This is a genomic window from Arthrobacter sp. 01N442, from assembly GCF_056399345.1.
Map to the genome: position 1 here is coordinate 227773 of NZ_JBFTRD010000004.1, position 109334 is coordinate 337106.

Genomic DNA, 109334 nt, shown 5'->3' on the forward strand with positions numbered 1-109334 from the left:
GGCTGAAGAGGAAGTCGTACTCCAGTTCCTCCGGCAGGATTTCCCACAGCTTCAGGGCGTGCTCGTAGATCGCGGCGCTCTCGTCCCAGAGGTAGTTGGAGCGGATGATGGTGGTGTTCCGGGCCATGTTGCCGCCGGCCAGCCAGCCCTTTTCCAAGACCGCGATGTTGGTCATCCCGTGGTTCTTGGCCAGGAAGTAGGCGGTGGCGAGGCCGTGGCCGCCGCCGCCGACGATCACGGCGTCGTAGCTTTTCTTAGGGTCCGGGTTGCGCCAGAGGAAGTCCGGGTGCTCCGGAAGGTGGGGGGTGCTCACTGTGCGACTCCGTTCGTAGAGGTTCCGGAATGGCCGGAGAGGTGGGGGTAGAGGGGGAATTTCTCGGCCAGGACGGTGACCCGGTCGCGCAGCAGTACCGCGGTTTCCTCGGTGAGTTCGCCCTTGAGGGCCTCGGCGATGATGTCGGCAACCTCGGTGAACTCGGCGTTGCCGAAGCCACGGGTGGCCAGCGCCGGGGTACCGATGCGCAGGCCGGAGGAGACCATCGGCGGCCGGGGGTCGAAGGGGACGGCGTTGCGGTTTACCGTGATACCGATCCGGTGCAACCGGTCCTCGCCCTGCTGGCCGTCCAGTTCGGAGTTGCGCAGGTCCACCAGGACCAGGTGCACGTCGGTGCCGCCGCCCACCACGGAGATCCCGTATTGGGCCACGTCGGCCGCGAGCAGGCGCTCGGCTAGGATCTTGGCCCCGTCCAAGGTGCGCTGCTGGCGGTCTTTGAACTGGTCCCCGGAGGCGAGCTTGAACGCCACGGCCTTGGCGGCGATCACGTGCTCCAGCGGCCCGCCCTGCTGGCCGGGGAAGACAGCGGAGTTGATCTTGCGGGCGTACTCCTCCTTGGCCAGGATCACACCGCCGCGCGGGCCGCCCAGCGTCTTGTGCGTGGTGGTGGTGACGACGTCGGCGTACGGCACCGGGTTCGGGTGCAGCCCGGCGGCCACCAGGCCGGCGAAGTGGGCCATATCCACCATCAGGTAGGCGCCCACGAGGTCGGCGATGCGGCGGAACTCGGCGAAGTCCAGCTGCCGGGAGTAGGCGGACCAGCCGGCGACTATCAGTCTGGGCCGGTGTTCCAAGGCCAAAGCCTCGACCTCTGCCATATCGATCCGCAGGTCGGATTCACGCACGTGGTACGGGACCACGTTGTAGAGCTTGCCGGAGAAGTTGATACGCATGCCGTGGGTCAGGTGGCCGCCGTGGGCCAGGTCCAGTCCCATGATGGTGTCGCCCGGGTTCAGCAGGGCGAACATGGCCGCGGCATTGGCCTGCGCGCCGGAATGGGGCTGGACATTGGCGAACTCTGCGCCGAAAAGATCCTTGATGCGGTCGATGGCCAGCTGCTCCACCACGTCCACATGCTCGCAGCCGCCGTAGTAGCGCTTGCCCGGGTAGCCCTCGGCGTACTTATTGGTCAGCACCGAGCCCTGTGCCTCCATCACGGCGGAGGGGGCGAAATTCTCCGACGCGATCATTTCAAGCGTCGACTGCTGGCGGTCCAACTCGCGGGCAATGGCCTGCTGGACCTCGGGATCTGCCACCGAGAGCCGCTCGTTCAATTGCTCAACCACGAATACTCCTTTGAAATACCACTATTGGTGTAACTGATATATCAGTGTGAGGTCAATGGTATGATTGGGATCACACCGAGTCAATAGCATGTCCGAAAGTTTCAGCGACGCCTGGATCGAGAACGGGTTTGAGCAGCGAGAAAAGGAGCAGCGCCTTGAATGAGCTTCCAGTCCTGTCCCCTGCGGAGGATGAGGCGTTGTCCCAGGCGGAGGCCGCGTACCGGCAGCTCCGCGACAAGCTGATCATGCTGGAGATCCGGCCCGGCGAACCCATCAATGACGGGCAGCTGGCGGCCGAGCTGGGCTTCGGCAGGACGCCTGTCCGCGAGGCGATCAAGCGCCTGGAGGTGGACCGCCTGGTGGTCTCCTATCCACGCCGTGGCACGTTCGCCACGATCGTGGACATTACCGAACTGGCGGATGTCTCCGATATCCGTGAATTGCTGGAACCCCTCGCCGCCCGGCGCGCAGCCATCAACGCCAGCGCCGCCATGCGCGCCGAACTTCGCGAAGTGGCCCGTGCCATCGCCTCCCTTGACTCCAAGCCGGACGACAAGCGTGAGCTGATGCGCTATGACCTGGCCGTGCACCGGCTGATCTACCGCGCCGCCGGAAACCCCCACCTGGAGGACACCCTGATCCGACACGACAACCTGGCGACGCGGATCTGGTGCCTGGTGCTGGACAAGGTGCCCTCGGTGCAGGGGCACATCACCGAACACGTGAGCCTGCTCGAGGCAGTGGCCGACGGCGACGCCGACCTGGCCGCGAAGCTGGCACTCGAGCACGTCACGAGCTTCGAGAAAACCATCCGGAGCGTGCTCTAGGGCGTCCTTCCGGCCGGTCCGGGGGACCCCGCAGCCGCCGCGGCAGCAGCGATGTGGATGCTGAACAGCCTGCCCGAAGTCCGCGGGTCGCCGCCGAGCAATGCCTGGATCTTGCTCAACCGTTTGTGCATCGTCTGCCGTTCCACATTCAAGGCCACGGCAGACGCAGTCGTATTGCACCCCGAATCGAGCCAGCACAGGAGGGTGTCCAGCAGGGCGGTCCCGTGCCTTCGGTCCCACTCGAGGACTTCGCCCAGCGCCGACTCCACATAGGAGTCCAGGAAGGCGGGATGCGGCACCGCGGAGAGAATCCGGCGGCCCAGGAAATCCATCGCATCGAGGACTTCTCCGGCGCCGGGCATGCCCAGCTTCATGACTTCCCGTGCTTCCACGTAGGAGTCGCGCGCTCGGGACCCGTCGGCCACGTTTGGTCCGAAGGCGGCGCAGGTGTCGGAATCGGACAGCGCCTCCCGGGCCGCGCGGAGCAGCACTTCGCGGGCAGCCCTGGCGCCTTGGTGCGGCAGTGCCAGCAACACCACGCGCTCGCCGTCCGAGACGTGGGATCGCACGTGGATCCCGCGCTGCTGCAGCGCGCGCTCGACCGCGGGGAACTTGGTGTCCCTCCCGGCCGCGCGGAAGACCGCCACGATCGCCGCATGGCCGGCCGGGAGCCCGGCCTGCAGCCAGAACCGCTGGATGGATTCGGCGTCGCCCCCTTCGATCACGGCCTCCAGCAGGCGCGCCTCGGCCACCTGGGCGGGCGTGGGGCGAAAAGCCTGCGCCATGGCCAGCGCCAGAATTCCTGAGAGGCGGTCGGCGGCAAGCTCAAGCAGCAGCGGGTCCTCCGACGGGGACCGCAGCGTCAGTTGGGCCGCATGCTGGCCGCCGACCACGATGCCGACCTCTGCCGTGAAGCCTCCTTCACCGACAGTTTCTCCCGCGTGGCCGAGCAGGGACCCATCCGGAGCCACGAGCAAAACCTCCGCCTTCAGGGTCCCGGCCACCAGTTCGAGGATCGTCGGGAGATGCGGACCCTTGTCGGTGATCTGCCGGGCAATCCGCCGCGAGACGTCGTCAACCACCAGGTGGGCGGCCGCCTGCTGGTTGATCACCAGCCGGTTGACCGCCTCGGCAATATCCACGAAGGGCGCCACCGCACGCAGCTCAATCAAGGGCAGTCCGCTGCTGTCAGCAGCTGCGACCAGCGCCTCCGGGAGGGGGAGCGACTGCCCCGCGGTTTGCAGCGCCAGCGCCGCGATTCGCCGGGCGGCAAGGCTCCTGACATACGCCGCCTGCTCTTCGGCGGGGAGTGCCAGCAGGGACTCTCCGCCGGAAAGCAGCAGTTCCCCGCCGCGCAGGAGCGGTGCGATCTCCAGCACCTCGCTGGAATGCACCCAGCGGACGGCCCGCTCCAGGGTGTCCGGGACGCTGCTGCGCACCACCGGGTTGGCCGCCGCCATCGAGGGGGTGGCGAGCACTTCAGCGAGCGTAATCATTGAGGCCTGCTCCCTTGGGGTGCGTCATAGTGTCACTTGATAGGGCTTCAGTGTAATCAAAACGACTCTACTTTGTGCGTTAGATCACCAATAAACTGGATTCACTCCCCGTTCTTCATCACAACGTAGTGAATTGAGGCACAGCATGAACCAAGCTCAACAAGGCTCGCATGAAGCAGCCACTGTGGAGGTTGAAGATGTCCTGCAACCCATTCCTGAGTCCGCACGGACCACCAAACTTTCCGGCCAGTTCTGGATCTGGGCCGGCGCGAACGTTGCCCCCATCAACTGGATCCTTGGCGCCCTCGGTATCCAGCTAGGCCTCGGCCTCGGCGACACCCTGCTGGTGCTGATCGTCGGAAACCTGATCGGCATGGCGGGCTTCGGCTTCTTCGTCATCCTCGGCCAGCGGACCGGCGCCACCGGCATGCTGCTGGCCCGCGGCGCGTTCGGCCGCCGCGGAGCCTACCTGCCGGCCGCGATCCAAGCGACCATCGCCATCGGCTGGTCCGCGGTCAACACGTGGGTCATCCTCGACCTGATCCTGGCCCTGTTCGGCATGATCGGCTGGGTCGATCCCGCCGAACGCAACATCGGCGTGCGCATCCTGGTCGCGGCAGTCATCATGACCGTCCAGGTCGCCATCTGCTACCGCGGCTACCGCGCCATCTCGAAATTCGAGCGGATCACCATGCCGCCCACCATCCTGGTCCTGGTGGCGATGTCCATCGTCGCGTGGACCCAGCTGGACATCAACTGGAGCTACGCCGGCCCGGCCGGCGCTGTCCTGGAAGGGCTGCCGCGCCTGGCCGCCATGTCCTCGATCATGACGGTCATCGGCATCGGCTGGGGCATCGGCTGGTTCACCTACGCGCCGGACTACTCCCGCTTCGTCAGCCGCAAGGTCAAGCCCGCCAAGCTGTTCGCCGTCAGCGTCCTCGGCCAGTTCCTGCCCGTGGTCTGGCTTGGCATCCTCGGTGCCAGCCTCGCGACCAAGAACGGCCAGGCCGATCCCGGCGAGCTGATCGTCTCCAACTTCGGCACGATGGCCATCCCGGTCATCCTGCTGGTCATCCACGGACCGATTGCCACGAACATCATCAACCTCTACACCTTCGGCGTGGCCTTCCAGGCTCTCGACGTCAAGATCTCGCGGCGCAAGCTGTCCATCATCGTCGGAATACTGTCCATGGTCGCGGTCATCGCATTCATGTTCGCCGAGGACTTCGCGATGATCCTCGACTCCTGGCTGGGCGCGATCGTGGCATGGGTGGCCACCTGGGGCGGCATCATGGCCGTCCACTACTTCATCTTCGAACGGAAGCACAAGGACTTCTCCTACCTGTTCCTCGATTCGAAGAAGACCTCCCTGAAGTCCGTCAACCCCGCGGCGTTCATCGCCTTCTTCGCAGGAATCCTGATGACCTGGATGTTCATGTACGGCGGCATCCCGGCCCTGCAGGGCCCGATCGCCACGGCCATGGGCGGCGTCGACTTCTCTTGGCTCGCAGGGACCGTCACCTCGTCCGCCATCTACTTCGCACTCGGCTACGCGCGCTTCCGCAAGCGCATCCGGGCCGGTGTGCCTATCGGCATCCGCCTAGACCTCGAAGAAGACGCGGTGCTCGCCGAACACGGCGACGCCTGCGAAGACAAGCACAGCCTCCCGGCGCCGGCCCCCGTGGCCTGAACCGGCACCAGCCTCCCCCTGAAAACCCCGCAACGTAAGGAACACGCATGACCATCACGACTTCCACCCCCGCTGCAAACGTCTCCGAGCTGGAGCGCCTCAAGGTCCTCAACAACGGCCAGAAGGTCAGCCTGACCTTCTCCGACGCTGAGTTTGAGCGCCGCCTCGGCGGGCTCCGCCAGATCATGGCGGAGAAGGACCTCGACGCCGTCGTCCTCACCAGCTACCACTCGATCAAGTACTACTCCGACTTCCTCTTCACCTACTTCGGCCGCTCCTACGCCATGGTGGTCACCAAGGATGACACCGTGACCGTCACGGCCAACATCGACGCCGGGATGCCTTGGCGCCGCAGCTACGGCGAGAACGTGGTCTACACGGACTGGCGCCGTGACAACTACATCTTCGCCATCCAGGAGGTGCTCCGCACCCGCGGCATCACCCCCCGCCGGATCGGCGTCGAAGACGATTCGCTCCCGCTGGACAACCGCAACAAGATCCAGGCAGCCTTTGCCTCGGCCACCCTGGTGGACGTCGCCCAGGCCGCCATGCGCCAGCGGATGATCAAGTCGGCAGAAGAGATCGAGGTCATCAAGCACGGTGCGCGCATCGGCGACCTCGGCGGCGAGGCGATCCGCAACGCCATCACCGCCGGCATCACCGAATACGAAGTGGCCCTGATCGGCACCGAGGCCATGGTCCACGAGATCGCCCGCACCTTCCCGGACTCGGAAATCCGCGACACCTGGGTCTGGTTCCAGTCCGGCATCAACACCGACGGCGCCCACAACTGGGCCACCACCCGCAAGATCCAGGAACACGACATCCTGTCCCTGAACTGCTTCCCGATGACCTCCGGCTACTACACCGCCCTGGAACGCACCCTGTTCTACGGCGAACCGGATGCCCGCTCGCTGGAACTGTGGAACATCAACGTCGAGGTCCACAAGCGCGGCCTGGAACTGATCAAGCCCGGGGCCGTCTGCAAGGACATCGCCGCCGAACTGAACGAGATCTACGTGGGCCACGGACTGCTCGCCAACCGGACCTTCGGCTACGGACACTCCTTCGGCGTCCTGAGCCACTACTACGGCCGCGAAGCCGGACTCGAGCTCCGCGAGGACATCGACACCGTACTCGAGCCCGGCATGGTGGTCTCGATGGAACCGATGATCACCGTCCTGGACGGCCAGCCCGGCGCCGGCGGCTACCGCGAGCACGACATCCTCGTGGTGGGCGAGGACGGGGCCGAGAACATCACCAAGTTCCCCTTCGGCCCCGAATACAACATCATCGGCGCCTAACACCTGCGCCAACGGCAACAGGCAGGGTGCGGCGCCACGGACACCGTGGCGCCGCACCCTGCGGCCGCATCGACGCCGCACGAACAAGGAGCACCACCAGCATGCAAAAGTCAGTATTCCTGGAAGACCTGGATGCCTTCGGCTACCGCGAAGTCCTCGGCTCCGGCGAGGCGATGGTCCTCATCCCGGTCGGTTCCTTGGAACAGCACGGCCCCCATCTTCCGCTGGGCACAGACACCGTCCTCTCATCCCGCTTTGCCGAGGGGGTCGCCCGGCAGGTGGGTGCCCTGGTGGCCCAACCCATCGCGTACGGCTACAAGTCCCAGCAGAAATCGGGCGGCGGCAACCACCTGGCCGGCACCACGAGCCTGGACGGGACCACCCTGATCGGGATGGTGCGCAACCTGGTGAAGTCCTTCCTGAACCAAGGCGTCCGGCACCTGGTCTTCATCAACGGCCACTTCGAGAACTACCAGTTCCTCTACGAGGGAATCGACCTGGCCCTGGAAGACCTGGGGATCAAGCCCGGCGCGGAACAGAGCGTCCTGTTGTTGTCCTACTGGGACTTTGTCAGCCAGGACACCCTTTCGCAGGTTTATCCTGACGGATTCCCCGGCTGGGAAATCGAGCACGGGGGCGTCCTGGAAACCTCGTTAATGCTCCATCTGGAACCGGCGCGGGTGGCCATGGACCGGCTGGTGGACGGCCCGGCTGCTGTGTTGCCACGCTTCGATCGGCTTCCGGTGGTGCCCGAGCGCACTCCGGCCACGGGCTGCCTCTCCTCGGCGGCAGGATCCAGTGCCGCCAAGGGCAGCCTGTTGTACGAGCAGGTTCTCGAAGATCTGGTCGCCGACATCGTCACTGAACTGGTCCGCGAACCGGCAGCGGCGGCGCCCGCCCCGAGGTAGCCCGGCCGCCCCGGTCAGGGCAGCGGCAGCGGACGCGTGCGCAGCGGCGCCAGGAACAGGATAGTGACGACGGCGGTGATGGACCCTGCCGCCATGATCGACGCCAACACCACGATCTGGAACATACCCGCGGCAAGGGGAGAGATACCGCCGAAGATCGCCCCGACGAAGGCCCCGGGCAGGGTGACCAGGCCCGTCGTCTTGCTCTGGTCGGTGGAGGGGATCAGGGCCGAGTGCACGGCTTCCCGCGCCAACCCGGCCGTGGACTCCCGGGGCCTCGCCCCCAGAGCCATCCACCCTTCCACTTCTTCCCACCGGGAGATCACGGTCTGACTGAAATGCCGGCCCGCGAGGGTGGTGATGGACATGGCGTTGCCGATCACGATGCCGCCTATGGCCAGGGCATAGCGGGGCGTGAAGTCGATGGCGCCGGTGGCGAAGACAATCGCCAGGGTGGCAATTACCCCGGCGCCCATTGCCGTGCAGACGTGTGCGAACGTGGTCCAGTTCCACCCGAGGCGTCTGGTTGCCGTGGCCGCTGCCACTGCGAACATGACGAGCAGTGCCAGCCCGACGAGTAACGCGTTGGTGATGATGCCGCCCAGCACCAGGCTGATGGCGGCCAGTTGCGCGGCCCCGCGAAGAATCGCCCAAGCCGGCGCCAACCGCGCCGGCACGCGATAAAGCGTCAGCACCGCGACTGTGGCGGCCACCAGCACGGCGACTCCGGACAGGGTCGCGACTACACCGCCGGGCAGGTCCATAGCCCCAGCCTAGTATTTGCTGAGGCGTGTTGATCCGTACCCCTTCGGGCGCCGGTCGCCGCGCCGGCGCCAAGCGTATTTACTACGGAAGCCGTGAGGGGCGAAGCAGTGTCGCCTCGCCGGCGCGCTCCGGGTCCAGCTGGACGGGACTGACCAGCACGGCGGGCCCGCGGTGCAGGACGCCGTCGGACAGCACCTGGCAGCGGACGCCGCCCCGGCCGCGCATGGCTTTGTGCGCGCCGGGGGCGAGCATCTCATCCATCCACGCGCAGGGATGGGCCGGGCGGCCGGCCTTGAACCGCACCGTTGCCCCGGCTGATTCAATCGCGAAGTCGTGGCCGAGCAGCGGCGCCAGATGCGCCCCGCGCAGCACCACGTTGCGGCGGGTCAGCAAGGGGTTGAACGCTTCCGTTCCCAGCTCGGCGGCAATCGCCTCGAGGGCCTCGACGGCGAAGACCGTGACGGCGGCGTCCATGTGCGCGGCTTTGCCGAAAAACCGGTCCCCGACAATTCCCTTGCCGGTCACGAGCGTCGCCTGCCGGGCATCCGTGGTGGGGACGTCGGCGGCGCCTTCGCGGGCGCGGCCGAAGTAGGCGTGCGCCGGTGAGACGAGCAGGTGCAGGATCTCGACGTCGTACCGGTAACTGGCGGTCATCCCTCCAAACTACCGCTCCGGAACCCATCTCGGGTGCCGGCCGAGCGGCTACAGCAGGGGCTTGTTGCGGTCCTCCGGGTCCCGGCCCGCGGCGGTGGCGCGGTCAATGATTTCCTGGGCAATGGCGTGGACCTTGCGGTTCCGTTCGCTGCTCAGCTTGCTGATGAGCTCATAGGCCTGGTCGGCGTCGACCCCGGTGCGTCCCATGAGGATGCCCCTGGCCTGCTCGATGGCCGCCCGATGCACGGCGGACGCCGCGACCGCCTCGGTGGCAAGCTGGTGCCGGTCGGTATGGATCGACTGGGTGAGGTCTACGACGACGCCCCAGACGCCGACGGGCGTGGTCCCGTCGAGGATGTAGTCCGCTGAGAACAGCAACTTGTGCTGGCGGTCCTTGCGGTCGCGAATGGACACGTAGATGGACGACGGGCCGCCCACCGCAGCCACCCGCTCCCAATACGCCTGGACCTTGGGCCGGTCCTCGGGCTCGACATGGGGAAGAACCATTTCCATGGACGGGACCACTTCGCCCCGTTCATACCCGTAAATCCGGTACAGCCCGTCCGACCAGCGAAATTCACCGTCCGCGAAGAAAAACTCGACCAGACCGGTGGGGCAATCGAGAAATTCGTCCTGGGGAGCTTTTCCGGCCGGGGGCATACGCCGATTTTACGGGGTGCCGGACATGACCGCGAAGTAGCCCGGTACCTGCTGCGGGAGGCCGCCGGGTCCCATCGCGACCACGTCTATCCCGACCGGGCCGTCGGCGATCAGTTGCCACTGGGTATCCGGAAAGATTTTGTGCCGTTCCGGGGCTCCGAAGCGGCCGGGGCGGGGGAGGTTCTCCAGGGCCCGCTGGAGCTGTGGGGGAACGTGTCCCGAGGTCGCCCCGAGCTCGGCCAGGTAGGCGAGGCTGTCGCCGGGATAGTTGGTTTCGGCTACGAATACGTGGCCTTTGTCGCCGACAATCGTCCGGATGTTCGCTGCGGCGGCTGCTTGTTTGTCCGGCTTGAGCACATGGAAGACTCCGCGAACAAAGACGTTCGCCGCTCCCAGTTTGTCCGCCAGGGCATCTCCGGCGCCAGGCCGGGCAGCATCGAGGACCATGAATTCCGCATTGCTGATGCCCCGCGATTCACTGGCGGCGCGCCGAACGGCATCCGGGGAAACGTCGACGCCGACGACCCGGGGAAAATATCCGGAGAGCCAGCGGGTGTGGGTGCCGTTTCCGCAACCGACGTCGATCACGGGGAGTGCCGGATCGAAGTGGGCGCGAATAAGGCCGGCGTACTGTTCGTGTTCGGCCGCGGAACCTGAGTCCCACAACACGTCGCCCCCGGGGCCCGTGGTGCGGATGCCCTTCCAGTACCCGTCCCACGCCGTGTGGGGATCCCGCGGGGCCCGCGACGCGAGGCGTGCGACAGTGGGGATCAGCCGCATGCGGTCCCAAAGCTTCACCATGCTCCCACCCTATCGATCCTCCCCGGCCCCGCTGATGCGCTCAAGGATGCCCTCCGCTGGGACCGGCCGTCCCAGGTGGTAGCCCTGCCCATAGAGGCATCCCATGGCGGCTAGTTGCGCGGCTTGTTCCGCGGTTTCAATGCCCTCGACGATCGCGTCCAGTTCCGCCGCATCGATCAGTTGCAGGATGGCGGCGACAAATTTCCGCTGCCGGGGGTCCGACTCGAGGTTCCTGATCAGCGAATGGTCCACCTTCACGGTGTCCGCCGGGAGGGACCGCAGGTAGCTGATGGAGGAATATCCGGTGCCGAAGTCATCGATTTGCAGCCCGACGCCGAGGGCGCGGAGCTTCTCGAGGATTTGCTCGTCCCCGGTTTTGCGGGACATGAGGACGCTCTCGGTGATTTCCAGGACAAGCCGCCGGGGGTCTACATCATGCACGGCAAGAGTCTCCCGGACATCGTCAACGAGGTCAGCCCTTAGGAGTTCGGCGGCCGAGAGATTGATGTGGAGCCGGAAGTCCGCCCGGTCGGGCACAGCCAGCTCCCACCGGCGGAGCTGGGAGATTCCTTCATGCAGGATCCACCCGCCGAGTTCGAAGATCAGGCCGGTTTCTTCGGCGATGGCTATGAACCTGTCCGGCATGATCATCCCGTGGACCGGATGGCGCCAGCGGACCAGTGCCTCCACGCCGGCTACCCTGCCGGTGGAGAGCTCAATCACCGGCTGGTAATGAAGAAGCAGCTCACCATTGGCGGCCGCAGTGCGGAGTTCGGCGGTGATCCGCGACCGCTCCTGCACGGCATCGAGCATGTCAGGGTGGAACGTCTGGATCTTGTTTCGGCCGTGCGATTTGGCTTGGTACATGGCGATGTCCGCATCGCGTAGCAGTTGCTCCGCCGTCGATCCGGCTTCGTGGAAGCAGACGCCGATGCTGGCTGTGGTCCAGACCGTCTCCGTCCCGATCTGCACGCTGTCCTGCAGGGCTTCCCAAATCCGCTGCGCCACCTGCAGGACCTCCGCTTCGGTGGCTCCCGTGACGAGGACGGCGAACTCGTCGCCGCCGAGGCGGGCAACCGTGTCCCCGGCCCGCACGGAGGCGCGCAGCCGGGTGGAGACCTCGACCAGCACGGCGTCGCCGGTGCTGTGCCCCAGGGTGTCGTTGATGGCTTTGAAGGAATCCAGGTCGAGGATGAGGACAGCGGTCGCGGAGCTGTCCTTGTCGCGACTGCGGATGGCCTCGTTGATCCGTTCGTTGAGCCGGGTTCTGTTGGCCAGGCCCGTGAGGCTGTCGGTCTTGGCCAGTTGCTCCAGTTCCACCTGCGTGCGCCGCAACATCGCGGTGCGTGCAGCGACGCGCTCTTCGAGTTCGGCGTGGATGTGTCCGAGCTCTTCAGCGAGGAGGTTGACGCCCGTGATGACGGCGTCAACCGCGTCCCGCTGCTCCGACGGCTCGATGCGGGAGTTCAGGTCTCCAGCTGCCAGACGGACGATCCCGTCGAGAAGCCTATCCAGGCGCTCGTCGTCGATGCCTCCGCCCGAGGTCACGGAGCCGCGTAAGGGTCGGGAATTAGCGCCGCGGTGACGGTCTTGCGGTTCCCCGTAGCGGCCCGCGGCGACCTACCCTGAGGCATCGAGCCAGTCCATTGCCTCGGTCCGGGACGTGAAGAACCGGGTAGGGCAGGGCGGGATGTGCACGCCGAGGAAGAAGTTGGCCAGGACCCGGTCCACGGGTGAGCGTCCCAACAGGGCGATGCGGGAGGCGCTGCACGGGATCGACCAGATGCTCCTGGCCTCCCGGGTGACCGAAGTGACAGCTGCCATGTCAACGAGCATCGGGTGCGGCGAGCCTTGGCAGACCTCGTTTACTTTGGCCATCGCGGCCCGGGCGTCGTCCACCTCGATGGTGATCCCGGGCTCCCAGCGCAGATGCACAAGACCGTCGTCGCGCATCAGAACGCTGCCCTTGCCGCCGTCCACAGCACCCGGCGCTACGCTCACAGGCCCTCCCGAATCCGCAATTGAACCCTCACTGACCCCTAAAGTTACAGCGACGATGCCCGTTGCCTCTAAACCCCGCCGCGGCGGGCGGGAAAACCGTGCCCGCGGCGTGCCGGCCTAGAGGTAATCGGGGGTCGCTTCCAGATCGAAGTAATCCTCCAGGATGGTGCTGACCTGCGCGGCAAGGTCCCGGCCCACGTAGCGCAGGTGCCACGGCTCGTAGGTGTAACCGGTCACCGCCTCGGCCCCCGCCGGGTAACGGATGAGGAATCCGTACCTCGCGGCGTTCGCGGCCGCCCACTTGCCTGCCGGGGTGGTGGCGAAGCAGGCCTGCAGGGCGCAGGCCCCGCTGGCATTGCCAATGTCCATCGCCAGCCCGGTCTGGTGTTCGCTGAAGCCGGGCCGCGCGGCGAGCGTATCCGCCGTCGCCTGGCCGTACTGGCGCACGTAGCTGTCGTAGAGGCTGGCCTGTTGGCTGTACGAGCGGTAGCCGCTGACCGGAATGATGTTCACGCCTGCCGCTTTGGCGGCTTTGGCCAGCTGCTTATAGGCGTCCGCGGCCTCGCTCCGCAGCCGTTCCCCCTGGATCCTGACCAGCTGCGCCGGCACATACGTGGCGGGGTTCAGCGGCCGGTGTTTGTTGACCACCACCTGAAGGCTTGTGGCTGAATCGATGTCGTAATCTGTCGCCGCTGCCGGCGCCGCGGGGGCGATCATGCCGAGCGAAAGCAGCAGCCCCGCCGCTGCAGCCGTGATCCTGCCGAGTCTCTTTAACACCGTGGCCTCCAGGAAGTGGTCGGAACAGATGCGGGAACCCTACCGGGCCCCACGGCCGGCGTCGAGGGTGTTTCGCCCCGGCAGGACCCGGGACGAAATCCTCATGCCACGGCTACCGGACTGCGCCACCATGATCGTATGGACGCTGAAACGCCGAAGTCGGCCGAGCTGAACCTTCCCCAAGCCTTCCTGCTCTTGGCAACGCGGGACCAGGACGGGAGACCAGATATCCCGGTATTTGCCCTCCGCACCACAGTGGCGGGGGCAATTCTGGCCGAACTGGAGCTGGCCGGCGCCATTGAGCTGCAGGGCAAGAATGTGCGGGCTACCCGTGTGGCCCCGCCGACGGACTTCCAGCACGAGCTCGAACTCATCCGGGGCAAGTCGCGCCCGCACACTCCCAAGCGCTGGGTCGCCATGCTGGAGGGCCGCGCCGAGGTGCAGCGTGTTTACGAGGGGATGGCATCGCGGGGCATCGTGGAGCACGTCGGTGAAAAACACCTTGGGGTGTTCAGGTCCGTAAGGTACCCGGAGAAAGACCACAGCCCGGAGGCTGCGCTGCTGGCGAAGCTCCAGGCCGCGCTCGCCGGTGCGGCGCCCGACGGCGGGATGCCTGACGCCGACGCGCCTCCTGCGGAGTCCGCAGCCCAGGTAGCCGCCGACGCCGGAGGCGCTGGCGCCGCGACGCCCGGCCCCGCTGCAGCCGCCGAGAAACCTGACGCCATGGCCGCCGAGGCCCGGACCACGGCGCTCATTGCCCTGCTGCACGCGGCCGGCCTGCTGGGCAAGCTCTTCCCGGCTGCGGACCGGGTCCGAGCCGACGAGCTGGCCAAGGACTACTGGCCCGCCCGGGCCGTGGAGGACGAACTTCGGCTCATCAGGATTGCGCAGGAAGAAGCAGCCACCCTCTAGGAGGCCCACCTGCCGGCGCCTGACCCGGGCTAGTCTTGCCGGACGATGTCGACTGAGACCTCCACCGCCTGGACGGTTCCCTTGTTTTCGAGCCAGTGGACGGTGTCCTTGTCCTCGGGCCAACCCGCCCCGGGGCCGTAGTCGGTCTCGGTGCCGTTCCGGTGATCCGTGATGTTGCCCTGCAGGATGTAGACCAGCCCGGGGCGGCCCCTGTGGTCGTGGACCGGCCCGAAGACGCCGCCCGGTTCGATGGTGATCAGCCGCATCCGCAGCTGGCGGCCGGCCATCCCCTCGATTTCGGGGCCCAGATCCACGGTGGACAGCAGCCGGGTTGTGACTCCGGCGCTTTCCGGTATGGCCTCGTCGGTATTCATCGTGCCCTCCTACGCCTGCAACCGGGGCCGCCGCGGATTGGCGGCCCCAGCTGCAGGTTTACTCCCGGGCGGCGCGAGGGGCAATACCACCGGGGACGCAGCAGGAACCCGGTGTTCCCCGGGTTCCTGCCGCGTGTACCTTCATTCGGCGGGCATCAAGCAGTGCCGAGCGCGGCCTTCGCTTCCTTCACGCGTTCGCTCAGTTCCTTGCGTGCGGCGAGAGCCTCCTCCAGGCTGACGGCGACGAACCGGGTCGAGGTTCCGGGGGCCGCGCGGGCCACCAGGTCCATGTCCGCGCTGATCACCGTTCCCACCATGGCGTAGCCGCCGCCCGAGACCGCGTCGCGGTGCAGGACGATCGGCTGGGTGCCGCCGGGGATCTGGATGGACCCAACTGCGTAGCCGGCGTCAACAATGTTGGACGGATCGGATCCTGCCCCGAAGGGCTGCTCCCGCTCCTTCCATTTCACCCCCGGGCCGGAGTAGCGCAGGCCCATGCGGTCAGCCACCGGCGTCACCTTCCATTCGCCGTTCAGCAGGTTCCCAAGCCCCTCGTCGGTAAGCCGGTGGTCGTAGAGGCCCAGGACAATCCGGACTTCCTGCTCCTTGGAAAAGACCGGGCGGAACTCCTCCGGAACCGCCTCAGCGGCCGGCAAGGCGCCGCCGTCGAGCGGGCTGCCGACGGGGACGTGGTCACCCGCCTCCAGCTTCCGGCCCTGGAAACCGCCAATGGCCCCCAGGCTGTAGGTGGACCGGCTGCCCAGCACCTCGGGAACATCGATCCCGCCCTGCACCGTGATGTAGTACCGCGTGCCGCCCTGAATGACTCCGAAGCTGATTTCGTCCCCGGCCTTAAGCTGCAGCCGCGTCCATTGCGGCCGTGGCTCGCCGTTGACCTTCACCTCTACCGGCGCGCCGGTGACCGCGACGACGGCGTCCTGGTCCGTGGTCAGGGTCGGGCCCAGATACGTGCACTCGAGGACGGCTTCCCTGGCGGTGTTACCCACCAGCGCATTGCCAAGTTCGGCCGAGTACTGGTCCATGGATCCGCTTTGCGGAATGCCCACGTTGTAATGGCCGGTGCGGCCCTGGTCCTGGACGGTGGTGGCCAGGCCTGGGCTCTTGATGTCAAATGCCATTGAGGGCCTCCATGAGTTCCTGGTTGTAACCTTCCGGATCCGCAAGCGCCTTGGACAGGTCGAATGTCACGGGCGCCTGACGGTAGCGGAAGGTCCCGGCGCTGATCTCGTCCTGGATGCTGTTGTATTCGGCCTCGGTCACCGGCTTGAATTTCACGATGTCGCCCGGGCGGAAGAAAACCATGAAGTCCTTGAAGTCAGCCAGCGACTGTGCCGGGTCGAAGATCGGTGCGGCGGCGACCCCGAACATCTGGTAGCCGCCGGCGCCGCGCACCGAGTAGATGCAGCCGAAGCAGCCGCCGTGGCCCACCGTCAGCTTGGGGGTGTCGGTGCGCGGACTCAGGTACTTGGGCACCTCCAGTTGCTTCTCGCGGCCAACAAGCTGGAACAGGAACGGCAGGCCGGCGACGAACCCGACCATGGAGACCAGCCACGGCTGCTCGTGGTGCCGTTGGATGAACTCCGCGGCGTCCTTGAGGTGGTTGACCTTGGCGGCGTAGTCGATGTCGCTTCCGCCGGGCTCCTGGTGGAACCCTTCGCGGAACCGCTCGGCCACTTCCGCGGTAAACGGATCGTCGTACCAGACCGGAACCTCGACGATCCGCGTCTCCAGCGGCTGCAGCTGGTGGTGCGCCAGGTCCGCTTCGATCGCCCGGACGGCCTCTTCGAGGGTTGACGGCGGCAGGACGTCGGGATCGAACCTCACCAGCAGGGAGGCGTTGGCCGGGCAGATGTCCACGACGCCCTGCAGTTCGGCGGCGGCAAGCTTCTCAGCGATGGACATCACCTTGAAATTGGCGGCCAGGCTCATGGCCTCGGAGACTTCCACGAAGAGGAACTCGTCACCGCCCCAGGTGTAGCGGGCCTCCATGGAGGCGGTTGCCGGACTACTCATTTGGACTCCATCAGGTTGTCGACGGTTTCGATGAACTTCGAATGGTGCTTCACGGCGCTGAATTCCAGCCGGTCCAGGAGCTTCTTCAGCACCGGAATCGTAGTCTTGACTCCTTCGATCCGGGTCCCGTAGAGGGCCTCCAGTGCGCCCTCGATGGCGGCTTCCCGGGTGTCTTTGTGGACGATGAGCTTGGCAAGCATGGAATCGTAGTACGGGCTCACGGTGGACCCGGCCTCCACGCCGGCGTCGATCCGGACGCCTTCGCCCTCGAACCAGTCCAGGACGCTGATGACGCCGGGGCTCGGGAAGAAGTTGTTGTGCGGATCCTCGGCATTGATGCGGCATTCAATGGCATGGCCCTTGAACTCGATATCCTCCTGCCGGACCGACATCGATCCGGTGGACGCGATGAGCAGCTGTTCGCGGACCAGGTCCACGCCCGTGACCGCCTCGGTGACGGGGTGCTCGACCTGGATGCGGGTGTTCATCTCGATGAATGCTGCTTCATGGTTGACCGGGTCGTAGAGGAACTCGACCGTGCCCGCCCCGCTGTAGCCGCACTCGCGGGCCAGTTCCACGGAGGATTCCCGGATGGTCTGGCGGACGGCATCGGGGAGGTCCGGGGCGGGCGCTTCCTCAATTACCTTTTGGGAACGGCGCTGCATGGAGCAGTCGCGGTCCCCGAGATGGATGAAGTCCTTTCCGTCACCGAGCACCTGGACCTCGACATGCCGGGCGTGCTTGACGAAACGTTCGAGGTAGACGGTCGGGTCGCCGAAGACGGATGCCGCCTCACCGCGCGCCATCTCGATGGTGGTCAGCAACTCTGCTTCGTCATGGACGAACCGGATGCCCCGGCCGCCGCCGCCGGCGGAGGCCTTGACCACCAGCGGGTAGCCGATGTCACGGGCCACCGCCAGGGCATCGGCCTCGGGATCCAGCGGGCCGTCGGACCCGCGGAGCACGGGGACCCCGGCCTTCCGGGCGGAATCCCTTGCCATGGACTTGTTGCCCATCGTTTCGATGGCCCCGGCGTCGGGACCGACCCAGGTCAGCCCTGCCTCCACTACTTTCCGGGCGAACTCCGCGTTCTCGGAGAGGAACCCGTAGCCCGGATGCACGGCGTCGCAGCCGTTGTCCAGCGCTGCGGCGATGATCGCGTCCTGGTTCAGGTAGCTGGCGGGCGCCGGAGCCGGCCCGACGACTACGAAGTTGTCCGCGGAACGCGCTGCCAGCGAATCCGCGTCGGGTTCGCTGACCACCACCAGCGTCTCGATGCCCATCTCGCGGGCCGTGCGGGCAATGCGCACGGCGATTTCGCCACGGTTGGCGATCAGTAGCCGTTTCATCATTACCCTTCTCGGACGACGATGATCGTGTCGCCCGGGTTGACCATGTCGCCCTCATTCACAGCGAACGATTCGAGAATTCCGGCCACATCCGACTGGATCTCGGTGAACTGCTTCATGATTTCGACGATGCCGACGGTTTGTCCGACCTCGATGGTGTCGCCCTCGTTGGCGAATGGGGGTTTGCCCGGGCCGGGTTTGCGGTAGAAGATCCCGGGAAGCGGGGAGACGATGTTAGCCATGGGGTGCTCGCTTTCAGCTGGTTGGATTTAGGGGTTTCAGCCCAGGACCGTGCGCACGGCGCTGGCCACTGCGACCGAGTTGGGTGCGTCGGAGTGCACGCAGACGCTCCGGAAGGGGATATCAAGCTCCGTGCCGTCGACGGCGAGCACCGGCTTGCCGGCCAGGGCGCGGGTTACGCGTTCCGCGGCGGCGTCGGGATCTGTTGGAACCGGGCGGCGCTGGATCAGCAGCTCCCCCTTGGGGCCGTAGTTGAGGTCCACGTACAGTTCGGGAACGAATTCCACGCCCATGGCGCGGCACACTTCCTCGTGGGCGGTCCCGCCGAGGCCGTAAAAGGGGACCCCGAACTGCTGTGCCACCCCCGCGGCTGCCTGCATGAGCTCCTCGTCCCCGGCCAGCATGCCGTAGAGGGCGCCGTGGGGCTTGATGTGGTTCAGGGCAAGGCCGTGCTTGGCGAGGAACGCCGTCAGCGCCCCCGTCTGGTACAGGATGATCGATTCGACTTCTGCGGGGGTGAGCACCATCCGGCGCCGGCCGAAGCCCACTACATCCGGCAGCCCGGGGTGGGAGCCGACAGCCACGCCGTGCGCGGCGGCGAGCTCCACTGTCCGGTTCATGACGTCGGGGTCGCCCGCGTGGTATCCGCAGGCCACATTGGCGACGTCGATGATGCGCATCAGCTCTTCGTCGTTGCCGAACTCGTGAAGGCCCAGGCCTTCGCCCATGTCCGAATTCAAAAGTACGCGGCCCGAGGTGCCGTCGGTCACATTTTTATGCATGGGTGCCACGCTACTCAGCATCGGGCAGCAGGGATATTGTGCAAAGTGCCGAAGTGGCGGCGGGTAGATATGCTGGCAGCACTATACGGGGCTTCTCTCTGTTGGAAGGGACCATGAGGATCTCAGAACTTGTCGCCGACATCGGGCTGGACGTCCGTTTGCGCGTCCCGGGAGGCGAGGGCAGGCTGAACCGGCCCATCGCCTGGTGCGCTCCCACCGAACACATGGATCCGCGGCCGTTCCTCAGCGTCAATGCCTTGGTGCTGACCAACGGCATGGGCTTGAACGTGCGGGACTTCAGGATCTGGGATGCCTACGTTGAACGCCTGATGGACGTCCCCGTTTCCGCGCTGGCCTTTGGGCTGGGCGCGGCGCACCGTGAGTTGCCGGCCGGCTTGCTGCAGGCGTGCGAGGCGCATGGCCTGCCGTTGCTGGAGCTCCCGCCGGAGGTGCCGTTCGTGCTCGTCATGCAACACGTGGAGCAGGTCATCGCCGCCGAGCGCTTCGAAGAGCTGAGGCAGGGCTGGGAGCTGGCGGACGATTGCACCAGGCTGGCTGCGGACGGCCGGTCGCTCGCCGAGGTGCTCTCCCGGGTCGGGGACGCCGTGGATGCCAGGGTGGCTGTGATCGACCAGGACGGCTTCGAGCTGGTGGCCGCCGGCTCGGCGCACGGCGGGACCGCCCGGACCACCCTGCGGCTGCCCAGCGGTGCCGCGGACCAGTTCCGGCTCTCCATCGAGGGGATCGGCGCGGACCTGGTCCTCCAGCCCATCCTGGGTCCCGTAGCTGCGGTGATCGGCATGCAGCTGAGCTACACCCTGGGCTCTCGTTCGCCCCTGCATTCGCGGGAAGCTGCACGTTTCATGGAGGCGCTCTATGTGGACCGCGGCGATCCGGGCGTTCCGTTGCGCCGCTTTGCCCTCGAATCAGGTTTCGATCCCGGCGCAGAGTGGAGCGCGGTGCTGATCGGCGGCACCGGGGAAGTGGCCCCGGCGCGGCTGCGAGCCGTCGCCTGGCGGGCCCGGGTGGGCTTGCAGGGCGTCTTCGGCACGGTGCGGTTCATGGAGGAAGCGGGCCTTACCTCGCTGCTGCTCCAGCGGCGCGAGGAGCCGGCCGGCCTGCTGGCGACGGTCAGAGAGTTCTTCCGGGATGCGCCGGAAATATCCGTCGTCGTGGCGGAATCCGGCAGCCTGGGGGAACTGCCGCTGACGCTCCAGCTCGCCCGCCGCCAGGTGGGACCGCCCGGTGTGCACGAGGCGCCGCCCGCCGATCTCGCCGGCATTGTGCAGGGCCTTCCTAGCCAGGGACTCGTGGCCATGTGCCGGCGGCTCCTTGCCCCGCTGACCGCAGACGGGGCCGGCACGCTGCTGGATACTCTCGAGGCGTACCTGCGGCACAGCGGCAGCGCCCCCAAAATCTGCGCCGAACTTTTCATTCACCGAAACACGCTCAGCTACCGCATGCGCAAGATCGAGGAGCTGCTGCAGCTGGACCTCGCCGACGGGGAAGTCCGCGCAACGTGCACGTTGGCCCTCGGCATTGTCGGCGCAGCCAACCGGTCCGGCGGGGGCGCGGCCGGCTGACCGCGCCGCCGGGTCAGCCGTGGACGGTCTGCGCGCTGCTTTCCCGGATGCAGAGAGTCGGTTCGAGAAGGACGGGTTCGACCGTTTCGCCGTCGAGCACGCGTTTCAGCAGCCGCATTGCCGTCCTCCCGATATCCAGCATGGGGGAGCGGACCGATGACAGCGGGATCGGCAGCTCGGCGGCGACGGAGGTGTCGTTGAAGCCCACGACCGCAACGTCCCGGCCGGCGGTGAGGCCGTGGGACCGCAGCGTCCCCATGGCGCCGATCGCGGCGAAGTCGTTGACCGCGAAGATCGCAGTCGGCCGGGTGAGTCCGCTGGCCAGGATGGTTTCGGTGGCCTCATGGCCGCCGACGGTATCAAACCTTGACCAAACCACGGCCTCCGGTGAAATTGAGCCGCCCAGGGCTTTCCATCGGTCCACGAAGCCCCCGGTCCGGTCCACGGCCGTGCTGGCGTAGGGTTCCCCGGCAATGACTGCCACATTCCGGTGGCCGCTGCCCCACAGGTGGTCGGCGACGAGCTGGCCGCCGAGGACGTCGTCGCAGGTGGCCGACGGGTACCCTGCAACACGGCGGTTCATGAGCACGAAGGGAACGTTGCGGTCGCTGAGCTCGCGCAAGTGGCTGCCGTCCAGGTGGGCGTCGCCGATGATCAACCCGTCCACCCTGCGCGCCAGCATGGTGTCCGTCTTCCGGCGTTGTTCCTCCGGATCGTCACGGGAATTCATCACGAACGTGGAGTAGCCGAGCTCGGCCGCGGCTTCCTCGATGCCCTCGTACATGATGGCCAGGACGAGGTCGGAGAGTCGCGGCACGATGACGCCCATGAGTCGGGTCCGCCGCGTCCGCAGCCCGGCCGCCTGCGGGTTGGGTGAATAGCCGCGCTTCCGCGCCAGTTCGCGGACCCTTTCGGCGGTTGCCACGGACGCGGCGCCGCGTGCCACCTCGGAGCCCGAGTGCAGGATCCTGGACACGGTAGACGGGTGGATGCCCAGCTCGTTGGCCAGGTCTTTGAGTGTCACGGTGCGGCCGTCGGCCGAATTTTCCTTCATTGGTCCCCTGCCGCAGCTCGAGAAGGCGTCACACCAAGACTGCCGGATACGGCGGACATCTCCCGCCATAGGGCCCTTGACGTGTCACAGGTCACATCCTATAGTCAGTTTTACCCCCAACCCAATCGTTTGGGTAGACCGGCGGTCGGCGGCCGACACCAAAGTGTTTACGCGGACGAAACGCCGGACGGCAGTTGCACGAAACATCCCGAAGATACTTTCTACCCACATACCCAATCGATTGGGTGAGTGTCCGGCAACGGACGCAAGAGCAATGGAGTACACATGACTGTCACAGATTCGAACGGCGCCCACGTGGTGCTGCTCGCCACGGGAGGGACGATCTCTTCCCGCGGTTCCGGGACAGGCGGGGGCGCGGTTGCGTCCGACACCGGTGAGCAGGTTTTCGCCAGCATCGGCGGACCGTCCGCCCACCCGGTCCGTGTGGTCGACGTCTTCCGGAAAGGGTCCTACCTGTTGACCGTGGATGACATGATCGCCATCTGCGCCCGGATCCGAGAGGCGCTTTCTGCCCCGGAGGTCCTCGGTGTCGTGGTCACCCACGGCACGGACACCATGGAGGAGACCGCCTACCTGGCGGCGCTGACCCACGATGATCCCCGCCCGGTGGTTTTCACCGGGGCGCAGCAGTCGGCCGATTCCCCACACCCCGACGGGCCGGGAAACCTCGCCCGGGCGATCGCCGTCGCCGGCTCACCGGCCGCCCGCGGGAAAGGCGTGCTGCTGGCGTTCGCCGGCGCCATCTTTCCCGCACCCGGGGTGCGGAAATGCCACACCACCAAGCCCGACGCCTTTGCCAACCCTGACTTTGGAACGATCGGCTCCGTCACCGAGTCCGGGGAGGTCAGCTTCACGGAAACCCCTCCGCAGCACACCGCGCTGCCGCTGCCCGGTGCCGGTGCCGGTGCCGGTTCCCCGCGGGTGGATCTCGTCGCTGTCTACCCAGGCGCCGATGCCACCCAGTTGCGGAGTTCAGTGCAGGCGGGCGCGGCCGGGATCGTGCTGCAGGGAACAGGGACCGGCAACGCGAACCACCCCATCTGCCAGGCGGTGGCCGAAGCGGCGGCGGCGGGCGTCGTGGTGGTGACCAGTACCCGCGTGGAGGCCGGCGCCGTCGTTCCCGTCTACGGCGACGGCGGCGGCGAAGACCTGCGCGAGGCTGGCGCCATACCGTCCGGATGTCTCAGACCGTCCCAGTCCCTGATCCTGCTGAGCGCGCTGCTCAGGCTGGACGCGGGTCCGGACCGCATCGCCGAAACCTTCGCGCTCCGCGGCAAGGCCCCGGATCCGGACAGACCCGCGGCCGGCAACCCAGAACAACAGAAACCAACAACAAGCGCAGTGAAAGGTTGAACCCATGACAAAGGACATCCAAGTCGCATTCGGCGTCGACGTGGACGCCGTAGCCGGCATGCTCGGCTCCTACGGCGGTGAAGACTCCCCGTGCGATATCTCCCGCGGCCTGTTCAGCGGCGAAGTCGGCGGCCCGCGCCTCATCCGCCTCTTCGAAAAGTACGGTCTTCCCGCCACCTGGTTCGTGCCGGGCCATTCCATCGAGACATTCCCGGACCTGACCCGGATGATCGTCGACGCCGGCCACGAAATCGGCGTGCACGGCTACTCGCACGAAAACCCCATCGCCATGACCCGGGAGCAGGAAACCGCCATCCTCGACCGCTCGATTGAACTCATCGAGAAGGTCTCCGGCCGCCGTCCCACCGGCTACGTTGCACCCTGGTGGGAATTCTCCCCGGTCACGAACGAGATCCTGCTCGAACGCGGGATCAAGTACGACCACTCCCTGATGCACCGCGATTTCGAGCCCTACTACGTCCGCGTGGGCGACAGTTGGAAGAAGATCGACTACACCAAGGACGCCCAGACCTGGATGGAACCGCTGGTCCGCGGAAAGGAAACGGACCTGGTCGAGATCCCCGCCAACTGGTACCTCGACGACCTGCCTCCCATGATGTTCATCAAGGCCTCCCCGAACTCGCACGGCTTCGTCAGCCCCCGCGATATCGAACAGATGTGGCGCGACCAGTTCGACTGGGTCTACCGGGAAATGGACCAGGCCGTCTTCACGATGACCATCCACCCCGACGTCTCGGGCCGTCCGCAGGTACTGCTCATGCTCGAACGCCTGATCGAGCACATCAACTCCCACGAGGGCGTCAACTGGATGACCTTCGACCAGATCGCGGACTCGTTCCTCGCCCGCAGCCCCCGAAAGGAAAACCAGTAATGAGCATTCAGGAACCCGCCGTCGACCTGACCCGGCCGCGGCCGGACGAGAAGCGCCGCTTCCCGGTCTTCTCCAAGAAGAACACCAGCATCGCTACTGTCCTGGCCTTGCTCGCCTGGACCATCGCCGTCTTCGACTACGGACTGTTCGGGACGCTGCTACCGGCCATGCAGGAGGAGTTTGGCTGGACCGCGCCCGAGGCTTATGCCATCAACACCTGGATCGCCGTGGGCACCGCCATTGTCTGCTTCGGAATCGGCCCCGTGATCGACCGTCTGGGCCGCCGCAAGGGCATGATGACCACCATCGGCGGCACCGCGGTCGTGTCCGGTCTGACCGCCCTTATCCCGACCGGCATCCCCTTCCTCAGCAACGGCCTGCTGGTCCTGATCCGGTCCTTCGGTGGCCTGGGCTTCTCGGAACAGGCGGTCAACGCGACCTACATGAACGAGGTCTACCAGGTGACCGAGGTCGCGGATAAGCGCAAGCGTCCCGGCTTCCACTACTCGTTCATCCAGGGCGGATGGCCGCTGGGCTTCCTGCTGGCCAGCGCCCTCGCACTCGCTTTCCTGCCCTCCCTCGGCTGGCGCGCGCTGTACCTGATGGCCACCGTCCCGGCCGCCGTCATTGTGTGGGTGATCGCCAAGAAGCTGAAGGAAACCCCCCAGTTCGAGCTGCACCACAAGCTGACGGAACTGGAGAAGAGCGGACAGTCGGATGAGGCCCACGCCCTGGCCCACGCCTACGGCGTCGAACACTCCTCCGCGGCCCCGCTCAAGCGGATCTGGGAACCGCACCTGCGGCGGAACACCATCGTGTTCTCCCTGGCCTGGATCGTGAACTTCTTCGGCATCACCATCTTCAGTGTCCTGGGCAGTTCGGTCCTTAAGAACGCCAAGGGCGTGGAACTCTCCGACGCCTTCTGGATGCTGATTGTGATCAACCTGCTCGCCTACTTCGGCTACGTCTTCCACGGCTGGCTCGGCGACAAGATCGGCCGCAAGCAGACCATCATCGGTGGCTGGATCCTGTCCGGCATCTCCTTCACCATCATGCTCAGCCCCCTCGCCACCAACGCCTTTACGATCATTGTCTCCTACGGCGCCGGCCTGTTCTTCCTGGTCGGCCCCTACGCCGCCATCCAGTACTTCATGGCGGAGTGCTACCCGGTCAGCTGCCGTGCCACCGGAACTGCCTTCATCGGGGCCATGAGCCAGCCGGGCACCATCATCGGCGGCGCCATCTTCACCGCGATCGCCGCCAGCAGCGGAACCGGGACCGCGGCCGTCTGGGTGGGTGCCGTGGGCACCTTGGTCTCCGGCCTCCTCATGATCGCTGCCAAGCCTCCGGCGGAGGCCCTCCTGGAGGACCACCCGCACGAGGTCCAGGCATGAGCCCGGATGCGGCGCAGGTGGCGGTCATTACCGGGGCGGCCAGCGGCATCGGCCGCGCGCTCGCGGTCCATTACGCCAGCCGCGGCGTTCATTCGGTGATCGGCACCTTCCCCGGCGATCCCCACGACCCGGAGGAAACGCTGCGCCAGGTCAAGGATGCGGGGGGCCAGGCGGTGATCCACGAAGTGGATGTCCGCAGCACGCCGTCCGTCGACGCGTTCGCCCAGCGAGCCGTCGACGAGTACGGCAGGCTCGACTACGCGGTGGCGAACGCCGGCATCCTGCGCAACTCGCCCCTGGGCGAGATGACCGATGACCGCTGGGAGGACATGCTCGACGTCGACCTCACCGGCGTGCTCCGGACCCTCCGGGCCGGGTCTACCAGGATGGCCGACGGCGGAGCGATGGTCGCGGTGTCGTCGATCGCCGGCGGGGTCTATGGCTGGGAGGAACACGCGCACTACGCGGCCGCCAAGGCCGGCGTGCTCGGGCTCGTCCGCAGCGTGGCCGCCGAGCTTGGACCGCGCGGCATCCGGGCCAACGCGGTTATTCCCGGCCTGATCGAGACGCCCCAGTCCCTGGACCCGGTAAACTCGCTCGGCCCCGACGGCCTGCAACGGGCCGGGCGGGACATCCCGTGGGGGCGGGTCGGCCGTCCCGAAGAGGTCGCCAGCGTTATCGGCTTCCTGACCTCCGACGCCGCCGCTTACGTCACCGGTCAATCGCTGATCGTGGACGGCGGACTCACCATCAAGATGCGCGCCTGAACCTTCTGAAAGGAAAGTATGCAGAACACTGACACGTCCCCGCACTCGACGGGCCGGGCCGTCGTCGTTACCGGCGGTGCCAGCGGCATCGGTAAGGCGATCGCCGAGGCTTTTGCCGCGAACGGCGACACGGTAGCCGTCCTGGACCGGGACGGCGGAGCCGGGAGGATCGCCGTCGACGTCTCAGACGAAGACAGCGTCAAGGCCGCGTTCGCTGCCGCCCGCGCGCAGCTGGGCAGGATCGACATCCTGGTGAACAGTGCGGGGCTGCTGACCGAATCGCCGCTGGAAGCCATGACACTGGCCACGTGGAACGAAACCGTCTCCGTTGACCTCACGGGTGTCTTCCTGTGTTGCCGCGAAGTGGTGGGTGAGATGCGGGAACGGAAGTGGGGCCGCATCATCAACATTGCGTCCCAGCTGGCCATCAAGGGCGGGACCGGGCTCGCCCATTACAGTGCCGCCAAGGCAGGGGTGGTGGGGCTGACCAAGGCCCTGGCCCTGGAAGTCTCCGGTGACAATGTGCTGGTCAACAGCATCGCACCCGGGCCAATCGAAACCCCGCTCGTGGAGGGCATCTCGGAGGACTGGAAGGCGGCCAAACGTGCCGAGCTTCCGCTGGGCCGCTTCGGCCTCCCCGCCGAGGTGGCCCCCACCGCGCTGCTGCTGGCCAGCGACCCGGGCGGCAACCTGTACGTGGGCCAGACGCTGGGACCCAACTCCGGCGACGTCATGCCGTAGGGAAGGACGAACGTATGTGCGGAGCCTGCGGACAGACCGTCGTTGCCGATCCCGTCTTGGGACCGGTGCGGACGATGCGCCAACACTTGATCGTCGCCCAGACGGTCAACGACCTCTGCCGGTCCTGGGCCGGTGCCCCGAAGGTGGCAGCGACCGCGGGAGGGTGGCTGGTGTCCAAGTCGACGGGGGCCATCGAGACTGTCTCGACCGTCGAGGCGCTGTGGACCGCGGTGCTCCGCGGCCGCGCGGGCGTTCCGCTGGCCGCCGCGGTCGGGCCCGCGGCCGCGGACGACGACGGTATCGCCTCGCGCGTGCTGGCACTCGGACACCGCCTGTCCCGGGAACGGCCGGGTGGGGCGCCGTAGGGGAAGCGCGTCAGGAATGCCGGGCGGCCCCTACCCGAACTTCGTCCATTCTCCTTCGGAAACCACCTCGACGGAGCCGTCAGCGACTTTAATGGCCGTCTGTTCGTCGATGGCATAGGCAGGGACGTCCAGGCTGGCGGCCCAGCGTTCTGCGTTGGCCGGGGTGTTGCTAGGGAAGGCGTTCAGGTGCGGAAAGATCGAGAAATCCACCATCCCCAAGGTGCGATCGTCCGGTGCGGACGGCCATTCGACGAAATACTTTCCGATCCGGGGCGTCATCACCATGCTTCCGGCGCTCACTCCCACCCACACCGTTTCCGGAAGTGTCGGCAGCAGTTCGGCCAGCCCGGACTCCCGCATCCAGTGGTAGAGATACGCCGCGTCACCGCCGTCGACCAGAAGCACATCGGCCTCCCGAAGCCAGGGGATCCAGCGCTCGGCGCCGATGGTGGGCAGCGCGGTGAGTTCGAGGACGCCGAGCGACGCCCAACCCAGCCCGGACAAGTGTCGGGAGCCTTGCCCGGCCGCCACGAGCCGCTGCACAGACGCCGGCCCGCACATCGGGTGACCCCACTGTGCTGTCGGAATGATCAGGGCGTGGCATTGGTCGATCGGCTTGCCGAGAAGCTGCACGAGCGCCGAGTGGATACTCGGGTTCGTCACGCCGCCTGAGGTAAGCAAAAGCTTCAAACGTGCCCCCTGAGATAACAGTGCCGGTGGATCCCGGCCCTCCGGATCTCCGGAAGGGTCCGGTCATCGGCCCAGTCTGCCAGCGGGGGCAAGGTGCTGGCTAGGAAGGGCCGCTGGACAGTTTCCACCGCTCCGGACCCTGCTGTGATGCAGCTCACTCAAATTCGACCGTGACGAATGCGCGCCGGGCACCGTCTTATCTAGTGACGGCGCTTCAGTGCGCCTTCCTCAACAGATCAGGAGTGATAGCAATGACCACCCAGACGCACACCCCCGCAGACGTCCAAGCCAAGACCGCATCGGCCCCTGCCGCGAAGACCGCACTGTCCGCCGGCAACGACGGCCGCGGCGCCACCACGGTTGCAGACGGCGTCGTCGCCAAGATCGCCGGCATCGCAATCCAGGAGATCGACGGCGTCCACGCGCTCGGCGGCGGAGCGGCGCGCGCCCTCGGCACGCTTCGCGAAAAGGTCGGCCAGAAGGACCTCACCCAGGGCGTCAGCGTCGAGGTAGGCCAGACGCAGGTGGCCGTCGACGTCACCCTCGTCGTCGAATACCCGCACCCGCTCCAGCAGGTCGCCGACAACGCCCGGGACGCTGTTTACACCGCCGTCGAGGACCTCGTGGGTATGGAAGTCACCGAAGTCAACATCACCATCACCGACATCCACGTCCCTTCCGACGACGAGGATGTCGCTGACGCCGAGCGTGAGCCGAGGGTCGCGTGAGCCCCACGGTAACCGGGATGGCCGCCGGCGCTGTGCTGGCCGTCGTGGCCCTGGCCTTCGGGTTCTGGGGGCTGCTGCTCACCGCGCTGTTCATGGGCGTCGGGGCCGTGCTGGGCCGGAGCGCGGAAGGCAGGCTGGACCTCGCCGGAGTGCTGGACGCCCTGCGCGGCAAGCGCTCCTCCTCATGACGCGGGCCGGTCACACCCGGATCACCCGGACGGCCCTGCAGCACACCATCGAAGCCGTCGCCGCGCAGGCCTTCGGGGTGTCGCGGGGCAGCGTCGCCGCTGAACTGGAGGACGACGCCGGCCGGCTCGCCGCCTCCGTCACCGTGCAGTTGGCGCTGCCGCCCCTGCTCGGACCCCGGCCGCAATCGGGGCCGGCCAGCCTGTTTGACCGTTCCCGGGCAGCCCGGGAAACCATCATGGCCCGTGGCGGGGAGCTCACCGGAATGGCTCTCGGCCGGGTCGACATCCGGCTCAGCGCAGCCAAACCGGCCGCCAAGTCACAGGAGCACCAGGAAAGGAGGGTGGCGTGAGCCAGGAGCGATCAATCCGGCGCCTCGTCCGCCGGGAAACCCATTCGTCCCGGGCCGCGGTGTCCGCCCTGACGGCTGCCGTGCTTGCCACCGGTTTCCTGTGGCTCGCCCTCGAAACGGTTCTGGCCCTCCTCCGGGAAGACCCGCTCCTGGCCGGTCCCGGCCAGCTGGGGCGCTGGCTGACCGGCCTGCCGGCCAACACCCTCCCGGCCGGGCTGGTCGCCGCGGGCGCCGGACTGGCCGTGCTGGGGATCCTCCTTCTCGGAGCCGCACTGGCGGGCGGCCGCCGGTCCCGGCGTTCGCTGCGGAGCGAGCGCAGCGCCGTCGTGGTCGACGACGAGGTCATCGCCGCCGCGGTGTCCCGGCGGGCCCGGCTCGCCGCGGGACTGACCCCCGGCCAGGTCACCAGCACGGTGTCCGGGCGGACCGTCCGTGTCCTGGTGCGCCCGACGTCGGGGGTTCCGGTGGACAGGGATGCCATCCACGCGGCGGTCGACGGGGAGCTGCTCGCGTACCAACTGGATCGCCGCGTCGCACCGACGGTCCGCGTCATGAACGAAGGGGCAGTGGGGCAGTGAGCAACACCAACAGGGCACTCAACCGGATCCTGCTGGCCGTCACCGGGCTGGTGCTGCTGGCGGCCGGTGCTGCTACCGCCGCCGCCGGGCTCGTGCCGGGGGTCGCGGGGGAGTGGGCCGCTGCGGGAACGTCGCTCATGGACCACGCCCGCGCCATGCTCGCCGCGGCTCCGCTGCCGGGGCCCGCCCGTAGCTGGTGGGCCGTGGCCGGCGTTGCCGCGCTGGTGCTGGCCGCGGGGCTGTGTCTGGCCTGGCTGGCCTCCCAAGGCGGCGGCCGGACACCCCGTCTGGCGCGAGAAGAGGACGGAAACCAGGGTGCCACGGTGGTCGATGCCGGGCTGGTCGCCGCGGCTGTCAACGAAGCGCTGGAGGGCAACCGCCTGGTGCTCGGGTCAGCAGTCTCGGCCTGGGAAGGCCGGCGCGGCACGGCATTGCGGCTGCGGCTGCAGGCAAGGAAGGGCGCGTCCCCCCGCGAGCTGGCGGACACCGCCGAAGAGCTGGTCCGCGGCATCGACGCGTGGCTGGGTCATCCGGTTCCGGTGCTGGTCCGAATCACCAGCGGACCCAGATCGAAGCTGGCTGGACCTGAACGCGCCCGGTAACTCCCGTAATGAACCGAAGCAGTAACCACAGGAAAGGTAACAAGATCATGGGAATCGACGACAAGGTCAACAACACCGTCATCAACCACCTCGGCGCGGCCAAGGAAGGTGCCGGCAAGATGACCGGCAACGAGGAGCTGGAGCGCGAAGGCCAGCGGGACCAGGCCCAGGCCAAGCTGCAGGAGGCCGGCGAGAAGGTCAAGGACGCCGCTGCCGGCGTCGGCGAAAACCTCAAGGACGCCGCCCGGAAGCTCAAGGAGGGCTTCAGCAAGGAGTAACTCGGTGCGCTGCGCCGGCTCCGCCCATGAGCGGCGCCGGCGCAGCGGACGTAAGTCCGGACGTCATTCCGGCATAACCACACCCACACCCCGGACCCCCGCGATGAAAGCGATAGATACGTGACTGGTTCACCCCCGGCGCCGCATCAACTGGACCTGGTTCCGGATGCACTGCTGGCTGGACGGGCAGCCGACGGCGACACCGCCGCTTTTGAGGCGCTCGCCCGGCGCCACGGCCCACAGATGCGGGCCAGCGCCCGCCGTCTGACCGGGTCCTTCGCAGACGCCGACGACGTCGTGCAGGAGTCCCTGATGCAGGCCTGGCGGCAACTGGACACCCTGCGCGACCCTGCGGCGGTCAAGGGATGGCTGCTGCGGATCACCGGCAGCCGCAGCATCGACCACCTCCGCAAGCGCCGTCTGCACGCGGACCTCACCACGGTGGAAAACGCCGTCGAACCCCAAGCAGGGAGTACGCCGCGAGTGAAGGCCGATCCCGAGTCGGCCGCCGTCAGCGGCTCCCGGGTCGAGGCACTGAAGGCCGCGCTTGCCGCCCTCCCGGAAGAACAGCGAAGATGCTGGGTGCTCAAGGAATTCAACGACCAAAGCTACGAGGACATCGCGCGAACCCTGAACATCAGCACTGCAAGCGTCCGCGGCCGATTGGCCAGGGCGCGGATCACCCTGGCGCGCGAAATGGAGGAATGGCGATGAGCACACCCAGCGACCCCCTCGACTGCGGGCACAGCCTCGCGGAACTGAGCGAGTACCTGGATACCGGCCTGATCGGCGACCCCGAGCACCTCGCGCAATGCCCGGAATGCCAGGCCGGCCTGGGCTCGCTGCGCAGGCTTTCTGCCCTCGGAAACGAGTTGGTCGACGCCGACATCACCGAAGCCGGCAGCGGAACCGACGACTGGATGCAGGCTATTCTGGGCAATCTGCGCCTCGAACTCCGGCCCGGCCGAAGCATTCCCGTCCGCGGTGACGATCCCGGGGACATCCTCGCCGAGACGGAGGGCTCCATCTCGGCGCTCATCCGCTCCATCGCCGACGGCATGCCGGGAACCGCCGCCGGCAAGTGCCGGCTGCAGGGGGACGTCACCGATCCCGGCGCACCGATTACCGTCGACATCGAACTCGCCGTCGTATACGGTCATCCGCTGAAGGAGCGGGCCGCCGCGCTGCGCCGGCAACTCGCCGAGGCGCTCAGCCGGCATACGGAACTGAACATCACGGAAATCCAGGTCACGATCACCGACGTCCTGGAACCGCGGCAGACACCAGAGGAGAAGCCATGAACGAGCAAGCGCTCGCCGGTGAGCTGGCGGCCGAGCTGCAGCAAATCATTGCAACGGTCGACGGCGTAGCAACCCTCTACCCGGCCCAGCCGCTGTGGCAGACCATTGCGGGCGCTGCCCGCTCCGCAGTGACGGGGGAGTCTGTGCCCACGGTCGCAGTCGCCTCCAACGGGGATGCCCTCACGGTCAAGGCGCGGATCGGCGTGGCCACAGACCGCCCGGCCCCGGACGTGGTCAGGGCCGTGGCCGGCGCGATCCGGCAGCACCTGTCCCCGCGGCCGTGCACGGTGCAGGTTGTGGTGGTGCAGATCGGCGGCTAATTGTGGGCGGTCTGGAGGCGGCGCCCTTTCTGCGCGCGGACCAGAAAAACTAATGGTAGTTTCTTCCCTATTGGGGGCGGTGATGAAATCTCGGCCCATTTTGGGAGAGAAATGGAAATCACTTGTGAACGCCTTTAGTACTCAGCGTGCCGGAATCCGCGTCCACACTTTCGGCCGCCGGAAATTCACGGCACTGCTGGCGATGCTGGCCGCAGCCTTCAGTGGGGCAGCCCTCGTCCCGGTGTCCGCGCACGCCGACGCGCCCCAGACCTCTACGATCGGTGCCACTATTTCCGTTGGCGGGAACCCGCAGCAGCCGAAATTCAACCGGTCCGGTTCGCGCGCCTATGTCGCAAACTTGGGATCGGCATCCGTCTCGGTCATCAACACCACCACACGGAAAGTCATCGCGACCATTCCCACAGCCGCGGCCCCGCGAACCATCACCGTGAACCGAACGGGTACTCGCGTATATGTCGGAAGTGCAGATACCCAGAACAACGGCACGGTGACCGTCATCGATGCAGTTCGGAATGTCGCCTTGGGGCGCATCAGCGTAGGTAAGTTCCCTGGTCAGCTGGAAGTCTGCAAAGACGGCCGCTACCTGTACGTCGGTCACCTCTTCGGACTGTCCGTCGTCGACACCACGACCAACCGGATTACCGCGGATGTGCCGTTGCCCGGCGTGCCGCGCGAACTCCTGCTCAACGAAGCCGGTACGCGTCTGTACACAACGACCGTGAACGGTAACGCAGGGGATGTCCTGGTTATTGATGCGACCAAAAACGCGCTGACAGCCGCGGTGCATATGACTTATGAGCCCGGTGAAATCGCGCTAACTCCGGGAGGCGACCAGCTCTACGTCGGCGGCGGCACCTGGCAGAGCTTTACGGTCGTAGCCACGGCTACCAACAAAATCGCCAAAAGCGTGAAGTATTCGGACCTCGGCCCGGATCGTGGCAGATTGACGCTGAGCCCCAATGGTCGCCACATCTACACTTACGACTCCAGCTTCGACCTGAGGCGTCGCACCTGGTTGACATCGATCTATGACGTCGACCCGGCCACAGGAAAAGCAGGCATTCTCGCCACATTCGACGGCGAAGGCGGCGGCTTGGCTGCCAGCCCGCAGGGATCCAGCCTCTATCTTGCACGGCTGGACCGCAGTGCAGTCACCGTTATCGCCCTTCACCCGGCCAAGCTCAGCACCGCGCCGGTGCCGATCATTACGGGGACCGTTGCACGTGGCCACACACTGGCAGCCAAGGTGGGGAGCTGGCGTCCTGCGCCGGTCACCCTCCGCTACCAGTGGAAGCGGTCCGGAATGAGCATCGCCGGTGCTACCCGGGCGACCTACGTGCTTGGAAGAGCTGACGTCGGTAAGACCATCACCGTGACGGTGACCGGCAGTAAATCGGGCTACTCCGCGCTTTCCCGGACCAGTGCCAAAACCAAGGCCGTCAGAGCGCGCTAGGTGTTAGGCGGACTGAATTTGGCGATTTCGGGCGGTGGAAGCCGGCAGCAAAGAGTGTCGAGAGTCCGGTCAGCTTGGTCGGCCCGCTAGTCTTCAGCTCATGACGCTGGCTATCCCTCTGGCATTTTGCGCACTGCTCGGCATCCTTGCCGTTTTCCAAGTGCTGCTCATCATCGGGCTTCCCCTCGGCCGGTTCGCCTGGGGCGGGCAACATGCGGTGCTGCCGGCGCGGCTGCGCGTTGGAAGTGCGGTGTCGATCCTGGTCTACGCGGCCTTCGCAACCGTGGCGCTGGACCGGGCCGCGCTGGTTTCGTTCCTCCCGGCACCCGCCGACGTGGTAGCCATGTGGGTCATTGCGGCGTATCTGTTGCTGAGCGTCCTGCCCAACCTTGCGTCGAAGAGCAGCGACGAGCGGCGGGTCATGGTCCCGGTGTCTTTGGTGCTGGCCGGCCTGGCGTTCGCCACAGCAATGGCGTGGTAGCCGCCATGAAGCGTCAGCCCGTCGACGGAAGGCCTTGAATCCGGAACGGCGCCCAGTGGTCCTCGAGAAGTCGCGTTAATTCCTCCGGCCGTTCGAAGTTGGCGAAGTGGCCGCAGTCCGGGATCGTCACCAGCCGGGCGAGCGGGATCAGTTCACGTAAGCGGTCAAGGTCGGATTTCGGGGTAAATACGTCGGAGTCCCCGCGGATCGCCAGCACGGGGCAGCGGATCCCGCGCCACCGGTCAAAGTCGTAGCCGGCTGCGGCTCTGCTGGCTGCGGAGAAACTAGCCGGTCGGGCGTCGTCGCCAAGCGCACGGAGAACCCGCGCGGGTATGGCAGCGGGAGCCGCGAAGAATGGTGACATTAGTGGCCGCATCACGGCAGAGTTGCGGGTTGCGCGGACCAAGGCCGACCCAGCTGGGCCGAGGCCCGCGAGGGAGCGCATGATCAGCAGCATTCCTACGAAGGCCGGGAACCCGACCAGTCCGCGCAGTGGATTCCGGGCCGCCTCGGACACCCCGAAGGTGGTGGCCGAAATGGCGGCGACGCTGGCCGTCCTGTCCGGCCAGTCCGCGGCGATGTGCAGCGCGAGGAAGCCTCCCATGGAATGTCCCACCAGGTTCCACCGGCGGTAGCCGAGCGAATGGAGGACCCCGACGACAGCCTGGCCCATGGCCTCGATGCCGAATTGTTCCGGCCGTGCACCCTCGGTGGACTCACCCCAGCCAGGCAGGTCAATCAGGACCTGTGGACGGGCCGGCGTTCCGGAGAGCAAGGGCACGAAATTGGTCCAGGACCCCGCCGCGCCGTGCAGGTAGACATCTGCGGTGCCTGAGGCCGGTCCCTGCTGGTCGGCGTCCTGGCGGACATGCACTGTGCAGGGACCCAGCTCCGTCGGCAGGACATGACGCAGCAGCGTCGTCGCCTCGGCGGCTGTTTCATTCAAAACCCTCACGGTCCCCTTCTGCGGCTGGTGCCCACGTCTGATTCGGAGCCGAGAGGTTTCTGGACCGGAAAGGCGGGGCCGCCTCTCGCAGCCGGCCGCTGGGCACTTTCCCCGAAGGGAAACAGAAACGCCACCCGGCAACCGCCGGGTGGCGTTTCTGTGCGTCTGCCCGCCAGAGGCAGGTCTCCGCGGGTGTTACCGCCGGTGAGTCGGGCCGCCGTCGTGGTTGGTGATCGAGGCGACGGCGCCGGTCTGTTCGTCGAGCAGGACCTTGTCCGTGCGCTGCTTGTGGAAGTTGAACATTGCCTCCAGCGAGCCGGCAGCCGCGTCCGCTGAGGCATCGCCGATCTGGCCGGTGTGCCAGTTCTCCTCGATGAAGCGCAGGATCGAGGCCTGGTCAGTCTCGGTGTGGTCGACGAAGTTCTTCTTCGCGAAGGGGGAGATAACCACCAGCGGCTGGCGCGGGCCCGGACCGCAGCGGTCCGCGTAGCCGCCGGCCATCGGAACGCCGCGGGCGGCGGCGCTCTGGCACCACTGTGCGTCGTCGGCACTGTTGGAAGAGTTCTTCACCTTGGCGGCCGCATGGTCGTACCAGCCGTCCGAGTCGTCGTAGGCGAGCACCACGGCGGTGTTGTCCCAGTTCTTGGATTTTTGGATCTGGTTGACGGTGCTGGTGATGAAGTTCTGCTCGTCCACCGGGTCGGAGTAGGCGGCGTGGCCGTCCTGGTACATCCCCGCCTTCAGGAAGGATACGGCCGGCAGGTTGTCCGTGTTGACCACCTTGTTGAAGTCGGTGAGGTCGTACTGGTGGTTGGCCCGGCCATTGTGGCCGATCTCCGCGTCCGACGCCGGCGCCAGGTGATGGGGGTTGGCCGTCGACTTGTAGTACTGGAACGGCTGGTGGTGGGGCGAGTAGTCCACCACGGACGCGCCGGCGGCGTTCGTGTGGCTGGACAGGCACGACGCCGGGCTCGTCCCGGACGCGGCGGTGGTGGGAGTGAAGCCGCCCTGGAACCAGCCCCAGGAAGTGCCCTTGGCGTTGAGCAGGTCACCGATGTTCTTGCCGTTCATGCCGGCCAGGTTGTTGGTCTTGGCATGGCTGCTGTTTGAGCAGTCGTCGTAGACCGGGTCCGGGTCATTGATCACGGTGCCGACGCCGTTCGCGTCCGGTTGGCGGACGGTGTAGTCGCTGGCCGCCGGCGTGACGGGCTTGCCGTCGGCGGTGAACTCGGTGGCCCCGTGCGTCTGGCCGGAGACCAGGTTCAGCGCGCCCGGGGTGGAGGGGCCGAAGACGGTGCTGAAGTGGTTGTCACTCATGGCGTAGTTCTGGGCGTAGTTCCAGATGCCGGTGACCGTATTTCCGTCGTAGTAGTCCATGGTCAGTCCGTTGCGGCCGTACTGGTTGGTCCCGCACGCGTCCCGGCTGGTGTACTCCACGAACTTGTCCATCAGGCCGCCGTTGTACGCCTTCTGTTCGGCACCATAGTTGTGGTCCTGGTCGCAGGTGACGGCCTGCTGGGGTGAGAGCCGGGACGGCTGGACCGAGTTGGGGTTGTTTGGTGCCAGCAGGCCCGCGGTGGCCAGGGTGTCGATCTTCTTGGGCGTGTTCTTCGCCGCGGTGAAGCTCGCCGCCTTGGTGCCGGAGCCCTGTTGGGTTTCCCCGGGGATGTTGGCCGCCTTCGGGTAGGTGGCGAAGTAGTGGTCGAACGAGACGTTCTCTTGGAAGATCACCACGACGTGCTTGATGGGCGTGGCGGTTTCGTCGTGTTTTTCGCTGGCGGCGGCGGGCCCGGCGCCGATCAGGCCGGCGGCAAGGGCCGACGCCGCCAGTGCGGTGGCGCTTGTGGCGGCGACGAGGCGCTTACGGGTGGAGCGGTGCGCAAGTTGTGGCATGGGGGAGTCCATTCGTTTCTGTTGCTGTGGGTCGGGAGCCGCTATTTGGCGGGGGTGACGGTGGCTTCGTAGGTGAGGATTTCGGTGCCGTTTCCCTCGTCGCCGTTGTCCGGCGCTACCTTCAGGGTGAGGTGGTCGCCGTCGGCGGTCATTTTGAACGGGTTGCGGGTGGCGGCGTGCCCGGCGGTGGACCACTGCTGGAAGGGGACGTCGCGGGTGACGCTGCGGGACTTGAGGTCGATCATTGCCATCCCGCCAAGTTCGTAGGTGGAGCCGGCGACGCCCGCGGCCGGGGTCTGCGGGAGGTTGGTGACCCCGCCGCAAAGCATCTTCGAGGAGGGCACATACTGGCAGTCCTGGTAGTCAACGAAGTAGTTGGGGTTCTGCCAGGTGGAGAGCTGCCGGCCGCGAAGGTCCCATTCGGCGAAGCGCCGGGACCCCCAGGTGTTGCCGACCAGATGGCCGGTCTGCTTGTCCAGCACGATGCCGCCGAAGTGGTCCTTCACCTCGAACTGCTTGTGCACATTGAGGGTCTTGGCGTCCACCCGATAGATGATGGCGCTGCTGTCGGGCCGGTACTGGGCAACCGGCACCCAGACGTTGGTGCCGTCGAAGTCGATGCCGCCGGGGTGGTACATGTCGCCCTCGCCCAGGATGATGTCCTTTTGCAGCTTCCCGGCCTTGTCCATCACGAACAGGTGGCCGATGCCCTTGCCGGGGGTACGGTCGTAACCGCCCTGCGGGGAGGCGAACTTTGTGGTCGGCTCGGTGATCTGGACGGCCGAGAGGAAGATGTGGTCCCCGCTGAAGGCGATTCCCTCGGTGTGATAGGTGGGGAAGTCCAGCTTCAGCTTGCCGGTCTGCTGCCAGTTCGTGTTCCGGTCGACGGCGCTGAACGCATTGGCCAGTGCGCTGTCCGTTTCGCGGTGGGAGCCCGAGCCGGCGCCGTCCCCGCCGTGCCGATCGTTGGCGCCGGTGGCCTGGGCGGCCGTCGTGCCGCCGATTGCGGACGCGGCAAGGAGGATGGATGCGGCGGCCGTGAGGATGCCTCGGGTGCGAGTAGCGCTCATGGGGGAGCCTCTCAAAGGTTGGATCTCAACAGGACCCCGCCAACTTACTCGGCGGTAATGAACCGCTTATGGAGTCTTGGTGAACGGCAGGCAGAGGAGATCCACGGATCGGGGCTGCGGCGCGGTTGGGCTCCTAGGCCGTGGGCGAAGGCACCTTCAACGGCTCTACCTTGCCCAGGACGAAAAGGTAGTTTGCGGCACCGATCAGCGAGATGCATCCGATGACCGCGAGGGGCGCCACGAAGGATCCCGTTTGATCCACCAGGACGCCGATGAGGACGGGCGTGAAGATGCCCGCCAGGTTGGAGGCAAAGTTCTGGAGGCCGCCAATGGATCCCACGTGCCGGGAGCTGGGGGCAACGTCCGCGGGCAGTGACCAGATTCCGGTGGCGGCCACGGTGAGGCTGGAGTAGGCCATGGACAGCAGCGCCAACGCCATCCACGCCTCCGGAACCACCGCCGCGAACATGATGACCGAGCCGCCGACGAGGCCGCCGGCGATGGCGGCCTTACGGACGCGGGTCACCGAGGTTCCCCGCTGGACCGCGCGGTCGGCCAGGTAGCCGGCCGACCACCCGAAGGCGACCGCACAGATGCCGGGGATGGCTCCGAAGACGCCAAGGCTGAGCAGGTCGAAACCGCGTTCCTTCACGAGGTAGCTCGGGAAGAAGGTGATGAAGAAGTAGATGGCGCTGTTCAGGCAGAAGAATCCAAACATCATGCTGAGAATGGTGCGGTATCTGAAAAGGGCACGCCACGGGAGCTTCGCAGCATCCTCCTGGTCGCTTGCTTCGCTCCGGGCGCCACCGTCCCGGATGTGGGCCAGTTCCTCGGCGTTGGCCCCGGGGTGCTCCTCTGGGTTGCGGTAATTTTTCCACCACACGGCCGCCCAGATCAGACCGACCACACCAATAATGATGAAAACCGCGTGCCACGAGGTGAAGCCGACGATCAAGGTGATAATCGGAAGCGCGATGACTGCCCCGACGCGGGACCCGGAATCCCAGATGCTGGTGGCAAGGGCTCGTTCACGGACGGGGAACCAGGTGGCCACCACTTTGGCAGCGCTGCTTGGAGCCGGGCTCTCACCGACTCCGAGCAGGAACCGGGCGGCGAACAGCGACCAGAAACCCTGTGCGACGGCGGTCGCGACAGTAAAGACGGACCACCACACCGCCGCCAGCGAAAAGGACTTCCGGGGCCCGACTTTGTCCACGTACCAGCCGGCCGCCAGCTGGCAGAAGTCATAGGCCCAGAAAAAGGCGGCAAAGATGAGCCCCTGCTGTGTCGCTGAGAGCTGGAAGTCCTCACCCATGAACGGCAGCGCCACGCCCAGGCTGGAGCGGTCCAGGTAATTTATGCTCAGCCCGGCGAAGGCGAGCCAGATGATCACCCAGCGCTTGCGGGACATAGTGGTGGCTACCGCCGGGGACGGTGGGGCCGGGCGCCCATTGCCCAGGGCAGTCATACGGTCTCCTTTGACGTCGATGAAGCTTCGGGCGCCCGAGCGCCGGGAGAGTACACGCAGTGCATGCCGTCTTCAAAGCCATGCCGAAACCCGGCCAATCATATAGAGGGCGCGAGACGGGACGGATACCGGCCGGCAAATGTTGCGACACAGCGCCCGTCGGGCCGTGGCTTATGATTCCCACAGCGACTCCGTTCAACCAGCACAAAGAGGTAACCGCGTGCCCCCTCGTCAACCGTCCGATGCGTCCAAGAGCAAAGCGGGCGTCAGCGACGTCTACGCTTCGATGCGAGCTTCGATCCTCAAGGGCGAAATTGCGCCCGGAACGCGCATCAACATTGATGCGGTGTCCCGCAGCCTGGGTGTGTCGCAAACGCCGGTCCGGGAAGTGCTTCAGCGGCTCGAGGGCGACAACCTTGTGGTCTACAGCCCTGGCCGCGGCTACAGCACCACACCGTTGCTGGACCTCCCGGCGCTGCGCGCACTCTTCGAGTTCCGGTTGCTGGTGGAGCCATGGGCAGCGCGGTCCGCGGCGGTGGACCGCCTCGCCAACCCGGCAGCAGCGCTCGAAAGGGAGCTCTCCGAATTTCGCGCCACCATGGAGGCGGGGGGTGAGCTGAGGCAGGATCTGGTTGCCCATGACACCCGCTTCCACGACACCATCCTCGCCGCGGCCGGGAACCCGGTGGTCCGGCACGCCTTCGCGCAGACGCACTGCCACCTGCACACTTTCAGGCTTTACCCGGCGGACATCGACGGCGCCATCACTGCGGCGGAGCACTCCGCCGTGCGGGATGCCATCTCGCAATGCCTGCCGGACCAGGCGGAACAGGCGATGGCGCAGCATATTCGAAATTCGTTCTCCCGGTTCGCCCAGGCGTTCGAGGGGAGCGAGGACCTACCTCCACTGGAGGAAAGCGGTCCCCCGCGAAGGCATATCGTCGACTGAATTGAAGCCCTGGCCAACCGGCCGGGGCTTCTTTATTTCCCTGGCACTTGATCTGGATCACTCTTCCTATATGATTAGCTAAATTCATATAGGAATTGCGTCCACTCGTTGAATTGACCAGAGAGAAGATAACTGTGCCTTCCATCACTTCCATCCATACCCAGGACGTACGTTTCCCCACGTCCCTCGAACTTGACGGCTCCGACGCGGTCAACGTTGACCCCGACTACTCGGCCGCCTACGTCGTCATCCGCACCGACGCGGGCGACGAGGGCCACGGCTTCGTCTTCAGCTGCGGCCGAGGCAATGAGATCCTCACGCATGCGATTGATGCCTACGCCAAGCTGCTGCTCGGCCGCGACATCGAGGAACTCATCTACGACCTGGGCGGCGCCTCCAAGCGCCTCGTCCACGACTCCCAGCTCCGCTGGCTCGGCCCGGAAAAGGGCGTCACCCAGATGGCCTGCGGTGCGCTCGTAAGTGCCCTCTGGGACATCCGCGCACGCCGCGAGAACAAGCCCCTGTGGCTCCTGCTCAGTGAAATGCCCGCCGAGGAGATTGTCGACGTCGTCGACTTCACCCATATCCGGGATGCGCTGAGCCCCGAGCAGGCACTCGACATCCTGCGGGCCGGCGAGGACGGCAAGGCCGCCCGCATCGCGTCCCTAAAGGCAGGAGGTTTCCCGGCGTACACGACGTCGCCCGGCTGGCTGGGCTACAGCGACGAGAAGCTGGTGCGGCTCAGCAAGGAAGCTGCAGCAGACGGCTTCTCCATGATCAAGCTCAAAGTCGGCGGCGATATTAACGACGACCGCCGCCGGATGGCCCTGGCACGGCAGGCGGTCGGAGATCTGCCCATCGCCATCGACGCCAACCAGCGCTGGGAAGTCTCCGAGGCGATCGAGTGGGTCAACCAGCTCGCCGAGTTCAACCCCTACTGGATTGAGGAGCCCACAAGCACCGACGACATCTTGGGCCACGCCGACATCCGCAAGGGTGTCTCTCCCATTCGTGTAGCCACCGGCGAGGCCGTCGCCAGCCGCATCGTCTTCAAGCAGCTGCTGCAGGCCGGGGCCATCGACGTACTCCAGCTGGACTCCACCCGCGTCGGCGGCGTCAACGAAAATATCGCCAACCTGCTCCTCGCCGCCCGCTTCCAGGTGCCTGTCTGCCCGCACGCGGGCGGAGTCGGGCTGTGCGAGCTGGTCCAGCACTTCTCCTTCTTTGACTACGCCGCGGTCAGCGGCAGCCAGGACGGTCGCATGATCGAGTACGTGGACCACCTCCACGAGCACTTCGCCGAGCCGGTCCGCATCGTCAACGGCCGCTACGCCGCGCCGCAACTGCCGGGCACCGGCGCCGAAATGATCAGTGCCTCGCGCTCCCGGTGGGAATTTCCGGGCGGCGCCGGCTGGCTCGAAGTCGGCAACCGCGCCGCCGTCACGGGCGCCACGATGACGCCCACCGGGTCGGTCCGATGAGCACGGCGGTTTCCGAACTGGCAGCCAAAGTCGAGGCGGCGCACGCCGCATTCGAAAAAGGCCGAACCGCGGATCCCCGGACCCGCGGAAGCTGGCTCGAGGCCGTGGCTGATGCCTTGGCGGCGGACGCGGATGCGCTGGTGGAACTGGCGGACCAGGAGACGCACCTCGGCGAGGCCCGGCTCCGTGGCGAGCTGAAGCGCACCGTCTTCCAGCTCCGCCTCTTTGCGGCGGAAATCCGTGCCGGCGAGCACTTCGACGCGACCATCGACCACGCCGATGCGCAGTGGGGAATGGGCCCGCGGCCGGACCTGCGCCGGCTCAACGTGCCAATCGGCGTCGTCGGCGTGTTCGGCGCCTCCAACTTCCCCTTTGCCTTCAGCGTGATCGGCGGGGACAGCGCCTCGGCGCTCGCTGCCGGCTGTGCCGTCGTGCACAAGGCCCATGACGGGCACTTGAACCTCGCCCTGCGCACGGCCGAGACGGTCGTGGGGGCGCTGGATGCGGCTGGTGCCCCCGCCGGGCTTTTCTCGCTCGTCACCGGACGGGCGGCTGCCGAGGGCCTGGTGGACCACCCCTTGGTGAAAGCCATCGGTTTCACCGGTTCGACGGCGGGCGGCCGGGCGCTGTTCGACCGCGCCAACGCCCGACCGGAGCCGATCCCGTTCTACGGCGAACTGGGCGGCATCAATGCCGTCTTCGTGACCGCAAACGCCTGGGCCCGGCGGCGTGACGAGATCCTTAGCGGTTATGCGGGCTCCTTCACGATGGGCATGGGCCAGTTCTGCACCAAGCCGGGACTGCTGTTTGTCCCGGGCGGCCAGACCGAGGCGGTCAGGGAAGTCGTGACTGGCGCCCTGGCCGGCTTCGCTCCGGCCCGGCTGCTCAGCGACCGGCTGCATGAGGGGTTCTCGAACGCTGTCCGCTCGCTGCAAAGCGGGGCAGGGGTGGATGTCCTGGTCGAGGGCGACTTCGCCGAGACCCCGGCGCCCACGCTGCTGCACACCACATCGGCCGCGGTGCGCCAGGAGCCGTCGATCCTCCGGCAGGAGATGTTCGGGCCCGCCAGCGTGCTGGTGGAGTACAACGACGAATCCGAGCTCCCCGCGCTCGCCCAGCTCCTGGAGGGACAGCTCACCACCACCCTCCAGGCGGAGCCGGACGACGACGTCGCCGAGCTCGCCGCACGCCTGACGGACATCAGCGGCCGCGTGCTCTGGAACGGCTGGCCCACGGGCGTCACGGTCAGCTATGCCCAGCACCACGGAGGGCCTTACCCGGCGACGACGTCGGCCACCACCTCGGTCGGCACTGCCGCCATCCGCCGTTTCCTTCGTCCCGTGGCCTACCAGTCCTTCCCGGAAGGACAGTTGCCGGAACCCCTACGGGATGCCAACCCGTGGAAAGTGCCGCAGCGCGTCGACGGGACCTGGCAACTGCCCGCGGCCGCCGAACGCGCAGGCCAAAGCGAGCAGCAGCCGTGAGCGCGCCCGCTCCCACGGTCTCCGTCCTGCCGGACGATGCGGCACGGGCCCTGCTGGTGGGCCGGCTTTGGGATCCCGAAACGGCGGGCCCAAGGGTGGTTGCGGTCGAGGAGGGTGAAGTCTACGACCTGACCGGCCTAGCCGGGACGGTCTCCGAACTCCTCGAACTTCCCGACCTGCCGGCCGCTGTACGGGCCGCGCTGACCCGCCCCCGATGGAGCACCGCCGACGTCATCAGCGCATCCCTGGCGCAGGAAACGGACCGCCCGCACTTCCTTGCCCCGGTGGACCTTCAGGTCATCAAGGCCTGCGGCGTGACCTTCGTGGACAGCATGATCGAACGCGTCATTGAGGAGCGCTGCGGCGGAGACGCCAGCCGCGCCCTCGAGATGCGCGAGCTGGTGGGCCGTGCGCTTGGCGGCAGCCTGGCCGCCATCCGCCCGGGGTCGGCGCAAGCGGCTGAGGCCAAGAAAGTGCTAGTCGCCGAGGGGCTATGGTCCCAGTACCTGGAGGTCGGCATAGGCCCGGACCCCGAGGTCTTCACGAAAGCTCCGGTGCTCTCCTCGGTGGGTCTCGGCGCAGGAATCGGAATTCCTTCCTTCTCCTCGTGGAACAACCCGGAACCGGAACTGGTGCTCCTAGCCAGCTCAACGGGCGCCGTTGTGGGCGCAACGCTCGGAAACGACGTCAATCTCCGGGACGTGGAAGGCCGGAGCGCGCTCCTGCTTGGCAAAGCGAAGGACAACAACGCGTCCAGCGCCTTGGGTCCACTGATCCGGTTGTTCGACGACAGCTTCACCCTGGAGACGTTGCGGCAGGAAGAAATCCTGCTCCGCGTGCAGGGAGAGGACGGCTACGCGCTGGAAGGTCGGAACTCTGTGGCGAGGATCAGCAGGCCGTTTGAGGAACTTGTGGCGGCAACGTTTGGCAAGCACCACCAGTACCCGGACGGGTTTGCGCTTTTCACCGGGACGCTGTTCGCACCGACCCAGGACCGGGATGAGCCCGGTCAGGGCTTCACCCACCGGCCAGGCGACCTCGTGACGATCCGCAGCAGCCACCTGGGTGCCCTCGTCAACCGTGTCGGAGCCGCGGAAGAACTGCCGCCGTGGTCCTACGGCCTGCGGGAACTCTTCGGCTATCTGCACGACCAACGCCTCGTCCAGGACTCCTCCGTCAGCGCCGGCTGACCCGCCTTGGACGCCCGGCCCGAGAGTGGGGCGGGGATCCGTGCTATTCAGAAGGACGGCGGCGGCTGGTTTCCGCCGTCGTCCTTTTGCGTATACCTCGAAGCTCGAAAGGAAAATCCATGAAGTTTGCACAGATCGGCGCCCCAGGCGCCGAGCAGCCGGTTCTCGTCCACGAGGGCCGGCATTATTCGCTCAGCAGCCTGACCCCGGCGATCGACGGACGCTTCCTGTCCGAAGGGGGACCCGCGGCGGCGGCCGCAGCACTGGCTGCCGGGACACTGCCGGAAGTCGATTCCACCGGCGAGCGCTACGGCGCCCCTATTGCCCGGCCGTCAGCGGTCATCTGCGTCGGCCTGAACTACGCCGCGCACGCAGCGGAATCCGGTGCGGAACCGCCTGAACATCCGGTCATTTTCCTCAAGACACCCAACACCGTCGGCGGCCCGGATGATCCGGTGGCCATCCCGCGAGGATCCACCCGGACAGATTGGGAGGTGGAACTCGGCGTCGTCATTGGCAGCCGCGCCTCCTACCTCGAGTCCAGGGACGCCGCCCGCGACCACATTGCCGGATTCGTCGTGGTCGATGACCTGTCCGAACGGGATTTCCAGCTGAACGTTTCCGGCGGCCAGTGGTCCAAGGGCAAGAGTTCCCCGGGGTTCTGCCCCGCCGGGCCCTACCTGGTCACCGCCGACGAGGTGGAAAGCGACAACCTGCGGCTGCGCAGCTGGGTCAACGGGGAACTGCGCCAGGACTCCTCCACGGCGGACATGATCTTCGACGTCGAAACCATCGTGTGGAACCTGAGCCAGTACATGGTGCTTGAACCGGGCGACTTGATTTGCACCGGCACTCCGGAGGGGGTGGCCCTCTCCGGACGCTTTCCCTACTTGAAAGCCGGCGATGTTGTGGAGATCGAAATCGAAGGCATCGGACGCCAGCGCCATGAGTTCGTAGCGTGAACGGGGTGCCAGGCATGGAGTTTGAAGGCATCAGGGTCATCGTTACCGGGGGCGCATCCGGCATAGGTGCGGCCACGACGTCGCACCTGCTGAGCCGTGGTGCCCGAGTGGCCGTTTTGGACCTCAACCCGGATGCTGTGCCCGCTCCCGCGCTCGCGGTCCAATGCGACATCGCCGATGATTCTTCGGTGCGCGGGGCGGTCGAGCAGGTGGCGCGGGCACTGGGCGGGATCGACGTCGTGATTAACAATGCTGGGATCGGTGCGCAGGGCACCGTTGCGGAGAACGACGACGCCGAATGGCACCGCGTCTTCGATATCAACGTGGTGGGCGCCGTGCGCGTAAGCCGGGCCGCGCTGCCGTACCTCCGGCAGTCTCACGCCGCAGCGATCGTCAATACCTCGTCCATCGCTGCCACCGCAGGGTTGCCGGAGCGGGCCCTCTACGCGGCCACCAAGGGAGCCGTGCGCGCCCTGACGCTCAGCATGGCCGCCGACCACATTCGTGAAGGAATACGGGTCAACTGCGTCAATCCGGGCACCGCCGACACCCCGTGGGTCAGTCGTTTGCTCAGCCGTGCAGAGGATCCGGCAGCGGAACGGGCGGCACTTGAGGCCCGCCAGCCGCACGGCCGGCTCGTCACCCCGGACGAGGTCGCGGCGGCGATCGCCTACCTCGCAAGCCCCCTGGCCGGTTCGACCACGGGTACCGAACTGGCCGTCGACGGCGGCATGCAGGCGCTGCGCCTGCGGCCGGCCGGTTAGGAGGCAGCCGGTCGGCCCGGGGCCATGCGCACGAGCGTGGCCTCGGCCAGGGCCGGCGGTTCCTCATCGAAGGCCCTTGCGAAGCGGTAGAACGAGTTGCGGATGTGCTCACTCATCGCCGCCTCCGCAGCGCCCGGGTCCCGGGCGGCGATGGCTTCATGGATGCCCCGGTGCTCCAGCAGGGTGATCCGGCCGTCCAAATCGGCGGGATAGAGCCGGAACATGTGCAGGTGGCAGTGGGTCTGCACGTACGCCTGCTGAACAACCTCGTTGCCGGCCGACGCCAGGATCAGGGCGTGGAAGCGGGCGTCGTGACCCACGAGGTCCTGACGCAGATTTGCTGTGACATCGACATTGCGCTCGAGCCCCGCGAGCTCGGTCCGCAGCGCCCCGGAGGGGTTTGTCAGGCGCTCAACCGCGGCCGAGCGTGCCGCCCACGGCTCAACCAGGAGCCGGAATTCGAACAGGGAGCGGAGCTCCGCGAGGCTCAGCAATGGGGTGGTGCTGTACCCCCGGCTCGGGACATACGTCAGCAGGTTGTCACCCTCAAGACGTTGCAGAGCCTCCCGCACAGGCGTGTGCGACACCCCTAGCCGCCGTGAGAGTGCGTCGATGTTGATGCGCGTGCCCGGCGTAATTTCGCCGTCCAGGATCGATTGGCGGAGCGCCGAATAGACCCCGCCGGCAGCGACCCTGGCCGTCGTGGCGTCGCTTGCGGTAGGTGCCGTCATTTGTCTTTCCTCTCGGTTGCCGCCCGGACTCTGCGGGCGGCGCGCTGGCGTTTGTGCGACAGACCTAATTCACAAAGCTTGACCTGGATCACATTGCATATATGATACAACATATTCCTATACGATCCTCGTCGCGCCAGCGGCAGGAGAGGCCCGGGCCGCCGCCAGCGCCCGCTACCCATACGCAGTAACGATCACAGGAGAGTTCCCATGTTCAGAGCAACACCGAAGTTGCTTCTTGTTCCGGCTGTCGCTTTGGCCCTGGCGTTGGGGGGCTGCTCATCGGGCGGCGCTGCAAACGCCGGCGCCGGCACAGGAGCCGCGGCAGACAGCCACCTCACCCAGATCCTCAAGTCGAAGACGGTCAGGATCGCCGTCAGCGCCGACTCGCCGGGCTACGGGTTCATGAATTCGTCGGGCGGCCGCGAGGGCTTCGACATTGACCTCGCCAACGCGCTCGGCACCTCGCTGGGGGCAAAGGTTGAGTTCGTTACCGCCACGAATGAGAGCCGCATCCCGCTGCTGCAGACCGACAAGGCGGACGCCGTGATTGCCACGTTCACCGCCTCGGATGCGCGGGCCCAGGTGGTTGAGATGTCTGACCCCTATGCCGCCAGCTCCACGGTCTTCATGGTGCCGGCGGGAAGCCCGATCACCAGCTACGCCGACCTGGACGGCAAATCCGTGGCCACCTCGAGGGGAAGCGTGGGCGAACAGATCCTCAAGTCCAGCTTCCCGAAGGCCAAGGTGACCGGATTCAACACGACGGCGGACTCGATCCAGGCGCTCAAGAGCGGCAAGGTGGACGCCCTGATTGAAAACAACGCCATCGTTGGCGGCCTCGTGAAAAACGACCCGTCCAAGTTCCAGGTCCTCAAGGGCGACCCCATCAAGCCGGCGCTGTTCTCGATCGGGGTCAAGCAGGGTGACCAGATATGGCTCAACTATCTGAATAACTTCATCCGGAACTACAACATCTCCGGACAGAACGAGGCTTCGCTGCAGAAGTGGTTCGGGCTGAGCCTGCCGCCCTTCCTCGCCCACTAACAGTATTTCGGACGCGCCCTCCAGCGTGGGTGGAGGATCAGAAACCCTCCACCCATGCTGCCGTTCACGKACAGGACCACTTGCACATGGCTTTATATTTCGGAGACCTTCTCCCTTACTCCTCGCTTCTTCTCGAGGGGCTCTGGACCGGTTTGTACATCACACTCGTGGCCATGCTGGCCGGAAGCGCGCTCGGTGTCCTCGTCTACCTGGGGAAAGTCGGGCCCGGAAAACCGCTCAGTGTTCTCTGCACGTTCTACATCGAGGCCATTCGCAACACGCCTCTGCTCGTGCAGCTGTACCTCATCTACTTCGCCCTCCCCGCCCTGGGCGTCAACCTTGAGCCTGTCTGGGCCGCCGTGATCGGACTGACGTTGAACAACGCCGCGTACACGGCCGAGATCTACCGGGCCGGGTTCGAATCGGTGCCCCGCGGCCTGCGTGAAGCCGGCAAGGCGCTGGGCATGAAACCCGCCCAGATCGTCCGCTACATCATCCTGCTTCCAGCCACCCGGAACGTTTTCCCCGCACTGACCAATCAGCTCATCCTGCTGTTCCTGGCCTCGTCGATTGGATCCATCATCTCGCTCCCTGAACTGACCAACGCGATCATGAGCGTCAGCAACACCACATACCGGACCATTGAAGTCCTCGCCGTCGGCGGCCTCCTATATCTCGCAGTCTCCGCACTGATGTCACTGATCTCCAAGCGGGCCGAGACGACGATCTTCCGGTGGGCGGTGGGGACGCATGTTTAGGCCTTTCGAATGGCAGGACCTCCTGCCGCTGCTTGAGGGTGCCTGGTTAACCCTTCAGCTCTGCGCCGTCTCCGGCATCCTGGGCGTAATCTTCGGCCTGCTTCTCGGCATCGCCCGGACCTCGCCAAGCAGGATTGCCCGGTGGATCAGCACCATCTACATCAGCTGCGTTCGCGGCATTCCCATCCTGGTCATCATCTTCTTCGTGTTCTTCGGCATCCCGCTGCTGTTTCCGGGCCTGGAACCGGACAAGTTCTCCTCCGCCGTCATCGCGCTGACCTGCTTCGCCGCCGCCTACGTGGCTGAAATCGTGCGAGGCAGCATCGAAGCCGTGGCCAAGGGCCAGAGCGAAGCGGCCGACGCGTTGGGGCTCGACTACTGGCGGAAGCTGCGGTACGTCATCCTCCCGCAGGCCGTCAAGATCATGGTTCCACCGGGCATCGGATTCCTCATCGGCCTGGTCAAGGATTCGTCCCTGGTCACCGTCACCGGCCTGCTCGAGCTGACCCACGCAGGAAACGTCGTCACCAACCTGACCGGCGATCCCATCAAGACCTTCCTGATCGTAGCCGCGATGTACTTCGTCATCTGCTACGGCATCTCCTGGCTGGGCCGGCTGTACGAGAAACGGACTGGCATCCACGTCGACCCTCTCAAAGTCCCAGAGCCCGCGGGCCTCTAGATCGGAATTCAAAAGTGATTTTTGTTGAGAACCTGCACAAGAAATTCGGCCCCGTCCATGTCCTGAAGGGCGTCGACTGCCACATCCGTGAACGGGAAGTCGTGTGCGTCATCGGCCCCTCGGGCTCGGGGAAGAGCACCTTTCTGAGATGCATGAACGGCCTCGAATCGATTTCCTCCGGCAGCATCGTCATTAACAAGCACCGGCTGGACGACTCGAAGACGAACATCAACCTGGTCCGGCAGGAAGCTGGGATGGTCTTCCAGCACTTCAACCTCTTCCCGCACCTCCGCGTCATTGACAATGTCATGCTGGCCCCGCTGAAAGTCGCCAAAGTCTCGAAGGAAGAGGCTCGGACCAAGGCTGAGGTGCTGCTGGCCAAAGTGGGCCTCGCGGCGAAGATGGACGTCTTCCCGGGAAGTCTCTCCGGCGGGCAGATGCAGCGCGTCGCCATCGCCAGGGCGCTGGCGATGGACCCGAAAATCATGCTCTTCGACGAACCGACCTCGGCGCTTGACCCCGAAATCGTCGGCGAAGTCCTGACGGTCATGAAGGACCTGGCGAGTGAAGGGATGACCATGGTGGTCGTCACCCACGAAATGGGCTTCGCCCGCGAAGTGGCCGACCGGGTGCTGTTCATGGACCAGGGCCTGATCGTGGAAGAAGGCACGCCGGAGGAGATCTTCTCCTCGCCGCGCCATGCGCGCACCCAGGGGTTCCTGAGCAAGGTTCTCTAGCCGCTCGCGGCCCCGCCACACCTTTCCCACCACCGCAAGGAGCCTGTCTCGATGACCGCCGCCACGTACAACGGATCCCGCACCTTCAGCACCAGCGAACTGCCGCCTGACCCGCCCCGGCCGGGAGAAGTGCAGATCGCCGTCTCCTACACCGGGCTGTGCGGCACCGACCTGCACATCTTCCATGGCGACATGGACTCCCGCGTCAGCATGCCGGCGATCATCGGCCACGAGATGTCCGGGACCATCGCGGACCTGGGCGACGGCGTGACCGGATGGTCCGTAGGCCAGCCGGTCACCGTCATGCCCACCTTGTCGTGCGGATCCTGCGCAGCGTGCACCCGCGGGCACGGGAACGTCTGCCACAAACTGGACTTCATCGGCATCGACTCGGCCGGCTCCATGCAGAACTACTGGAACGTGCCGGCGGAAGTCGTTGTTGCTTTGCCGGCGGACCTTGCGCTGGACGAGGCGGCACTGATCGAACCGACCGCCGTGGCGGTCCACGATGTCCGGCGGGCGAGGCTGGCGGAAGGTGAATTCGTCGTCGTGATCGGCGGCGGCCCGGTCGGGCAGCTCATCGCCTCGGTTGCGCTGCAGCGGGGCGCCCGCGTCGTTCTGGTCGAACTGGATCCCGCCCGGCGGGCGCTTGCGCAGGAATCCGGCATCGCCACGGTGGACCCGCGGGAGCAGGACCTGATGGACCTGGTGATGCGTGAAACGTCCGGGGCCGGAGCCGACGTGGCCTTCGAGGTCTCCGGCGCCGCGGCAGGCGTGAACTCCGCCGTCGAGGTCCTCACCACCCGGGGACGGCTGGTCATGGTCGCGATCCATCCGCGGCCCAAGGAGATCGATCTGCACCGCTTCTTCTGGCGGGAACTGGAGATGTTTGGTGCCCGCCTCTATCAGCGCGAGGACTTTGAGGAGGCAGTACGACTGGTGGCGGCAGGGTCGGTCCCGGCGCGGCGGTTGATCTCGCGGGTCGTCGGCCTGCACGACGTCGAGGCAGGCTTCCAGGCGCTGGAATCGGGGGGCGCCATGAAGGTCTTGGTCGACTGCCGCGCGACTGCCGAGGCCACCTCATGAATGCCGGAGCTCTTTTCGACCTCACGGGGCAAACAGCCGTCGTCACCGGGGCGCGGCGCGGCATCGGCCTAGCCATGGCAACGGCGCTGGCAGAGGCCGGAGCGGACATCATCGGGGTCTCCGCCACGCTCGAGCCCGACGGGAGCGTCGTCGAGCAACGGGTCACCAGCCTTGGGCGCCGTTTCACCGGCCTCAGCGCGGATTTTGCCGACCGCGACGCCGTTCGCGGACTCGCTGACGACCTGTTGACCATGGGCCCGATAGACATCCTGGTCAACAATGGCGGCACGATAGCCCGGAAGCCTGCCGCGGAACACCCCGACGAACTGTGGGACCAAGTCATCGAAGTCAACCTCTCCAGCCAATTTGTGCTGAGCCGGGAACTCGGCGGGGCGATGGTGGAGCGCGGCAGCGGCAAGGTGATTTTCACGGCCTCGCTCCTGAGCTTCCAGGGCGGCATCAACGTGCCGGGGTACACGGCGTCCAAGGCCGGCGTCGCCGGTCTCACCAAGGCGCTGGCCAACGAGTGGGCGCCCAGGGGCGTGAACGTGAATGCCATAGCCCCGGGCTACATTGCCACCGACAATACCCAAGCGCTGCAGGACGATCCGGTTCGCGAAAAGGGCATCATCGAGCGCATTCCTGCGGGCCGCTGGGGGCGCCCCGACGACCTCGTCGGCGCAACGGTCTTCCTGGCTTCCCGCGCTTCGGACTATGTCAACGGCGTGATCCTGCCCGTCGACGGCGGCTGGCTCGGCCGCTGACGCGACCACGTGTCCTGCTGAATCACACGCCCGGAACCACCCGATCGTAAGGAATGTCCTGTGTGCCCCACCCCAAGCCAGGCCGTGGCCGTCCGGCCCGCGCCGTCGCAAATCCTGCTCGAGACACGGGTGATCGCGGTCCTGCGTGCGGCCCACGCCCGCGACTGCGCGCCGGTCATTGAAGCGCTGCTCACCGGTGGTGTCCTCAGCGTCGAACTGACATTGAGCACGCCCGGAGTCTTCGAGGAACTTCCGCGGCTGCAGCAGCGCTTCGGCGACGCTGCAGAATTCGGAGTGGGAACCGTCACCACGGTGGCCGAGGCGATGAGGGCAATCGATGCCGGGGCGAAGTACCTGGTAACTCCGTCGACGAACCCGGAAATCGTCGCAGCAGCCGTCGAGAAGGGGATTCCCATCTACCCGGGTGGACTGACGCCCACGGAGTTGCTCGCAGGCTGGTCTGCGGGAGCCACGGCCGTGAAGGTATTCCCGGCGTCGCTGGTGGGCGCGGGCTACGTGTCCATGCTCCGGGGTCCCTTTCCGGACATCGAAGTCGTTCCGTCAGGAGGCGTGGACATCGCGGACGCCGCAGCCTGGATCAGGGCAGGAGCCCTCGCCGTCAGTATGGGCGGCCCGCTGATCGGAGACGCCTTCCACGGCGGAGACCGAAAGCAGCTCACCGAACGGGCTGTCCGGCTGCGCGGCCTGGTGGCCGAGGCACAGGCAGCGAAATGAGCGGCCCTGTCCCGGCAGGACCGTACTTGGTGACCATGGGAGAGACCATGGCGCTCCTGACCGCGGGTCAGCCGGGACCGCTGGCTCACGTTGCGACGATGGGGCTCGGCATCGGCGGCTCCGAATCGAACGTGGCCATCGGCGTGCAACGACTCGGAGGCAACGCCGTGTGGTGCGGAAGGGTGGGCGCAGACGCCCTGGGGCAGCTCGTCACCCGGGAGATTCGGGCGGAGGGCGTGACGCTGAGGATAACGGAGGATCAAGCCGCGCCGACCGGGCTCATGCTGAAGGAGCGCCGCACTGCCTCGACGCAGAAGGTGAGCTACTACCGGGCGGGTAGCGCCGGTTCGCGCTTCGCACCGGCGGACCTGGACCCGCTGTTGATCGCGGGCGCCTCGGTTCTGCACGTCAGCGGCATTACACCTGCGTTGTCCGGGTCCGCCGCAGCTGCCGTCCGCGAAGCCATGCAGATCGCTAGGGCCAGCGGGGTGACCGTCTCTTTCGACCTCAACTACCGGTCCAACCTCTGGACCACGGCTGCAGCGGCAGACGCCTACCGCGGGCTGATCCCGCTGGCCGACGTAGTCTTTGCCGGCGACGAAGAAGCAGCCCTGGCGGTCGGCAACGCGACGAGCCCGGCTGAGCTGGCGGAACGGATGGCCAGCCTGGGTCCTGGCCAGGCAGTGGTCAAGCTTGGCAGCGAGGGCGCCGTCGCCTGCATTGACGGCGAATTCTTCCAGCAGGACGCCGTGCCAATTGAAGTGGTGGACACCGTCGGTGCAGGAGATGCATTCGTGGCCGGCTACCTGTCAGAACTTATGGCCGGAGGCTCCCCGGCACAGCGACTCGAGTTGGCCGCGAAGACGGGCGCCTTCGCCTGCCTCGCCTACGGAGACTGGGAGGGGCTCCCGCGCCGGGCCGAACTTGGCCTGCTGGCACAAAACGAAGCAGTCACGCGCTAGGGACGGTTTGCGGCCTCCAGCAGTCCGCCACTGGCCCAGCGCTTCAACGCGAGCTTTTCGGCGTCGTCGAACTCCATCAGCGCGACCCGGCAGAGCTCTTCCACATTCGCGGTCCACGCGGCGGCGAGACCGGCCGGGGTGGCGTCATCGTTGAGCTGGAAATTGGCGTAGGCCAGTCCCTGCAGGATGAAGTTCACGGCGTTGCGGGAGACCGGCTGGCCCGCGCTGACGCAGTCGTCGCGCACAAGCCTAGGCAGCTCGTTGCGGTTCAGCCCCTGCTCGCGAAGCCGCGCAGCCAAGGCCACGAACACCTGCCGGAACTGGGCTGCCGAGAGCGCCGGGACGTCTGTCACCCGGGCGACCTGCTCCTCGATGCCGGGCTGCACATCCGTGGCGGCCGGGAGGTCCTCGATTGAAAACCGCTTGGCGTCCCACACCCAGCCGCCCTGCGACGGGGAGTATTGGACGTTTTGGCCGAGCTGGGCCACCCAGGTTCCGAACTTGCCGGCCCCGCCCCAGTCAGTCTTCAGCGAGGGGTCAGCCGCGAGCGCCCGGTGGGCCACCATCGCGCCGACAACCGGTCCCGGAGCGCTGCGGACCAACTTGACCACCTCACGGACCGCAGGTGACGCGGACTTCGGCTTCGCCTTTGCAGGGGTCTGGACATTTGGCTGCTTGGAAGCCTCCACCGCGTGGATCGGCTCCAGCGACGTCCCGCTCAGGATGGACACAAAGTCGTGGGATTCCACCACGCTGTCGGCCATCTCCCGGTACGCGAAGGCTACGGCGCCGGCAGCAATCACCGTCGTCATTCGGTCGGCGGCGCGGAACCGCTGCACCAAGGACGTAAAGTCTGCGTCCGCGGAGGCGACGAAAAATTCCTCGATATGTGCAGCGCCGGACAATGCGTCCATCGCATCCAGCACCAGGTTGATGTCGGTGCTGCTCTTGCCCCGCTGGGTGAGGGAGGGGCAGTCGATCACCCGGAAGCCCGCCCGGGTCCAATATGGCCGGTATTTGGAATAGATGACGGGGTTGAGATAGCAGTTGCGGATCAGGAAGCGTCGGGATTCCTCACCGCTAACCCCGTCCGCCAGTGCCTCGGTCCAATGCTTGGGATCCTCGGCGAACCTCTTCGCGGCCGCGGGGTCCAGTGCCAGCAGCCCCGTGTAGACGTTGTCGAAATCCACGAACATGGCCGCGCGGATCCCGGGCCGTCGGGACTGGTGAAGGGAATCGGTCATCGGCCCAGTCTGCCAGCCGGAGCCTCGGGGAGGGGAGAGGCTCGTGGGGGCGCCGCCGCCGTCGTCCGCAGAAGCAACGACGACGGCGGGAGCCTCCCGCCGTCGTCGTGCTGTTGCGTACTGGTGCCGTTAGGCGGAGGCCGAATCGAGGTTGGCCGCGCCGTTCAGGCTGAGGGTGAAGGTGTTCGGGCCGCTGGCGTGGACCGCGATGTTGGACTTGGCGGTGTTGTGCCGGACCGAAAGGTCGTGGACCAAGGCATCGAGTTCGTGGTGCATCGTAGAGCGGTCTACGAGCTTGTGGGTGACAGCGTGGTTGGCAGTTTCAAACGTCATTGTTCAGTGCTTCCATTTCTGAATCCGGGTGTCCGGCTGCCGCACCGATGCGGAGCCGCCGTGGCCAAACCAGGAACGCCTGCGGCCGAGGGTAGCTCTGCGAGCTCACCGGTTTGGCCTCATTGCGTCCACCAGGATGGCGCCCCTCGACTGGTTCCGGCGCATCGCGTCGGTCTCCGGCTCGGGGCTCTGCCTGCCGGGTAGCTGTCCCGGCCTGCCTTTTCATGATGCACAGCGGCCGCGCGGCGGCTCAAGCCAGATGGCGATTATTGCGGGTGAGACTCATCACAGCTGATAGGGCTACCTCCGGCAGCCGGTGGCGGGGCTGGTTCGGCGTCACTTTCGGGTTTGTCGCCGGACCCGGCCGTGTTGTCCCGGTGCTGAGGCGGGCCGCGCCTAGAATTGGCCAGATGATGCCAGAAACCATCCACGCTGCCGGCGGGAAGAACACCCTGCGGATCAGCGGCGGCATCATCGAATCGGTGTGGACCCCCGGATCCTTCGTTGACGTGGACGATGCCCGCGATGCCATGAAAGCGACCGAGCGGATCTGCCAGGGCCGGCGGATGCCGATGCTCTCGGTCATGGCCGACGTCGAAATCAGCGCCGCGGCCCGCTACGAATTCGCCAAGTCGTCCGACGTCAGTGCCATCGCTGTCCTCGGATCCAGTGCGGTGGACCGTGTGGTGGCCGCCGCTACCAGCCGGGACACCCAGTACCCGCATGAATTCTTCACCTCGCGGTCGGACGCCGTCGATTGGCTCAACAGCGTCATGGACGCCACCGAACCGCAGGACGAATCGGGCCGGCAATCCGCGGCCACAACTCCCTAGGCTGACGCCCGCCGGACTGCTACTGTCCCGGTAGACGGCGTGCGCGCCTCCGGTGCGTGCTAACAGCGGCGAGGGAATCTGCATGACGGTTGCCGAAATCCAAGTGGACCAGCGCGTGATCGGGATCGACTCGCGGCGATTCGCCTCGGTGGAGAAGGCGCTGGTGGAGCTGATCACCAACAGCGACGACAGCTACGCCCGGCTCGAAAAGGCCGGCGCCCGCGTCAGCGGCCGAATCCATGTCCGGTACGAGCGGCATCTCACCGGGGCCGTGCTGATGGTCGGCGACCAGGCGGAAGGCATGTCCTTCGAGCAGGCGGGCCGGATCCTCAGTTACGGCGGCGCGCACAGCCCGCTCGCCCGCGGCGAGGGCGACGGCCGGGGCTACTTCGGCCGCGGCCTCAAACAGGCGATCTTCGGCCTGGGCCACGGCTGGATCGAGACCATACAGGACGGCCGCTTCACGCGGATCGACGTCTTCCGCGGCGAAAGCGGCGGCTACCTATACGACGACGGCGGCGAGGACCGCCGCGCGTTCCCGGCAGACTACGCCCGGCTTGGCATCGATGAAGCACCGGCCGCCAGCGGCACCCGGGTGAGCGTCGTCGTCGACAATCCCCGCGTCCGGATCACCCAGTACAGCACCCTGCTGCAGTCCCTGTCCGACAACTTCTACCTCCGTGCGGTGCTGGACCGGCGCAGCGTCGAGCTGGAGCACGGGCAACCCGGATTGGGGGAGGGCCGCCGCGAGCCGATCCGGTTCCAGGAGCCTGCGGCGGACGTGCTCCTCGGCCCGGACCAGCCTGGAAGCGTCAGCTTCGAGGGCCAGGCGCATCCCTTCACCCTCACGCTGAAACGGGCCAAGGCCACCGAACTCACACTCAAAGGGGACGAACGCACCAACGGCCTCGTCGTCCTCTCCGGGAAGGCCGCGCTGGATTGCCAGCTGTTCGCCTTTGAAAACCAGGTGGGCACCGAGTACCTCTTTGGCACCGTGTCCTGCGACGCCCTGACCGGGATGCTGGGTCGCGGTCGGGCCATCATCAGCGACGAACGGGAGGGGCTGAACCCCCGGGACCCCTTCGTGGCGGCGTTCTCCGAGGCCGTCAGCCAGATGATCGCCGGTGCCGTGCAGGCCGAGAAGGAGAAGCTCACGCATCTTGAGCGCGCCACGACGTCGGGCCGCACCGCCGAAATGATCGAGCAGCTGCTGCAGCATATGAACGAGGCCGCCGTCGTCGATCTCGGGCTGGAGACGGATCCGGCGTCCGGCGGCGAGGGCCTCACGCTTGGGGAGCAGCCCGCCGCGCTGCGGTTCACCACCCCCTTCTACTACCGTCCGCCGGGGCACCCGTTCCGAGTGTCCCTCCTGCTGGATCCGGCCCGGCTGCCCGACGGCGGGATGCTCACGTTCGAGGTGGATCTCCCCGGTTCGCTGCGGATCGACCCGGAACCGGTGCCGATCGCCGTGGCTGAGCTGGGGCAGACCCGGCGAGTTGAATGGACCGTAGTGGGGGAGCGGGCGGGCGAGCGCGGGGAACTGACCGTCCGGGCCGGCGACTTTTGGGCGTTGTGCGAAATCGTTGTCGCCGAACATGCCTCGCGCCGCAGCGTCGACCAGCCGCCGCACCTTGCCGTGGCGGCAGGCGCCGTGCGCGCCGAGGCGGGGGTGCAACCGGCGGCGCATCGGGAGGGCCACCGCGCGAGCCGGGACCACGGCGTCGACCTCTTCACGGGCTACGACTTCCGCAGCCTGCACAACACCGCCGACCGTGCCGTCTACAGCCCGGAAGAACGAAAGGTCATCATCAACACCGCCGCGCCCACGGTCCAGCTGTACGTCGACGGCCGCGGACGCTTCCGCGATTCGGCACGCCTGCTGTTGGCCGAACTCTTCCTGGACGTCATCGCGGACGAGCTCGCCCGGCGCCGCGTCGAGCAGCACGGCCATGCCGGAGATCTCGAAGCGTTCAAGAGAGCTAAACGGGACATCATCGGCCGCTACGGCAGCGACATCCATCGAACGTTCCTGGGGTAACTGGGGAGAGACAACTGAAGAGGACGACGCCCGAGTGGATCTGGCGTCGTCCTCTTCGGTTAAGCTACATCCCGATCACAGGTAGCTTCGGACGCTCGCGCGCAATGCCTCGGTGTGCTCGTAGATTTCTTCCAAGGAGCCGATCGGCACGCGAGTTTCCTCTTTGTCACTGCCGAACAAGCCAATGTACTTCTGGGCCCGGTTGAAGTGGAGCCGCGCGATCGGTTTGCGGTTGTTGTCATCGAGAAGTACCGCGAAGTAGGACTTGGCATCGCGCTGAGAAACGCGGGCAGGCTTGACCTCGCTGCAGACGATGGCGCGGACGATTTGGTAACCCTCGATTTCCTCCAGCGTCGTTTCGATCCCATCTGCGGCTTCGAGATCGGCCTCGGCGACGGGGGCACTGGTGACTGCGGCAGCCGCTGAGGCCTCTTCGTTCTGCGGGAAGTTAGGTGCGCCGAGCGCCTTCTTCAAACGCTCGTTTACCTGGTCATTGAGGAACTGTTTCGATGCTTTCGCTACCAGAGTGGTGAACTGCTCCCGGACTTTCTGCGTGTAGGCGCCGGCGTAAACGCGCCCGGTCAGGAACTTGACCCATTCATCTTCGGGTTCCTTGAACTGGGCAGCAAGCGTACGCTTCAGTTCGCCGATGTATTTGAGCTCGCCGGCAGCATTGATGATCGAGTCAAGGTCAAAGACGTCCTTGGAGAGCTTCTGTAGTTCCGGGATGAGCGACTCATCGATGTCGTTGAGGTCGAGGACGAGGAACGGCTTTGCGTCCATGCGGTTCGGCGCGTCCAAATCGGTAAAGAATTGGTAGACCTCGCCGTTGGTCAAGATCGCAATTCGTGCATTGGTGACAGCGAAGTATCGGAAAAGTTGAGACGCGTGCTCGATCTTCACAGGTTCGGCCGACTTCTTGCATTCAATCAGGATCTGCACTTCGCCGTCTTTGACGATTGCGTAGTCGATCTTTTCGCCCTTTTTGAGGCCCACATCCGCGATGAACTCGGGAACGACTTCCATCGGATTGAAGACGTCGTAGCCAAGAATTGTTGAGATGAAAGGCATGACGAACGCGTTTTTTGTTGCCTCTTCGGTCTGGATAATCTCTCGCTGCTGCCTAACCTTCGCCGCCAGCGCCGAGAGTTTTTCTGAAAATTCCATACGTCCCCCTGAACAAGAATGATTGTGCTGACAATCTAACGCAGGCCTACGACAGTGGTGGGCATCTGGGAGATGGAGTCCCCGTGACATCTTCCGAACCTTCCTGGGGTAAGCCGCTGCCCGTCCATTGACATGCTTTCGACGTCAGTCTATTCTACAACCAAATGGTTGTAGATCAGTTGAGTGACGAAGCGGTAGACCGTCTGTTCCAGGCGTTCGCCGACACGACCCGCCGGGACATCATCCGCCGCGTAACGGTCGGGGAGTATTCCGTTTCCGGGCTCGCCTCGCTCTACGCCATGAGTTTCGCCGCCGTCCAGAAGCACGTGGCGGTGCTGGAACGCGCCTCCCTGGTGACCAAGGAGAAGCGCGGAAGGGAGCAGATTGTGCGGGCCAATCACGACGGACTGCAAAAGGCCCGCAGGCTGCTCGACGAGTACGAAGTCATCTGGCGGCAGCGGGCGGACCGGATCGCCGAGCTGCTGGCAGAGACGCACCCCGGAACAAGCGGGCAATCCACAGGCAACACAGAAACCAACGAAGCAGCGGGATAGGAAGGGTTCATCATGACAGTCATCAGTTCAGTCAAGAATCTTGAAGCGCTCAGCCTCAGCATCGTCACGGAGTTCGACGCCGACGTCGAACGCGTCTGGCGGATCTGGGAAGACCCGCGCCAGCTCGAGCGCTGGTGGGGGCCGCCCACCTGGCCGGCCACCTTCGAAAAGCACGATTTCGTCCCGGGCGGCGAGGCCAGCTACTTCATGACTGGACCGGACGGGGAGAAGGCGCGCGGCTGGTGGCGGTTCGTCAGCATCGATGCGCCGCACCGGCTGGAGTTCGACGACGGCTTCGCAGACGACGGCGGCGAGCCGGTCGCGGAGATGGGCACCATCCACGGGATCGTGACGCTGGAACCGATTGGCGACCGCACCCGGATGACCGTGCTGTCCACCTTCGAGACCGAGGAGCAAATGGAAAAGATCGTGGCCATGGGTATGGAGGAAGGCATGAAGGGGGCGCTGGGCCAGGTCGACGCGATCCTTGCCGAGCACGCCAACGCCTAAACCGCGCCGGAGCGGCCGGAGGCCGGAGCTGCTGGACGACGGCGGGCGAGTCCCGCCGTCGTCCTCTTTGCGCGAGGTCTGACCGCCTAGTTGTGCAGAGCCGCGTAAAGGTTCAGGCTGGCCGAAAACACGAGCCATGAAACGTAGGGCAGCATCAGCACCCCGGCCGTCGTGCTGATCGGTCCGAAGCGCAGCACCGCAAACACCGCGAACGCGGCGTGGGCCGCGATGATGAGGAGCGCCAGCCAGAGAGCGGCCGTTCCCATCACGGGGTACAGGCCGAAGAACATCAGCGGCCATGCCAGATTCAGCAGCAGCAGGCCACCGTAAACCTTGAGTGCCTCGCGGCGCGGAAAGATCCGCTGCCGCCACACCATCCATGCCGCCACGGCCATGGCCGCGTACAGCACCAGCCACGCTGAGCCGAACATCCACACCGGAGGAGTCCACGGCGCGGTGTCCGCAGCCGCATACCAGACCGCGTTCATCCGGATCGGCAGGGAGCCCACCAGCGATACGGCCCAGGAGGCCGCCAGAAACCCGAAAAGAGCCGCAAGCTGCCGCCGCCGGGGCTGAGCGCCGGGGGCAAGAGTGCCCGGGGCGCTTTGTTCAACGTTCAAGAGCACTGACTCACTCTGGACAACCGCAAGCCCTCCCGTCAAACTACGACGGCGGGCTCCCGCCCTCATCAGGACCGACCACGTCTGGAAGGACATCATGGGCAACGACGCTTCATGGCAGGAAACCATCACTCCGGGGCGCTTCGCCGGCAAGACCGTGATCGTGACGGGCGCAGGCTCCGGCATCGGCCTCGCCGCCGCGCTGCGCGTCGCGAAGGAAGGCGGCAGGGTCATTGCGGCGGACATCAGCAAGGAACGCCTGGACGATCTGGTGGCCGGGAATGCCGGCCTGGACCTCGTGCCGGTGGCGGGGGACATTTCCACCGAGGAGACCGTCGCAGCCGTGCTTGCCGCCGCAGGCGGGCGCGTGGACGCCCTCGCCAACGTCGCCGGGATCATGGACAACTTTGCCCCTGTTCATGAGGTGGACGACGCCGTCTGGGAGCAGGTGTTCCGCATCAACGTCACGGCTCTGATGCGACTGACCCGCGCCGTGGTCCCGCTGATGCTGGAGGCCGGCGCCGGGTCCGTGGTCAACGTGACGTCCGAGGCCGGGTTGCGAGGCTCCGCCGCCGGGGCCGCCTACACGGCGTCCAAGCACGCCGTCGTCGGCCTGACCAAGAACTCCACGGTGATGTACGGGCCGAAGGGCCTGCGGTTCAACGCGGTGGCACCTGGCGCGACCATCACCAACATCGTGGCCGACTGGGGCTCCCAACTAGCGGCCGAACGTCTCGGGCCGCTGATGGGCGCCAACATCCCCACCCCTGCCACCGCGGCGCAGCTCGCGGCCTCGATCACCTTTCTGCTCAGCGACGACGGCACCAACGTCAACGGCGCCATCCTCGCCTCCGACGGCGGCTGGTCCGCGCTGTAGCCCACCGCCACCCCGGACGCTCCCTCAGATCCGGCGGGTTTGTGGTGGACGCTCCCTCAGGTTTGGGGGATGTGTGGTGGACGCTCCCTCAGGTTTGGGGGATGTGTGGTGGACGCTCCCTCAGGGTTGGGGGATGTGTGGTGGACGCTCCCTCAGGTGCGGGGGATTTGTGGTGGACGCTCCCTCAGGTTTGGTGAGGGAGCGTCGGTGGGTTTGCCGCCACGGCTGAGGGAGCGTTGGTGGAATGGCCACCACAAGTGAGGGGGCGTCGGTGGGCTGGCCGCCACAAGTGAGGGAGCGTCGGTGGGGTTGCTGCCAGAGGTGAGGGAGCGTTGGTGGATAAGCCGCTAAAGGTGAGGGAGCGTCCGGATTCGCCCCGGACCGGAGTTCGCGAAATGATGTGGGCATGGAGCACACTGACCAGCAGCCTTGGGTAAAGAACTACCAGCCGGGCGTCCCCGCCGAGATCGAATTGCCCACGGAGTCGCTCGTGGCCATGTTGGAGCGGTCCGTGGCCGAGGCAGGCAGCGCCCCGGCGCTGGAGTTCTTCGGCCGGCGGACCAGCTACGCCGAACTCGGCGAGCAGGTGGACAGGGCTGCCGAGGGCCTGCGTCGGCTCGGCGTCCGCGCCGGCGACCGGGTGGCCCTGATCCTGCCGAACTGCCCGCAGCACGTCGTGGCCTTCTACGCGGTGCTGCGCCTGGGCGCCGTCGTCGTCGAACACAACCCGCTGTACACCTCCCGCGAACTGCGCCACCAGTTCGAGGACCACCAGGCCCGCGTCGTCATCGCCTGGGACAAGGCCGCGGCCGCGATCGCCGACTTCCCGGCGGACGTCGAAATCGACCACGTGGTCTCCGTCAACCTGCTCGAGGCCTTCCCCGCCGTCAAACGACTGGCCCTGAAGCTGCCGGTGAAAAAGCTGCGGGAAACACGTGCGTCACTGACAGCCCCCGCACCGGGAACCATGCCGTGGAAGGAACTCCTGGGCCACGGCCGGATCGACCCCGCCCACCCCCGCCCCACGGTCAACGACCTCGCAGCGATCCAGTACACCTCGGGCACCACCGGCCGGCCGAAGGGGGCGATGCTCACGCATTTCAACCTGTACTCCAACGCCCTGCAGGGCGAGGCCTGGATGGCGGGCGCGGAGTACCGCAAGGAAATCTTCTACGCGATCCTGCCCATGTTCCACGCCTTCGGTATGACCCTGTATCTGACCTACGGCATCCGCAAGCAGGGCCTGCTGGTCCTCTTCCCCAAATTCGACCCGGACCTGATCCTGGACGCGATGAAGAAGTCGCCCGCCACCGTCTACTGTGCCGTTCCGCCGATCTACGAGCGCACCGCCATGGCTGCGAAGGAGAAGGGCGTCTCGCTGCGCTCCTGCAAGTACTGCATCTCCGGCGCGATGAACCTGCCGGACCACGTGGTGGAACTCTGGGAATCGGTCTCCGGGGGCCTGCTCGTGGAGGGCTACGGCATGACCGAATCCTCCCCGGTCGCGCTGGGCAATCCGTTCCATCCGACCCGACGGACCGGCACCATCGGCGTGCCGTTCCCATCCACCCTGATGAAGGTGGTCGACGTCGACGATCCCTCCGTGGAGGTCCCGCAGGGCCATCCGGGCGAGCTGCTGATCAAGGGCCCGCAGGTCTTCCAGGGCTACTGGAACAACCCGGAGGAAACCGCGAAAACCCTCACCCCGGACGGCTGGCTGCGGACCGGCGACGTCGTGACGGTGGACGAGGACGGCTTCACCACGGTGGTGGACCGGGCCAAGGAACTGATCATCACGGGCGGCTTCAATGTCTCGCCCACCGAGGTGGAGGCCGTGCTGCGCCTGCACCCGGACGTCCGCGACGCCGCCGTCGTGGGCAAACCGCTGGAACGAGGCGGGGAAATGGTGGTGGCCGCCGTCGAACTCGAACCGGGCACCGCACTGGATGAGGAGGTCCTGCGCAGCTACTGCCGCGAGCACCTGGCAGGTTACAAGGTGCCGCGGCGGGTGGTTCCGGTCCCGGACCTGCCGCGCTCGATGCTCGGCAAGATCCTGCGCAAGCAGGTCCGGGACCAGGTCCTGCCGGGGCTGTAGGAATGGACGGCGCCGCGCTCGACTTCACCCCCGGCGTCCCCCGCGCCGGGAACCTCGACGTGTCCTGGATCCACGGCTCGGAGTCCGCCAAGCACAACACGGACCCGGACATCCAGGTCCACGCCTACGATGAGCACACCTTCGTGCTGCGCCAGAACATGGCGGTCAATTACGAGGCGCCGTTCATGTTCCTGCTGTTCGGCGCCAGCCGCGCCGTGCTGATCGACACCGGCGCCACGGCCGAAGCGGAGTTCTTCCCGCTGCGCCGCGTCGTCGACGGCCTCATCGATGACTGGCTGGCCGCACACCCCCGGGATGACTACGGGCTGCTGGTCTTGCACACCCATCCGCATGGCGACCATGTTGCGGGGGACGCCCAGTTCGCGGACCGGCCCGGCACGCTCGTGGTGGATGCCGGGCAGCGCAGCGCATGGGAGTTTTTCGGGTTTGACGACGACGGCGGTGCGGGCGGCGCGGTGGCCCGGGTGGATCTGGGCGGCCGCGTCCTGGAATGCTGGCCTAGCCCCGGGCACCACAGCGCCGCCGTCACCTTCTACGACGCGGACACCGGCATCCTGTTCACCGGGGACACCGTCTACCCCGGCCGCCTCTACGTCCACGACTCGCCGGCGTTCGTCCGCACCATCGACCGGCTGATTCAGTTCTGCGCTGCGCACCCAGTAAGCCACGTCCTGGGCTGCCACATCGAAATGTCGCGGGATCCCGGCGTCGACTATCCGATCTACACCAGCTACCAGCCGGACGAACCGCCGCTGCAGCTGGCGCCGGAGCACCTCGAGGAGCTCCGGAGGGCCATCGACATGGTGGACGGACGCCCGGGCCGGCATGTATTCCCCAGCTTCGTGATCTGCCTGGACGACTGAACCGCCGGCGCGAGATGACACTTCACGGCAGTGTTTCGGCACAACACTGCCGAGAACTGTCATCTCGACGCGATGCCGGCCCGGCGGCGCGAGCGCGTCGAGGGCGCCTTTCACCGCCTGCCGGATTTGCGGATACTGGAAGCCAGATTCGGTGTTCCGGCAGCCGGGAAGGATGGTGGCTCATGAGCGACGCGGGGCGCTCGGCGTACCGGCGCCGGGTGGAACGGGCGGCCGAGTTGCGCTCCATCCAGGCCAGCGGCAGCACGGTCCAGGAAAAGGTAGACGACGCCGCCAAGGCCGAATACCTGATCCGCGACGCCATGGAGCAGGGGAAGTTCGACAACCTCAAATACGCCGGCAAGCCCATCCCGGGCCTCGGCGAGGTCTACGATCCGGACTGGTGGGTGAAGGGCCTGCTCCAGCGCGAGAACATCACCGGACTGGGCCCCACGGCGATCCTGCTCCGCACGGAGGACGCGGAGCTCGACGAACGGCTGGACGCCCAGCCGACGGAGCACCAGGTGCGGGACCTCCTTGCCGACTTCAATGCGCGCGTGATCGACGCCCGCCGGCAACTCCAAGGCGGGCCGCCCGTCACCACCAGTACCCGCGACGTCGACGCCGAAGTGGAGCTTTGGCGCGAACGCCGTCGGGCCCGGGCATCCGCCGTCGTCCCGGACGAACCGGAACCGGATCGGCCGTGGTGGCGCCGGCTTCTAGGCTGGGACAAGCGCGCGAGATGACAGGTCACGGCAGTCTCCGGCGCGAACACTGCCGTGAACTGTCATCTGGGTGGGTCAGTGCGCCGGGATGGTGCGGGGAGCCTTCGCGAGGTTCTCCCGCAGTTCGGCCGCGTTCTGGCGGACGACGTAGGCCGGGCGGTCCCGTTCCACGCGCCAGCTTTCGGAGAGCGGGCCGATGTTGACGGTGTCGAAGCCGAATTCGTCGTAAAGCCGTGTCACCAGCTCCGCCGCCTCGGGGAAGTCGCTCGCGGTGGCCAGGGCGCGCCGGTTCTCCGTTCCCGCCGGGCTGCCGTCCGTGGTGATCTGCGAGTACATGATGTGGTTGAAGCCCTTGGCCACCTTGGACTGGGGCAGGTGCTCCTGGAGCAGCCCCGAGGTGGTGGCGTCGCCGTTATCCAGCGCCGGGAACCGGCCGTCCCGCTCCCAGTAGTAGTTGTTCGTGTCGATGACGATCTTGCCCGCCAGCGGCTCCGCCGGGATGTCCTTGATGTTCTTCAGCGGGACGGTGACGACGGCGAAATCGCCGGCCGCCGCGGCCTCCGCCACGGTTGCCGCACGGGCACGCGGCCCGAGTTCGGCGACGAGTTCCGCCAGGGTTTCCGGTCCCCGGGAGTTGCTGATCACGACGTCGTAGCCGAGCTGGACCGCCTTCCGGGCGAGCTGGCTGCCAATGTGTCCTGCACCGATGATTCCGATAGTTGTCATATCCGGGCTAACGGCATCCCGGGCGCGGATATTTCAGGGATGGGCACGTCCCGCGGGCGGGCGCGGAGTGGGCGCGGGGTGGACGAGGGGCGGCTCAGGGGTGCAGCCAGCCCTGCTCGAAGTCCGGGTGGTCGTAGTAGGGCAACGCGAGGGCCTGCAGGGAGCGCTCCATCCAGTCCAGTGACCGCGGCGCCCAGTGGGTCTCCTGGAGGGAGTCGCTGACCATCGCGGCCAGAGCCGATTGCCGCGCAGCCTCGACCACGCCGATCAGCCGCCGCTTGGCCTCGCACTCGAGCAGCAGCCGCTGTTCGTACCACTCGCCGGATTTGGACACGGTCCGGTCGTTGAGGAGTGTCCGGGCCGCTGCCTCATCCTCGGAAATGCGCTCGGACAAAAACTCGACTATGTCCACAAACCGAGGGTACGCGCGGCGGGCGGCCTTGGCATCACCCCAGCAGCTCATCCTCGTAGCACCAGCGCCAGTCCTCGCCCGGTTCGACGCTGCGCATGACGGGGTGGCCGGTCGCTTCGAAGTGCCGCGAAGCATGCGTCCCGGGCGAGGAATCGCAGCAGCCCACGTTCCCGCATGCCAGGCACATTCTGAGGTGGACCGGCGTCGTGCCTTCACGGCGGCAGTCCGCGCAGAACGGATCGGCCGGAACTTCGGGGTCGGCCGCGGACTCGAGGTGGCCGCAGACGCCGCCGGGCGTGGCGATGCCTTCGCCGCCGCCGTCGGCGGGGGTGTCCAGTTCCTCGAGCGAGATGTCCAGCATGGATTCCTCAACGTCGAGGCGGTCCAGGACCTCGCTGAGAACTTCGTGGGCGTAAGCGCCGCCGCGCCGCAACTCGAGCACCTTGGCTCGTTCCGCTTCCAGCATGGCCAGCCGCAGCTGGGCATAGCGCTGGCTGGGCGTTGCGGCCTCCGACGTCGGCCGGCCCAGCCGCTCCCAGGCCGCCAGCCCGCGCTCCTGGGTCCGGCGCTTGAGCATGGCGACGACTTCCGGCGGGTCGTTGGGGGTGCGCAGTTCCTGCAACCGCTGCACCCCGGCCGCGGTGGCGAGCTGCATCAGCGAAGCCTGGTTCAGGGCGTCCTCACGCTGGTCGGGGCCCTGGATCCGGAGCATCCTGACCAGCGCCGGCAAGGTGAAGCCCTGCAGGGTCAGGGTCCCGCCGACCACCACCATGGCGGCCAGGATCAGCACGGACCGGTGTTCCAGGTCCGCCGGGAGCACCAGCACCGCGGCCAGCGTCACCACCCCGCGCATCCCGGCCCAGGACACGATTGCGGCGAACTGCCATGGCGGCGCCGGATCCTTCCTGCGCACAGCCGGGATCAGCCGGGGCAGGTACGTTGCCGGGAACACCCACACCGGCCGGAGCAGCAACACCGCGAGCAGGATCACGGCACAGCCGGCCCAGATGCGGCCGGCACCCAGCGAATCGTCCTGGATGCCCTCGATGATGGTCCGGACCTGCAAGCCGATCAGTAGGAAAACGGAGTTTTCGAGCAGGAATTGCACCGTGTTCCAGTTGCTGCGCTGGCTCAGCCGGGCCGCGCCGTTGGGCATCGAAGGTGCCTTTGTTCCCATCACCAGCCCGGTGACGACGACGGCGAGGACACCGGAAGCGTGGATTGCCTCCGCCGGTAGGTATGCGACGAACGGTGCCATCAGCGACGTCGAGGTGTTGATCGCGACGTTCCGGATCCGCTTCCGCAGTTCGGTCAGCACGTAGGCCGCGGCGAGGCCGACCACCAGCCCGCCGCCGGCCGCCAGCACGAAGCCGCTGGCGATTCCCGCCGCGGACACCGTCCCGGCGATGGCGGCGAGGGCGGCCCGCAGGCAGACCAGCGCGGTGGCATCGTTGACCAGGGATTCGCCCTCCAGGATGGTCACGATCCGGCGGGGCATGCCCACCTTCCGGGCGATGGCGGTTGCCGCGACGGCATCGGGCGGCGCGACGACGGCGCCGAGGGCGATCGCGGCGGCCAGCGGGATTTCGGGGAACAGCCACCAGACCACGAACCCGACGGCGAGGGTCCCAAAGATGACGTAGCCGACGGAGAGCAGGCCGATGGCGCGGCGGTTGGAACCGAAATCGAAGAGCGAGGTCCGCAAGGCCGCGGCGTAGAGCAGCGGCGGCAGCAGCCCGACGAGGACCAGTTCCGGGTTCAGGTCGATAGGGGGAATGAAGGGGAGGAAGGAGCCCGCGACGCCGGCCAGGACCAGCAGCAGCGGGACGGAAACGTTGAGCTTCCGGCCCAGGGCGCTGCCGGCACAGACCACGGCCACGAGAACCAGCAGTCCGAGGGCGAGTTCCATGAGGCCATTCTGTCAGGCGGTTGTCCCGGCCGCGCCCGCGGGGGTGGCCGGAGGGGCTAGGCGGCGGGTGGCCGGGGGATGGCCGGGCGGGGAAGACGGGCTAGGAGCCGGAGGCGCTAGGCGAGGCTGTCTTCCTTGACGCGCTCGGGCTGGGCGTGCTGGGTTGCCGTTGGGCGGGCGTGCGGCGTTGCGGCAGAACGGGCCGGCGCCTGGTGGGACTGGACGTGGTGGCCGAACGGGTTGAAGCGGCTGTGCGCCAGGCCGTCGAATTCGTAGGCGGTCTCGGCGTGTTCCGAGCGATCCACGCCGGCAATTTCGGCCTCGTGGCTGACCCGGAAGCCGACGGTCTTGTGGATCGCGAGGCCGATGACCGCCGTCGCGAGGGCGGAGAGCGCGACGGTGATCAGCACGGCGACGGTCTGGGCGATCAGCTGGTGCAGGCCGCCGCCGTAGAAGAGCCCGCCGCCCTGGCCGTCAACCGGAAGGGCAATGAGGCCCAGCGCCAGCGTCCCGATCAGTCCGCCGCCCAGGTGGACGCCGACGACGTCGAGCGAGTCATCGAAGCCGAACTTGTACTTCAGGTCCACGAAGACGCAGCACGCGGCGCCGGCCACCAGGCCCAGTCCAACGGCGCCGAGGGGGCTGACGTTGGCGCAGGACGGCGTGATCGCAACGAGACCGGCCACCACGCCGGAGGCGGCGCCGAGGGAGGTGGGGTGGCCGTGGCGGATCCTTTCGACGACGAGCCAGCTGAGCATGGCGGCCGCTGGGGCAGCCAGGGTGTTGACCCAGATCAGGCCGGCCTGTTCCACCGTCGCGGCAGCGCCTGCGTTGAAGCCGAACCAGCCGAACCAGAGGATGCCGGCGCCGAGCATGACGAAGGGAATGTTGTGCGGGCGGTGTGCCGGGTCCTTGCCGAAACCGTGACGGTTGCCGAGGATCAACACCAGCACCAGGGCTGCAGTCCCGGAGCTGATCTCGACCACGGTGCCGCCGGCGAAGTCGATCACCTGGCCGAAGATGGAGCTCACGGCGCCGCCGGCGCTCATCAGGCCGCCGCCCCAGACCATGAAGGCCAGCGGGCAGTAGACCAGGGTGATCCAGACCGGGACGAAGAGCACCCAGGCGGTGAACTTGGCGCGGTCGGCGATGGCACCGCTGATCAGGGCGACGGTGATGATTGCGAAGGTTGCGCTGAAGCCGGCCTTGAGGAGTTCTGGGGAGCCCATGAGCTTGGACAGGCCGAAGCTGGCGAAGGGGTCACCGAAGATGCCCAGGACGCCCTTGCCCGTGGTCATCGAATAGCCCCAGAGCACCCACACAACGCCCACGATCCCGGCCGAGGCAAAGCTCATCATGATCATGTTCAGTGAGGCCTTGGCCCTGGTCATGCCGCCGTAAAAGAGCCCGAGGGCGGGGGTCATGAGCAGCACGAGGGCTGTTGAGACCATGATCCAGACGTTTCCCGCGGTGAGTTCCACCTGCGTTCCCTTCCAACGATTTCGCCGTACCGGGACACCTCGCCGCCGGTCCCCAACCGGGTTCAATCCTCCCGGGGCTGTGTTTCAGGCAGTCGGGCGCCACGTTGCAGGGAAGTTACAGAAATCGGCGGTTCGTGAAGGGCTCGTGTCGGGTTTGTTTCGAGGATGTAAACGGGTGCTATCCGGCGGTGTCGCTGCGGCCGTTTCGACGGTTCCGTGCGCACTCGATGGTTCCAAGCGTCGAGTGCGCACGGAACCATCGAAATGGGGACCTCCAGGGGGCACCCCCGGGAATGAACGGCGATACTTGAATGTTCAATAAATCATGGACTTTGGCATCTTTACCTTTGGCGAGCTTTCCCGAAACATCAGCACAGGAGCCGCGCTGTCCCCGCAGCAGCGGTTGAAGGACATCATCGAGCTGGCGAAGTTGGCCGACCAGGCCGGTCTCGGGTTCCTGGGCCTCGGGGAACACCACCGGCATGACTTTGCCCTGTCGGCGCCGGAAATCGTGCTCGCCGGGATTGCCCGGGAAACCACAAACCTGCGGCTCGGCACGGCCGTTACGGTGCTCTCGACGCAGGATCCCGTGCGCCTCTTCGAGCAGTTCGCCACGCTGGACCTGATTTCGGACGGTCGGGCCGAGATCACCGTGGGCCGGGGCGCCTTCGTAGAGTCGTATCCGCTGTTCGGCCACCGGCTGGAGGATTACGACGGCCTCTTCGACGAGAAACTGCGGATGCTGCTGGAACTGCGGGACAACGCCGTCGTGAACTGGCAGGGGCACTTGACGCAGACGCTGGCGGGAATGGATGTTGCGCCACGTCCGGCCCAGGACAAGCTGCCTGTCTGGGTGGGCGTGGGCGGAACCCCGGCGAGCTTTGCCCGGGCCGGGCGGCTGGGCCTGCCGTTGTTCGTCGCACTGCTGTCCGGTCCGGCCCGTTTCCGGCGGCTCGTCGAGCTTTACCGGCAAAGTGCTCACGACGCCGGCCATGACGCTGCCGGACTGCAGGTGGGGGTGGGCGGCCACTTCTATGCCGCCCCAACGTCGCAACAGGCCCGGGACACCTTCTACCCGTACTACCGGGCGTACTTCGAGCAGAACATGCCGCGACCCCTGGACCACTTCCCGCGCTCCACTTTCGACGAGTGGACCGAGCCCGGCGGGGGCCTCCTGGTGGGAAGTCCGCAGCAGGTCGTTGAGAAGTTGCTGGAAATCCACTCAACGCTGGGCAACACCCGGTACATGGCCCAGATCGGACTCGGCGGCCTGCCGTTTGCCCAGACCGCACGCTCCATCGAGTTGCTGGCCACCCAAATCATGCCCGCCGTGAACCGCGAGATCGGCGCCGCCGGCTAGCCGCCGGCCCGGGCCCCGAGGCTCCCGGATAAGCCCGGATAAACCCAGCGACCGCCGAACGCGCGCCTTCGCGGCTCACTGTCCGGAATACCGGACAACATCAACGCTTGTCCCCGTGATGCAGGTCACGGAAAGTGTTCAGATGGGTGGACGAAACCATCCTGATCTTCAGTAAGGACGAGCATGCAAGCTTCGACACGAACGAATACCGCCGGGCGCGGCGTCGAGCGCCGCTCCATCGACTTCGTTCCGGAAAATGAACGGCACGGATCTCCCGGCCAGCAGTTCACGCTGTGGTTCGGGGCGAACATGCAGATCACCGCAATCGTCGACGGCGCCCTGGCCGTGCTTTTCGGCGCTGACGCGCTGTGGGCAATCCTGGGACTCCTGGTCGGCAACCTCCTCGGCGGCGCGGTGATGGCCCTGCACGCAGCCCAGGGACCCAAGCTCGGCCTGCCCCAGATGATCTCCAGCCGCGCGCAGTTCGGCGTCTTCGGGGCGGTGATCCCGCTGGTACTCGTCATCATCATGTACCTCGGCTTCGCGGCGACCGGGACCGTCCTCGCCGGCCAGGCCATCGACCAGATCACCCGGACCGGCACCCCCGCCGTCGGCATGGTGATCTTCGGCGCACTGACCGTCCTCGTGGCGACCCTCGGCTACAAGTACATCCACCTGCTGGGCCGCATCTCTACGGTGATCGGCGTCCTGGGCTTCACATACTTGGGGATCCGGCTGTTCGCGAGCCAGGACGTCGGGGCCCTCCTCGCCTCGGGCACCTTCCAGTTCCCCACCTTCCTGCTCGCCATTTCGCTGGGCGCCGGGTGGCAGCTGACCTACGGCCCCTATGTCGCGGACTACTCCCGGTACCTGCCCTCAAAGACTCCGGCGCGCAAGACCTTCCTGGCCGCGTTCCTCGGAACCGTGCTGGGCTCGCAGTGGTCCATGACGCTGGGCGCCCTGTTCGCGTCCCTCGCCCTGCCCAAGGGCCAGCGTTTCCTTGACGGTCAGGTGGCCTTCCTGGGCAACCTCAGCGGCGGCGGCCTGATCGCCGTCGTCATCTACCTCGTCATCGTGACCGGCAAGCTGACGGTCAACACGCTGAACGCCTACGGCGGATACATGACCATGCTGACGTCCGTCACGGCCTTCACGCGCAAGTCCGACGCCTCGTCGCGGATCCGGCTCGCCTACGTGATCGGCTTCATCGGCCTCAGCGTGCTCATCGCTGTGCTGGCCTCCCCGGACTTCCTGGCCAACTTCAAGAACTTCGTCCTGTTGCTGCTCATGGTCTTCATCCCCTGGAGTTCCATCAACCTGGTGGACTACTACCTGATCTCCAAGGAGAAGGTGGACATCCCGGCGCTGTACGACCCCAACGGCCGCTACGGCCGCTGGAACGCGTCGGCCCTGATCTCCTACGCGATCGGCATTGTTGCCCAGATCCCGTTCCTGGCGCAGACGCTGTACACCGGCCCGATGACCGAGCTGCTCGGCGGATCGGACATTTCCTGGCTGGTGGGGCTCGTGGTGACCGCCCTCGTGTTCTACCCCTTGGCCAAGCGGAACTCCGAGGCGCCGGCGGAAATGATCTACCCGCACGACGGCGGCCGGCTGGCCGCGGAGCCGACGCCCGGAGCGCTCGCCGGCACCCCGGTGGCCTGACCCGCCGTCGGCCTCCCGCTTCGCCGTTTCGACGGTTCCCTGCACCCTCGACGTATCCAAGCGTCGTACCGGCAGGGAACCGTCGAAACGGGCGGCCTCAGAGCCGGGTGATCTGCGTCAGGTACCCGTAGTACTTGGCACCGGCCGGGCGGAGCGGATCCCCGACGAACCCAAAGTCAGGGTGCCGGTTGTTGTATGACTCGGCGGTGTCCAGGAACTGCCGGCTGACCTCCGCGCCGGACCCCTGGCAGGCTCCCTGGTCAATGCACAGGGCCACCGCGCCGGCCACAGCCGGGCTGGCGAAGCTGGTGCCGTGGTTTATGCCGTACCCGCCGGGCACGGTGGACAGAACGCACACGCCCGGCGCCGCCACCGTGTGCTCCCTGTCCCTCGCGCTGACGGCAAAGTTCGAGAAGAAGGCAGGGTAGTCGTCCCGCTGGCCGATGGGGCGCCAGTCATCGCGGCCGCAAAGGCTTGCAGCTCGGCCGTCGGGTTTCCCGTCAAAGTCCGCCATGGCGGTCGCGGTCAGCACCTCGTGGTAGGCCGCGGGGACCGTTCCGGCGAGGTCAGCGGCCGAGTTTCCGGCCGCGACGGCGTACGTCACGCCGGCCCTGACCGAGCGGCAGATCGCGTAGTGCATGGGGTCGGTGCCCTTGCCGCAATTGGCGGTGTCCGAACCCGGGCCGCCGATGCTGATGTTGGCGACGGCGATGTCGTTGTCCTCGTTGTCGTCCCTGTGGGTTGAGGTCACCCAGTCAATGGCGCAGATCAGGCTCTCCTCGGTGATGGAACCGTTGTTGGAGACCACCCGGACCGACCAGAGCGGGGTGCCCGGTGCTACGCCGATGATGCCGGAGCCGTTGTTCCGGGCGCCGATGACGCCCGCCACCGACGTGCCGTGGCCAAGAACGTCGATGGGCGTCACTTCGACAGGTTTGCCGGAGGTGCAGTCGATGCCTCCCTTGACGTTCAGGTCCGGGTGCTTGCCGTCGATCCCGCTGTCGATGACTGCCACGTTGACGGCCGAGCCATCGTCATTGCCGGCGCCGGCGCGTACGGCGTCCTTGGCGGCTTCCGGATCGCCGCCGATCCGCTGCCACCACAGCGGGGCGATCTCGGTGTTGGGTTTGGCGGGCTCTTCGGGTTCCTCGAAGTGACGGCCGAGCGTGACGAAATCGACGCTGGGATCGGCGGCGAGGCTCCTGGCCTGGCTGGCGGTCATGGTGCCGGAGTAGCCGCTCACCGCACTTCGGTAGACGTTGGATCCGCTGAAACCGAACTTGGCCTGTTGCGCCGCGGCCACGGCCCCGGCATCGCCGGCGCCGTCCTTGAGTACGACGATGTAGCTCTGTGCCGGCTCGGCTGCGGACGACGGCGCGGCGGCTGCAAGGCTCCCGCCCGTAGCCAATGCGCCCGTAGCCAGCGCGAGGGCGGCCAGCCCGCCCACGAAGCGCCGGGTGCTGTCCGGCGGGGGAGCGGCGGCGCCGTTCCGGGGCCGGCGCCAGCCGGGATCCACGAATGTTTTTCGCACGTGCGGGAAAAGCTTGCGGACAGTGTTAAACATCGTGGCCTCCCAGTAAGCATGGTGCTTTTCGAGTGCCCCCCGTGCATATCGTAGGCCTTGCAGCGCGGAAAAATCAGGGGCAATCGGACTTCGAGCCCGGGTTCCGGCGGCATCGTCGGCTACGCCAGCGGGGTCTCCAGGCACCGTTCGCCGGCATTCCAGGTGCTTGAGGTGCCCAGCTCCAAGCACAGCCGGGACATCCGGCCGGCTATGGCGCGGGCGTTCCGGACTGCCAGCCGGGCCTGGAAGTCGGCGATGACGGTGGGAAACAGGCGCAGCCGAATGGGCGTTCCGCCGTCGGCCTCAAGCAGGAAGATGAAGGAAAGGTCGTTGCGCTCCTCGGGGTCCACCGCGTAGTCATCAACAAAGTCGCCCGCGCCGTAGATGATCGGCCGGCCCCGGTACACCTCGACGCCGCGGAAGATGTGTGGCGAATGCCCGAACACGACGTCGGCGCCCGCGTCGACCATCCGCCGCGCAAGCGCGCGGTGCTCGGGAGGGACATCGGAGCCCCAGTTTCCGCCCCAGTGCGCCGAAACGACGAGGAGTTGGACCCGAGCCTTGGTCCGCTCCAGCAAGCCCAGCAGCTCCCCGGCCCGCTCACCTGCCCGTTCCCCGGTCCGTTCGCCGCGGTCTGTAACGGGGACGTAGTACACGCCCGGGGAGCCGGGCGCCGCCTCCCAGTCCGGCTGGTTATCGGTAAACGCCACGAACCCGACGGCGGTGGAGGCCGCCCTGAGAATGGCCGGCCGCAGTGCTGAGGCGAGGTCCGTGCCCGCACCCGCATGCAGGATCCCGTGCCGGTCCAGGGCGGGGAGCATTTCCCGCAGCGCCTCCGGTCCGTAGTCGAGGACATGGTTATTGGCCAACGACACCAGATCGATCTGGGCAGAGACCAGGCTGCGCACGTTCTTCAGGTCGCTGCGGAAGGTGAAGACCTTGCCGGGCTCGGGACTTCCGCCGTCGGCAAGCACGCATTCGAGGTTGGCGATCCTTAGATCCGCCCTCCGCAACACCGGCAAGGTGTCACCCCAGGGATAGGCAGGGGCGGCGGTCTTCAACCGATCGTTGACCAGCCGGCCGAGCATGACGTCGCCCAGGAATGCGATCTGCATGGCACCAGCATGGACCGCCGGCCGGGGAAGCGAAAGGACGACGACGGCGGCGGACGCTCGCGCCGCTGTCAGCCGGCCGGCCTGGCGGACCTCGGAAGGCGACGGGCGGTTTCCGGGGCGTCAGCGTGCTGCGGGCCGGCGGGAGCGTCCGGCCTTGGGGGGCGCCGAGGCGAAATGGTGCCCCAAGGCAACGGAGGCGGATCTGGCCGCCTCCGACACGGCGGGACCCAGGCGATCGACGTCGGCCACGGTCACCCGCTGCGTGGGGAAGCCGACCCCGAGGACGCCGGCGAGCTCGCCGGTGTGGTCAAAGACCGGTGCGCTGATAGAGCCGACGTCGCTGTTGCGCTCACCGAAGGCTGCATAGAAGCCCTGCGCGCGCGCCTGCTCGACCTGCTCGTCCAGGACTTCCCAGCTGGCGGGCGTGTTCGGGGTAAACCTCGTCAGCTCCATGCCGGTGAGCGCTTCGCGCGCCCCCGGGTCAAAAGCGAGGAAGATCTTGCCCGGCGCCCCGGCATGGATTGGCATGACCTGTCCCACGCGGAACGGGCGCATCACTACGTGGCGCGTCTCGGCGACGGCGACGACCGTGCGGAACGCTCCGTCCCGGATGTAAAGACAGGCCGTTTCGCCGGTCTCGTCCCGGAGCTGCTGCAAGATCGGGCGCACGATGCGGACGATGTCCAGCCCGAACGTCCCCGGGCTGGCCCACTGGACCAGGCGCAGGCCGATCCGGTAGCGGTCGCCGTCGCGGTCCAGGAACCCCTCGCGGACCATGTTCTGCACGAGCCGCTGGCAGGTGCTGGTGGGCAGTCCCGTCTGGCGCGCAATCTGCGCCAAGGTGGGGTCCGGTTCCTCCAGCGAGAAACAGTTGAGGATTTCGGTGACCTTGCCCAGGACGAGCAGCGGGGTCGATCCGGTGCCCTGTTCTTTTGCCAACGCGCTCTTTTCCTTTGATCGGGGCGGATCCTGCCGTCCGTTTGCTGCGTCGAGCGCCCGTCGGGGGCCGTCCAAGCCTATTGACATCAGACTAACATTTCCCGCAGGATGGGTTCCGCACTCACAATGTGGGTCATGATCCATTCTTTCAACGACTTGGAGAAGCAGTCTGTGAGCACAACGTCGGGCACGGAGCATCCCGGAACTGAGCACCCCGGAACGGAGCATCCCGGTTCGTCGCGAGCGGCGGCCGGCTCGTCCCGGATCGGGCTGATCGTTCCCAGCTCGAACACCACGATGGAAACTGAACTTCCTGAGCTGTTCCGCCGGCAGGGCGAGGCGACGGGCCACCGCTACACCTTCCACTCGGCCCGGGCCGCCCTGAAGAATGTGACACCGGCCGAGCTCGCCGCCATGGTGGCGAAGGCCGCGGACTGTGCCACTTCCGTCTCCGACGCCGACGTCGACGTCATCGCCTATGCCTGCCTGGTCGCGGTGATGGCCCAGGGCCCCGGCGCCCACGACGGCTCCGAGGAGGTCATTGCGAAGGCGGCCGAGGCTAACGGGCATCCGGCGGCGGTGACCAGCAGCGCCGGCGCCCTGGTGCGGACCCTCCGGGACATGGGGGCGCGCCGGGTGGCCATGGTGACGCCGTACCTGCCGGAACTGACCAGAACGGTCAGCGACTACATCGAGGGCGCGGGAATCACCGTGCAGGACGTGATCGGCCTCTCGGTGGCGGACAACCTGGCAGTGGGCAGGCTCGATCCGCTCGCGCTGCCGGGCATCGTGCGCCGGCTCAACACGGACGGGGTGGACGCCGTCGTCCTCTCCGCCTGTGTGCAGATGCCGTCGCTGGCATCCGTGCAGACGGTCGAGGATGCGCTGGGCCTGCCTGTCATCACGGCCGCGACCGCCACCACCTACGAGATTCTCAAGGCGCTGGGCCACCCGCCGGCCATCCGCGGCGCCGGGCGCTTGCTGGCGGGCGCCGTGCGCGCCGAAGCAGCGGTTCCCGCCTGACGTTCCACCGCACCACCACGGCAAAATCCCAAGGGGCCCATGGCCTCAACGTCAATACAACGGAGTGATGATGACAACCCAAGCAGTGACCCGGGAGCAGGCGGCACGCCGCGCGACCGTTGCCAGCGTCGTCGGTACCACCATCGAGTGGTACGACTTTTTCCTATACGGCACCGCCGCCGCCCTGGTCTTCCCACAGCTGTTCTTCCCCGGCCAGTCGGCATTCGCCGGGGTGCTGGCCGCGTTCGGCACCCAGTTCGTGGGCTTCGTGGCCCGCCCCGTCGGCGCTGCGATCTTCGGCCATTACGGCGACCGCATCGGCCGCAAGACCACGCTGATGGTCACCCTGTTCCTGATGGCCTTCGGCACCGTGCTGATCGGTTTCCTGCCCACCTACCAGGCCATCGGCGTCGCCGCGCCGATCCTGCTCACCTTGCTGCGGATCATCCAGGGCATCGGCGTCGGCGGCGAATGGGGCGGCTCGGTTCTGCTGAGCATGGAATGGGGCCACCAAGGCCGCCGGGGATTCTCCGCCAGCTGGCCGCAGATCGGTGTGCCGCTGGGCCTGGTCCTCTCGACCGGCGTCGTGCGGATCACCTCCGGCATCACGGGCACCGAAGGCTTTGCGTCCTTCGGCTGGCGTATCCCGTTCATCATCAGCATCCTGCTGATCGGCGTCGGCCTGTTCGTCCGCCTGCGGGTGATCGAGAGCCCCGAGTTCGAGGCCGTCCGCAAGTCCAACAAGATCGTCCGCAACCCGCTGATTGAAGTCATCAAGCGGCAGCCGAAGGAGATCCTGCTCTCGGCGCTGGTCCGCATGTCCGAACAGGCGCCGTTCTACCTGTTCATCACCTTCGTGATCACTTACGCGGTCAAGCACCTGCAGCTGAGCAGCAACTCCATCCTCGACGACACGCTGATCGCGGCCGCGCTGGGCCTGGTCAGCGTGCCGTTCTTCGGCTGGCTCTCCGACCGGTTCGGACGGCGCCGCGTATACGGGGTGGGCATCGTGCTCACGGCCCTGTTCGCGTTCCCCTACTTTGCCTTGCTGGACACGCGGGAGCCCTTCATCGTGGGCGTGGCGATCGTCGTCAGCCTGATCCTGCACGACATCCAGTACGGTCCGCAGGCGGCCCTCATCGCAGAGAGCTTCGACGCCGACATCCGCTACACCGGCGCCGGCCTGGGCTACCAGTTGGCCAGCGTCGTAGCCGGCGGCCCTGCGCCGCTGATCGCCGCCGCGCTGCTGGCCCAGTACGGCAACTCCACCGCGATCGCGCTCTACATCATTGCGTGCTGCGTCATCGCGATGCTGGCGCTGATCTTCCTGCCGAAGGCGGCGCACCGCTTTGAAGGCAGCCACCCGGCCAAGACGGAAGCGACGGTATGAGCATCACGCACGTGGACACCGCCCCCGAGCAGACGGCCGACGCCGGACCGCTGGCTGCCCCGCAGCCGGCGGACCAGCCGGGCCCGCTGAAGGATCTCCTGGTCCTGGACCTGAGCCGGATCCTGTCCGGGCCCTTCGCCACCATGACGCTGGCGGACCTCGGGGCCGACGTGGTCAAGATCGAACAGCCCGGCCAGGGTGACGACACACGCCAGTGGGGGCCGCCGTTCCAGGGTGAGGAAGCCGCGTACTTCCTCTCCGTGAACCGGAACAAGCGCAGCCTGGCCGTCGACCTCAAGTCGCCGGAAGGCCTGGCTGCGGTCCGGCGCCTTGCCCTGAAGGCCGACGTACTGGTCGAAAATTTCCGGCCGGGCACGGCCGCCCGGCTCGGCCTCGGATACGAGGAGCTCGCCCGAGACAACCCCGGGCTGGTCTACGCCTCGATCAGCGGGTACGGCCAGACCGGCCCCGACGCCCTCCGCCCGGGCTACGACGCGATCGCCCAGGCGCGCAGCGGCATCATGAGCGTCACCGGCGAGCCCGACGGCCCGCCCGTGCGCGTCGGCGTCAGCAGTGCCGACCTCGTCGCCGGCATGTGGGCGACCATCGGGGTGCTCGCCGCCCTGCATGAGAAACAGCGCACCGGAAACGGCCAGTGGGTGGACATCAGCCTGCTCGACGGATCGGTTTCGTGGCTGACGTATGTCTCCAGCGGATACTTCGCCAGCGGGGACATCCCCAAACGCTACGGCTCGGCCCACCCGACGATCGCTCCCTACCAGGCGTTCCCCACCTCGGACGGCTTCGTGATGGTCGCCGTCGGCAACGACGGTCTCTGGCGACGCTTCGCCGCGGTCCTCGGGGACGAAGAACTGGCAGGAGACCCGCTTTACGCCACCAACCCCTCGCGGGTGGCGCACCGGGAAGTCCTGGTTGCACGGATCGAGGCGGTCCTGCGCACCCGCAGTACCGATCATTGGGTGCGGACATTGGATGAGGCGGGCGTGCCGGTCGGGCCGATCCAGACGGTGGACGAGGCCCTGGCCGACCCGCAGGTCCTGGCCCGGGGCATGGTGGCCGAGCTCGAGCACCCCACGGCCGGGCCGATGAAAGTGGTGGGCTGCCCGGTTCGCCTGACGCGCACCCCGGCGTCGGTGCGCACAGCGCCGCCATTGCTGGGCCAGCACACCGACGACGTCCTGGCCGGCCTCGGCATGGACGAGCCCTCCATCGCCGAGCTCCGGCGCTCCGGCGCGGTCCAGTGACAGGGGGACAGCAGACGATGGAAGCGGTCGCCGTCGAATGCTCCGGGTCGGTGGCCACCATCACGGTCGGCACGGGAGAGCGCTTCAACGCGATGGGAGCGGCCGGCTGGGAATCCTTGGGGGAGGCCGCACGGTCCCTGGCCGGCCGGGATGTGGGCGCCGTCGTCATCCGCGGCAGGGGCAGCACCTTCTGCTCGGGCTCGGACCTGCGCGAATGGGAACATTCCGACGCCGGGGACGTGCGGGAAATCTTCGCCACGATCGAATGGGCGCTGCAGCAGGTCGAGGACCTGCCGATGCCGACCGTGGCCCTCGTCGAAGGCGCAGCAACCGGGGCAGGCTGCCAGTTGGCCCTGTCGTGCGATCTGCAGCTGATGGCCGACTCGGCCCTCATTGGCATGCCGATCGCACGGCTCGGAATCCTGGTGCCGCCGTCCTTCGCGAACCGGTTGAGCCTGCGGATTGGCCCGTCCCGCACCAAGGACCTGCTTTACCGCGGGACGCTGCTGCGGGCGCGCGAAGCGCACGCCATGGGGCTGGTCAGCTCGCGCGTGGACGACGACGGCGCCGAGGCCGGTCTTCGGGACCTCCTCGCGGTCTGGCAGGGACTCTCCGCGTCATCGCTTCGGGCCGCCAAAGCCGCCGTGGACACCGGCCTCGCGCCGCTGTCCCAGCCTGCCCGCGAGCTGCCGGTGGGACCCGTGGTGGATCCGGAAGAGTTCGCGTGGCGCGTCGGGGCTTTCCTGCGCCGGAAGAGCGCCTGAAAACCAGTAAGACGGCGGGTCGCCGCCGGGGTGCGGCTTCGCATCCCGGTGGTGGCGCGCGGCGGCCTAGCCGTTATAGCCCTCCACCTGCGTGATGGGCCGCGCTTCCGCCTCGTCCGGGTTCTCGCCGTACTGGCGCTTGGCGCGTCGCTGCCGCAACAGGTCCCAGCACTGGTCCAGGTCCTCTTCGAGCTGCCTTAGCCGAAGCCGGTCCGGGACGTGGTCGTGCTCGGCGCTCGCGGACTCGGCTTGTTCCCGGAGCTCCCGTTCCTCGTCCACAAGGGCGGTAATGCGCTGGAGGATGTCCCGTTCGTCCATGGTGTCCTACTTCCTGCGGTCCTGGGGCTGTGCGTACCCGCCAGCGTAATCACGGGCGCGCGCCCTGACCAGAGGCCGCCCGGCCCGCACATAGTCAGCTTGCTTATTATTTTCCGGTTTCCTAGAGTTGATTGCGTAAGGCACCAATCTCTCCGCGTGGGACATGATCGGCCGAACGGCTTCTGGACCCTCGCGCTGGCTAGAGGAGGACACATGTCGGAACACAATATTGCGGGCAAGAAGGTCGCATTCCTGCTGACGGACGGCGTGGAGCAGATCGAGCTCACCAGCCCGTGGAACGCGGTCAAGGAAGCCGGCGGTGAGCCCACCCTGGTGGCGCTCAAGGGCGGCAAACTGCAGGGCTACGACGGCACGGACAAGGGTGAGACCTTCGACGTCGAGCTGACCGTCGACCAGGCCAATGCCTCGGACTTCCACGCCCTCGTGATCCCCGGCGGCGTCGTGAACGCCGACCATCTGCGCGCCGACAAGGGCGCCCAGGCCTTCGCCCGCGGCTTCTTCGAACAGCACAAGCCGGTGGCCTCGATCTGCCACGGGCCCTGGCTGCTGATCGACGCCGGCGTGGTGAACGGGAGGAACCTGACCTCCTACTACACGCTGGAGACGGACCTTAAGAATGCCGGCGCCAACTGGACGGATGAGGAAGTCGTGGTCGATCAGGGCCTCGTAACCAGCCGCAACCCGGATGATCTGCCGGCATTCAACAACAAGCTGCTGGAAGAAATCGCCGAAGGGGAGCACGCCGGCCAGACCGCCTAGGCGGCCGCCGTCGCCCGCCGCCGGGGGTGTTCCCGAAGCGGCGGGGCGGCCCTATGAAGTGGGCCCGCTTTCGGGCAGGATATGCCTGTAAGCTGCGCCGGCGCGGGCGATGCCCTTCGTCCGCGCCGGCACCACCCGCTACCAAGGAGTCCCGGAAATGACCACGCTTAACCCCTACCTCGGCTTCCGCGACAACGCGCGGGAGGCCATGACTTTTTACCAGTCCGTGTTTGGCGGGGAGCTGAACATGAGCACCTTCGCCGATTTCCAGGCCAGCGAGGATCCTGCCGAGGAGGGCAAGATCATGCATGCCATGCTGACCGGGGAAAATAATCTGGTGCTGATGGGGGCCGACACCCCGAACAGCATGGACTACACCCCCGGGAACAACTTCTCGGTTTCCCTCAGCGGCACCGACGAGGCTGAACTGCGCGGCTACTGGGACAAGCTGTCCGACGGCGGCAACGTCACCGTCCCGCTGGAGAAGGCCCCGTGGGGCGACACCTTCGGCATGTGCAAGGACAAGTTTGGGGTGGACTGGCTCGTCAACATCGCGCCCGCCGCCAGCTAGCGTCAGTAGCAGGGCCGTCCCCAGGCAGGGGACGGCCCGGCGTTTCGTTGGCCGCCGGGCGTTTAGTCCGGGCTGGTGTCGGTAGTGAGGCCGCGGTCGTCGGCCGCCTGTTCGTCCTGTTCCTCGGCGGGTCCCGGCACCTTGTGCGAGTCGGCCTGCCCGGGTGCCCGCCCTTCCGATTCCTGGCCTCCGGCACCGCCCGCCGGCGTCCCTGTCCCAGTGGCGCTGTCGCTTTCGCGCGGAACCGGCTTCCCGCTTTCTTCCACCCCGTCGCTCACAATGTCTTCGGGTTCGATCGGCTTGCTGCTCATGCGTTCCTCCGATGCTGGCCTGCGAGGGAATTCCATCCCGGCTGTTCCCCCAAGTTACAGGGGGCGCCGCGCCGGCGTACAGGCGGGCTAGCCCGCTCTGGTGCCGGGGTCCCGGGCGGACTAGAGTCACGCCATGGGCCAGGATCCGGTGGTGACCAACCCCTCCTTGTATCGGGTGGTATTCGAAAACGAACGGGTGCGCGTGCTGGAGTACCTTGACCGGCCGGGTGATAGAACGGTCGAGCATTCGCACCCGGACAGTGTCATGATCACGCTCAGCAGCTTCCGGCGTCGGCTCTCCGGCAACGGCCGGGAGGTCGACGTCGAACTTCCCGCGGGCGCTTCCCGCTGGCTGGCGGCGCAATCCCACTCCGGGGAAAACACCGGCGACACCGAGACACACGCGATCTTCGTCGAGCTCAAGGAACCGGCCGGGGCGCCAGCTGATATCCAGGAACCGCTCGGGCCGGCCGCTGGCTAGTCCTGTTGGCTCCCCGCCGCGTGGACCGTCCGCCGTGCCGACGATGATCGGCCATACTAGGCAGTAGTCGTCGATAGGGGTCTCATGCTGGTGCTTGGAATGGTGTTCGCGGGCCTGGCTGCCGCGCTCCACGTCGTGATCTTCTGGATGGAGTCGCTGGCCTGGGACGGCCCGGCGGCCCGGCGTGTCTTCGGCCCGGCCACCGCAGCCGAGGTCGAAACCACGCGGGCACTGGCGTTCAACCAGGGTTTCTACAATCTGTTCCTCGCCCTCGTGACCGGAGCCGGCATTGGATTTGTCATCGCCTCCGGGACCGGAACCGGGATCGGCACTGCGCTCGTTCTGGCTGGCACGGGGTCGATGGCGGCCGCCGCTTTGGTCCTGTTTGTCTCCAACCCCGATAAGCGGCCCGCTGCCCTGCGGCAAGGCATCCTGCCGCTCATCGCCGTGGCCGCAACTCTGCTCGGGCTCTGACCGGGGGAGCCCCAGCTTCACGGCCTCCGCCCAGCGTCTGTCAGTATGCTTACGGAACGCTGACCCGAGGCGCTGACAGAAACGAGACCCACTATGAGCAGGCCCGTGCGCATCGAGGTTGAGGCCGCCGGCCATGTGGGGCATGTCTTCGCCTCCCCGCGGCCGGCCGGTACGGCAAGCGGAGGGCCCGCCGTCGTGCTCATCCACGGGATCGGCGCCTCGCACCGCTACCTGCGCCGGCTGCACGGGTTGCTGGCGCGGACCGTTGACACCTACTCAGTGGATTTGCCCGGGTTCGGCGCCACGCCCAGGCCGCCCCGCACACTCAGCGTTGAGGACCAGGCCACCTACGTCCTCGGCGCCCTGGAGCAGCTCGGCGTGCTCGAGTTCGTGGTTGTCGGCCACTCGATGGGCACCCAGTTCGCAGTCGAAGCCGCGCGGCAACAGCCCTCGCGGATCCCGCACGTGGTGCTGATGGGCCCCGTGGTCAACGACCAGCGGTGCACCGTGGCGCAACAGGCAATGGCGCTCGGCCGCGACTGCCTGTTTTTCGAGAGCCCGTCCTCCAACGCCCTGGTGTTCACCGACTATCTGCGCTGCGGACCCAGCTGGTACCTCAAGAACCTCCGGGTCATGATGGACTACCGGATCGAAGAGAGAATCGCCGACGCCGCCGCCCCCATCCTCGTGATGCGCGGCGCAAACGACCCCGTTGCCCCGCCGGCGTGGTGCCGCAGGCTGGCCGAACGGGCGGGCGCCGGGCAGTACGTCGAGATCGAGGGAACCGGACACGTGGTCCAGCACAACCGCGCCGTCGAGGTTGCCGGATCCATCCTCTCCTTCGCCGGCATCGCCGCCGCTGAAGGAGAAGCATCGCAGGGGTTTGCTGCGTGAGCACGGCTCTCCAGATCGCCGGCTGGTGGGCCCGGGACTATGCCTACGCCGTCGGCAGGCAGTTGCGCAGCGCGGTATCCCGGGTCAGCCCGGACGAGTTCCTCAGCGGCACGGGCCGGCCCGTCGTCGTGATCCCCGGCATCTTCGAAGATTGGCGCTTCATGCTGCCGCTGATCCGGGAGCTGCACCGGGCCGGCCATCCGGTGCACGTGGTGACCGTACTGCAGCGCAACCGGCTCGCGGTACCGAAGGCGGCGGACCTTATTGCAGGCTACCTCCGCGAAAGAGACCTCACGGACACGATGATCGTGGCTCACAGCAAGGGCGGGCTGATCGGCAAGTACGCGATGATGACGCTGGAGCCGGAGCAGCGCATCAGCCGGATGGTGGCCGTGTGCTCCCCGTTCTCGGGCTCACGGTACGCGGGCTACATGCTCCTGCCCAGCCTGCGGGCCTTGTCGCCGCGCAACGCCGTCACCGTGCAGCTGTCCCGCGAGCAGGGCGTCAACGAGCGCATCACCTCCGTCTTCGGACTCTTCGACCCGCATATCCCGGAGGGCAGCGTGCTTCCCGGAGCGCGGAACGTCCAGCTGGACACAGGAGGCCACTTCCGGATCCTTGCCCAGGAGGAGACGATCCGCACCGTGCTGGCGGAAGCGGACGCACCCGCCCGCGCCGCGGCCACCGGCCAGGGCAGCTAGTCCTGGAAGTGGGTCCGGGTTGGGCCCTGGCCCAGGCCGTCTACGATTGCGGAGGCCACGGCGTGCAATTTGACGTTGCGGGTGCTCGACGCGGTCTTGAGTAGCTCAAAGGCTTCGGCCTGGCTGCAGCGGTTCTGCGCCATGATGATTCCGACCGCGACGTCGATCGCGGTGCGCGTCTCCAGCGTCGCCTTGAGGTTGTCCGCCGTGTCGCTGAAATGTGCGAAACGCACCGCCAAGCCCAGGGCCATGGTCGTCTGCCGCACGAAGATGCTCGCCAGTTCCTGGGCGCGCTTGTCGAAGCGGTGGCTCCGGTGCGAGTACAGGTTCAGCGCGGCCCGGGTTTCGCCATCGAGGAGGAACGGCACAGCGAGGATCGAACGCATCCCGTGCTCCCGGACCCTCGCGGCGCACTGCGGCCAGCGCGCGTCCTCATCCAGGTCGGCAATGTAGACCGTTTCCTGTTCGCGCGAGGCCGTCACGCACGGGCCGTCGCCGAAGCCGTACTGGATTTCATCCATCGCCTGCGCGGCGGCGCTGCTGCTGGCCACCGTGGCGGCCTTCCGCTGCCGGAGCAACGTGATTCCACACAGGACTTCGTCGCCGGGCTCGGAGAGGCTGCGCGCCGAGACCCGGGCCAGTTCGCCGAGGAATTCCTCCACGTCGGCGCTGTTCAACACGAGCTGTTGCAGGTGCTGGTTGATCGATGTTGCGGTTGACTCGCTTACCACTATTCCTTGATGCCGTTTCGCTCGGGTCGAATCGAACCGGCGAGGCGGAACGCACCACAGCAGCGAACTAGGGCGGTGGTAGCGGGAGCGGAGCCGGATCGAAGAACTATCCAACGGCCTTCTGCTAAACCGTACCGGGACAAATTATATACAGGACTTTGCGGCCATATAGTCCCGGCATTGGTTGGAACTTCTGACGTACCCCGCCCGAGCAGCACGGCCGGACCGGAAGCCTGCCGGAAGCCTCCCGGGAGGCAAATGACTCCGGGGGGCTGCCGACGTAGTCTTAGCGGTACCTCGAGGTAGTCGGACGGATTCTGTATGTCACAGCTCGAAACCAGGGAGTCCGCCTCCCCGCCGCTTACCATTGCCGACGCCGCCCGAACCGAGGCCGCGGCGGTGCTCGCCATGCTGGGATCATCGGCGGGCGGCCTGGCGGAACAGGAAGCGGCGCAGCGGCTTGCCGTGCTGGGGCCGAATGCGGTCCGCAGCCACGAGGCGAGCGGCTGGTCGGTGTTGGGCCGGCAATTCCGCAGCCCCATCCTGATCCTGCTGCTCGTCACCGCCGGGCTCTCGCTGTTCCTGGGGGACGCGACCAATTCGGTCGTCATCGGCGTGATTCTTTTCGTCAGCGTGGGCCTGGGCTTCAGCAACGAATTCCGCGCGGAACGGGCTGCGGAGGCGCTGCATTCGCGGGTCACGCATACCGCCGTCGTACTCCGCGGCGGGACCGCCCGGGAGGTGGACGTGACCGCCCTGGTGCCCGGCGACGTCGTGCAGCTGGGCCTGGGGGCGATCATCCCGGCCGACCTGCGCCTACTGGCGGTCAAGGACCTGCTCTGCGACGAAAGCATCCTGACCGGGGAGTCGCTGCCGGTAGCCAAGGACCCCGCGCCGGTAGCGGGAGCCGCCGCGCTGGGGGACCTGTCGTCCTGTCTCTTCATGGGAACGGTCATCCAGTCCGGCAGCTGCACCGGGGTGGTGGTGGCAACCGGCGGCCGGGCGGAATTCGGCCGGATAGCGCTCGGCCTGGGCGAACGGCAGCCGCAGACCGAATTCCAACTCGGGCTCAAGCGGTTCTCCTTCCTGCTGCTGCAGGTGGCGATCGCGCTCACCTCGCTCATCTTCATCGCCAACCTGCTCCTGCAACGGCCGGTGATCGAGTCGCTGCTGTTTTCCCTCGCCATCGCCGTGGGGATCACCCCGCAGCTGCTGCCCGCCGTCGTCAGCACGAGCCTGGCCACCGGCACCCGCCAATTGGCCAAACGCAAGGTGCTGGTCAAGCGGCTGGTCTGCATCGAGGACCTCGGCGACATGGACATCCTGGTCACGGACAAGACCGGAACCCTGACGGAGGGCCGGATCAGCTTCACGGCAGCCCTCCCGGTGGCGGCCGGCATGTCAGTGCAGGACTTGTTCAGCCTCGGCCTGCTCGCCACCGAGGCGGACTACGCGGAGGCGAAGCGCTCCGTCGTCGGGCAGAACCCGCTGGACGCCGCGCTCTGGCAGTCCCCGCAGGCCGCGGCGTTCGATCCCTTGCGCTATGAACGGCTCGATGTGATCGATTTTGACCACCAGCGCCGGCGCACCAGCGTGCTGGTCCGCGACGCCGGCGGCCCCGCCCGGATCATCACCAAGGGCTCGCCGGAGGATGTCCTGGCACTCTGCGGCCCGACGTCCGCCAAGGTGCAGGCCCTGCTGGACGAACAATTCGACGCCGGTTCACGGGTGGTGGCTGTCGCCACCCGTGACGCAGCCGGGCTCGAGGACATGTCCCCGGCCGACGAAAAGGAGCTGGTCCTGGCAGGCTTCCTGGTCTTCCTCGACCGGCCCAAGGCGAACGCGCGGGAGTCCCTGGACCGGCTGGAAGCGCTGGGCATCACGGTAAAGATCGCCACCGGGGACAACGCCAAGGTGGCCGAGCGGGTCTGTGACGAACTGGGCGTGCTCTCCGGCGGGACCATTACCGGCGCCGAGGCAGAGGCCATGTCCGATCCGGAGCTGAGCGCGGCTGCCCGCGAGGCCAGCATCTTCGCCCGCGTCTCGCCCGAGCAGAAAGCCCGGATCATCCGGCTGTTGCGCCAGAGCGGCGGCGCGGTCGGGTTCATGGGCGACGGCGTCAACGATGCGCTGGCGCTGCACAAAGCCGACATCGGCATCTCCGTGGACAGTGCCACCGACGTCGCCAAGGACGCTGCCGACGTCGTGCTGCTGGATAAGGACCTCGGCGTGCTGGCCGACGGCGTGATGGAGGGCCGGCGGATCTTTGCGAACACCATCAAATACGTGCTGATGGGCACCTCCAGCAACTTCGGGAACATGTTCAGCGCCGCAACGGCGTCCGTGGTGCTGAGCTTCCTGCCGATGCTGCCGGGGCAGATCCTGCTCAACAACCTGCTCTACGACACCGGCCAGCTCGCGATTCCGGGGGACCGGGTGGACAAGGAGCAACTGCTGGCACCGGCTCACTGGAACATCGCGTTCATCCGGCGCTTCATGTTCCTCTTCGGCCCCATCAGTTCGGTGTTCGACTTCGCGACCTTCGCCCTGATGCTGTTCGTCTTCGACGCCGTCCCCGGGGAGTTCCGCGCCGGCTGGTTCATCGAGTCGATTGCGACCCAGACGCTGATCATTTTTGCCATCCGGACCCGCCGGGTGCCCTTCCTGCGCAGCCGGCCGTCGCCCGGACTGATCGGTGCGTCGCTGGGCGTGGTGGCCCTGGGCGTCTACCTCCCGCTGTCCCCGCTCGCCGGAGTCCTGGGCTTCGATCCGCTGCCGGTTCCGTTCTTCCTGGCCCTGCTGGGCATGACTGTGGTGTACCTGGTGCTGGTGGAACTGGCCAAGCAGTGGTTCTTCTCCCGGGCGGCCCAACAGCCCGCCGCGCCGGTGCTGCCAAGGGTCCGGCGTCGGGGCAAGGACCACCATGTGGCCCGCCGTGCCGCACGCTTCAGCACCACGGAACCGGCCACCCGGCACGCACGTAGGGCCCCGCTGGCACCGCGGCGGGGGAGTCCTGCCCGGCGCAAACGAAACCGGGTACAAGGGCCCTCACATCCGGGTTAGTCCTGACGGATAGTGGGATGAAACGGCCAACCTGGACCGATGCCCGGCCCGCGGAAAGCGGCCGGATGAGCCCTGCGGCCGGCGCCCGAATGGAAAGCCAAGACAATGAGCATCTTTGAAGACAGGGTTGACGCCGGGCGGCAACTGGGGCGGCGTTTGGCGGATTTGCGTGGCAAGGACATCGTGGTCCTCGGCCTGCCCCGCGGCGGAGTCCCGGTTGCCTTTGAGGTGGCCGCCGCCCTGGACGCGCCGCTGGACGTGATTGTGGTGCGGAAACTCGGATTGCCGTACCAGCCCGAGCTTGCCATGGGGGCAATCGGCGAGGGCGGAGCCAGGGTGCTTGAGGAGCACGTGCTGGCCCAGGCAAGGGTGGGCGAGCAGGAACTGCAGGCCGTCGAGGACCACGAGCGGGCCTTGCTGGAGAACCGGGTGGCGCGGTTCCGGAAGGGCCGCACGCGCCAGGACCTGACCGGACGCATCGCTGTGATTGTCGACGACGGGATCGCCACCGGATCCACCGCCCGGGTGGCCTGCCGGATCGCGCGCAAGCTGGGCGCCGCGCGTGTGATCCTGGCCGTGCCCGTTGCGCCCGCCGACACCCTGGCCACCCTGAGCGAGCCGGATGAGGTGGTCTGCCTGGCCACCCCCCGGCACTTCTCCGCCGTCGGCTACCACTACCGCGACTTCTCTCCCACCGAGGACGACGAGGTGATCCAGCTGCTCGACTCCGCGGCCCGGCGCCTCAAGGATTCGCCCCGGCCGGCCGGGACAACGGCGGCGGTCTCCGAAGACCCGGTGGAATTCGATGAAGAGGTGGAGATCCCGTCACGGGGGGTCCGACTCCAGGGCCATCTGCACCTGCCTGTCCCCGCCCGGGCCGTGGTCGTTTTCGCCCACGGGAGCGGCAGCAGCCGGCACAGCCCGCGGAACCGATTCGTGGCGAGTTTGCTCCAACGGGCCGGGCTGGGCACCCTGCTGCTGGACCTGCTCACCCCGGGGGAGGAGCGCAACCGCGCCAACGTCTTCGACATCGAACTGCTGGCGCGCCGGCTGTCGTCGGCCACCGACTGGCTCGCCACCCGCGAGGACACCGCCTCCTGCGCCGTCGGATATTTCGGAGCGAGCACCGGTGCGGGCGCCGCGCTGTGGTCAGCGTCCGAACCCTCCGCCCGGGTTGCCGCCGTCGTGTCCCGCGGCGGCCGCCCGGACCTCGCCGGCCCGAGGCTCTCCGCCGTCCGTGCGCCGACGCTGCTGATCGTGGGCAGCTTCGACTACGAGGTGCTGGAGCTCAACCGCAAGGCGAAGGCCATGATGCGGTGTCCCAACCAGCTGGCCGTGGTCCAGGGTGCCACGCACCTGTTTGAGGAGCCCGGAACGCTGGCCGCGGCAGCCATCCTTGCCAGGGACTGGTTCGCCAAGTATCTTCTCCCCGTGACCGAACCGACCCGCCAGGAGTGAGCCGTGAGCTACACCTTTACCGCCGTCGTCCCGCTGGGCTGGGCGGACACCGTCGAGAAGATCCGTGCCGCGCTGGCGGCCCAAGGCTTCGGGATCCTTTCCGAGATCAACGTCCGCGACACCTTCGCCGCCAAGCTCGGGGAGGACGCCGCGCAGGCCTTGGGTGACTACGTGATCCTCGGGGCCTGCAACCCGCAGCTGGCGAGCCGGGCGCTGGCGGCCGAGCCGGAAATGGGCGCCCTGCTGCCGTGCAACGTGGTGGTCCGGCGCGGCCCGGGCGCTGCCGATACCACGGTGGATGTGATCGACCCGCAGACCATGGTGCAGCTCAGCGACACGGCCGCGGTCCGCGAGGTGGCGGACGACGCCGGCACCCGCCTCCGCGCCGCACTGTCCCAGCTGGCGTCGGAAGCCTAGCCCCGGGCAGCAACGGCGTTCCGTTCCGGCGCCAGTCCCGTCGCCAGTCCCGTCGCCGGTCCTGCGGCCGTGCGGGAACGCACTTTCCCCGGGTGGGTTACTCGCTGTGTCCCTGGTCGCGGCTCATTTGGTCCTCCGCCGGCGGTGTCTCTCCGGGAGGAACTCCTCCGCCGGGCTCCAGCCCGGTGATCTTGCCGTCCAGCGGATCCGGGTTCGCCGAGGCACCGGGGTCGTCCGCGCGGTCGCCGCCCGGCGCGGCACCAGGCACGTGCTGCGGACGCGCCGAGCCGCCGCCCGGTTTTGGCGGATCGGGATTGGCCGGGTCATTTTCCGGGTGATAGGTGCTCATGGTTCTGCCTTCCCTAGTTTCGCTAACTCTGGACGCTTAATAAGCATGCTGATTATCTTAGCGGTGCGGCCCGAATGCGGCCACAGTGAGGCCACAGTGGCGAAATGAGGTTGCGAGGAGGAGTCCTTAGGCGCCGTGAGCCTTGTGCTGCGCGTTGTGCCGGGCTCGGTAGGCGTAGACCAGCAGGCCGATTCCGGCCAGGATCATGGCCGCCGGGAGGACGACGTCGATCGCGAGGAGCAGTGCCGCCGCCTGCAGAGTGAACACCACCCCCAGCACGGCCAGGGCGGCAGCCGGAACCAGGGGCCACCTCATCCGGCCGGTGTGCTCCGCAGTCCGGACCGGGACAAGGGAAAGCAGGCCAAAGGTAGCCGCCAGGCCGAGGAACAGGACGGCAGCCACGGGCGGACCCTGCAGCTCCGGAGGGAGGACCACGATGACGGCCAGCGTGGTCATCACCCCGCAGGGGATCAGGGCCCACCAATTGGCCCGTTCGCGCAGATAGACCGCGCCGAATCCGGCAGCCATAAACAGGAACAACAGCGCCCCGCCCGCGGGGCCTTCCGTGAGTTGCGTGGCGGTGACGACCGCGGCCAGGCCCAGGAACACCGAGCCGGGGATTGCCGCCCACCAGTTCTCCCGGCGGCGCAGGAAGAGGGACAGGAACAGCACTCCGACGGCAACGAAGATCAACGGCGGCAGATAGGCGAGGCTGCGGACGATGCCGAGCAGATCGAGCAGTAGCAGCAAGCCGACCGCCATCAGGACAATGCCCGCGATGATGCTGGTTTTTGCCGGACTCACCTCGTACCTCCCGGGCGGCGCCCGCGGGGGCGCCGGCGCTCCACGCGGGCGCGGATCCCCAGCAGCATCCGGCGCTCCATCAGGAAGTGCACAGGTTCCAGCAGCACCCGCAGCAGGATGCCCAAGGGCAGCGGGGAATAGTCATGGCGGGTCCGTAAGAGCAGCCGGGTGCTTCTGGCGCCGAGGGGCTGCAGCACGAAGGTCCAGCCGGTCTCCACCCGCGGGGCGGCCACACTGCGCACCTCCGCTGCGGCGTGCCCGGCGGTGCGTCGAGCGGCGCGTCCGGTGCGCGGGTCCAGGGTGCCGCCCAGGGCCAGTACCGCGCCGGGTTCGAGCCGCCGGACCGTGAGGCCACCGCCGGGGGAGAGCGGAATGGTGGCTCCGACGTCGAGCTGTTGAAACTCCGGCAGGATCCGATCAGCACTGTGCATGCCCAGCCCCACCGCGTTCTCCAAGGCGTCGTAACTGTACATTCCGCCGCGGCCGGACCCCAGCTGGACGAGCCACGGCCACACGACGGCGGGCGGCGCGGCGATGTTAACGGCCCGGGTGCTTTGGAGGCGCGGGGTGGTCACCAGTTCATCGCCCGACAAGGGGCCTGCCGCTTCCTGGGCGGTCGCTCCCCAGCGCAGCAGCCTCGGCCGTACAGCGAGGACGTAGCCTGCGGCCGCCGCCGCGGCAGCCAGCGCCGCGAGTGGCCCCTTCAGCCCGGCAGGCAAGCGGGCCGCCGACTGCGCCGTGCGGCCAGCGTTCATTTGGCCGGCTGGCCTTCGCCGGCCTCCTGGCCAACCACCAGTACCGGGCAATGGGCGTGGGCCGCGCAGGCGCCACTGACCGAGCCCATGACCTGGGCGAGGAAGCCGCCTTGGCCGCGCCGCCCGACAACGAGCAGCTGTGCATCCTTGCTCTCATCGATCAGCACCTTGGCCGGCGGCCCGAACTTGATCTGCCGGGTTAGGTGCTCCGGGCGGGAGTCGCCGAAGGCCCGTTCCAGCGACTGTTCCACCAGGCGCTTGGCTGTCTCCTCGAGTTCGCTTGGCGATGCGGTGCGTTCCTCCGGCAGGTGCGATGCGAGGAAGAAATCCGAGGTGCCCAGGCACGTGATGACGTCCAGCGGGGCGTCCAGACTGGTGGCCATGCGTCCGGCGAGCCGGAGGGCCGTCGTCGAAAACTCGGAGCCGTCCACGCCCACGACTATCCGCTGATCTCCGCTCATGGCACCCACCCTGCCCGGTCACCCCGGCAGTGCCTAGGGCCAAAGGTCACCGCCGCGGCCCGTGCCCCGGCGGGCCGCGGGGTGCACCTGGGCGCCGTCCGTTCTAGGGTGGGGTACGGCAGCCGCCCCGACCACGGAGGAGACCCTGATGAGAATTGCAGTTACCGGAGGAAGCGGAAAGCTCGGCAGGCATGTGGTCCGCAGGCTCAGCAACGACGGCCACCAGGTCACCAACCTGGACCAGGCCGGCGAGCGCGACCCCGGCTTCACCCAGGTGGACCTGCGCAACTACGGCCAGGTGGTCGACGTCATCCTCGGCCTCGACGACCGTCACGAGGGTTTCGACGCGATCGTGCACCTGGCCGCCATCCCGGCCCCGGGCCTCGCTCCCGACGCCGCAACCTTCGAGAACAACATGCAGGCCACCTACAACGTGTTCCAGGCCGCCCGACGGGCCGGCATCAAAAGGATTGTCTACGCCTCCAGCGAGACGGTGCTGGGGCTGCCGTTCGACGTCGACCCGCCCTACATCCCGGTGGACGAGGAATACCCGGCCAGGCCGGAGAGCACCTACTCGCTGGTCAAGCACCTCGAAGAGCAGATGGCGATCCAGCTGACCCGCTGGGACCCGACGCTGAGCATTACCGGCCTGCGGTTCTCCAACGTCATGGACGTGGAGGACTACGAGGAGTTCCCGTCCTTCGACGCCGATGCCCGGCTTCGCAAATGGAACCTCTGGGGCTACATTGACGGACGCGACGGCGCACAGGCCGTGGCGCGGGCGCTGGAGCACGGCAAGCCGGGCTTCGAGGCCTTCATCATCGCCAACGAGGACACCGTGATGAGCCGGCCCAGCAGCGAGCTGGCCGCCGAGGTGTTCCCCAACGTCAAGGTGGTCAAGGAGCTCGGCGAGCACGAGACGATGCTCTCGATCGACAAGGCCAAACGGCTCCTCGGCTACGCCCCGGAGCACAGCTGGCGAAACTACCACTCAAACCGGACGACGCCCACAGAAGACTGAGGCGCCCCCGGCCAATCCAGCGACACCTAAGGAGTTCCATGCAATACCGCACCCTGGGCAACAGCGGCGCCGTTGTCTCCAACTACGCGCTGGGCACCATGACCTTCGGCGCCGAGGCCACCGAGGAGCAGTCCCATGCCATCCTGGACGCCTACTTCGAGGCCGGCGGCAACTTCATTGATACCGCCGACGTCTACAGCTCGGGGGTGTCGGAGGAGATCATCGGCCGCTGGCTGGCCGACCGGGCGGAGGTCCGGGACCGGGCCGTCGTAGCCACAAAGGGCCGTTTCCCGATGGGCCAGGCACCCAACGATGTCGGGACCTCCCGCCGCCACCTGGTCCGGGCGCTGGATGACTCGCTGCGCCGGCTCGGCGTGGAGCAGATCGACCTGTACCAGCTGCACGCCTGGGATCCGGTGACTCCGCTGGAGGAGACCCTCCGGTTCCTGCACGACGCCGTCAGCAGCGGCAAGATCGCCTACTACGGCTTCTCCAATTTCCTGGGCTGGCAGCTGACCAAGGCCGTCCACGTGGCCAAGGCCCACGGCTGGAGCCCGCCGGTGACCCTGCAGCCGCAGTACAGCCTGCTGGTCCGGGAAATCGAGTCGGAAATCGTCCCGGCCTCGCTCGACGCCGGGATCGGGCTGCTGCCCTGGTCGCCGCTGGGGGGCGGCTGGCTGTCCGGCAAGTACACGCGCGACCAGCCGCCCGCCGGCGCCACCCGGCTCGGTGAGAACCCGAAGCGCGGGATGGAGGCGTGGGAGGCCCGCAACAGCGACCCGCGCACCTGGGATGTCATTACCGCGGTGCAGGAAACGGCCGAGCGGCACGGGGTAAGCCCGTCCCAGGTGGCACTGGCGTGGCTGGCCGACCGTCCTGCGGTCACCTCGGTAATCCTGGGCGCGCGGAACACCGAACAGCTCGCGGACAACCTGGCAGCGGCGGACCTGGTGCTTACCGAGGCGGAAGCCACCCGGCTGACCGAGGTGAGCGAGCCGCGCGTCGGCGTCTACCCGTACGGGCCCATGGCGCAGGAACAGCGCAGCCGCAAACTCGAGGGCGGGCGCTGATTCCCTGACCGGTGGCCTATGATTGCTTAGACAGTCGTACAACTAGGCCATCGAAGGAATCTGCGATGAACGCTCATGGTACCGGCGAAGGCTATTGGTACCCCCCGGAACAGGACCGCCGCGCCTCGGCGGTCGGGGTCTTGAATGCGCTTCGGGAATACCGTGCCTCGGAAACCGCAATGCGCCGTCGGACCAGGTCGTCCATGGCGATGGGCGAGACTGACCTGCTGGCCCTCCGCTATCTGCTGGAGGCCGAAAGGGCAGGCGCCGGCATCCGGCCCAAGGAGCTAGCCAGCCGCCTTGGCATGACCTCGGCCTCCATGACGGCCCTGGTCGACCGGATGGTCAAGGGTGGCTACGTTACCCGTGAACCGCACCCGGTGGACCGCCGCGCCATCATCCTGCGCCCGACTCCGGGCGCAGACGAGGAAGTGCGGCAAACGCTGAGCCAGATGCACGAGCGCATGATTGAGGTCGCCGAATCTTTGAGCCCGGAGATGGCCGAAGCGGTGACGGACTTCCTCCTCAAGATGCGGGACGCCGTGGATCAGGTCGACGCCGGGCACCCGCTGTTGGCGCTGGCTGGACAAAGCTAAAAAACTAGATAGGCTAGCTACATTGTTAGCTAGCTATCTAGAGGCGGTAAGTCGTATGACAGCAGTAGTCGAGCGGGACGGCGCCGGCCGGGCGGGAAACGCCAGCGCTTCAATCACGGACGCCGCTTGGACGGAAAGGCGGCCTGAGGCAGATTTCGCCGGGTCGCTGCACCGTCCCTTCCGCGCTGTGACGGCTCCGGCGAAGGATGTGTCGGCCAATGCTGTGCCGGAGCACTGCGGTGTTCAGATGACCTCATCGCCCGGTCCGGATGCTTCGCTGCCGTGGGCGCAGTTCTACTCCGGCCTCGGCGAGTGGACATGCACGTGCGGCTTCCGGCAGGACGCCGCGCCGGCGGCCGACCCCCTGGCCGCCGTCCGGGCCGCCTCGGGCAGGCTCGAGAGCCTGCAATGGGAGATGGACGCGGCCGAGACCGCCTTCAACTCCGCCATCCGGAGCGCGGCCGCGGCCGGCGCCGGGCACGAAACGCTGCGGCTGGCAGCCAGCCTCACCGCCGCCGAACTGGCCGAAATCCTCCGCTAGCCCTTACGGCGTCGCGCCGTCCTGGTGGCTGGACCAGATGTCGCCGATTTCCTCGGTGGACTGCTCTACGATCCGGCGCATGGCCGCGTGCGCGGTGTCCGTTTCGCCGCGCTGAATGGCGCTGGCCACGTCAACGTGCAGCTGCAGGGCCTCGTGTTGGGGCAGGTGCGGCATCAGCCCATGTTCGGTGCGGCCGGTGAGGACCTCGGCGACCAGGTTGTGCAGCTGGGAAAACATCGGATTGCCCGAGGCCCGCAGCACGGCGGCATGGAATTCGATGTCGAGCCTCAGGAACTCGTCCTGGTTTCCACGCTGCCCCGCCGCCCAGAGCCGCGCTGCCTGCGAAACGAGGTCGCTGCCGGTGTCCCAGGAGGCCCGTTCGGCCGCCAGCCGGGCCGCCTGGGGCTCGATCGCGCCGCGGAGTTCGTTGAGCGCCCGCAGCTGGTCCACCCGTTTGGATGAGGCCAGCCGCCAGCGGATCACCTGCGGGTCGTAGAGGTTCCACGACTCCTCCGGCTGTACCACCGTGCCAAGCCGCCGCCGGGATTCCAGCATGCCCATCGAGGACAGAACCCGGGTCGCCTCCCGGACCACCGAGCGCGAGACATTGTGCTGCGCCTCAAGCTCGTCCAGGCGGAGGATCGAGTGCGGCGCGAGGGTCCCCTCGGCGATGGCGAGTCCCAGGGTTTGGACGAGCACGGAGTGCAGGTCTGCTGAAGACTCCGCCTTTGGGGTTTGCATGAATAAATCATACGGGTGGGCGCAAGGGGTTGTTTAAGTCTGCTTTATTTCTCTAAGATCGCTCCAGAGCAGATGTAAAGATGCATCCGCGGGTGGCTGGAGCTTGATCCGGCCCTGAAGACAAGGGAGTCGTAATGAAGCGACGTTCAATTGTGAAGTACGCGGCCGTTGCCGCGGCGCTGTCGCTCGGGCTGACCGCCTGCGGTAGCGGAGGCGGCGACGCCAAGGCCGCCGGCACGGTCCGGGTCACGCTGGCCAACCACGTATGGACCGAAGGCATCAAGGCCGCCATTCCGGAATTCGAAAAGGCCACCGGGCTCAAGGTCGAACTCACCCAGCTCGGCGAGGACCAGCTCTCGGACCAGTACAACGTCAAGCTCAACGCCGGCAGCGATGAAATCGACGTCATGATGTACCGCCCGCTTCAGGAGGGCAAGGCTTTCGCCAAGAACGGCTACCTCGCCGACCTGACCTCCAAGGTCTCCGCCGACGCGAACTGGGACTGGAAGGACTACCAGGAGGGCCCGGTCAAGGCCAGCACCGTCGATGGCAAGGTGGTCGGCGTCCCGATCATCACCGAACGCGAAGTCCTCTACTACCGCAAGGACCTGCTGCAGGCCGCCGGAGTCCAGGTCCCCAAGACCATGGACGAGCTCGAGGCAGCGGCCAAGAAGGTCTCCGCAGCCAACCCGGACATCGCCGGTTTCGTGGCCCGCACGGCCAAGTCCGCGGCCGTGACCCAGTTCTCCAGCTTCCTCTACAGCTTCGGCGGCGACTTCACCGACGCCGACGGCAAGTCGGCAGTCGGCAGCGACGCCGCAAAGAAGGCCTACTCCTTCTACGGCGGCCTGATCAAGAACTACGGCCCGAAGAACGTCAGCACGGACATGAGCTGGCCCGAAGCGATGGCCATCTTCACGCAGGGCAAGGCCGCCTTCTACACCGAAGCGGACTCGCTCTACAAGAACGCCACCGATCCGGCCAAGTCCAAGGTCGCGGACAAGGTTGGCTTTGCCGCACTGCCCGCCGGCCCCGCCGGTTCCAAGCCGTACAACATTCCGTCGTGGGGCCTGGCCGTGAACAAGGCCTCCGGCAACCAGGAAAACGCATGGAAGTTCATCCAGTGGGCCACCAGCAAGGAACGCACGCTGGCAGCGCAGAAGGCCGGCGTCCCCGGCCCGCGTGCCTCGGTCTGGGCTGACCCGGCCGGAACCTCCACCTACCCGAAGGACCTTGCCGAGGCCATCGCCACCAGCGCCAAGAACGGCGTCGGCCACGACCGCCCCCAGGTGGTCACCGTGGGCAAGGCCCGTGAGATCGTCGGCGCCCCGATCGTCGCCACCATCACCGGAGACGATGCGTCGGCCGCGGCCGACACGGCCAACGACGCCTTCCAGAAGTTCCTGGACAGCGAAAAGAAGTAACGTCCCGGCACCCCGCGTCCACCGCAAACTGCCAGACGCGAATGCCTAAGGCAATCTGCCGATGCACCCCTGCCCGGCGGGACGGCTGCCCAACCGCCGTCCCGCCGCGGCCACGCTCTTCACTTCACCCCCAACTCCTTAGGTGAACCATGTCTGTACTGAACACCTCCCGCGGCGACACAACCCGCGGCGCCGGCCGCAGCACGGCCCGCACGCCCGGTCCGCGGGAGAACTTCTCCGCCTGGGCCAACCGGCACCGCAAGTGGCTTTTCGCCGCGCCGGCCATGATCTTCGTCGGCGTCCTGATCGTTTTCCCGCTGGCCTGGACGCTCTACCTGAGCCTCACCGACTCGCAGGGCTCGGTCCGCGCCGCGACGGAATTCATTGGCCTGGAGAATTACGTGACCGTGCTCTCCGACGTCGAACGGTTCTGGCCCGCCGTCGGGCGCACGCTGTCCTTCACCGGCGTCGCACTGGTCTGCGAAGTCGTCCTGGGCATGGGCATCGCATTGTTGTTGTGGCGGCCATTCCGCGGCGAGAAGTGGGTGCGCGTCGCCATCCTGCTGCCGCTGGTCGCCACCCCGGTGGCCGTCGGCATGATGTGGCGGCTGATCTTCGACCCGAACATCGGCTTCGTCAACCAACTGCTCGGCATGATTGGCATCCCCGCGCAGCCGTGGCTCTCCGGCCAGGACACCGCCCTGGGAACTACGATCTTCATGGACATCTGGCAGTGGACACCGATGGTGGTGCTGATCCTGCTCGCCGGCCTGACCTCCCTTTCCGAAGAACCCGACGAGGCCGCCCGGATGGACGGCGCCAATTCCTTCCAGCGCTTCTTCTTCATCACGCTGCCGCTGATGATGCCGACCGTGATCGTCGCCATCCTGCTGCGCGGCATCGACGCCCTGAAGACCTTCGACATCCTCTACGCCACCAAGGGCAAGGGCGGCGGTTCCTTCCACGAAGTGGAGACCCTCAACGTCTACGCCTACGGCCTGAGCTTCGACTACAACCAGTACGGGCTCTCCTCCGCTGTGCTGATCCTGTTCTTCATGATCATCATCGGCACCATGTGGCTGCTGACCATGCGCAAGAAAGCGGTAAGCAAATGACCGTCCTGACCCCAACCCAGACCTCCGCCGCCCGGCAGGCGCCGGCCCCGCGCCGTCGCAAGCCGCTGGCCACCCGCGCCTACAAGGTGTTCAGGGTCCTCGCGCTGGTCGCCGTGGTGCTGTTCCTGATCGCCCCGCTGTTCTGGATGCTGCTGGCCTCCTTCAAGACCAACGTGGACATCTACGACACGGCCAAGTCCTTCGTGTTCACCCCCACCGGGGAGAACTACGCCAACGTGCTGCAGCGGAACAACTACTTCATCTTCATCTTCAACAGCTTCTGGGTCGCGTTCGTCTCCACCGCCCTGTCGCTGGTCCTGGGTGTCCCGGCGGCCTACGCGATGAGCCGCTTCACCATGGGCCGGTCGGCGCTGGTGGTCCTGATGGCCCGCGTCATCCCGGGCGTCTCGCTGCTGGTGCCCTGGTACTACGTATTCTCCAACCTGAAGATGGTCGGCGGCTTCGAGGTGCTGATCCTGAGCCATATGTTCGTCGCGCTGCCGCTGATCGTCTACATCATGATGAGCTACTTCGATTCGCTGCCGCTGGAACTGGAAGAGTCGGCGCAGGTGGACGGGCTCACCCCGATCGGTGCGTTCCGACGGATCACGCTGCCGCTGTCCGTCTCCGGCATCGCTACCGCCGGGATCCTGTCCTTCATCTTCTCGTGGAACAACTTCATGTTCGCCCTGGTGCTCTCCGGCTCCAAGACCAAGACCCTGCCGGTGGCGATCTTCGACTTCGTCTCCTACGCCAGCATCGACTGGGGCGGACTGATGGCCGCCGCCACGGTGGTCACCATCCCGATCATGATCATCGCGCTCTTCACGCAGAAGTACATCGTCTCCGGCCTCACCGCCGGTGCGACCAAGGGCTAGGCCACACATGACACGCATCAGCAGGATTGAAACCTTCCTCGTCGCGCCGCGCTGGCTCTTCGTCCGGATCGAGACCGAGAGCGGCATCGTCGGCTGGGGCGAGGCCAGCTGCGAAGGCCGCAGCGAGACCGTGCGCACCGCCGTCGAGCAACTCTCCGAGCTGCTGATCGGCAACGACGCGCTCCGGATCGAGGACCACTGGCAGGTGATGACCAAGGGTTCCTTCTACCGCGGCGGCCCCATCCTCGCCAGCGCAGTCTCCGGCCTGGACCAGGCACTCTGGGACATCGCAGGCAAGCACTTCAACACCCCCGTGCACCAGCTCCTGGGCGGCCACGTCCGCGACCGGATCCGGATGTACGGCTGGGTGGGAGGGGACGAGCCCAACGAGGTGGCGGACCAGATCAGCGCCCAGCTGGAGGTCGGACTCACCGCGGTGAAGATGAACGCCAGCGGCCGGATGAGCCCGGTCGCGTCGGTGGCCGAGCTCGACGGCGTCGTCCGCCGGGTCGCCGCGGCCCGCGAGGTGCTCGGGGACCACCGCGACGTCGCCGTCGACTTCCACGGCCGCTTCAGCCTGGCCAACGCCCGGCGGGTGGCGCCGCTGCTGGAACCGTACCGGCCGTTCTTCCTTGAAGAGCCCGTAGTCCCGGAAAACACCCACCTGCTGCGGGAGTTCACCTCCTCGACCACGACGCCGGTCTCCACCGGCGAGCGGCTCTACAGCCGGCAGGAATTCCTGCCGGCGCTGCAGGCCGGCATCGCCGTGGCGCAGCCGGACCTCTCGCACGCCGGCGGCATCACCGAGGTGCGCAAGATTGCCTCGCTGGCCGAAATCTACGAGGTCCAGCTGGCCCCGCACTGCCCGCTCGGGCCGCTGGCGCTGGCAGCCTGCCTGCAGGTCGGCTTCGCCACGCCCAACTTCCTGATCCAGGAACAAAGCATCGGCATCCACTACAACCAGGGTGCCGAAGTCCTGGACTACGTGGTGGACAAGAGCCCGCTCAAGTTTGTTGACGGCCATATCCAACGGCTGACCGGGCCGGGCCTCGGCATCGAGATCGACGAGGCCGTGGTCCGTGCAGCGGACAAGCGGGGCCACGCCTGGCGCGGACCGGTCTGGCGCCACCCCGACGGCGCCTTCGCAGAATGGTGAACGATATGAGAAACGCACTGACCCCCGAACACTTGCTGGCCGGAATCCGCGAGACCCGCCTCGTGGCGATCGTGCGAGGAACCGACGGCGGGGCCGCCGCCGAGGCTGCCCTCGCGGCCATGGAGGAGGGCTTCCGTTACGTCGAAATAGCCCTGACCACCCCGGATGCGCTGGCGGCGATCCGCACGGTCCGGGCGGCGGCGCCCGCAGGCTGCTTCGTCGGGGCGGGCACCGTGCTCACCGCCGCGGACGTGGAAGAAGTCGCCGACGCCGGCGGACAGTTCATGGTCACGCCCTCGCTCGCGAGCTCGATCCAGGAGTCCGCCCGCCTGGGGATTCCCGTCCTCGCGGGGGCCCTGACCCCCAGCGAGGCATACGAGGCGATGAACCGCGGCGCAACCGCGGTTAAGCTCTTCCCGGCCTCCATCGGCGGTCCCGGCTACCTCAAGGCACTCCGCGATCCCTTCCCCGGCATCCCGTTCATCGCGGTGGGCGGCGTCGGGATCAACGAGGCAGCGGGTTACTGGGACGCCGGCGCGATCGCCGTCGGACTCGGCGGCCCGCTGTTCGGCGACGCCGGCTCGGGCGGGGACCTTGCCCCGATGCGCGAACGGGCCCGCGCCTTTGTGGACCTGGCGTCCGGGTACGGCCGGCAGCCGGCCGCGGAGCCTGCACGGTGACCCTCGAGCTGCTCACCCTCGGCGAATCGATGGTCTCGCTGCGCTCCGCGGGGCCGTTGTCCGCCGGCGGCGGGCTGACCATGCACGTGGCCGGGGCGGAGTCCAACGTCGCCGTCGGCGTGGCCCGGCTGGGCCACAGCGTCGCCTGGGCCGGCGTTGTCGGGGCGGATCCGCACGGCGAGTTCATCCTGCGGCAGTTGCGCTCCGAAGGAATTGCCGTGCAGCACCGGGTGGACACCGCCCGGGCCACCGGAGTGATGTTCCTGGAACGCCGCACGGCGGACCTCAGCCGCGCCTATTACTACCGGGCCGGTTCGGCCGGGTCCACGATCAGCCGCGAGGACGTGGACCGGGCCTTCACCGCCGGCCCGCGCGTCCTGCACCTGACGGGCATCACCGCAGCCCTCAGCCCGGAGGCCCGGCGCGCCGTCGAATACGCCGCCGCGCGCGGTGCGGCGGAGGGCCTGGTGGTGTCCCTCGACGTCAACTACCGCGGCAAGCTGTGGTCCCGCGATGAGGCCCGCGCCGTCCTCACCCCGCTGGCCCGGCACGCCACGGTCCTGATCGCCTCCGACGACGAACTCGGCCTCGTCGCCGACGGCGGAGGAACACCCGGCAACGGCGGCCCCGGCTCGGCAGGAACGGAGGCCGCCGAACTGGCCATGGCCGCCGAACTGCTGGAGCGCGGAGTGGGGGAGGTGGTGGTCAAGCGCGGCGCCGCCGGCGCGGGCGTCCACACCGCCGCGGGCCGCTGGGAAGCCCCGGCCGTCCCGGTGACCAGTATCGACACCGTCGGAGCCGGCGATGCCTTCACTGCAGGCTATCTCTCGGCCCTGCTCGACGGCGGCGACGTCGCCGCCCGGCTCAAGCGCGGCACCCTCGCCGGGGCCTTTGCGGTCAGCACCGCTGGCGACTGTGAAGGCCTGCCCAGTGCCGCGGAACTGGCGCTGCTGGGCGCCGTCCCGGATGGAAGTACCCAGCGCTAAGACCCCCGCCCTGCCGGGACACCCCCGGAAGCCCTCCGCACCGACACCGAAAGCCTGGACCAGCCGTGAAAATCATTGCCGCCGAAGTCTTTGTGACCAGCCCTTCCCGCAACTTCGTCACCCTGCGGATCACCACCGAGGACGGTGTCACCGGCATCGGTGACGCGACCCTCAACGGCCGCGAACTGGCCGTCGCCGCCTATTTGAAGGAGCACGTCGCGCAGCTGCTGATCGGCAAGGACCCGCACCGGATCGAGGACACCTGGCAGTTCCTCTACCGGTCCTCGTACTGGCGCCGTGGCCCGGTCACGATGGCCGCGATCGCCGCCGTCGACATGGCCTTGTGGGACATCAAGGGCAAGCTGGCCGGCATGCCGGTCTACCAGCTCTTGGGCGGCGCTTCCCGGAACGGCCTGCGGGCCTACGGCCACGCCTCCGGATCGGACCTGGAGTCGCTGTTCGATTCGGTCCGTGAGCACCTGGCGCTGGGCTACAAGTCCATCCGGATCCAGACCGCGGTGCCCGGCATCAAGGCCGTGTACGGGGTCGCGGGGCAGGCGCAGGCCTCGGGGGAGCGGTACGACTATGAACCGGCTGGCCGCGGCGCGTTCCCACAGGAGGAGGACTGGGACACCCGGGCCTACCTGCGGCACCTGCCCACCGTGTTCGAGGCGGTCCGGAACGAGTTCGGCCCGGAAATCCCGCTGCTGCACGACGGGCACCACCGGATGACGCCGATCCAGGCCGCGAAGCTGGGCAAGGCGTTGGAACCCTACGATCTGTTCTGGCTGGAGGACTGCACTCCGGCAGAGAACCAGGAGGCACTGCGCCTGGTCCGCCAGCACACCACCACGCCGCTGGCGATCGGGGAAGTCTTCAACACCGTCTACGACTTCCAGACCCTGATCAAGGAGCAGCTGATCGACTACGTCCGCGCCGCCTCGACGCACTTTGGCGGCATCTCGCCGCTGAAGAAGATGATGGATTTCGCCGCGCAGTACCAGGTCAAGTCGGGCTTCCACGGTCCCACGGACATTTCCCCGGTCGGGTTCGCCGCCCAGCTGCACGTGGGCCTGGCCATCCATAACTACGGCATCCAGGAGTACATGCAGCACTCGGACGCGACGAACGAGGTCTTTGAGCAGTCCATGACGTTCGTCGACGGCTACCTGCACCCGGGCGACAACCCGGGCATCGGCGTCGAGTTCAATGAAGAGGCCGCCGCGGCCTACCCGTACCAGCAGGCCTACCTGCCCTATAACCGACTGGTCGACGGAACGGTCCACGACTGGTGACCGGGCTCCTGCGGTGAACTGCGGCTGCACCGGAAGCAGCCGCTGAAACGACGAAGGTCCCGGGCGGCGAGTCGATGCTCAGCCGCCCGGGACCTGGCTCGTTAAGGCCCGGACGCGGGCCCGCAGCGGGTCCGGCCTAGTGGACCAGTTCCCGGGTCATTCCGAACGGCACCTGGTCCGAGAGCGCCGCCGTGTAGTGCCCGGGCTTGTGCCGGGTCAGCAGGATGCCGTGGGTGCCGGTGAGCATGGCCAGTCGCTGCAGCCCTAGGACGGCGTCATTGAGCCGGTCGTCCAGCACCCGGCGGTTCTCGACCTGGATCTCGATGCATTCGTTAGCTGTCGTCATCGCACTGTCTTCCTTGAAGTGGATTGCCGTGGAACCCAGCGGCTGAAGCGAGAATAACGTCTGATTTAAATGTGAGTCAACTCACCACGCGGGCGGGTTCCAGGCCGTGTCGAGCCCGGGAAACGCGCTGGGCTTCGAACCGCGATAATCTTCACGGAAGAAATAACCACACACTGAAGAGGCGGATGCGGGCAATGGCTCAGGACCAATCAGGGAAATCGTCCGGCTGGTGGCGGGTCTTCCACGACAAATTCGTGGTGGAGGAACGCTACATGAGCCCGGATGCGCGCCGGAATCTGTACCGGATCGCCGTCGCACTCATGATTCTCGGCGCCGCGCTGTTCGTCTTTATCCTGGTCAGCGTGCTTCAGCACACCGGCATCAGCGTGGTGGATGAGCCGGTGCGCTCCGGCCTGGTGAAGCTGCGTGGGGAACCGACCACGACGATCATGATCATCCTGGCCATCGTTTTCGGCCCCATCGGGCTGCCGATCATCATCCTGGTTTTCACTGTTGTCTGGGGGCTGCTGGCCAAGCACGCGTGGCGGCCGATGGTCCTCGCTGGTGGGATGCTCACCGGGGTCATCCTGGCGCAGCTCATCGGCCGGACGGTCGAGCGGCACCGGCCGCCGGTGGACCTCATGCTCTTCGGGGCCGACACCACCTTCTCGTTCCCCTCCGGGCACGTCCTGGGAGCATGTGACTTCCTCCTGATCACGACGTTCCTTATCTTTTCGCGTCGCAAGAACCCGAAGGCGGCCGTCGCCGGATTCGTCGTGGCCGGCATCGGGATCTTTTTTGCCGCCGTGAGCCGGCTGTACCTCGGCTACCACTGGACCACGGATGCCGCGGCCTCGCTCTCGATCTCGTTTGTGATCCTTGGCGCCGTGATCCTGCTGGACACCTGGCGGACCGCGCGGATTCCGGGCGAGCAGATCACCGGGGAACTTTCCAAACAGGAGACCGGAGCCGAATAAAGGCCCGGAGATGCGGGGCGCGCTGCCGGTCAGCGCGCCCTGCGTCGTTTAAGCTCCGCGAGGAGCCTGGCGTTGGCCGCCTCCAGCTCCAGGACCTTGGCCACGCCGGCCAGGTTCAGCCCCTCCTCAAGCAGTTCGCTGATCCGCCGGAGGACGGCGAGGTCCGCGTCGCTGTACTGCCGCGTTCCGCCCGCGGTGCGGTCCGGCGTGAGGAGGCCCTTCCGTTCGTAAAGCCGGATGTTCTGCTGGCCGGTTCCGATCAATTGGGCCACCACGGAGATCGCGTAGACACCGGCGTCGCCGTCACGGTCCGCCATTGCGCGGCTCCTTCCTGTCTTCCCGAAATTCCCCTTGCATCAGTTTGGCACCGGTGCTATAAAAAATCTATATCCACCACCACAGATACTGGGTGCTGGATAGACAGAAAACCTGGGACTCTCACATGAAGGAGTGGGAAATGATGTTGATGCGTACGGACCCGTTCCGTGAACTGGACCGGCTGACCCAGCAGGTCTTTGGAACGGCGGCACGCCCCGCCGCCATGCCCATGGATGCGTGGCAGGAGGACGGCGAGTTTGTCGTCGCATTCGATCTTCCCGGAGTCAACGTTGACTCGGTCGATCTCGATATCGAGCGCAACGTCCTGACCGTCAGGGCCGAACGGCGCGAGCCAGCGCAGCCCAATGTCGAGCTGATTGCCTCGGAACGGCCACGCGGGGTCTTCAGCCGCCAACTCATCCTGGGCGAGACGCTGGACACCGAAAACGTCAAGGCGAGCTACGCCGACGGCGTCCTGACGCTCCGGATTCCGGTGCTGGAGCAGGCCAAGCCGCGGAAGATCGAAATCACGCACACGCAGGACAAGCTGCAGGAGATCGGGAAGTAGCAGTGCCGGGGCGGATGCCCTGGGGCGGCCGAGGAGAGCGGGGGCCGGGTCCTGCCGGGTTGGCAGGCGGTCCCCGCTTGGTCCGGGGCAGTGGCTTCGCAATCCAGCCAGGGGGTGAGTCGATGAATCGTGATCCGCGCGGATTCTACGGCGCCTTGCGGGTCACGCCGGATGCGACGCCGGCGGAGATCCAGCGGTCCTTCCGGGCGCTGATGAGACGCCGTCATCCCGACGTCGAAGCCGCCGCCCCGGCCGCGTCCGGCACCGCGACCGGCGCCGCGTCCGGCGTCGTGCCCGATGGCGCGGAGGAGGTTCGGCGCATTCTTGAGTCCTACGCCGTCCTAAGGAATCCGAAATCCCGGGCGGAGTACGACCCCTACGCCCGCCCGGCCGGCAGGGGCGACAATGCCCCAGCTGGCCGGGACATTCCGGTGCGCCACCACCGCGGCGAGGAGCCGGTCCTGCGCGTTACCCCGGTGCGGTGGGAGCGGGGGCCCGAATGACGCGGGCGCCTGTTTCCCGGCGGCGTCGCACCCCACATCCGCACTCCACATCCGCACCTCACATCCGCACCCTGGCAGCAGCACAAGAAAAGGAGTACAGCCATGAGCGCATGGCGGCGTTACGACTCGCACCTCATCCCGGCCTTCCACGAACGGTTCGAGGAACGCTGGGGAGAGGGCACCGCACCGTTCCTTGACCCGGAAGCCCACGAACTTCCCCTCCCGCGTGCGCAATGGATCAACGTGGACACCGGCGCCGCGCTGGCCGTGGTGCCGGTCTGGACCGCCGAGGACAGCCAGCACCGCTCGTTCGGGGTGTTCTATTTGCCGCCGGCCGGGGACATCTGGGTGCTCCGGCCGGGGTTCACCGGCTACCTCGAGCCGGCGGCGGATGAGGCGGAACAGCTGCTGAGCCTGCGGAACGACGCGTTCAAGAAGGCCGTCGCCCACGCCAAGGGGTTCCTCTTCGGGCCGGAGGCCGCCACCTACTAGGCGCTGGCCGCACCGGTGGATGTCGACGCGCCGGTTGTGGCGCGGGCACCCGCCGGGGCCTAAAATCAATCAACCACCAGCGCAACTGCATAGGGGATCCGCCAATGAATGCTTCCGCCCACGATCTGGCCGCCCTGCTGCCGGCCGATTTCACCTTGGGCGTGGCGACCGCCGCCTTCCAGATCGAGGGGGCGCTGGACGAGGACGGGCGCGGGCCCTCGGGGTGGGACATGTTCGCGGCCAAGCCCGGCACGATCGTCAACGACCACAGCCCGGCCATCGCCTGCGACCACTACCACCGGATGCCCGAAGATGTGGCGCTGATGAAGGAGCTGGGGATCGATTCCTACCGGTTCTCCTTGTCCTGGCCCCGGATCCAGCCCGGCGGCAGCGGTCCGGTCAATCCCAAAGGCCTGGACTTCTACGACCGGCTGATCGACCTGCTGCTGGCCAACGGGATCTCCCCGATGGCCACGCTGTACCACTGGGATACGCCGTTGGAACTG

120 protein-coding genes (2 of these 120 only partly in view) are annotated in these 109334 nt (G+C 67.0%); 76 read left to right on the forward strand and 44 right to left on the reverse strand.

Annotated elements, in window-relative coordinates:
* Positions 1 to 313, reverse strand: the 5' end (the start) of a protein-coding gene (locus AC1DNC_RS08395; protein WP_476862109.1) for a sarcosine oxidase subunit beta family protein. 908 nt of this gene lie to the left of the window's left edge; 313 of the gene's 1221 nt are visible here — the first part of the coding sequence; the start codon lies at positions 311 to 313; the stop codon falls past the left edge of the window.
* Entirely contained in the window at positions 310 to 1620 is a 1311-nt protein-coding gene (gene glyA, locus AC1DNC_RS08400; protein WP_476862110.1) for a serine hydroxymethyltransferase, read from the reverse strand. Before glyA ends, AC1DNC_RS08395 begins: the two co-directional genes overlap by 4 nt.
* A gap of 155 nt (positions 1621 to 1775) precedes the next feature.
* Between glyA and AC1DNC_RS08405 the strand changes: the two genes are divergently transcribed.
* Positions 1776 to 2447, forward strand: a complete 672-nt coding sequence (locus AC1DNC_RS08405) for a GntR family transcriptional regulator (protein ID WP_476862111.1) — start codon at positions 1776 to 1778, stop codon at positions 2445 to 2447.
* Here the strand turns inward: AC1DNC_RS08405 and AC1DNC_RS08410 are convergent.
* Positions 2444 to 3943 carry a helix-turn-helix domain-containing protein gene (locus AC1DNC_RS08410; protein ID WP_476862112.1) on the reverse strand — a complete coding sequence of 500 codons (1500 nt, stop codon included), beginning with the start codon at positions 3941 to 3943 and terminating at the stop codon, positions 2444 to 2446. The genes AC1DNC_RS08405 and AC1DNC_RS08410 overlap by 4 nt on opposite strands.
* A gap of 145 nt (positions 3944 to 4088) precedes the next feature.
* On the opposite strand from AC1DNC_RS08410, the gene AC1DNC_RS08415 reads away from it, so the two are divergent.
* The 3 genes from AC1DNC_RS08415 to AC1DNC_RS08425 all read left to right on the forward strand — a co-directional run bounded on the left by AC1DNC_RS08415 (position 4089) and on the right by AC1DNC_RS08425 (position 7845).
* The gene (locus tag AC1DNC_RS08415; RefSeq protein ID WP_476862113.1) at positions 4089 to 5633 is read left to right on the forward strand and encodes a purine-cytosine permease family protein; all 1545 of its coding nucleotides are present in this window, start codon (positions 4089 to 4091) and stop codon (positions 5631 to 5633) included.
* 47 nt (positions 5634 to 5680) lie between these two features.
* Positions 5681 to 6937: an aminopeptidase P family protein gene (locus tag AC1DNC_RS08420; RefSeq protein ID WP_476862114.1), complete on the forward strand. Its 1257-nt coding sequence runs from the start codon at positions 5681 to 5683 to the stop codon at positions 6935 to 6937.
* 101 nt (positions 6938 to 7038) lie between these two features.
* Complete coding sequence (locus AC1DNC_RS08425) at positions 7039 to 7845, forward strand: creatininase (protein WP_476862115.1); 807 nt, start codon at positions 7039 to 7041, stop codon at positions 7843 to 7845.
* 14 nt (positions 7846 to 7859) lie between these two features.
* Here AC1DNC_RS08425 and AC1DNC_RS08430 read toward each other — a convergent pair whose 3' ends face one another.
* From AC1DNC_RS08430 to AC1DNC_RS08460, 7 genes are all read right to left on the reverse strand, one after another.
* Entirely contained in the window at positions 7860 to 8609 is a 750-nt protein-coding gene (locus tag AC1DNC_RS08430) for an ABC transporter permease (protein WP_476862116.1), read from the reverse strand.
* 82 nt (positions 8610 to 8691) lie between these two features.
* Positions 8692 to 9264: an MOSC domain-containing protein gene (locus AC1DNC_RS08435; protein WP_476862117.1), complete on the reverse strand. Its 573-nt coding sequence runs from the start codon at positions 9262 to 9264 to the stop codon at positions 8692 to 8694.
* A gap of 48 nt (positions 9265 to 9312) precedes the next feature.
* On the reverse strand, positions 9313 to 9924 hold the full coding sequence (locus tag AC1DNC_RS08440; RefSeq protein ID WP_476862118.1) for a PAS and ANTAR domain-containing protein: 612 nt from the start codon (positions 9922 to 9924) through the stop codon (positions 9313 to 9315).
* A gap of 9 nt (positions 9925 to 9933) precedes the next feature.
* Positions 9934 to 10725, reverse strand: a complete 792-nt coding sequence (locus tag AC1DNC_RS08445; protein ID WP_476862119.1) for a class I SAM-dependent methyltransferase — start codon at positions 10723 to 10725, stop codon at positions 9934 to 9936.
* Between the two features lie 9 nt (positions 10726 to 10734).
* Positions 10735 to 12273: a putative bifunctional diguanylate cyclase/phosphodiesterase gene (locus tag AC1DNC_RS08450; protein ID WP_476862120.1), complete on the reverse strand. Its 1539-nt coding sequence runs from the start codon at positions 12271 to 12273 to the stop codon at positions 10735 to 10737.
* Between the two features lie 72 nt (positions 12274 to 12345).
* Entirely contained in the window at positions 12346 to 12678 is a 333-nt protein-coding gene (locus AC1DNC_RS08455; protein WP_476862620.1) for a DUF7793 family protein, read from the reverse strand.
* Between the two features lie 165 nt (positions 12679 to 12843).
* On the reverse strand, positions 12844 to 13503 hold the full coding sequence (locus AC1DNC_RS08460; RefSeq protein WP_476862121.1) for a M15 family metallopeptidase: 660 nt from the start codon (positions 13501 to 13503) through the stop codon (positions 12844 to 12846).
* A gap of 138 nt (positions 13504 to 13641) precedes the next feature.
* Here AC1DNC_RS08460 and AC1DNC_RS08465 point away from each other — a divergent pair, with 138 nt between their 5' ends.
* The gene (locus AC1DNC_RS08465; RefSeq protein WP_476862122.1) at positions 13642 to 14415 is read left to right on the forward strand and encodes a GOLPH3/VPS74 family protein; all 774 of its coding nucleotides are present in this window, start codon (positions 13642 to 13644) and stop codon (positions 14413 to 14415) included.
* Positions 14416 to 14444: 29 nt separating this feature from the next.
* Here AC1DNC_RS08465 and AC1DNC_RS08470 read toward each other — a convergent pair whose 3' ends face one another.
* The 6 genes from AC1DNC_RS08470 to pxpA all read right to left on the reverse strand — a co-directional run bounded on the left by AC1DNC_RS08470 (position 14445) and on the right by pxpA (position 19194).
* Entirely contained in the window at positions 14445 to 14789 is a 345-nt protein-coding gene (locus AC1DNC_RS08470) for a cupin domain-containing protein (protein WP_476862123.1), read from the reverse strand.
* A 155-nt stretch (positions 14790 to 14944) separates the two neighbouring features.
* The gene (locus AC1DNC_RS08475; protein ID WP_476862124.1) at positions 14945 to 15928 is read right to left on the reverse strand and encodes a 5-oxoprolinase subunit C family protein; all 984 of its coding nucleotides are present in this window, start codon (positions 15926 to 15928) and stop codon (positions 14945 to 14947) included.
* A complete protein-coding gene (locus AC1DNC_RS08480; protein ID WP_476862125.1) occupies positions 15918 to 16823 on the reverse strand; it encodes a 5-oxoprolinase subunit B family protein in 906 nt (301 codons plus the stop codon). Before AC1DNC_RS08480 ends, AC1DNC_RS08475 begins: the two co-directional genes overlap by 11 nt.
* Positions 16820 to 18172, reverse strand: coding sequence for an acetyl-CoA carboxylase biotin carboxylase subunit (locus tag AC1DNC_RS08485; RefSeq protein ID WP_476862126.1), 1353 nt, complete (start codon positions 18170 to 18172; stop codon positions 16820 to 16822). Before AC1DNC_RS08485 ends, AC1DNC_RS08480 begins: the two co-directional genes overlap by 4 nt.
* Positions 18173 to 18174: 2 nt before the next feature.
* On the reverse strand, positions 18175 to 18414 hold the full coding sequence (locus AC1DNC_RS08490) for an acetyl-CoA carboxylase (protein ID WP_476862127.1): 240 nt from the start codon (positions 18412 to 18414) through the stop codon (positions 18175 to 18177).
* A 36-nt stretch (positions 18415 to 18450) separates the two neighbouring features.
* Entirely contained in the window at positions 18451 to 19194 is a 744-nt protein-coding gene (gene pxpA / locus AC1DNC_RS08495; RefSeq protein ID WP_476862128.1) for a 5-oxoprolinase subunit PxpA, read from the reverse strand.
* Between the two features lie 113 nt (positions 19195 to 19307).
* Here pxpA and AC1DNC_RS08500 point away from each other — a divergent pair, with 113 nt between their 5' ends.
* Complete coding sequence (locus AC1DNC_RS08500) at positions 19308 to 20777, forward strand: PucR family transcriptional regulator (protein ID WP_476862129.1); 1470 nt, start codon at positions 19308 to 19310, stop codon at positions 20775 to 20777.
* 13 nt (positions 20778 to 20790) lie between these two features.
* Here the strand turns inward: AC1DNC_RS08500 and AC1DNC_RS08505 are convergent, their stop codons facing one another.
* Positions 20791 to 21831: a LacI family DNA-binding transcriptional regulator gene (locus AC1DNC_RS08505; RefSeq protein WP_476862130.1), complete on the reverse strand. Its 1041-nt coding sequence runs from the start codon at positions 21829 to 21831 to the stop codon at positions 20791 to 20793.
* A 285-nt stretch (positions 21832 to 22116) separates the two neighbouring features.
* Between AC1DNC_RS08505 and AC1DNC_RS08510 the strand changes: the two genes are divergently transcribed.
* The 6 genes from AC1DNC_RS08510 to AC1DNC_RS08535 all read left to right on the forward strand — a co-directional run bounded on the left by AC1DNC_RS08510 (position 22117) and on the right by AC1DNC_RS08535 (position 27364).
* The gene (locus AC1DNC_RS08510) at positions 22117 to 23205 is read left to right on the forward strand and encodes an asparaginase (protein WP_476862131.1); all 1089 of its coding nucleotides are present in this window, start codon (positions 22117 to 22119) and stop codon (positions 23203 to 23205) included.
* 4 nt (positions 23206 to 23209) lie between these two features.
* The gene (locus AC1DNC_RS08515) at positions 23210 to 24097 is read left to right on the forward strand and encodes a polysaccharide deacetylase family protein (RefSeq protein ID WP_476862132.1); all 888 of its coding nucleotides are present in this window, start codon (positions 23210 to 23212) and stop codon (positions 24095 to 24097) included.
* Positions 24097 to 25491, forward strand: a complete 1395-nt coding sequence (locus AC1DNC_RS08520; RefSeq protein WP_476862133.1) for an MFS transporter — start codon at positions 24097 to 24099, stop codon at positions 25489 to 25491. Before AC1DNC_RS08515 ends, AC1DNC_RS08520 begins: the two co-directional genes overlap by 1 nt.
* Positions 25488 to 26258, forward strand: coding sequence for an SDR family NAD(P)-dependent oxidoreductase (locus AC1DNC_RS08525; protein ID WP_476862134.1), 771 nt, complete (start codon positions 25488 to 25490; stop codon positions 26256 to 26258). Before AC1DNC_RS08520 ends, AC1DNC_RS08525 begins: the two co-directional genes overlap by 4 nt.
* Before the next feature lie 18 nt (positions 26259 to 26276).
* A complete protein-coding gene (locus AC1DNC_RS08530) occupies positions 26277 to 26999 on the forward strand; it encodes an SDR family NAD(P)-dependent oxidoreductase (protein WP_476862135.1) in 723 nt (240 codons plus the stop codon).
* A gap of 74 nt (positions 27000 to 27073) precedes the next feature.
* On the forward strand, positions 27074 to 27364 hold the full coding sequence (locus tag AC1DNC_RS08535; RefSeq protein ID WP_476862136.1) for a hypothetical protein: 291 nt from the start codon (positions 27074 to 27076) through the stop codon (positions 27362 to 27364).
* A gap of 30 nt (positions 27365 to 27394) precedes the next feature.
* On the opposite strand, the gene AC1DNC_RS08540 is transcribed toward AC1DNC_RS08535, so the two are convergent.
* Positions 27395 to 28054 carry a Type 1 glutamine amidotransferase-like domain-containing protein gene (locus AC1DNC_RS08540; protein WP_476862137.1) on the reverse strand — a complete coding sequence of 220 codons (660 nt, stop codon included), beginning with the start codon at positions 28052 to 28054 and terminating at the stop codon, positions 27395 to 27397.
* 251 nt (positions 28055 to 28305) lie between these two features.
* On the opposite strand from AC1DNC_RS08540, the gene AC1DNC_RS08545 reads away from it, so the two are divergent.
* The 11 genes from AC1DNC_RS08545 to AC1DNC_RS08595 all read left to right on the forward strand — a co-directional run bounded on the left by AC1DNC_RS08545 (position 28306) and on the right by AC1DNC_RS08595 (position 34354).
* Positions 28306 to 28782: an Asp23/Gls24 family envelope stress response protein gene (locus AC1DNC_RS08545; RefSeq protein WP_476862138.1), complete on the forward strand. Its 477-nt coding sequence runs from the start codon at positions 28306 to 28308 to the stop codon at positions 28780 to 28782.
* Positions 28779 to 28970 carry a DUF2273 domain-containing protein gene (locus AC1DNC_RS08550; protein ID WP_476862139.1) on the forward strand — a complete coding sequence of 64 codons (192 nt, stop codon included), beginning with the start codon at positions 28779 to 28781 and terminating at the stop codon, positions 28968 to 28970. Before AC1DNC_RS08545 ends, AC1DNC_RS08550 begins: the two co-directional genes overlap by 4 nt.
* Complete coding sequence (locus AC1DNC_RS08555; RefSeq protein ID WP_476862140.1) at positions 28967 to 29320, forward strand: hypothetical protein; 354 nt, start codon at positions 28967 to 28969, stop codon at positions 29318 to 29320. Before AC1DNC_RS08550 ends, AC1DNC_RS08555 begins: the two co-directional genes overlap by 4 nt.
* Positions 29317 to 29898, forward strand: a complete 582-nt coding sequence (locus AC1DNC_RS08560; protein WP_476862141.1) for a hypothetical protein — start codon at positions 29317 to 29319, stop codon at positions 29896 to 29898. Before AC1DNC_RS08555 ends, AC1DNC_RS08560 begins: the two co-directional genes overlap by 4 nt.
* Positions 29895 to 30500 (forward strand): hypothetical protein, encoded by a 606-nt coding sequence (locus tag AC1DNC_RS08565; protein ID WP_476862142.1) that lies wholly within the window; start codon positions 29895 to 29897, stop codon positions 30498 to 30500. The genes AC1DNC_RS08560 and AC1DNC_RS08565 overlap by 4 nt, the downstream gene beginning before the upstream one ends.
* 47 nt (positions 30501 to 30547) lie before the next feature.
* Positions 30548 to 30778 carry a CsbD family protein gene (locus AC1DNC_RS08570; protein ID WP_476862143.1) on the forward strand — a complete coding sequence of 77 codons (231 nt, stop codon included), beginning with the start codon at positions 30548 to 30550 and terminating at the stop codon, positions 30776 to 30778.
* Between the two features lie 120 nt (positions 30779 to 30898).
* Positions 30899 to 31492 (forward strand): RNA polymerase sigma factor, encoded by a 594-nt coding sequence (locus AC1DNC_RS08575; protein WP_476862144.1) that lies wholly within the window; start codon positions 30899 to 30901, stop codon positions 31490 to 31492.
* Entirely contained in the window at positions 31489 to 32079 is a 591-nt protein-coding gene (locus tag AC1DNC_RS08580) for an Asp23/Gls24 family envelope stress response protein (RefSeq protein ID WP_476862145.1), read from the forward strand. The genes AC1DNC_RS08575 and AC1DNC_RS08580 overlap by 4 nt, the downstream gene beginning before the upstream one ends.
* Positions 32076 to 32399 (forward strand): hypothetical protein, encoded by a 324-nt coding sequence (locus AC1DNC_RS08585; RefSeq protein ID WP_476862146.1) that lies wholly within the window; start codon positions 32076 to 32078, stop codon positions 32397 to 32399. Before AC1DNC_RS08580 ends, AC1DNC_RS08585 begins: the two co-directional genes overlap by 4 nt.
* Positions 32400 to 32451: 52 nt before the next feature.
* Positions 32452 to 33873 carry a YncE family protein gene (locus AC1DNC_RS08590; RefSeq protein WP_476862147.1) on the forward strand — a complete coding sequence of 474 codons (1422 nt, stop codon included), beginning with the start codon at positions 32452 to 32454 and terminating at the stop codon, positions 33871 to 33873.
* 100 nt (positions 33874 to 33973) lie between these two features.
* On the forward strand, positions 33974 to 34354 hold the full coding sequence (locus AC1DNC_RS08595; RefSeq protein WP_476862148.1) for a hypothetical protein: 381 nt from the start codon (positions 33974 to 33976) through the stop codon (positions 34352 to 34354).
* Between the two features lie 13 nt (positions 34355 to 34367).
* Here the strand turns inward: AC1DNC_RS08595 and AC1DNC_RS08600 are convergent, their stop codons facing one another.
* The 4 genes from AC1DNC_RS08600 to AC1DNC_RS08615 form a co-directional block, all read right to left on the reverse strand.
* Positions 34368 to 35300 carry an alpha/beta fold hydrolase gene (locus tag AC1DNC_RS08600; RefSeq protein WP_476862149.1) on the reverse strand — a complete coding sequence of 311 codons (933 nt, stop codon included), beginning with the start codon at positions 35298 to 35300 and terminating at the stop codon, positions 34368 to 34370.
* 195 nt (positions 35301 to 35495) lie between these two features.
* Complete coding sequence (locus tag AC1DNC_RS08605; protein WP_476862150.1) at positions 35496 to 37193, reverse strand: phospholipase C; 1698 nt, start codon at positions 37191 to 37193, stop codon at positions 35496 to 35498.
* A gap of 41 nt (positions 37194 to 37234) precedes the next feature.
* Positions 37235 to 38263, reverse strand: coding sequence for a DUF6454 family protein (locus tag AC1DNC_RS08610; RefSeq protein ID WP_476862151.1), 1029 nt, complete (start codon positions 38261 to 38263; stop codon positions 37235 to 37237).
* Positions 38264 to 38396: 133 nt separating this feature from the next.
* The gene (locus AC1DNC_RS08615) at positions 38397 to 39731 is read right to left on the reverse strand and encodes an MFS transporter (protein ID WP_476862152.1); all 1335 of its coding nucleotides are present in this window, start codon (positions 39729 to 39731) and stop codon (positions 38397 to 38399) included.
* Between the two features lie 220 nt (positions 39732 to 39951).
* On the opposite strand from AC1DNC_RS08615, the gene AC1DNC_RS08620 reads away from it, so the two are divergent.
* The 6 genes from AC1DNC_RS08620 (at position 39952) to AC1DNC_RS08645 (ending at position 46561) form a co-directional block, all read left to right on the forward strand.
* Entirely contained in the window at positions 39952 to 40680 is a 729-nt protein-coding gene (locus AC1DNC_RS08620; protein ID WP_476862153.1) for a GntR family transcriptional regulator, read from the forward strand.
* Positions 40681 to 40814: 134 nt separating this feature from the next.
* Positions 40815 to 42161, forward strand: coding sequence for an L-fuconate dehydratase (locus AC1DNC_RS08625; protein ID WP_476862154.1), 1347 nt, complete (start codon positions 40815 to 40817; stop codon positions 42159 to 42161).
* On the forward strand, positions 42158 to 43645 hold the full coding sequence (locus AC1DNC_RS08630; RefSeq protein WP_476862155.1) for an aldehyde dehydrogenase (NADP(+)): 1488 nt from the start codon (positions 42158 to 42160) through the stop codon (positions 43643 to 43645). The genes AC1DNC_RS08625 and AC1DNC_RS08630 overlap by 4 nt, the downstream gene beginning before the upstream one ends.
* Positions 43642 to 44835, forward strand: coding sequence for a fumarylacetoacetate hydrolase family protein (locus tag AC1DNC_RS08635; RefSeq protein ID WP_476862156.1), 1194 nt, complete (start codon positions 43642 to 43644; stop codon positions 44833 to 44835). The genes AC1DNC_RS08630 and AC1DNC_RS08635 overlap by 4 nt, the downstream gene beginning before the upstream one ends.
* Positions 44836 to 44954: 119 nt before the next feature.
* Positions 44955 to 45797 carry a fumarylacetoacetate hydrolase family protein gene (locus AC1DNC_RS08640; protein WP_476862157.1) on the forward strand — a complete coding sequence of 281 codons (843 nt, stop codon included), beginning with the start codon at positions 44955 to 44957 and terminating at the stop codon, positions 45795 to 45797.
* A 14-nt stretch (positions 45798 to 45811) separates the two neighbouring features.
* The gene (locus tag AC1DNC_RS08645; protein ID WP_476862621.1) at positions 45812 to 46561 is read left to right on the forward strand and encodes an SDR family NAD(P)-dependent oxidoreductase; all 750 of its coding nucleotides are present in this window, start codon (positions 45812 to 45814) and stop codon (positions 46559 to 46561) included.
* Here the strand turns inward: AC1DNC_RS08645 and AC1DNC_RS08650 are convergent.
* Positions 46558 to 47292, reverse strand: a complete 735-nt coding sequence (locus AC1DNC_RS08650) for a GntR family transcriptional regulator (protein WP_476862158.1) — start codon at positions 47290 to 47292, stop codon at positions 46558 to 46560. The genes AC1DNC_RS08645 and AC1DNC_RS08650 overlap by 4 nt on opposite strands.
* A gap of 210 nt (positions 47293 to 47502) precedes the next feature.
* Between AC1DNC_RS08650 and AC1DNC_RS08655 the strand changes: the two genes are divergently transcribed.
* The 8 genes from AC1DNC_RS08655 to AC1DNC_RS08690 all read left to right on the forward strand — a co-directional run bounded on the left by AC1DNC_RS08655 (position 47503) and on the right by AC1DNC_RS08690 (position 54063).
* Positions 47503 to 48339 carry a transporter substrate-binding domain-containing protein gene (locus AC1DNC_RS08655; RefSeq protein WP_476862159.1) on the forward strand — a complete coding sequence of 279 codons (837 nt, stop codon included), beginning with the start codon at positions 47503 to 47505 and terminating at the stop codon, positions 48337 to 48339.
* Positions 48340 to 48425: 86 nt separating this feature from the next.
* Complete coding sequence (locus tag AC1DNC_RS08660) at positions 48426 to 49097, forward strand: amino acid ABC transporter permease (RefSeq protein WP_476862160.1); 672 nt, start codon at positions 48426 to 48428, stop codon at positions 49095 to 49097.
* Entirely contained in the window at positions 49090 to 49779 is a 690-nt protein-coding gene (locus AC1DNC_RS08665) for an amino acid ABC transporter permease (protein WP_476862161.1), read from the forward strand. The genes AC1DNC_RS08660 and AC1DNC_RS08665 overlap by 8 nt, the downstream gene beginning before the upstream one ends.
* 14 nt (positions 49780 to 49793) lie before the next feature.
* Complete coding sequence (locus AC1DNC_RS08670; RefSeq protein ID WP_476862162.1) at positions 49794 to 50516, forward strand: amino acid ABC transporter ATP-binding protein; 723 nt, start codon at positions 49794 to 49796, stop codon at positions 50514 to 50516.
* A gap of 51 nt (positions 50517 to 50567) precedes the next feature.
* A complete protein-coding gene (locus AC1DNC_RS08675; protein WP_476862163.1) occupies positions 50568 to 51602 on the forward strand; it encodes a zinc-dependent alcohol dehydrogenase in 1035 nt (344 codons plus the stop codon).
* Positions 51599 to 52366 (forward strand): SDR family oxidoreductase, encoded by a 768-nt coding sequence (locus AC1DNC_RS08680; RefSeq protein ID WP_476862164.1) that lies wholly within the window; start codon positions 51599 to 51601, stop codon positions 52364 to 52366. Before AC1DNC_RS08675 ends, AC1DNC_RS08680 begins: the two co-directional genes overlap by 4 nt.
* Before the next feature lie 60 nt (positions 52367 to 52426).
* Positions 52427 to 53101 (forward strand): bifunctional 4-hydroxy-2-oxoglutarate aldolase/2-dehydro-3-deoxy-phosphogluconate aldolase, encoded by a 675-nt coding sequence (locus tag AC1DNC_RS08685; protein ID WP_476862165.1) that lies wholly within the window; start codon positions 52427 to 52429, stop codon positions 53099 to 53101.
* Entirely contained in the window at positions 53098 to 54063 is a 966-nt protein-coding gene (locus tag AC1DNC_RS08690; protein WP_476862166.1) for a sugar kinase, read from the forward strand. Before AC1DNC_RS08685 ends, AC1DNC_RS08690 begins: the two co-directional genes overlap by 4 nt.
* On the opposite strand, the gene AC1DNC_RS08695 is transcribed toward AC1DNC_RS08690, so the two are convergent.
* Both AC1DNC_RS08695 and AC1DNC_RS08700 read right to left on the reverse strand, forming a co-directional pair.
* Positions 54060 to 55307 carry an NYN domain-containing protein gene (locus tag AC1DNC_RS08695; protein WP_476862167.1) on the reverse strand — a complete coding sequence of 416 codons (1248 nt, stop codon included), beginning with the start codon at positions 55305 to 55307 and terminating at the stop codon, positions 54060 to 54062. The genes AC1DNC_RS08690 and AC1DNC_RS08695 overlap by 4 nt on opposite strands.
* A 129-nt stretch (positions 55308 to 55436) precedes the next feature.
* Entirely contained in the window at positions 55437 to 55640 is a 204-nt protein-coding gene (locus AC1DNC_RS08700) for a hypothetical protein (RefSeq protein ID WP_476862168.1), read from the reverse strand.
* 410 nt (positions 55641 to 56050) lie between these two features.
* Here AC1DNC_RS08700 and AC1DNC_RS08705 point away from each other — a divergent pair, with 410 nt between their 5' ends.
* Positions 56051 to 56473 (forward strand): DUF7793 family protein, encoded by a 423-nt coding sequence (locus AC1DNC_RS08705; RefSeq protein WP_476862169.1) that lies wholly within the window; start codon positions 56051 to 56053, stop codon positions 56471 to 56473.
* A gap of 82 nt (positions 56474 to 56555) precedes the next feature.
* Positions 56556 to 58511 carry an ATP-binding protein gene (locus AC1DNC_RS08710; protein ID WP_476862170.1) on the forward strand — a complete coding sequence of 652 codons (1956 nt, stop codon included), beginning with the start codon at positions 56556 to 56558 and terminating at the stop codon, positions 58509 to 58511.
* A 75-nt stretch (positions 58512 to 58586) separates the two neighbouring features.
* Here AC1DNC_RS08710 and AC1DNC_RS08715 read toward each other — a convergent pair whose 3' ends face one another.
* Positions 58587 to 59678 (reverse strand): type I restriction endonuclease, encoded by a 1092-nt coding sequence (locus AC1DNC_RS08715; protein WP_476862171.1) that lies wholly within the window; start codon positions 59676 to 59678, stop codon positions 58587 to 58589.
* A 164-nt stretch (positions 59679 to 59842) separates the two neighbouring features.
* Between AC1DNC_RS08715 and AC1DNC_RS08720 the strand changes: the two genes are divergently transcribed.
* Complete coding sequence (locus AC1DNC_RS08720; protein WP_476862172.1) at positions 59843 to 60232, forward strand: ArsR/SmtB family transcription factor; 390 nt, start codon at positions 59843 to 59845, stop codon at positions 60230 to 60232.
* 12 nt (positions 60233 to 60244) lie between these two features.
* Positions 60245 to 60742, forward strand: coding sequence for an SRPBCC family protein (locus tag AC1DNC_RS08725; protein WP_476862173.1), 498 nt, complete (start codon positions 60245 to 60247; stop codon positions 60740 to 60742).
* 86 nt (positions 60743 to 60828) lie between these two features.
* On the opposite strand, the gene AC1DNC_RS08730 is transcribed toward AC1DNC_RS08725, so the two are convergent.
* On the reverse strand, positions 60829 to 61368 hold the full coding sequence (locus AC1DNC_RS08730; RefSeq protein ID WP_476862174.1) for a tryptophan-rich sensory protein: 540 nt from the start codon (positions 61366 to 61368) through the stop codon (positions 60829 to 60831).
* Positions 61369 to 61459: 91 nt separating this feature from the next.
* Here AC1DNC_RS08730 and AC1DNC_RS08735 point away from each other — a divergent pair, with 91 nt between their 5' ends.
* The 4 genes from AC1DNC_RS08735 (at position 61460) to AC1DNC_RS08750 (ending at position 65961) form a co-directional block, all read left to right on the forward strand.
* Positions 61460 to 62239 carry an SDR family NAD(P)-dependent oxidoreductase gene (locus AC1DNC_RS08735; RefSeq protein ID WP_476862175.1) on the forward strand — a complete coding sequence of 260 codons (780 nt, stop codon included), beginning with the start codon at positions 61460 to 61462 and terminating at the stop codon, positions 62237 to 62239.
* Positions 62240 to 62645: 406 nt separating this feature from the next.
* A complete protein-coding gene (locus AC1DNC_RS08740) occupies positions 62646 to 64334 on the forward strand; it encodes a long-chain-fatty-acid--CoA ligase (RefSeq protein WP_476862176.1) in 1689 nt (562 codons plus the stop codon).
* A 2-nt stretch (positions 64335 to 64336) separates the two neighbouring features.
* Positions 64337 to 65218, forward strand: coding sequence for an MBL fold metallo-hydrolase (locus AC1DNC_RS08745; protein WP_476862177.1), 882 nt, complete (start codon positions 64337 to 64339; stop codon positions 65216 to 65218).
* 182 nt (positions 65219 to 65400) lie between these two features.
* Positions 65401 to 65961, forward strand: a complete 561-nt coding sequence (locus tag AC1DNC_RS08750; protein WP_476862178.1) for a DnaJ family domain-containing protein — start codon at positions 65401 to 65403, stop codon at positions 65959 to 65961.
* Positions 65962 to 66015: 54 nt separating this feature from the next.
* On the opposite strand, the gene AC1DNC_RS08755 is transcribed toward AC1DNC_RS08750, so the two are convergent.
* From AC1DNC_RS08755 to AC1DNC_RS08770, 4 genes are all read right to left on the reverse strand, one after another.
* Positions 66016 to 66666 carry an NADPH-dependent F420 reductase gene (locus tag AC1DNC_RS08755; RefSeq protein WP_476862179.1) on the reverse strand — a complete coding sequence of 217 codons (651 nt, stop codon included), beginning with the start codon at positions 66664 to 66666 and terminating at the stop codon, positions 66016 to 66018.
* 94 nt (positions 66667 to 66760) lie between these two features.
* Complete coding sequence (locus AC1DNC_RS08760; RefSeq protein WP_476862180.1) at positions 66761 to 67078, reverse strand: DUF6221 family protein; 318 nt, start codon at positions 67076 to 67078, stop codon at positions 66761 to 66763.
* Positions 67079 to 67112: 34 nt separating this feature from the next.
* Complete coding sequence (locus AC1DNC_RS08765) at positions 67113 to 68987, reverse strand: Na+/H+ antiporter (RefSeq protein WP_476862181.1); 1875 nt, start codon at positions 68985 to 68987, stop codon at positions 67113 to 67115.
* Positions 68988 to 69103: 116 nt separating this feature from the next.
* The gene (locus tag AC1DNC_RS08770; protein WP_476862182.1) at positions 69104 to 70468 is read right to left on the reverse strand and encodes an ammonium transporter; all 1365 of its coding nucleotides are present in this window, start codon (positions 70466 to 70468) and stop codon (positions 69104 to 69106) included.
* 325 nt (positions 70469 to 70793) lie between these two features.
* Here AC1DNC_RS08770 and AC1DNC_RS08775 point away from each other — a divergent pair, with 325 nt between their 5' ends.
* On the forward strand, positions 70794 to 71828 hold the full coding sequence (locus AC1DNC_RS08775; RefSeq protein WP_476862183.1) for an LLM class flavin-dependent oxidoreductase: 1035 nt from the start codon (positions 70794 to 70796) through the stop codon (positions 71826 to 71828).
* A 183-nt stretch (positions 71829 to 72011) separates the two neighbouring features.
* Positions 72012 to 73493: a purine-cytosine permease family protein gene (locus AC1DNC_RS08780; RefSeq protein WP_476862184.1), complete on the forward strand. Its 1482-nt coding sequence runs from the start codon at positions 72012 to 72014 to the stop codon at positions 73491 to 73493.
* 97 nt (positions 73494 to 73590) lie between these two features.
* Here the strand turns inward: AC1DNC_RS08780 and AC1DNC_RS08785 are convergent, their stop codons facing one another.
* From AC1DNC_RS08785 to AC1DNC_RS08795, 3 genes are all read right to left on the reverse strand, one after another.
* A complete protein-coding gene (locus AC1DNC_RS08785) occupies positions 73591 to 75057 on the reverse strand; it encodes a S8 family peptidase (protein ID WP_476862185.1) in 1467 nt (488 codons plus the stop codon).
* A 119-nt stretch (positions 75058 to 75176) separates the two neighbouring features.
* Positions 75177 to 76172, reverse strand: coding sequence for a CapA family protein (locus AC1DNC_RS08790; RefSeq protein ID WP_476862186.1), 996 nt, complete (start codon positions 76170 to 76172; stop codon positions 75177 to 75179).
* Between the two features lie 120 nt (positions 76173 to 76292).
* Positions 76293 to 77111 carry an IclR family transcriptional regulator gene (locus AC1DNC_RS08795; RefSeq protein ID WP_476862187.1) on the reverse strand — a complete coding sequence of 273 codons (819 nt, stop codon included), beginning with the start codon at positions 77109 to 77111 and terminating at the stop codon, positions 76293 to 76295.
* A 171-nt stretch (positions 77112 to 77282) separates the two neighbouring features.
* On the opposite strand from AC1DNC_RS08795, the gene AC1DNC_RS08800 reads away from it, so the two are divergent.
* The 4 genes from AC1DNC_RS08800 to AC1DNC_RS08815 all read left to right on the forward strand — a co-directional run bounded on the left by AC1DNC_RS08800 (position 77283) and on the right by AC1DNC_RS08815 (position 81553).
* Positions 77283 to 78134, forward strand: a complete 852-nt coding sequence (locus AC1DNC_RS08800) for a maleate cis-trans isomerase family protein (RefSeq protein ID WP_476862188.1) — start codon at positions 77283 to 77285, stop codon at positions 78132 to 78134.
* 70 nt (positions 78135 to 78204) lie between these two features.
* Complete coding sequence (locus AC1DNC_RS08805; RefSeq protein WP_476862189.1) at positions 78205 to 79524, forward strand: MFS transporter; 1320 nt, start codon at positions 78205 to 78207, stop codon at positions 79522 to 79524.
* Positions 79521 to 80789, forward strand: a complete 1269-nt coding sequence (locus AC1DNC_RS08810) for a CaiB/BaiF CoA transferase family protein (protein WP_476862190.1) — start codon at positions 79521 to 79523, stop codon at positions 80787 to 80789. The genes AC1DNC_RS08805 and AC1DNC_RS08810 overlap by 4 nt, the downstream gene beginning before the upstream one ends.
* A 17-nt stretch (positions 80790 to 80806) precedes the next feature.
* Positions 80807 to 81553 (forward strand): enoyl-CoA hydratase/isomerase family protein, encoded by a 747-nt coding sequence (locus AC1DNC_RS08815; RefSeq protein ID WP_476862191.1) that lies wholly within the window; start codon positions 80807 to 80809, stop codon positions 81551 to 81553.
* A gap of 66 nt (positions 81554 to 81619) precedes the next feature.
* Here the strand turns inward: AC1DNC_RS08815 and AC1DNC_RS08820 are convergent, their stop codons facing one another.
* Positions 81620 to 81871, reverse strand: coding sequence for a DUF2630 family protein (locus tag AC1DNC_RS08820; protein WP_476862192.1), 252 nt, complete (start codon positions 81869 to 81871; stop codon positions 81620 to 81622).
* Between the two features lie 213 nt (positions 81872 to 82084).
* Here AC1DNC_RS08820 and AC1DNC_RS08825 point away from each other — a divergent pair, with 213 nt between their 5' ends.
* Positions 82085 to 82651 carry a type 1 glutamine amidotransferase domain-containing protein gene (locus tag AC1DNC_RS08825; protein WP_476862193.1) on the forward strand — a complete coding sequence of 189 codons (567 nt, stop codon included), beginning with the start codon at positions 82085 to 82087 and terminating at the stop codon, positions 82649 to 82651.
* Positions 82652 to 82808: 157 nt separating this feature from the next.
* A complete protein-coding gene (locus tag AC1DNC_RS08830; RefSeq protein ID WP_476862194.1) occupies positions 82809 to 83222 on the forward strand; it encodes a VOC family protein in 414 nt (137 codons plus the stop codon).
* Positions 83223 to 83284: 62 nt separating this feature from the next.
* Here the strand turns inward: AC1DNC_RS08830 and AC1DNC_RS08835 are convergent, their stop codons facing one another.
* Positions 83285 to 83533: a hypothetical protein gene (locus tag AC1DNC_RS08835; protein WP_476862195.1), complete on the reverse strand. Its 249-nt coding sequence runs from the start codon at positions 83531 to 83533 to the stop codon at positions 83285 to 83287.
* A gap of 133 nt (positions 83534 to 83666) precedes the next feature.
* Here AC1DNC_RS08835 and AC1DNC_RS08840 point away from each other — a divergent pair, with 133 nt between their 5' ends.
* The 4 genes from AC1DNC_RS08840 (at position 83667) to AC1DNC_RS08855 (ending at position 86083) form a co-directional block, all read left to right on the forward strand.
* A complete protein-coding gene (locus AC1DNC_RS08840) occupies positions 83667 to 84014 on the forward strand; it encodes a cytoplasmic protein (RefSeq protein WP_476862196.1) in 348 nt (115 codons plus the stop codon).
* A gap of 84 nt (positions 84015 to 84098) precedes the next feature.
* On the forward strand, positions 84099 to 84488 hold the full coding sequence (locus tag AC1DNC_RS08845) for a DUF1304 domain-containing protein (RefSeq protein ID WP_476862197.1): 390 nt from the start codon (positions 84099 to 84101) through the stop codon (positions 84486 to 84488).
* Between the two features lie 93 nt (positions 84489 to 84581).
* Positions 84582 to 85382, forward strand: a complete 801-nt coding sequence (locus AC1DNC_RS08850) for an alpha/beta fold hydrolase (RefSeq protein ID WP_476862198.1) — start codon at positions 84582 to 84584, stop codon at positions 85380 to 85382.
* Positions 85379 to 86083, forward strand: a complete 705-nt coding sequence (locus AC1DNC_RS08855; RefSeq protein ID WP_476862199.1) for an esterase/lipase family protein — start codon at positions 85379 to 85381, stop codon at positions 86081 to 86083. The genes AC1DNC_RS08850 and AC1DNC_RS08855 overlap by 4 nt, the downstream gene beginning before the upstream one ends.
* Here AC1DNC_RS08855 and AC1DNC_RS08860 read toward each other — a convergent pair.
* A complete protein-coding gene (locus AC1DNC_RS08860; RefSeq protein WP_476862200.1) occupies positions 86080 to 86814 on the reverse strand; it encodes a GAF and ANTAR domain-containing protein in 735 nt (244 codons plus the stop codon). The two genes, AC1DNC_RS08855 and AC1DNC_RS08860, sit on opposite strands and share 4 nt — an antisense overlap.
* Before the next feature lie 321 nt (positions 86815 to 87135).
* Here AC1DNC_RS08860 and mgtA point away from each other — a divergent pair, with 321 nt between their 5' ends.
* The 3 genes from mgtA (at position 87136) to AC1DNC_RS08875 (ending at position 91752) form a co-directional block, all read left to right on the forward strand.
* Positions 87136 to 89877, forward strand: coding sequence for a magnesium-translocating P-type ATPase (mgtA, locus tag AC1DNC_RS08865; protein ID WP_476862201.1), 2742 nt, complete (start codon positions 87136 to 87138; stop codon positions 89875 to 89877).
* A gap of 105 nt (positions 89878 to 89982) precedes the next feature.
* Positions 89983 to 91335, forward strand: a complete 1353-nt coding sequence (locus AC1DNC_RS08870) for a phosphoribosyltransferase family protein (protein WP_476862202.1) — start codon at positions 89983 to 89985, stop codon at positions 91333 to 91335.
* A gap of 3 nt (positions 91336 to 91338) precedes the next feature.
* Positions 91339 to 91752 (forward strand): DUF302 domain-containing protein, encoded by a 414-nt coding sequence (locus tag AC1DNC_RS08875; protein ID WP_476862203.1) that lies wholly within the window; start codon positions 91339 to 91341, stop codon positions 91750 to 91752.
* Between the two features lie 97 nt (positions 91753 to 91849).
* Here the strand turns inward: AC1DNC_RS08875 and AC1DNC_RS08880 are convergent, their stop codons facing one another.
* From AC1DNC_RS08880 to AC1DNC_RS08895, 4 genes are all read right to left on the reverse strand, one after another.
* Positions 91850 to 92101 (reverse strand): DUF6480 family protein, encoded by a 252-nt coding sequence (locus AC1DNC_RS08880; protein WP_476862204.1) that lies wholly within the window; start codon positions 92099 to 92101, stop codon positions 91850 to 91852.
* 126 nt (positions 92102 to 92227) lie between these two features.
* A complete protein-coding gene (locus tag AC1DNC_RS08885) occupies positions 92228 to 92905 on the reverse strand; it encodes a hypothetical protein (protein WP_476862205.1) in 678 nt (225 codons plus the stop codon).
* Positions 92902 to 93660 (reverse strand): SRPBCC family protein, encoded by a 759-nt coding sequence (locus AC1DNC_RS08890; RefSeq protein WP_476862206.1) that lies wholly within the window; start codon positions 93658 to 93660, stop codon positions 92902 to 92904. Before AC1DNC_RS08890 ends, AC1DNC_RS08885 begins: the two co-directional genes overlap by 4 nt.
* Complete coding sequence (locus AC1DNC_RS08895) at positions 93657 to 94121, reverse strand: universal stress protein (protein ID WP_476862207.1); 465 nt, start codon at positions 94119 to 94121, stop codon at positions 93657 to 93659. The genes AC1DNC_RS08890 and AC1DNC_RS08895 overlap by 4 nt, the downstream gene beginning before the upstream one ends.
* Before the next feature lie 148 nt (positions 94122 to 94269).
* Here AC1DNC_RS08895 and AC1DNC_RS08900 point away from each other — a divergent pair, with 148 nt between their 5' ends.
* From AC1DNC_RS08900 to AC1DNC_RS08915, 4 genes are all read left to right on the forward strand, one after another.
* Positions 94270 to 95142, forward strand: a complete 873-nt coding sequence (locus AC1DNC_RS08900) for an NAD-dependent epimerase/dehydratase family protein (protein WP_476862208.1) — start codon at positions 94270 to 94272, stop codon at positions 95140 to 95142.
* A 38-nt stretch (positions 95143 to 95180) separates the two neighbouring features.
* Positions 95181 to 96212, forward strand: a complete 1032-nt coding sequence (locus AC1DNC_RS08905; RefSeq protein ID WP_476862209.1) for an aldo/keto reductase — start codon at positions 95181 to 95183, stop codon at positions 96210 to 96212.
* A gap of 65 nt (positions 96213 to 96277) precedes the next feature.
* The gene (locus tag AC1DNC_RS08910) at positions 96278 to 96808 is read left to right on the forward strand and encodes a MarR family winged helix-turn-helix transcriptional regulator (protein WP_476862210.1); all 531 of its coding nucleotides are present in this window, start codon (positions 96278 to 96280) and stop codon (positions 96806 to 96808) included.
* Between the two features lie 247 nt (positions 96809 to 97055).
* A complete protein-coding gene (locus tag AC1DNC_RS08915; protein WP_476862211.1) occupies positions 97056 to 97349 on the forward strand; it encodes a hypothetical protein in 294 nt (97 codons plus the stop codon).
* Positions 97350 to 97352: 3 nt separating this feature from the next.
* Here AC1DNC_RS08915 and AC1DNC_RS08920 read toward each other — a convergent pair whose 3' ends face one another.
* The gene (locus AC1DNC_RS08920; RefSeq protein WP_476862212.1) at positions 97353 to 98090 is read right to left on the reverse strand and encodes a FadR/GntR family transcriptional regulator; all 738 of its coding nucleotides are present in this window, start codon (positions 98088 to 98090) and stop codon (positions 97353 to 97355) included.
* Between the two features lie 134 nt (positions 98091 to 98224).
* Here AC1DNC_RS08920 and AC1DNC_RS08925 point away from each other — a divergent pair, with 134 nt between their 5' ends.
* From AC1DNC_RS08925 to manD, 7 genes are all read left to right on the forward strand, one after another.
* On the forward strand, positions 98225 to 99514 hold the full coding sequence (locus AC1DNC_RS08925; protein WP_476862213.1) for an ABC transporter substrate-binding protein: 1290 nt from the start codon (positions 98225 to 98227) through the stop codon (positions 99512 to 99514).
* Between the two features lie 149 nt (positions 99515 to 99663).
* Entirely contained in the window at positions 99664 to 100629 is a 966-nt protein-coding gene (locus AC1DNC_RS08930) for a carbohydrate ABC transporter permease (RefSeq protein WP_476862214.1), read from the forward strand.
* Positions 100626 to 101507 (forward strand): carbohydrate ABC transporter permease, encoded by an 882-nt coding sequence (locus tag AC1DNC_RS08935; protein WP_476862215.1) that lies wholly within the window; start codon positions 100626 to 100628, stop codon positions 101505 to 101507. Before AC1DNC_RS08930 ends, AC1DNC_RS08935 begins: the two co-directional genes overlap by 4 nt.
* Before the next feature lie 7 nt (positions 101508 to 101514).
* Positions 101515 to 102663: a galactonate dehydratase gene (gene dgoD / locus AC1DNC_RS08940; protein ID WP_476862216.1), complete on the forward strand. Its 1149-nt coding sequence runs from the start codon at positions 101515 to 101517 to the stop codon at positions 102661 to 102663.
* Positions 102664 to 102668: 5 nt separating this feature from the next.
* A complete protein-coding gene (locus AC1DNC_RS08945) occupies positions 102669 to 103343 on the forward strand; it encodes a bifunctional 4-hydroxy-2-oxoglutarate aldolase/2-dehydro-3-deoxy-phosphogluconate aldolase (RefSeq protein WP_476862217.1) in 675 nt (224 codons plus the stop codon).
* The gene (locus tag AC1DNC_RS08950) at positions 103340 to 104329 is read left to right on the forward strand and encodes a sugar kinase (RefSeq protein ID WP_476862218.1); all 990 of its coding nucleotides are present in this window, start codon (positions 103340 to 103342) and stop codon (positions 104327 to 104329) included. The genes AC1DNC_RS08945 and AC1DNC_RS08950 overlap by 4 nt, the downstream gene beginning before the upstream one ends.
* A gap of 65 nt (positions 104330 to 104394) precedes the next feature.
* A complete protein-coding gene (gene manD, locus AC1DNC_RS08955; protein WP_476862219.1) occupies positions 104395 to 105624 on the forward strand; it encodes a D-mannonate dehydratase ManD in 1230 nt (409 codons plus the stop codon).
* A gap of 136 nt (positions 105625 to 105760) precedes the next feature.
* Here manD and AC1DNC_RS08960 read toward each other — a convergent pair whose 3' ends face one another.
* Positions 105761 to 105970 carry a hypothetical protein gene (locus tag AC1DNC_RS08960; protein WP_476862220.1) on the reverse strand — a complete coding sequence of 70 codons (210 nt, stop codon included), beginning with the start codon at positions 105968 to 105970 and terminating at the stop codon, positions 105761 to 105763.
* Between the two features lie 194 nt (positions 105971 to 106164).
* Here AC1DNC_RS08960 and AC1DNC_RS08965 point away from each other — a divergent pair, with 194 nt between their 5' ends.
* Positions 106165 to 106947: a phosphatase PAP2 family protein gene (locus AC1DNC_RS08965; RefSeq protein ID WP_476862221.1), complete on the forward strand. Its 783-nt coding sequence runs from the start codon at positions 106165 to 106167 to the stop codon at positions 106945 to 106947.
* Positions 106948 to 106976: 29 nt separating this feature from the next.
* Here AC1DNC_RS08965 and AC1DNC_RS08970 read toward each other — a convergent pair whose 3' ends face one another.
* Positions 106977 to 107264 (reverse strand): MerR family transcriptional regulator, encoded by a 288-nt coding sequence (locus tag AC1DNC_RS08970; protein WP_476862222.1) that lies wholly within the window; start codon positions 107262 to 107264, stop codon positions 106977 to 106979.
* A 143-nt stretch (positions 107265 to 107407) separates the two neighbouring features.
* Between AC1DNC_RS08970 and AC1DNC_RS08975 the strand changes: the two genes are divergently transcribed.
* From AC1DNC_RS08975 to AC1DNC_RS08990, 4 genes are all read left to right on the forward strand, one after another.
* The gene (locus AC1DNC_RS08975) at positions 107408 to 107833 is read left to right on the forward strand and encodes an Hsp20/alpha crystallin family protein (RefSeq protein ID WP_476862622.1); all 426 of its coding nucleotides are present in this window, start codon (positions 107408 to 107410) and stop codon (positions 107831 to 107833) included.
* A gap of 122 nt (positions 107834 to 107955) precedes the next feature.
* Positions 107956 to 108336, forward strand: a complete 381-nt coding sequence (locus tag AC1DNC_RS08980; protein ID WP_476862223.1) for a DnaJ domain-containing protein — start codon at positions 107956 to 107958, stop codon at positions 108334 to 108336.
* A gap of 102 nt (positions 108337 to 108438) precedes the next feature.
* Positions 108439 to 108828: a hypothetical protein gene (locus AC1DNC_RS08985; RefSeq protein ID WP_476862224.1), complete on the forward strand. Its 390-nt coding sequence runs from the start codon at positions 108439 to 108441 to the stop codon at positions 108826 to 108828.
* Between the two features lie 104 nt (positions 108829 to 108932).
* Positions 108933 to 109334, forward strand: partial view of a GH1 family beta-glucosidase gene (locus AC1DNC_RS08990; RefSeq protein WP_476862225.1) — the start only. It continues 1131 nt past the right edge of the window; 402 of the gene's 1533 nt are visible here — the first part of the coding sequence; the start codon lies at positions 108933 to 108935; its stop codon lies off the right edge, out of view.

Coding starts and splice junctions, on each gene's coding strand:
- AC1DNC_RS08785 (WP_476862185.1), bottom strand. CDS start 75,057: ATGTTTAACACTGTCCGCAAGCTTTTCCCGCACGTGCGAAAAACATTC.
- AC1DNC_RS08645 (WP_476862621.1), top strand. CDS start 45,812: ATGGAGTTTGAAGGCATCAGGGTCATCGTTACCGGGGGCGCATCCGGC.
- AC1DNC_RS08665 (WP_476862161.1), top strand. CDS start 49,090: ATGTTTAGGCCTTTCGAATGGCAGGACCTCCTGCCGCTGCTTGAGGGT.
- AC1DNC_RS08905 (WP_476862209.1), top strand. CDS start 95,181: ATGCAATACCGCACCCTGGGCAACAGCGGCGCCGTTGTCTCCAACTAC.
- AC1DNC_RS08910 (WP_476862210.1), top strand. CDS start 96,278: ATGAACGCTCATGGTACCGGCGAAGGCTATTGGTACCCCCCGGAACAG.
- AC1DNC_RS08840 (WP_476862196.1), top strand. CDS start 83,667: ATGGGCCAGGATCCGGTGGTGACCAACCCCTCCTTGTATCGGGTGGTA.
- AC1DNC_RS08705 (WP_476862169.1), top strand. CDS start 56,051: ATGATGCCAGAAACCATCCACGCTGCCGGCGGGAAGAACACCCTGCGG.
- AC1DNC_RS08985 (WP_476862224.1), top strand. CDS start 108,439: ATGAGCGCATGGCGGCGTTACGACTCGCACCTCATCCCGGCCTTCCAC.
- AC1DNC_RS08805 (WP_476862189.1), top strand. CDS start 78,205: ATGACAACCCAAGCAGTGACCCGGGAGCAGGCGGCACGCCGCGCGACC.
- AC1DNC_RS08590 (WP_476862147.1), top strand. CDS start 32,452: ATGGTAGTTTCTTCCCTATTGGGGGCGGTGATGAAATCTCGGCCCATT.
- AC1DNC_RS08965 (WP_476862221.1), top strand. CDS start 106,165: ATGGCTCAGGACCAATCAGGGAAATCGTCCGGCTGGTGGCGGGTCTTC.
- AC1DNC_RS08520 (WP_476862133.1), top strand. CDS start 24,097: ATGAGCATTCAGGAACCCGCCGTCGACCTGACCCGGCCGCGGCCGGAC.
- AC1DNC_RS08430 (WP_476862116.1), bottom strand. CDS start 8,609: ATGGACCTGCCCGGCGGTGTAGTCGCGACCCTGTCCGGAGTCGCCGTG.
- AC1DNC_RS08845 (WP_476862197.1), top strand. CDS start 84,099: ATGCTGGTGCTTGGAATGGTGTTCGCGGGCCTGGCTGCCGCGCTCCAC.
- AC1DNC_RS08935 (WP_476862215.1), top strand. CDS start 100,626: ATGACCGTCCTGACCCCAACCCAGACCTCCGCCGCCCGGCAGGCGCCG.
- AC1DNC_RS08815 (WP_476862191.1), top strand. CDS start 80,807: ATGGAAGCGGTCGCCGTCGAATGCTCCGGGTCGGTGGCCACCATCACG.
- AC1DNC_RS08790 (WP_476862186.1), bottom strand. CDS start 76,172: ATGCAGATCGCATTCCTGGGCGACGTCATGCTCGGCCGGCTGGTCAAC.
- pxpA (WP_476862128.1), bottom strand. CDS start 19,194: ATGCATAAAAATGTGACCGACGGCACCTCGGGCCGCGTACTTTTGAAT.
- AC1DNC_RS08525 (WP_476862134.1), top strand. CDS start 25,488: ATGAGCCCGGATGCGGCGCAGGTGGCGGTCATTACCGGGGCGGCCAGC.
- AC1DNC_RS08425 (WP_476862115.1), top strand. CDS start 7,039: ATGCAAAAGTCAGTATTCCTGGAAGACCTGGATGCCTTCGGCTACCGC.
- AC1DNC_RS08980 (WP_476862223.1), top strand. CDS start 107,956: ATGAATCGTGATCCGCGCGGATTCTACGGCGCCTTGCGGGTCACGCCG.
- AC1DNC_RS08735 (WP_476862175.1), top strand. CDS start 61,460: ATGGGCAACGACGCTTCATGGCAGGAAACCATCACTCCGGGGCGCTTC.
- AC1DNC_RS08500 (WP_476862129.1), top strand. CDS start 19,308: ATGAGGATCTCAGAACTTGTCGCCGACATCGGGCTGGACGTCCGTTTG.
- dgoD (WP_476862216.1), top strand. CDS start 101,515: ATGACACGCATCAGCAGGATTGAAACCTTCCTCGTCGCGCCGCGCTGG.
- AC1DNC_RS08970 (WP_476862222.1), bottom strand. CDS start 107,264: ATGGCGGACCGTGACGGCGACGCCGGTGTCTACGCGATCTCCGTGGTG.
- AC1DNC_RS08900 (WP_476862208.1), top strand. CDS start 94,270: ATGAGAATTGCAGTTACCGGAGGAAGCGGAAAGCTCGGCAGGCATGTG.
- AC1DNC_RS08475 (WP_476862124.1), bottom strand. CDS start 15,928: ATGGCATTTGACATCAAGAGCCCAGGCCTGGCCACCACCGTCCAGGAC.
- AC1DNC_RS08505 (WP_476862130.1), bottom strand. CDS start 21,831: ATGAAGGAAAATTCGGCCGACGGCCGCACCGTGACACTCAAAGACCTG.
- AC1DNC_RS08595 (WP_476862148.1), top strand. CDS start 33,974: ATGACGCTGGCTATCCCTCTGGCATTTTGCGCACTGCTCGGCATCCTT.
- AC1DNC_RS08655 (WP_476862159.1), top strand. CDS start 47,503: ATGTTCAGAGCAACACCGAAGTTGCTTCTTGTTCCGGCTGTCGCTTTG.
- AC1DNC_RS08410 (WP_476862112.1), bottom strand. CDS start 3,943: ATGATTACGCTCGCTGAAGTGCTCGCCACCCCCTCGATGGCGGCGGCC.
- AC1DNC_RS08710 (WP_476862170.1), top strand. CDS start 56,556: ATGACGGTTGCCGAAATCCAAGTGGACCAGCGCGTGATCGGGATCGAC.
- AC1DNC_RS08925 (WP_476862213.1), top strand. CDS start 98,225: ATGAAGCGACGTTCAATTGTGAAGTACGCGGCCGTTGCCGCGGCGCTG.
- AC1DNC_RS08420 (WP_476862114.1), top strand. CDS start 5,681: ATGACCATCACGACTTCCACCCCCGCTGCAAACGTCTCCGAGCTGGAG.
- AC1DNC_RS08435 (WP_476862117.1), bottom strand. CDS start 9,264: ATGACCGCCAGTTACCGGTACGACGTCGAGATCCTGCACCTGCTCGTC.
- AC1DNC_RS08690 (WP_476862166.1), top strand. CDS start 53,098: ATGAGCGGCCCTGTCCCGGCAGGACCGTACTTGGTGACCATGGGAGAG.
- AC1DNC_RS08725 (WP_476862173.1), top strand. CDS start 60,245: ATGACAGTCATCAGTTCAGTCAAGAATCTTGAAGCGCTCAGCCTCAGC.
- AC1DNC_RS08580 (WP_476862145.1), top strand. CDS start 31,489: ATGAGCACACCCAGCGACCCCCTCGACTGCGGGCACAGCCTCGCGGAA.
- AC1DNC_RS08535 (WP_476862136.1), top strand. CDS start 27,074: ATGCGCCAACACTTGATCGTCGCCCAGACGGTCAACGACCTCTGCCGG.
- AC1DNC_RS08740 (WP_476862176.1), top strand. CDS start 62,646: ATGGAGCACACTGACCAGCAGCCTTGGGTAAAGAACTACCAGCCGGGC.
- AC1DNC_RS08820 (WP_476862192.1), bottom strand. CDS start 81,871: ATGGACGAACGGGACATCCTCCAGCGCATTACCGCCCTTGTGGACGAG.
- AC1DNC_RS08555 (WP_476862140.1), top strand. CDS start 28,967: ATGACGCGGGCCGGTCACACCCGGATCACCCGGACGGCCCTGCAGCAC.
- AC1DNC_RS08465 (WP_476862122.1), top strand. CDS start 13,642: ATGGACGCTGAAACGCCGAAGTCGGCCGAGCTGAACCTTCCCCAAGCC.
- AC1DNC_RS08445 (WP_476862119.1), bottom strand. CDS start 10,725: ATGGTGAAGCTTTGGGACCGCATGCGGCTGATCCCCACTGTCGCACGC.
- AC1DNC_RS08915 (WP_476862211.1), top strand. CDS start 97,056: ATGACCTCATCGCCCGGTCCGGATGCTTCGCTGCCGTGGGCGCAGTTC.
- AC1DNC_RS08515 (WP_476862132.1), top strand. CDS start 23,210: ATGACAAAGGACATCCAAGTCGCATTCGGCGTCGACGTGGACGCCGTA.
- AC1DNC_RS08890 (WP_476862206.1), bottom strand. CDS start 93,660: ATGAACGCTGGCCGCACGGCGCAGTCGGCGGCCCGCTTGCCTGCCGGG.
- AC1DNC_RS08835 (WP_476862195.1), bottom strand. CDS start 83,533: ATGAGCAGCAAGCCGATCGAACCCGAAGACATTGTGAGCGACGGGGTG.
- AC1DNC_RS08975 (WP_476862622.1), top strand. CDS start 107,408: ATGTTGATGCGTACGGACCCGTTCCGTGAACTGGACCGGCTGACCCAG.
- AC1DNC_RS08605 (WP_476862150.1), bottom strand. CDS start 37,193: ATGCCACAACTTGCGCACCGCTCCACCCGTAAGCGCCTCGTCGCCGCC.
- AC1DNC_RS08675 (WP_476862163.1), top strand. CDS start 50,568: ATGACCGCCGCCACGTACAACGGATCCCGCACCTTCAGCACCAGCGAA.
- AC1DNC_RS08930 (WP_476862214.1), top strand. CDS start 99,664: ATGTCTGTACTGAACACCTCCCGCGGCGACACAACCCGCGGCGCCGGC.
- AC1DNC_RS08680 (WP_476862164.1), top strand. CDS start 51,599: ATGAATGCCGGAGCTCTTTTCGACCTCACGGGGCAAACAGCCGTCGTC.
- AC1DNC_RS08895 (WP_476862207.1), bottom strand. CDS start 94,121: ATGAGCGGAGATCAGCGGATAGTCGTGGGCGTGGACGGCTCCGAGTTT.
- AC1DNC_RS08610 (WP_476862151.1), bottom strand. CDS start 38,263: ATGAGCGCTACTCGCACCCGAGGCATCCTCACGGCCGCCGCATCCATC.
- AC1DNC_RS08720 (WP_476862172.1), top strand. CDS start 59,843: ATGGTTGTAGATCAGTTGAGTGACGAAGCGGTAGACCGTCTGTTCCAG.
- AC1DNC_RS08585 (WP_476862146.1), top strand. CDS start 32,076: ATGAACGAGCAAGCGCTCGCCGGTGAGCTGGCGGCCGAGCTGCAGCAA.
- AC1DNC_RS08650 (WP_476862158.1), bottom strand. CDS start 47,292: ATGACGGCACCTACCGCAAGCGACGCCACGACGGCCAGGGTCGCTGCC.
- AC1DNC_RS08825 (WP_476862193.1), top strand. CDS start 82,085: ATGTCGGAACACAATATTGCGGGCAAGAAGGTCGCATTCCTGCTGACG.
- AC1DNC_RS08700 (WP_476862168.1), bottom strand. CDS start 55,640: ATGACGTTTGAAACTGCCAACCACGCTGTCACCCACAAGCTCGTAGAC.
- AC1DNC_RS08775 (WP_476862183.1), top strand. CDS start 70,794: ATGGACTTTGGCATCTTTACCTTTGGCGAGCTTTCCCGAAACATCAGC.
- AC1DNC_RS08545 (WP_476862138.1), top strand. CDS start 28,306: ATGACCACCCAGACGCACACCCCCGCAGACGTCCAAGCCAAGACCGCA.
- AC1DNC_RS08615 (WP_476862152.1), bottom strand. CDS start 39,731: ATGACTGCCCTGGGCAATGGGCGCCCGGCCCCACCGTCCCCGGCGGTA.
- AC1DNC_RS08440 (WP_476862118.1), bottom strand. CDS start 9,924: ATGCCCCCGGCCGGAAAAGCTCCCCAGGACGAATTTCTCGATTGCCCC.
- AC1DNC_RS08745 (WP_476862177.1), top strand. CDS start 64,337: ATGGACGGCGCCGCGCTCGACTTCACCCCCGGCGTCCCCCGCGCCGGG.
- AC1DNC_RS08715 (WP_476862171.1), bottom strand. CDS start 59,678: ATGGAATTTTCAGAAAAACTCTCGGCGCTGGCGGCGAAGGTTAGGCAG.
- AC1DNC_RS08920 (WP_476862212.1), bottom strand. CDS start 98,090: ATGCAAACCCCAAAGGCGGAGTCTTCAGCAGACCTGCACTCCGTGCTC.
- AC1DNC_RS08850 (WP_476862198.1), top strand. CDS start 84,582: ATGAGCAGGCCCGTGCGCATCGAGGTTGAGGCCGCCGGCCATGTGGGG.
- AC1DNC_RS08530 (WP_476862135.1), top strand. CDS start 26,277: ATGCAGAACACTGACACGTCCCCGCACTCGACGGGCCGGGCCGTCGTC.
- AC1DNC_RS08880 (WP_476862204.1), bottom strand. CDS start 92,101: ATGAGCACCTATCACCCGGAAAATGACCCGGCCAATCCCGATCCGCCA.
- AC1DNC_RS08960 (WP_476862220.1), bottom strand. CDS start 105,970: ATGACGACAGCTAACGAATGCATCGAGATCCAGGTCGAGAACCGCCGG.
- AC1DNC_RS08780 (WP_476862184.1), top strand. CDS start 72,012: ATGCAAGCTTCGACACGAACGAATACCGCCGGGCGCGGCGTCGAGCGC.
- AC1DNC_RS08830 (WP_476862194.1), top strand. CDS start 82,809: ATGACCACGCTTAACCCCTACCTCGGCTTCCGCGACAACGCGCGGGAG.
- AC1DNC_RS08660 (WP_476862160.1), top strand. CDS start 48,426: ATGGCTTTATATTTCGGAGACCTTCTCCCTTACTCCTCGCTTCTTCTC.
- AC1DNC_RS08750 (WP_476862178.1), top strand. CDS start 65,401: ATGAGCGACGCGGGGCGCTCGGCGTACCGGCGCCGGGTGGAACGGGCG.
- AC1DNC_RS08765 (WP_476862181.1), bottom strand. CDS start 68,987: ATGGAACTCGCCCTCGGACTGCTGGTTCTCGTGGCCGTGGTCTGTGCC.
- AC1DNC_RS08490 (WP_476862127.1), bottom strand. CDS start 18,414: ATGGCTAACATCGTCTCCCCGCTTCCCGGGATCTTCTACCGCAAACCC.
- AC1DNC_RS08870 (WP_476862202.1), top strand. CDS start 89,983: ATGAGCATCTTTGAAGACAGGGTTGACGCCGGGCGGCAACTGGGGCGG.
- AC1DNC_RS08510 (WP_476862131.1), top strand. CDS start 22,117: ATGACTGTCACAGATTCGAACGGCGCCCACGTGGTGCTGCTCGCCACG.
- AC1DNC_RS08810 (WP_476862190.1), top strand. CDS start 79,521: ATGAGCATCACGCACGTGGACACCGCCCCCGAGCAGACGGCCGACGCC.
- AC1DNC_RS08755 (WP_476862179.1), bottom strand. CDS start 66,666: ATGACAACTATCGGAATCATCGGTGCAGGACACATTGGCAGCCAGCTC.
- AC1DNC_RS08455 (WP_476862620.1), bottom strand. CDS start 12,678: ATGCGCGACGACGGTCTTGTGCATCTGCGCTGGGAGCCCGGGATCACC.
- AC1DNC_RS08415 (WP_476862113.1), top strand. CDS start 4,089: ATGAACCAAGCTCAACAAGGCTCGCATGAAGCAGCCACTGTGGAGGTT.
- AC1DNC_RS08485 (WP_476862126.1), bottom strand. CDS start 18,172: ATGAAACGGCTACTGATCGCCAACCGTGGCGAAATCGCCGTGCGCATT.
- mgtA (WP_476862201.1), top strand. CDS start 87,136: ATGTCACAGCTCGAAACCAGGGAGTCCGCCTCCCCGCCGCTTACCATT.
- AC1DNC_RS08570 (WP_476862143.1), top strand. CDS start 30,548: ATGGGAATCGACGACAAGGTCAACAACACCGTCATCAACCACCTCGGC.
- AC1DNC_RS08480 (WP_476862125.1), bottom strand. CDS start 16,823: ATGAGTAGTCCGGCAACCGCCTCCATGGAGGCCCGCTACACCTGGGGC.
- AC1DNC_RS08470 (WP_476862123.1), bottom strand. CDS start 14,789: ATGAATACCGACGAGGCCATACCGGAAAGCGCCGGAGTCACAACCCGG.
- AC1DNC_RS08945 (WP_476862217.1), top strand. CDS start 102,669: ATGAGAAACGCACTGACCCCCGAACACTTGCTGGCCGGAATCCGCGAG.
- AC1DNC_RS08630 (WP_476862155.1), top strand. CDS start 42,158: ATGAGCACGGCGGTTTCCGAACTGGCAGCCAAAGTCGAGGCGGCGCAC.
- AC1DNC_RS08695 (WP_476862167.1), bottom strand. CDS start 55,307: ATGACCGATTCCCTTCACCAGTCCCGACGGCCCGGGATCCGCGCGGCC.
- AC1DNC_RS08640 (WP_476862157.1), top strand. CDS start 44,955: ATGAAGTTTGCACAGATCGGCGCCCCAGGCGCCGAGCAGCCGGTTCTC.